Below are 113,236 nucleotides of genomic sequence, written 5' to 3'. Positions count from 1 at the left end.
CCGTCAGGGCGTCGCCCGCGCCAGTCGGGTTGCCCGAGAGCGGACGCGGCAGGTGGGCCCGGAGGGCGACGTCGTCGTGGACGAGGACGAGGCCGTTCGTGCCGTCGCTGATGATCGCGGCACGGGCGCCAGCGGCCACGAGGGCGCGGGCGGCCCCGGGCACGGACGGCACCTCGCCGCGGCCGAGCCCGGTGAGGGTCTGGGCCGCCTCGACCCGGTTGGGCTTGACGAGGTCGGGCCGCATGGCGAGAGCGCGCGACAGGGGAGCGCCGCTGACGTCGAGGACGATGCGGAGACCCGCCTCGTGGGCCAGGCGGGTGACCCGGCGGACGAGGTCGGGATCGGTGCCCGGCGGGAAGCTGCCCGACACCGTCAGCGTCGACGCCTCCGGGGCGAGCGCCTCGATCTCGTCGGCGACGCGGTCCCACACCCGCTGCGACTGCCCGATGCCGGGCTCGTTGAGCAGGGTCACCCGGCCGCTCGCCTCGACGACAGCGACCGACCGGCGCGTCGGGCAGGGTGACGGGACGAGCCGGTGCGGCACCCGGCGGGCCCCGAGGTCGGAGGCGAAGAGGTCGAGGTCCATCTCGCCGACGGGCGCCACCGCGACGGACCGGCAGCCCATCGACGTCAGCACCGCAGCGACGTTGAGCCCCTTGCCTCCGGCACGTTCGCTGACGGAGGCGACGCGATGGGTCTCGCCGAGCGCGACGAACGGGACGGCATACGTGATGTCGAGCGCCGGGTTGGGCGTGAAGGTGACGATCATCGACCGACGAGGTCCAGGGCGATGGTCGCGGCGCCGAGCGAGCCGGCGCGGTCGCCGAGGGCGGCGGCGCGGACGGCGACGTCGTCGCGACCACCGAGGCGGGCCGTGAGGGCCGTGCGCAAGGGCTGGAGCAGAGTGTCGCCGGCGTGGACGAGCCCGCCGCCGATGAGGACGAGCTCCGTGCCGGCGGCCGCCACGACAGGGGCGACCATGATGGCGAGCGCGTCGATGGCCTCCTGCCAGATGCGTCGGGCCTCGGGCTCCCCGGCCTCGGCGCGGCGGGCGACCTCCTCGGCGTCACCGACGAGCCCGGTCGCCTCGGACCAGCGGCGCCCGATGGCGCCGGCGCTCGAGAGCGCCTCGAGGCAGCCGCGCTGTCCGCACGCGCAGAGCGGGCCGTCGGGCACGACGACGATGTGGCCGATCTCGCCGGTCCACAGCGAGCCGGTGACGACCTGGCCCCGGCAGAGGATGGCACTCGCGAGACCCGTGCCGAGCGGCACGAAGAGCACGTTGTCGGCCTCGCGCGCGGCTCCGAGGCGGTGCTCGGCGAGCAGCCCCGAGCGCACGTCGTGGCCGATGGCGACGGGCACGTCGACGTGGGCGGCGATGCTGCCGCGCAGGTCGAGGTCGCGCCAGCCGAGGTTGGCCGACCACACCCCGATGCCGGTCACGTCGTCGACGAGCCCGGGCACGGCGACCCCGACGGCGAGCAGGTCGACGGCCTCGTCGACGCGGGCCGTCAGCTCGACGACGGCCTTGGCGGCGACCTCGCCGAGCTGCTCGCCGACCTTGTCTGGGGTCGGGCGGACGGCCTCGGCGAGCACCTGGCCGTCGGGGGTCACGAGGGCCGACTTGATCCGGGTGCCGCCGACGTCGATCCCGACCACTGCTTCGCGCATCACGACGCGCATTCTATGAGCATTACTGCACGGTTGAACACCTGATCGAGCACATTTGGACACCTGGGTCGCAGCGCGGGCACGCCGCACAGCCTGCCACTCGCAGCTCTGCGCCGCTCGCGAAGTCGCTCAGCGCAGGTAGAGGGCCCGGGCCGGGCACAGCTTCACCGCCGTGTCGGTCGCCGCCCTGCCGTCGTCACCGACGACCCGGTCGTCCGCGACGACCGGGTAGCCCCACTCGTCGAGGGTCACCCCCGCGAGCAGCTGCGCGCAGACGCCGTGACCCGAGCAGGCGACGCGGTCGACGGCCAGGTGCCGCTCGCGGACGAGCCCGAGGCGCCGGCGCGTGTGGTCGGCGCCGTCCTCGGTCGCGCGCTCAGCGGGCACGTCAGTGGGCGTGGACATCGGTCCCCCTCGGGGCGGTGCGGAGCTCGGCAGCAGGGCAGCGGCCGGCGCGGTGCTGCTCGAGGTGGTCGGCGAAGACGCGCAGCGCCGACCCGGCGAAGCCGGCCACGCCGTCGGGGAAGCGGCACGCTCCACGGCCGGGCAGCAGCCCGACCCGGGACACGACGCGGTCGTATGCCGTCCGGTCACCTCCCGCGACCAGCGCGCGCCAGTCGGTGGCGAGGGCGGGCAGCCCGAACATGCACGGACCGCACTGTCCGGCGGACTCGCCCGCGGCCCAGGTGAGGCAGCGGTCGACGAACTCGAGCGGGCAGTCGCGGGGGTCGAGTGCCTCGACGACGCCCGGCCCGGTGCGGGCGCCGACCCCGGCGAGGTCGGCGTCGGACCAGCGGAGGCCTGCCACGTGGGCGGCCGCGACGAAGGTGCCGCCGAGGCCGCCGACGAGCACGGCCGGCGAGCCGTCGGGCAGGCCGCCGGCGAGGTCGAGCAGGTCGCCCAGCGGAGCGCCGGCAGCGGTCTCGACGACGACGCCGCGAACCGACGGGGTGCTGACGGCGACGAGCCGCGGCCCCGGCTGGTCGGGCGTGCCGAACGACCGGAACCACGCAGGACCGTTGCGGGCGACCTGCGCCGCCCGCCAGACGGTCTCGGCGTTGAGCACGACGGTCGGGCTGACCCGGCGACCCTCGGAGTCACGACCTCCGCGCACGAACGGCTGCCGCTTCGTCAGCGGACGTGCGAGACCGCCCTGCGCGAGCGAGATGAGCGCCGACTCCTCGGAGGAGACGTAGCGCGGCGGCACCGCGAGCACCCGCAGCCCGGCCCCGGCGAGACGGCGCGCGGTCTCGGAGCCGCGGTGGGCGGCATACGTGACCGGGGCACCGTCGGCGACGAGGGCGGCGCCGTCGACGAGCTCGGCGAGGCGGTGCTCGACGACCCAGGTGTCCTTGGCGGCGCCGAGCTCGCCGTCGCAGGCGTTGACGACGAGGCGGGCGCCGTGGGCGTGCGCGGCTGCGACCTTGGTCGCCGTGCTGAAGGCCGCGCCGCCGCGGCCGGTGAGGCCCGCCTCGGCGAGCAGGGACGTGAAGGTCATGACCACTCCTGGGCTGCGACGGCGACGCGACGTTCGCGGTCGCCGTGGGTGGAGGTGTAGCGCCAGGCGATGGCGGAGACGCCGACGACGGCGCAGGCTGCGGTCGTGCCGCGGAGGAGCAGCTCGCCGCTCGTGCCGAGCGCCAGGCCGTGGACGATCGCCATCGGCCAGAGCGCGTAGGAGAGCAGGTGCACGCGTCGCCACGTGCGCTCGGCGAGGCGGTGCCGCAGGGCCGAGGTGACGCCGACGGCGAGGAGGAGGTCGAAGGCGAGCGTCCCGAGCCCGACCCACAGCGCCTCGTAGCCCGACGTGAACGGCAGGACCGCCGACACGAGGTCGATGGACACGTACGTCTCGGCGATCGCGGTCGCGATGTGCGCGAGGAGGAAGACGCTCGTGCCGAGCGAGAGCCACCGGTGCAGGGCCATGACGATCGTCGCCGACTCGCCCGTGGGGCGCCGCCGGCCGGACGTCACGAGGCCGAGCACGACGACGACGGTGAGCAGCACGATGCTGACGACGCCGGTGGCGCGCGAGACGTACCAGAGCAGCTCGTTCATCAGGCAGCCCTCCGGGACACGTCCGGCCAGCCGGCGGTCGTGACGACACGACCGTCGACCGTCTCGAGCCGCGCCGGGATGCCTTGTCGGGTCAGCCAGTCCGCGGCGTCGGTGCCGAGCACGACGGCGGCCGTCGAGGCGGCGTTCGCCTCGAGGCACGTCGCTGCGGCGCACGAGACCTGCGACCAGACGACGGGCGCGACGCGGCCGGTCCGGGGGTCGACGATGTGGTGGCGCGGGCCGTCGTCGGTCTCCCACACGCGCAGCTGGGTCGACGACGTCGCGACGGCCTGGCCGGTGCTCGTGACGACCTGCCGTGTGGCCCCCGACGCGTCCTCGATGCCGATCGCCCACCCGTGGGGCGGTAGGTCACCGGCGACCGCGACGTCGCCTCCGAGGTTGACGGCGAACCCGCCCGGCAGGGACTCGGCGAGGAGCGCAGCGACGGTGTCGGCGGCATACGCCTTCGCGGTGGCGCCGAGGTCGAGCAGCGTGCCGGGCGCGACGGAGACGCGGCGCGCGGAGACGTTCAGGTGCACCGTGTGCCAGTGCGGCACGCGCGCGACGCGCACCTGGTGGAAGCCGGCACGGCGGCGCACGACGTCGAGGTCGTCGTCGTAGCCCTCGGCCGCGAGCGCCGACCCCACGGTCGGGTCGACGAGACCGCCGGTGAGGCGCGCGACGCGCAGCGCCGCCTGAAGGTATGCCGCGAAGGTCGGAGACACGAACGCCTCGGCGGGTGCCCGGCGGGCCCGCTCGGCCAGCAGGCTGACCTCGGAGTCGGGGCGGAAGCGACTCACGGCGCGGTCGACCTCGCGCAGGTGCCGCTGGGCGATCTCGACGGCGTCGGCAAGGACCTCGGGCCGGGTGACGAGGACCGAGTTCGTCGTGCCGATGGCCTGGAAGGTGCTCGCCACGACGTGAGGGCTCGCGACGGTGTCCATCACGACCCACCCGAGCTCGTCTGGGCCTGGACGTTGCTGCCGCTCACGGGGGCAACAGCGCTGAAGCCGGAGCTCGAGCTCGAGTCGTCCGAGCTGCTCGAGTCGGACGAGGTGTCCGACGAGCCCGACGAGCCGGACGAGCCGGACGAGCTCGCCGCGTTCGACGAGGTCGAGTCGCTCGTCCCGGACGAGGTCTGCGTCGCCACGGTCTGGGTCGCGTTCTGGGCGTCGGCGAGGTGGATGCCGATGGCGCCGACGAGGACGGTGGACGCGGTCAGCAGACCGGCGGTCCAGAGTCGGGCTCGGCGCAGGGCGCGGGGGAGGGTGCTCATCGGGGGCTCCTTCGGTGGGGATGACTCCACCGTCGCGAGCACCCCTGTGCGCCTCCTGTGCCGTCGCCCTGCCTCCCCGATGACTTGTGCGGCCCCGCGTGACGCCGGCACACGGCATACGCAAACGGCTTGCGGCCGAAGGCGATCGGGACGACGCTGCGCTCATGGCCCTGGGAATCCACAGCATCACGTTCGACTGCGCCGACGCGCGCGCCCTGGCGACGTTCTGGGCGGACCTGCTCGGCTGGAACGTCTTCTACGACGACGACCCGGAGGTGGTCGTGGCCCCCTCCTTCCCCCACCCCGGCATGGGGCTCCTCTTCATCCCGGTGCCCGAGGGCAAGACGGCGAAGAACCGCATCCACCTCGACCTCGAACCCGACGAGGGCACCCGCGATGACGCCGTCGAACGGGCCCTGGCCGCGGGTGCCGCCCTCCTCGCGGACCACCGCAAGGAGGACGGCACCGGCTGGGTGACGATGACCGACCCCGAGGGCAACGAGTTCTGCATCGAGCGCGGGGAGGCGGAGCGGGGTCTCCGCGCGTCCGCGACCTACCGGATCGGCTGACCGCGCGGGGCCTCAGGCGTCTGGTGTTGCGTCTGGTGCTGCTTCCGGGGCTGCGTCCGGGGCTGCTTCCGGGGCTGCGTCGGGCCCGGCGCCGTGGCGGGCGAGGAAGGCGGCGGCGGCGTCGGCGACCTCGCGCCAGCCGCTGTCGACGACGAGCGAGTGCCCGCGCCCCGGGATCTCGATGATCTCGGTGGGGGCGGGGTTCTTCAGCTGACGCTTGTAGGAGGCGTGCGCGATGGCCCACGGCACGATGTGGTCCTTCTCGCCGCTGATGACGAGGAGCGGGCCGCGGTCGGGGTTGCCGGTGTCGACGCTGGCCTCGGTGCGCGGGTTGAAGTTCGCCGTGGCGGCCTGGAAGAGCGGGCGGCCCGGCGCCGCAACGGGATACGTGCGGTAGAGGTCGGCCGCCTCCTCGGCGCTGACGGCGTTGGCGAAGGCGTAGCGGTACTGGTCGAAGGTCAGCGAGACGTGCCGGTTGTAGTTGGCCGGGTTGGTCAGCACGGGAGAGCTCGCGCGCAGCGCCGAGACGGGGAGGGGCAGCACGCCGCGGAAGGGCGCCGGGTCGACGGCGACGGAGGCTCGGGCGAGACCCTGACCGGCGAGCTTCTGGGTGATGAGGCCACCGAAGGAGTGACCGATGACGACCGGCTCGCGGTCGAGCAGGCGGATGACGTCGGCGACGTGGTCGGTGACCTGGCCGACGGTCTTGCCGGCGAAGACCTCCGGGTGGGCGCGGGCCTCCTCGACGGTCTCGGGGTCGTCGGGCCAGCCGGGGGCGAGCGTGGCGTAGCCGAGGGACTCGAAGTGCTCGCGCCACGCGTCCCAGCTGCTCGGGAGCAGCCAGAGGCCGTGGACGAAGACGACGGGCTGGCGTCCGCTCGCGTTGGCAGCCTCGACCTGGGCGCGCTCGGTGGCGGTGATGACGGAGGTGGCGGCGGGCGTGGCGGGTGGCGTGGTGCTCATGGGGTTCTCCCGTGCGGTGAGGGGTGGATGGGTCCAGCAGGCAGAACGATCGTTCTACAGTAGCCATTCCCGTCGACGTGCGCCAGAGGTCGGGCACACCGGTTTCCCCTCGGCCAACGGACCGCGCGAGCCGGTCTATCACCTGCGTTAGCGTGGCGACGTGGACGAGCCGACGACGACGCGGACCCCCGGCCGCGAGCGCCTGCTCGCCGCCGCCTCCCGGCTCTTCTACCGCGAGGGCATCAACGGCGTCGGCGTCGATCGCATCCTCGAGGAGGCCGGCGTCACCCGCGCCACGATGTACCGCCACTTCGCCGGCAAGGAGGCGCTCGTCGTGGCCTACCTCGAGTCCGAGGACGCCACGCTGCGCGGCTACTTCGCGGACGCCGAGGCCGACGGCGGCACCCCGACGGAGCTGCTCGGCCGGGTCATCGACACCATCGCGCTCGACATCACGAGCTACCACACGCGCGGCTGCCCGTTCATCAACGCGGCGGCGGAGTTCCCCGACGCCGACAGCGCGGTGCGGCGAATCGTCACCGCGCACCGGACGTGGTTCCGACAGTCCCTGTCCGAGCTGGCCCGCGCCGCAGGGCTGCCCGACCCCGAGGCCTCGGCCGCGGCGCTCGTCCTGCTCCGCGACGCCGCGCTCGTCGGGGGTTATCTCGACGGGGTAGAGGTCACGGCCCCGGCGTTCGTCGCGACGGCACGTGAGGTCGCCGGGCTCGACGCCTGAGGGTCCGGCTCAGTCGCCGGCGCGGGCGAGCGCCACGGTCTTGGGCACGACGAGTCGCCAGGCGTCGATGACGATCTCGCGCATCCGGTCGACGTCGAGCGCGTCGAGGCGCACCTCGACCCAGTTGAAGCGGAGGTCGGACCGGCGCGGCATGAGGAAGACGTCGGGCTCGCTCGCGACGAGCACGTCGCGCTCCTCCTTGGGGAAGGCGAACCCCATCTGCGTCTCGTCGGCGGAGAACGCGAGCCACACGATCTTGCCGACACGGAACTTCACGCGGTCGCGGACGAGCACCTCGTACGAGCGGGGGAGCTGCTCGGCCACGCGCCGCACGTCGTCGATGGTCACGGGCACCCCTCCACCCTGCCATGCACGCCGGGGCGACACGCCGTCCGAAGCCTCTGACTCCGAGGGACCGCTCGCTCCCTCGCCGGGCACTCGCCCGGCAGCCGGCCCCGCACCCGCCCGACCCCTTCCGCGGACGCACGCGACGGCATACCCTGCCCCTGTCGCGACCTCGACGGCCCCCCGGGCCGGGCGGGCTGAAACGTCGACTCCCTGACACACCGACAAGGAGACGACGTATGCCGTCCAACCCCACCCCGCCCACCGTCCCGCAACGCCTGCTCGCCTTCCTCGACCGCCTCGGCGCCGAGCTCGACCGCCGCGGCGACGCGGTCGCGCTGCTCGGCCTCGGCTCGGTCGGCCGCGACCTGCACCGCCTCGACGAGCACTCCGACGCGGACTTCTTCGTCGTCGTCGACGACACGGCCACCCGCGACCGCTACATCGCCGACATCGACTGGCTCGAGGCCGCGCACCCGGTCGTGTGGTCGTTCGAGAACAGTGACCTCGGCCGCAAGGCGCTCCTCGAGGGCGACCTCTTCGCCGAGTACGCCGTCTTCGCCCTCGCCGACATGGCGACCGCCGGCTACCCGCCGGGCCGCATCCACTGGAGCCGCGCCGACGCACCCGCCGGCCTCGAGGTCCCCACAGTCCCACTGCCGCAGCCGCCCTCGCTCCAGCACGAGGTCGGCGAGGCCATCACCAACCTCTACGTCGGGCTGCACCGCGACCTGCGCGGCGAGCGCCTCACCGCGACCCGCTTCATCCAGGGGTATGCCGTCGACCGCTGGGTCACGGTGCTCGGTCACCTGGGGCTCGGGCACGGCGAGCAGCAGGACGTCTTCGTCGTCGACCGCGGTGTCGAGCGTCGCTTCGGCCCGGACCTGCTGCCGCTGGCCGACCTCGTGCCCGGATACGAGCGCAACGCCCACGCGGCTGCCACGCTCCTGCGCCTGCTCGAGGCCCACGTCGAGCTCGACCCGACGATCGTCGCGGCCGTCCGCGAGCTCATCACCCGGTCGGCGGCCGACGCTCAGTCCCGAGCGGTCTCGAGCTCGAGCTCGTAGACGAGCAGGGTCAGCGTGGCGATCGGTGACCAGTCGCGCTCCGGGGCGCGGGTGAAGCCGAAGCGCTCGTAGACGCGGTGGGCGGCGTGCATCATCGGCTGGGTCGAGAGCACGACGCGGCGCCGTCCGAGGGCCCGCGACCGGTCGATGCACTCGCGGACGAGGGCCGTCCCGATGCCGCGGCCGCGACCCTCGGGCGCGACGGCGAGCGTGCGGAACTCGGCCTCACCCTCGCGCGCGACGTCGGCGAACGGGCCGGGAGCGCCGACGAAGGCCACGCCGCCGAGGACCGTGCCCGCGTCGTCGACCGCCACGAGGACCTCGGCGTGCTCGGCCCGACGCCCGACGTCGCGCAGCACGGCGAGGTAGGGGTCCGCATCGCCGTAGTCGAGCAGCCCGTCGTCGAGGTAGGCCGCGGCCGTCAGCTCCCCGAGCCGTTCGTAGTCGTCCGGGCGCACCGCCCGGATCGTGAAGCCGTCCATGCGCGCCAGTGTCGCAGCCGCGGGCGGACCGTCGTCCGAGATGTCTCCCATGTGACCGGCAGGGTGCACCCAGCCGGTTCGCAGAAACCGCACCTACGTTCCGAGACGGCTCGAGCGAGCCGCCTCGGGGGCTACAGGGAAGGGGCACCATGCGCACACACACCAGGCGCACCAGGACCGTCGTGGGGGTGGGGCTCGCCGCGAGCGCCCTCGCGCTCGGCACGACCTTCGCGGCCGGGTCGGAGGCGTCGGCCGCCGGCACGGACGGCAGCGACATCGTCTACACCGTCCACCCACTGACGAAGCAGTTCTCCACGGGCACGAAGCCGGGCGCACTGCCGACACCGTCGCAGTGCGTGGCCCGGATCGGGCTCGCCTGCTACACGCCGGCCCTCATCCGCAAGGCGTACGACATCCCCGACGGGTGGACCGGCAAGGGACAGCGCATCGTCGTCGTCGACGCCTACGGCAGCCCGACGGTCCGGGCGGACCTCGACGTCTTCAGCCAGACGTTCGGCCTGCCCAAGGCCGACCTCAACGTCTACTACCCCGGAGGTGCTCCGCAGACGAGCACGGCCCACCAGGGCCAGCCGCTCAGCTGGGCGGGGGAGACGAGCCTCGACGTCCAGTGGGCGCACGCCATCGCACCCGACGCGACGATCAACCTCGTCGTCGCGCCGAACAACTACGGCAACGCGCTCAACGTCGCCGTGAAGTACGCCGTCGACCACGACCTCGGCGACGTCCTGTCGATGAGCTACGGCGCCGACGAGGCCGCGATCAAGGGCAAGGGCAACAACCTCCAGCTCCAGCAGTCGCACGCGAACTTCGCGGCGGCCGCCGCCAAGGGGATCTCGCTCTTCGCCTCCTCCGGCGACGACGGCGCCTCGAACGGCGGCCCGGCCCTCGCGGCCGGCTACCCGGCCTCCGACCCGCTCGTCACCGCGGTGGGCGGCACGAACCTCTTCGCGAGCGACACCGGCGCCTACCAGGGCGAGACGGTGTGGGGCGACGAGGCGTCGTGCGCCGTGCACCAGCCGTTCGGCTGCACGCTCGGCCCGATCGGCGCGACGGGCGGCGCCCCGAGCACGGTCTTCCCGGTGCCCGCCTACCAGGCCGGCGTCACCGGCAACGCGATGCGCACGACGTCGGACGTGTCCTACAACGCGTCGGTCTACACGTCGGTCTTCGTCTACGAGGGCTTCAACGCCAACCCGGACGACAACGGTTTCTACTTCTACGGCGGCACGAGCTCCGGCTCGCCGCAGTGGGCCGCGATCGGCGCCCTCGCCGACCAGCAGGCGGGTCACCGTCTGGGCGCCCTCAACCCGGCGCTCTACGCGATCGGCACCGGGGCGACGCACGCCCTCGCCTTCCACGACGTGACGTCGGGCAACAACGCCTGGCAGGGACCGGGCCTCGACGCGAAGGTCGGCTACGACGACCCGACCGGTCTCGGCTCACCGGACGTCTCGAACCTCGTGGGGCAGCTCATCCACTGACCCACCCCTCCGAGCACGTATGCCGTGTCGTGGCCACCCAGCATCCCGCTGGGTGGCCACGGCCGCCTGCGGGTCAACCGATGTCCGGCTGATCCCGGTGTGCGTCTTGCGCACTTCTTGCGGAGTTCTTGCCGGTGTGTCCGGCGGTGTCTTGCACCACGCGGACGAGAGTTCGCGACATGAACTCGGTGATCGTCGACGGAGCAGCCTCCCTGGCTGCGGCTTGGCCTCTCGCCCTTCTCACCATCCTCGTCGGCTCCCTCTTCGCCACGGCCTACGTCCGCGCCGGCCGGCCGACGGGCGCCGGGCCGCGTTGGGACGACGCCGGCCCGGGCCGGGCCTGCCGCGCGGCCGGACACAGCTACCTCAAGCGCGAGACCGGATGGTGCTGCTCGCAGTGCGGTGACGAGATCGCCGAGCAGACGTACGTCCCGCAGGTCGCCGGGGCGGGCGCCGGCGCCTGAGCGCACCTGTCCCAGCAGTGCGCGCCCGCGCCAGCGGTGCACGCTGCACGACGCACTCATCGTCCGAGCGCGCATTCCTGAGTGCAGCCCGTACCGGTGAGCGCGTGAGCCGGTGCGTCAGGCGGCGAGGCGCCAGGCGAGGACGCCGAAGAGCACGCCGAGCGAGTTCGTCGCCCAGTGCATGCCGACGCTCGCGAAGAGGCTGCCGCTGCGCCGGCGCAGCTCGCCGGCGAGGACTCCACCGAGCGCCGTGAAGAGCACGGTGCCGCCGACGACGGCCGCCTTGGCGAAGGGGCCCAGCCCGGACACGGCGGAGCCGATCGCCTCGTTGCCGGTGGCCGAGGCCATGGCGGGGAAGATGTGCCAGAGGCCGAAGAGCAGGGACGACCCGGCGAGCACCTGCCACATCCGGGCGTGCCGGGAGAGGAAGCCCCAGAGCACGGAGCGGAAGGCGACCTCCTCGAGCAGGATCGTGCCGACCGGGATCATGACGAAGGCCGTGAGCAGCGCACCGGCCGGGGGCAGGTGGTAGCGCACGTCGAGGAACGCGGTGCGCGTCGTCGGGAGCAGGATGCCGACGAGGTAGACGAGCCCGACGACTGCGATGACGCCGAGTCCCCAGCGGATGCCGCGGGCGTGGGTGTGCCGGGCGAGGCCGAGCTGGTGCCAGGACAGGCCCTGCCACCGGGCGAAGGCCAGGAGGGCGACGGCACCGACGGGGCCGAGCCACATGGTGTCCCAGCCGAGCACGTGGTTGGCGACGTTGACGCCGGCGAGGGCGAAGACGACGGCCACCGTGGCGGCCATGCGGGCGCGCCGTCCGCGAGCGATGAGCGCCAGTCGACGCAGCCGCACCGGGTCGTGACGACGGTCGTGCCGCACGTTCCGGGAGGTCGTGACGACGCCCTCGGTCGGGGACGCGACGGCGACAACGGGACTCACGGTTGGGCTGCTCATTACTCTCATTTTCGCACGTCAACCTGTGCGAGACCTGTGCTGGAACCGCCCCGCGACCCCGCCCGACACCCGGTTCACAGACGCCCCAGCCGACCCCACGGCCACCTCCGGCGCCGGAGATCGCGTCAGACATCCCGTCAGACATCCCGGGCCGTTTGCGGACACATCGGGGCCCCTGTCGCCCTATCGTCTCCGCATGACGACATCTCCGGTGCAGGGGCCGGTGCTGGCGAGGGTGCAGCCGCACGCGTGGCGACGCGTCCGCTACGGACTCCTCGTGGCCTGCTTCGTGCTGCTCGGGTGCGGCCTCCTGCTCGGGTCGGCCCCCTCGACCTTCGGTGACCTCCGGGCGGGTGTCATGTCCGGCGCGGTCGACGAGGTGCACGTGTCGGGAGGACTGCCTTCGGGTGCGACGGGATACTCCACGGTGTCACTGACGTGGCGCGAGGGCGGCCGCAACAGGTTCGCTGAGGTCGTCGAGGTGAGCGACCCCACCGCGGCGTCACCGAGCGAGGTCGGTGCGCGCGAGGTGGTGACCGAGAACGTCGCCGAGACACTCCGCAGGCTCGGTGACGTCCACATCGTCACGGACACGTGGCGCGACCCCGGGCAGAAGCTCGCCGGATGGCGGGTGCCCGGGTGGCTGCCCGGAGTCGGGTTCGTGCTCTGGCTCGCCACCGTCGCCCTGGTGTCCAACGGCGAACAGCCGTGGTGGGCCACCCGCTGGGCCTGGTTCTGGGCGCTCTTCTCCCCGGCCGCGGTCGTGGCCGTCCCGCTCTTCCTGCTCGTCTCCGGCCCACCGCCCGGGGTCCCAGAGTCCGCATCGTCCGGGCGTCGGCTCACCGGCGGCTGGGCCTTCATCTTGCTCGCCCTCGTGGCGCCCGCCGCATACCGAGCCCTCACCGGCCCCTGAGCGGACGGCCTCAGCGGCGACGCTCGACGAGGCCCCGGACGTACTCCGCCTGACCGAGGTGCTTGACCGCGTCGTCGAGGACGGAGACGAGGCGCACCGCCACCGTGACGGGCGGGTCCCAGCGGTCGTCGACGACGCGGGCGTATGCCGTGCCGTCGAGCTCCTCGACGAGCGCGACGGTGCGCTCGTGCACCGCGGCGTGGTAGGCCGCGAAGAGGGCCGGGTCGGCGACGGTGAAGCGGCCCACGTCGGCCGAGGACATGCTCCAGCCGTGGGTGTCCGCCCGGTAGGGCAGCCCGAAGCGCTCGACCCAGCCGTCGCCCGTCCACACCGACTCACTCGCGTCGGTCAGCTGCGCCACCTGGTCGTCCTGCTGGCGCGCGAGGTGCCAGACGAGCCACGCGATGTGGTTCGCGTCGGCGTCGGGGCGCCAGAGCAGCTCGTCGACGGAGAGGCCGTCGACGACCTCCGGCAGGCCGTCTCGGATGCGGCCGAAGCCGTCGAGCATCAGGTCGCGTGCGATGTCGGTCGTCATGTCGTCCACCTAACCAGCATGCATCCGACGCCGAAACAGGATCCGGCCGTGCCGGCACCACGCGGATCCGGATCCGTTGCACCAGAGGCGCGCCGGACGAAACGGACCTTTGCCACCCGATGTATCTGGACGGCCCCTCCGGTCTCTGAACCCCCGCGCCCACCACACGCAACGACGCCGGGCGCCCCGACCCAGGAGACCAGCAATGACGACCACCCTCACCCCCACCGCCCGACGGGCCACGAGCCTCGCCGGACTCTGCGACGGTGCGGTCCACCTCCCCGGCGACCCCGGCTACGACGCGGCACGGATGCCGTGGAACGTCGCCCTCGACCAGCGTCCGGCCGCCGTCGCCCTGCCCCGCACCGTCTCGGACGTCCAGGCCGTCGTCCGCGCGGCCGCGGCCGCCGGCCTCCGGGTCGCCCCGCAGAGCACCGGCCACAACGCCGGCCCGCTCGTCGGGCGTGGTCTCGAGGACGTCGTCCTCGTCCGCACCGAGCGGATGCGCGGGGTCAGCATCGACGCGACCCGCCGCATCGCCCGCGTCGAGGGCGGTGCCCTGTGGATCGACGCGACCGAGCCCGCGGCCGACCACCGGCTCGCGGCCCTGCACGGCAGCTCACCGGACGTCGGCATCGCCGGCTACAGCCTCGGTGGCGGCATCGGCTGGTACGCCCGCAAGCTCGGCCTCGCCTCCAACAGCCTCACGGCCGTCGAGCTCGTCACCGCCGACGGCGAGCACGTGCGCGCCGACGCGACGCAGAACGTCGAGCTCTTCTGGGCGCTGCGCGGCGGCGGCGGCAACTTCGGTGTCGTCACGGCGCTCGAGTTCCGCCTCTACCCGATCGAGACGGCGTATGCCGGCATGCTCGTCTGGGACCGCGACCAGGCCGAGCGCGTGCTGCGTCGCTGGGCCGACTGGGCGCCCGAGGCCCCCGACGCCGTGACGACGTCGTTCCGCTTCCTCGACCTCCCGCCGCTGCCGGCGATCCCCGAGCCGTTGCGCGGCCGGTCCCTCGTCGTCATCGACGGGGCGGTGCTCGGCTGCGACGCGGAGGCCCGCGGGGTCCTCGGGATGCTGCGCGGCCTCGGTCCCGAGATCGACACCTTCGACCGCGTGCCGGCCCGGTCGCTGACCCGGCTGCACATGGACCCAGAGGGCCCGACGCCCGCCGTCTCGGACGGGACGCTCATCGGCGAGCTCGGCGACGCGACGATCGACACGCTCCTCGAGCAGGTCGGCCCCGGCTCGACGTCGTCGCTGCTCTCGACCGAGCTGCGCCAGCTCGGCGGCGCCCTGGGCCGTGCGCCCGAGGGCCACGGCGCCCTCGCGACGATCGACGCGGCATACGCCGTCTTCGCCGTCGCGATCGCGGCGACGCCGGAGCTCGCGATGCAGGGACAGCTCGACGCCCACGCGCTCACCGGCTCGCTCGAGCCGTGGTCGACGGGCCGCAGCTACCTCAACTTCGCCGAGAACGAGGTCGATGCCCGCACGGGCTACACCGAGTCGGCGTGGCTGCAGCTCAAGGGGATCCGGTCGGCCTACGACCCCGACGCCCGCTTCCTCGCCAACCACCGCGTCCCCCGCCTCTTCGAGGACGGTGCGGTCACCGATTGACGACGCGAGTGACGACGCGAGTGCCGACGCGTTCGAGGTGATCGCGTGAGCCACGGGCCTCACGCGATCACCTCGACCGGAGTCAGAGGGTCACGAGGACGAAGGCCTCCACCGGCTCGCCCTTGCCCTTGAGGGCGAGGGCGCCGAGCGGCTCGGTCGTGGCACCGGGGAGCATCGCGAGGGTGTCGGCGGTGACGGCAACGCGCCCGACGGGGGCCTGGCCCTCGATCCGCGAGGCCACGTTGACGGCGTCGCCGATGACGGTGTGGGTGCGTCCGCCCTCGCTGCCGAGCACGCTGACGAGCACCTCGCCGCTGTTGATCCCGACCCGGAAACGCGGCCAGCCCGGGTGCTGGTCGGCGATCCGCGCCGTCTCGACCTGGAGGTCCAGGCCGGCCTGCGCGGCCCGGCGGGCATGGTCCGGCTGGTCGCCGAGCCGGTTGAAGGTCGCCATGATCGCGTCGCCGATGAGGCGGTCGATCGTGCCGCCGTGCCGCTTGACGACGGCCGGGATCGCGACGGTGAAGTACGCGTTGAGCATGTCGGTGACCTCGCTCGGGTCGTGGCTCTCCGAGAAGGTCGTGAAGCCTTTGAGGTCGGCGAAGAGGATCGACATCTCGCGACGCCCGGCGAGGGTGTCTGCGGTGTAGAGCGCGGCGTAGCGCTCCTCGTGCCACGACTGCTGCGCCCCCCAGGCGACGAGGACGAACGCGGCGAGCATGAGGACGTGCCAGCCCCACCACGAGTAGTGCCAGTTCGGGGCCAGCACGATCGCGACCATCGCCTCGGCGAGGAGCACCATCGCCGAGGCCATCGCCGCGGGCAGCAGCCCACCGCGCTGCCACCAGAGGCGTACGTACGTCACGGCTGCCACCCCGAAGAGCACGACCGACACGACGCCCGCGACGACCATCGGCGGGGAGTCGCGGGCGAGCCCCGGCCCGGCGCCGAACGGCCCGAGCCGCAGCAGCGAGGCGACGCCCCACACGACCATCGTGACGAGCAGGGCGACGCGCAGCATCCGCGCCCGCCGCATCTCGGCGGCCGCCCGGTCGGCCTCCACCTCGCGCACCGACGCGACCGCGAAGAGCGAGCCGATGGCGATGCCGACGGGGGTGGAGATGTTGAACCCGGCCGAGGCGGTCTCGAGCAGCATGTGCGGGGTCGCGAGGGCGTGCAGCCCGAGGAAGCCCGAGGCGGACAGGAACGCGAGCGAGACGTACATGACGCGCACGTCCCCGCGTCGCACCGCCGCCGCCCCCGTGCCGTATGCCGTGAGCGCGCTGAGCACGGCTGCGCCGAGGACCATCCAGAAGTGGGTCGGGTCGTGCTGCCACTGCATGTCGAGCTGCTCGGAGAGCCGCAGGACGGCGAGGCCGAGCAGCGGCAGCGTCAGCGCGACGGCACCGACGGCCGCGCGCCGCCGGGCGCCGGGACGTCCCTCGCCGGGTCGGTCAGCCATCGGGGTCGGCCTGCGCTTCCGAGCTCCTCGACCGCGACGCCGCCTCGACGAGCGAGAGGTACTGGTGCACCTCCGACACGACGACCGACCCCTCGCCGACGGCGGACGCGACACGCTTGACCGACCCCGCGCGCACGTCCCCGACCGCGAAGAGGCCCGGCACCGAGGTCTCGTGCGCGCACGGGGGCCGCTCGAGGGTCCAGGCACCGGACTCGCGCACGTCGGCGCCGGTCGGCAGGAAGCCCCACGGGTCGCGGGTGACCGCGTCGGGCAGCCACGCCGTGTGGGGCTGCGCGCCGATCATGACGAAGAGCCCGTCCGCCGGGATCGAGCGCCGGTCGCCGGTCGTGCGGTCGGCGACGACGACCTCGGACAGCCAGCCGTCGCCCGTCCCGTCGACGACGTCGGCGTTCGGGACGACGGTGATGGTGGGCGACGCCTCGATCTCGTCGATGAGGTAGCGCGACATCGTCGCCGAGAGGTCCGGGGTGCGGATGACGACGGTCACGTCCGCGGCATACCGCTGCAGGTGGAGGGCCGCCTGGCCGGCCGAGTTGCCGCCGCCCACGATGACGGTGTGCGCTCCGGCGAGTCCGTGCGCCTCGGAGACGTTCGCGCCGTAGTAGACGCCGGACCCGCTCAGGGCCTCGAGCGACGGCACCCCGAGGCGCCGGTAGGCCACCCCGGTGGCGAGCAGCACCGCCCGCGCCCGCACGTCACCCACGTCGGAGACCGTGACGACGAACCACGAGGTGCCGTCGGCGTCGGTGGTCCGGTCGATCGCCGTGACGCGCCGGGTCAGGACGAACCGCGCGCCGAAGACCCACGCCTGCTGGAAGCCGCGCTGGGCCAGCTCCGCGCCGGAGACCCCCCGCGAGAAGCCGAGGTAGTTGCGGATGAGCGAGCTCGTGCCGGCCTGGCCGCCGAGCGCGTGCTCCTCGACGCAGAGCACGGACAGCCCCTCGGACGAGCCGTAGACCGCGGCCGCGAGACCGGCCGGCCCGGCGCCGACGACGAGCAGGTCGACCTCGCGCACCTCGTCGCGCGCCCCGTCGCCCCCGTCGCCCCCGTCGCCCCGGGGCATCGAGAGGTCGGTCCCGATGCCCCAGGCCTGGCAGATCTCGACGTCGGTCGGGTCGAGCAGGACGCGACCGCCCAACGCTGCGAGCCAGATGACGAGCGGACCGTCCTCGTCGTCCGGGCGCGGGGCCTCGATCGCCCGGAGCAGGTCCACCGCCTCGGCCGAGCCGCGGTCGAGGTACGCGTGCGGGATCCCGTTGCGGGTCAGGAGGGTCCGGACCGCATGACCGCGCGGGTCGCGGGCCGCACCGACGACGACCACCTCGCGGCGGCGGTTCGCGACGGTGCGCGACCAGACCTGGACGAACTCCGAGACGGTGCGGCAGAAGAGCTCGTCCGGCGAGGTCCACGGCTGGAGCACGTAGTAGTCGATGTCGCCGAGCGACATGCCACGCAGGATCGCCTCGGCCGTGCGCCCGTCGGCCCAGGCGCCCCACGGCACGAGCAGGGCGCGGGCGGCGTCCGGGTGCAGGGTGCGCACCGACCGAAGGAGCTCGGCGCCCCCGAGGACGGGCAGCCACGGGTCGGCGAGGACGAGCGCGACGGGGTCGCGTCGCTTGGCCGCGAGCTCGAGGTGGTGCAGGGCGACGGCGCTGTCGGACTCGCCGCGCACCCGGAAGTCCGCGCCGAAGCGCCGGGCCAGCTCGCCCTCGGTCCGGGCGAGTGCATCGAGGTCGTGGTCGACGACGAGCAAGAGAGGACGGGTCATGGAAACCCCCGTGAAGTGTGCGGGCAGGACGACGTGCGACCACCCCTCTGTCGACGGTAGGACGGTCCGCCCGCCTGCGGGTCCGAACGAACGATCTGCTCGCCCCTCGGCCAAGATGGGGCCATGGCACCACTGGGACCACCCACCGCGTACGACGTCGACCGGATCCGTTGGCACTTCCCCGCGCTGCACGAGGGTGCCGCGCACTTCGACGGCCCCGGCGGGTCCCAGGTGCCTGACACCGTCGCGACGGCGGTCGTCGAGACGCTCACCTCGGCCATCTCGAACCGTGGCACCGTCACGGCTGCCGAGCGACGCGCAGACCGCGTCGTCGTCGATGCCCGCGCCGCGATGGGCGACCTGCTGGCGGTCGACCCGGGTGGCGTCGTCTTCGGCCGCTCGGCCACCGAGCTGACCTTCCAGCTCGCCCGCACGCTCTCGTCGGACTGGGGTCCCGGCGACGAGGTCGTCGTCAGCCGCCTCGACCACGACGCCAACATCCGGCCCTGGGTGCTCGCTGCCGAGGCTCGTGGCGCGACGGTGCGCTGGGCCGAGTTCGACCCGGGCACAGGGGAGCTCAGCCCCGACGCGGTCGCCGCGGTCATCGGCGAGCGCACCCGACTCGTCGCGGTGACGGCCGCGTCCAACCTCATCGGCACGCGCCCCGACCTCCCCGCCATCGCCGAGATCGCCCACGCCGCGGGCGCCCTGCTCTGGGTCGACGGCGTCCACGCGACCGCGCACGTGCTCACCGACGTGCCGGCCAGCGGTGCGGACTTCTGGGTCTGCTCCCCGTACAAGTTCCTCGGCCCGCACCACGGCGTCCTCGCCGCCGCGCCCGCGCTGCTCGAGACGCTGCACCCCGCCAAGCTGCTGCCCTCGTCCGACGCCGTGCCCGAGCGGTTCGAGCTCGGCACGCTGCCCTACGAGCTGCTCGCCGGCACGACGGCCGCCGTCGACTTCCTCGCCGACCTCGCCCTCACCGACCCCTCGCAGCCCCGCCGTCAGCGACTCGTCTCCTCCTTCGCCGCGCTCGAGGCCCACGAGGACGGCCTCCTCGCCACGCTGGAGGCGCGGCTGCGCGCCGTCCCGGGGCTCACGACATACAGCAACGCGCAGCGACGGACCCCGACGCTGCTCGTCACCGTGGAGGGCCACGACCCGCAGGACCTGCGCGTCGCCCTCGCCGAACGCGGCGTCAACGCGCCGGCCGGGCACTTCTACGCGTGGGAGGCCAGCCACGCGCTCGGGCTCGGCGCCACCGGGGGGCTGCGGATGGGACTCGCTCCCTACACGAGCGCCGAGGACGTCGACCGGCTCGCGTCCGGGCTCGAGCAGATCTGCGGGGTGGCCCGATGAGCCGCCCGGTGCCGCTCCCGGCCGGACCGGGCCAGGAGTCGGTCTGGGACTACCCGCGCCCACCGGCCGTGGACCCGAGCGGTGAGCTCGTCGAGGTGCACCTCGGCGGGGAGGTCGTGGCGCGCACCCGGGCCTCCCTCCGGGTGCTCGAGACGAGCCACCCGCCGACCTACTACCTCCCGCTCGACGCCTTCGTCGACGGTGCGCTCGTCGCCGCCCCGGGCAGCTCGGTGTGCGAGTGGAAGGGCCAGGCGGCGTACTTCGACGTCGTCGGTGGCGGGCGGCGGGCGGCCCGGGCCGCGTGGACCTACCCCGACCCCGTGCCGACGTATGCCGTCCTCGCCGGTCACGTCGCCGTCATGCCGGGGCTCGTCGACGCGTGCTTCGTCGACGGCGAGCAGGTGCGGCCGCAGGAGGGCGGCTTCTACGGAGGATGGGTCACCGATCGCGTCGTCGGTCCCTTCAAGGGCGGCCCCGGCTCGTGGGGCTGGTGACGGCAGACCTCACCCTGTGAGGGGGAGGATCGCGGGGGCGCCGCGCGGCAGGGTGGGTCTCGTGGGGGCTGCTCGTCCGCGGACGCATGCACGCTCCGACGACACAGCCTCGACCACCGTCGGTTGGCCATCCGGCCAGCGGCGTCACGCAAAGGAGCAGGACATGGCTGCCTTCACGGTTTGGAAGTTCGACACCCTCGACGGCGCCGCCCACGCCGAGTCCGTCCTCGAGGACTGTCAGGCGGAGGGGTTCCTCAAGGTCGTCGACCACGCCGTCGTCACCTGGCCCGAGGGCGACGAGCATCCCAGCATGAGCCACGGGAACGACGAGAAGTGGCGTGGCACCGGCTGGGGCGCGCTCTGGGGAGTCCTGGTCGGAGCGCTCTTCTTCGTCCCGGTCGTCGGGGGCGTCGTCGGCGCGGCCATCGGGGCGATCAGCAAGATGACGGAGGATGCCGGCATCACCAAGGAGCAGCTGGAGACGATCCGCACCGAGCTGACCCCGGGCACGTCGGCGCTCTTCGTCGTCACCGAGCAGGGCGACCTCGACCGCGTGGGCGAGCGCCTCCGCGGGATCCACAGCAAGCTCGTCGCCACCAACCTCACGGAAGGCGAGCGCCAGATCCTGTTGGAGACCTTCGGAGGTCGCTGAACCCAGCCTCGGGCGCGCCGGTCGGGCCGGTCGCGCCGGTCGGGCCGGTCGCGCGCTCAGCGCGGCAGCTGCTCGATCCGGGCGTCGACGAGCGCTCCGTCGCGCACGTCCAGCCACGCGAAGGTCCCGGCCGGCTGACGCCGACGGTCGGTCGGGGACCCGGGGTTGAGGATGCGGACCCCGTCGCCGGTCTCGTCGAGGGGGATGTGCGAGTGCCCGAAGACGACGAGGTCGGCCGTCGGGAAGCGTCGGCGCATCCGGGCGGTGCGCCCCTGGCGCTGCCCGCTGTCGTGGATCATCCCGACGCGGAGCCCGTCCAGCTCGACCTCCAGCGTCTCGGGGGCACCCCAGTCGGCGACCTCCGGGACGTCGTTGTTGCCCATGACGACGTGCACCGGCGCGAACGACGCCAACAGGTCGAGGACGTCGGGGGTGCACACGTCGCCGGCGTGCAGGATGGCGTCGGCCGACCCGAGCTGCGGGAGCAGCGCCGGCGGGCAGGCCTTCCAGTGGCGTGGCGCGTGCGTGTCGCTGACGACGAGGACCCTCACGACCGCACGCGCTCGAGCACCTCGAGGACCGTGGCCTCGACGAGCTGCACCTTGTAGCCCGTCTCGGGGAGCGGGCTCGCGCCCTCGGTGGCCAGGTGCGCAGCCTCGGCGAGAACGTCGTCGTCGAGGGTCGAGCCGGTCAGCAGCTCCTCGACGGCGCTGAGCCGCAAGGGAACCGGCGCCACGCCACCGATCGCGACACCGCACGACGTGACCGTGCCGGCGTCATCGCGCACGACGCGGACCACCGCCTCGACGAGCGGCCACTCGGCCTCGAACCGGCTGATCGACCGGAAGTAGGCGGCCCGCTCGCCCAGAGCAGGAGGTGGCAGCGTGACGCGGGTCAGCACCTCGTCGTCGGCGAGCAGGTGGTCACGGCTGGGATCGGACCCGTCGCCGAGCACGTCGCCCACCCCGAGACCGTCACGCTGCGTCGTGTCGACGGTGGCGGCATACGTCAGCAGGGCCATCGCGAGGGACGACGGGTGCGGGTGGACGCACGGGGCGGTGTCGAAGGCGACGCCGTAGAGGTGGCGCCCGTCGCGCGCGGGGCAGCCGACGCCGCCCGACTTGAAGCACGACGTGTGCGGGTGCCGGAAGTACCAGCAGCGCGTGCGCTGGAGCAGGTTGCCACCGATGGTCGCGGCCGCACGCACCTGGGGCGTGGCCAGGCCCGCCGCCGTCAGCGCGAGCGCCGGGTAGTCGGCAGCGAGGTCGCGGGCCACGGTGGCCACCGTGACGCCGGCGCCGAGGCGCGTGCCGGCGTCGGTGCGCTCGACCGCGGCGAAGCCGGGGACCCCCGTCAGGTCCAGGACGTGCGGCGTGGCGCCCGTCGTGCGCAGCCGCTCCTGCAGGTCGGTGCCGCCGGCGCGGTAGACGAGATCGCCGGTGTCGTCGGGCCGCTCGTCGTATGCCGTGAGGATCGTGAGGCTCATCGCGTGACCTCCGTGCGGAGTCCCTCGAGCAGTCGGTCGGGCCGCACCGGGAGCGTCAGCGGTCGCCAGCCCGTCGCGTTGAAGATCGCGTTCCCGACGGAGGCCGCAGGGCTGACGGTGGCTACCTCGCCGAGGCCGACCCCACCGCCGGGCACGCGGTCCCAGCCCTCCTCGTGGAAGTGGATGTCGATCTCCGGGGTGTCGCCGAGCTGGGGGATGCGGTAGTCCTCGAGGTTGGCGGTCAGGGTGAGGCCGGTATGCGGATCGAGGACCTGGTTCTCGTAGAGCGCGAGCCCGATGCCCTGGATGATCGATCCCTCGCACTGGCTCCGGGCCAGGACGGGTGCGTGGATGCGGCCGACGGCGATGCCGCCGTGCACGCGGAGCACGCGGGTCTTCCCGGTGCGGGTGTCGACCTCGACCTCGGTGACGTGCAGGGCCGCTGAGAAGCCGCGGCCGATCTGGATGCCGTTCATCGTCATCGGGACGGCTCGGAGACCGCGGTCGCCCCCGCGCTTCGCCGTCGCCGACGCGCCGTCGGGGGCACGGCCGAGGTCGGTGCCGACCCGGTCCCGGAGGCTGGTGGCCGCCTCGACGGCGGTCGACCACAGCGACACCGTCGTGCGGCTGCCCCCGGACGCCGGGCCGTGGGCCGTGCCGCCGTGGGAGCGGCCGAGCCGGACCTCGACGTGGGTCGCGTCGACGTCGAAGACATCGGCCACCGCCCGGGCGACGACCGTGCGGCTCCCGGTCCCCATGTCCTGCGCCGCCGTCGACGCGACCAGGTGTCCGGCCTGGACCGACACGACGACCTCGCAGTCGGGGTCGACGAGGTAGATCCAGTTGCCGGCAGCCACGCCGACGCCGCGCCGGAAACGCCCGGACTGGCTGCCCGTGGCGGGTCGCCGCTCCCACGTCGGGAGCGCACTGGCCCAGCGGTAGAGCGCCTGACGCTTCTGGTTGCCGTCCCACTGGGCGCGCAGCCCGATCGGGTCGCGGCCGAAACGGTGCGCGACCTCGTCGACGGTCTGCTCGAGCGACCAGGCGCTCGTGGGGCCGCCGGGCCCTCGGAAGGGCGCTCCGGGAGGCGCGTTCGTCACGACGTCGACGTCGCGGGCCAGGCGCGGGGTGCGCTCGTAGAGAAGCATCGAGAGGGCGGCCACGCTGTTGCCGATCGCGACCCCCGCGTGGCTGTCGGTGTCGACGACGAGCGCCTTGACGGCCTGCGTGTCGTCGTCGACGAGCATCGAGACGCGCGACCGGCTCCCCGGTCGGTTGCCGGTGCCGGTCAGCTCCTCGTGCCGGTCGAGCACGAGCCGTACCGGTCGACGCGCGAGGCGGCTCAGGGCGATCGCGCTCGTGGCCTCCGTCGTGAGCGAGAGCTTGGCCCCGAACCCACCGCCGACGTGCTCGGCGACGACCTCCACCTGCGCGGGGTCGAGGTCGAAGCGGTCGGCGATGGCGTGCCGCATGAGGTCGACGCCCTGGGTGCTGAGCCAGACCCGCAGATGCTGTGGGTCGGTCCAGTCGGCGAGGCAGGCGTGCGGCTCGAACGCCGTGTGCAGCTGGGCGGCGGTGTGGAACTCCAGCTCGACGAGGCCGCGTCTCCCGGCGGCGCGCGCGGCGCCGACGCGGCGTTTGGCGAGGGTGCCGAGGAAGGGGCTGCGCGAGGGTCCGTGGCGGTTGCCGTCCCAGGGTGCCGGCATCGACCCGCCCTCACCGGCGGACGGCGCGGCCTTCCGCTCGCCCCGGGTCGGGTAGACGAGCGGGGCACCCGGGCGCACGGCCACCTCGGGGTCGAGCACGAAGTCGTGGGCCGTCACGGGCACGACGAGCTCGCGCGCGAACCGGCGCGCCTCGGCGAGGGTCTCCGCCGCGACGACGGCGATCGGCTGCCCGGCCCAGCGCACGCGTCGGTCGTCGCCGAGGACGTCGAGGCCGACGACGCCGTCGGGGAAGCGGATCGGGCCGACGGTCCCGGCTGCCACGTCGGAGCGCCGGATCGCGGCGTGCAGCATGCCGGACAGGACGACGTCGGTTGTGTAGACCGCCGCGCCGGTGACCTTGGCCGGGGCGTCGACGCGCTCCACGTCACCGACCCCGCCGTCGTGTTCGCCGCGGCACGCGGCCGCGACGGCGCGGTAGATGCCCTCGTAGGAGCCGCACCGGCACAGGTGTCCGGCGAGCGCCTCGGCGATGACCTCGCGGCTCGGGCCGTCCGGCTCGTCGGCACCGTGCTCGGCCCGCCACCGGTCGTGGAAGGCGACGGCGTCGACGACGAACCCCGGTGTGCAGTAGCCGCACTGGAGCCCGTCGTGGTGGGCGAAGGCGCGTTGCACGGGGTGGAGGTCGTCGCCGTCGGCGAGGCCCTCGACGGTCGTGACGCTCGCGTCGCGCAGCCGGGTGGCAGGGGTGAGGCAGCCGAGCACCGGTTCGCCGTCGACGAGCATCGTGCACGCACCGCACACCCCGCTCCCGCAGACGAGCTTGGTGCCGGTCAGCCCGAGGCCGTCGCGCACGACGTCCACGGCCGACTCCGTGCCGTCGACGTCGAGCACCCGCGCCTCGTCGTTGACCGTGGTGGTGAGCTCCATGAGGGCCTCCTGCGGCTGCGTCTCGACGAGACGGTGCGCCACGACGCTACCTCCGGGACCGGCCCGGGCGCGATGATGGTGTCGAGGGCTCGTGCTCGGGGCCGATGCACGGCCCGACGAGCCGATCCGGGCGACGAGGAGGGGGCGGTCATGCGCATCGCGGTGCTGGGCACGGGCGGGATCGGCGGCTACTTCGGCGGGCGCCTCGCGGCGTCCGGGCACGACGTCACGTTCGTCGCGCGCGGTGCCCATCTCGAGGCCATCCGCGACCACGGCCTCGTCGTGACGAGCGTCGCCGGCGACGTCACCGTCGAGCCGGCCCAGGTCACCGACGACGTGGCCTCCATCGGGGTGGTCGACGTGGTCCTGCTCGCCGTCAAGACGTGGCAGCTCCCACCGGTCCTCGAGTCGCTGCCCTCCCTCGTGGGCCCCGACACGGCCGTCGTCACGACCCAGAACGGCGTCGAGGCGCCCGACCAGGTCGCCGGCGTCGTCGGACGCGCCGCCGTGCTGCCCGGCATCGCCAAGATCTTCGCGTTCATCGACGGCCCCGGCCGTATCACGCACGCCGGCGGTCCGGCCTCGCTGGCCTTCGACGAGTGGTCGGCCGCTCCCGGCGCCGCCTCCGACCGCGTCACGCGGCTGCGCGAGGCCATCACGGGGTCCGGCGCCGTCTCGCCGGTGCCCGACGACATCTGGGCCGAGCTGTGGTCCAAGATGCTCTTCGTCGTGCCCTTCGGGGGCCTCGGTGCCGCCCTCGACGCGACCATCGGTGAGCTCCGCTCGCAGCCGCCCCGTCGCGCGCTCCTGCAGGATGCGATGCGGGAGGTGGAGACGCTGGCCCGGGCCCGCGGCATACGCCTGCCCGAGCGCGTCGTCGCGGGCACCATGGCGTTCGTCGACGACCAGCCGGCCGACGCGACGACCTCGCTCCAGCGCGACCTGCTCGAGGGCAGGCCATCCGAGCTCGACGCGTGGACGGGCGCCGTCGTGCGCCTCGCCGGCGAGTCGGGTGTCGACGTCCCGCTGCACCGGCTGCTCCTCGAGGTGCTCACGTCACGCCACCCGGGAGCGCTGCTCGGCTGACCCCGGGACCCCGCCCCTGGCGTACGCCCTCGGCGGGCGCGGTGCGGTCGTGACGGTCAGAGGTCGGGGCGGCACACCCCGCGGCCGAGGATCGCCAGCCCGCGCCGGTCCCCGTCGGCCGGTCCGGCACCGGCGCCGCCCGTCAGCGACATCAGCTGCGACCCGTCGGAGACGTGGTTGAGCCCGAGGACGTGACCGATCTCGTGCTCGACGACGGCCCGCGCGGAGTCCCGGCGACCCGCCGCGAGCAGGTCGTCCATGGCCTTGGCATCGAGCCAGACGGAGCCGGTGACGTAGACGAGGGCCCCGTCGCCGGCCGCGCGCGGCGTGCTCCCGCCGAGACCGACCGTGCCGCCCGCGAGCCGCGGGATCTGGTCGGGCGTCGCGAACGCGATGTAGACGGGCGCCCAGCGGTCGCCGTAGCGGTCCGGCTGGTACGGGTCGCGCTCGGGCGCCGGCGCCTCGTCGGTCAGGCCGTCGTCGACGAAGCGCAGCCCGCTCGCCTCCGACATCGTCGCCACGGCCTCGCGCACGAGGGCGTCGCCGCTCGGCGGCAGGCCGACGGTGCTCGTCGTGAAGTGGATCGGCCGGCAGGGGTCGTAGGCCACCGGGTCCGTGCCGTTCGCCTGCATCCGCATGAACGTGTAGCCGCCCGTGCCGCCGGGCATCGTCGGCGGGGCGCCGAGCGGGGCCTGGGCGGCGCCGATGCCCGCGGGCGGCGAGTCGACGCCGAAGCCGTGCCGCGAGTCGAACGGTCGGGCCTGCCACAGCCAGAGCGGGACCAAGACGGCCAGGACGGTGAGGACCACGGCGCCGAGCCACGCGGGCCGACGGCCGCGGGACGCGCTCGCGCCGGTGGCTCGGTGCCGACCGGGTGCGCGGACGAGGGACCCCTGACGCATGTCTTGCATGGTGCCGTGAACCGTCCGTCCTGTCGCCCCGAGAGCGTTCGCTAGCCGGCGCCTCACGCGCGACTCCTCATCCCGTACCCAACGGGACGCTGCCTCGGGCGCCCACATGGGCGTCGGCTAGGTTCTGCGTCCGTGGAGTGGTTCGAGGCAGTGCGCGAGCGGGTCGTCCCGGCGACGGGCGACGTCGCCCTGGCGGCGCCTCGCCTGCTCGTCGTCCTCGGCGTCGCGCTCGTGCTCGTCGCCGTCGAGCCCCTCTGGCGGGTCGTCCGGCTCGCCGTCACCCTCGTGCACGAGCTCGGTCACGCCGTAGTCGGGGTGCTCGTCGGCCGCCAGTTCACCGGCTTCGTCCTCCGGGGCGACATGTCCGGCCACGCCGTGACCCGGGGCCCCGTGCGCGGCGCCGGTCGCGTCGCGTCGACGTGGGCCGGCTACCCGATGCCGGCGCTGCTCGGCGCCGCGATGGTGTGGGCGGCCGAGCGCGGCTGGGCGGCCCCGGTCGTCACGGCCGGCCTGGCCGTCCTGCTCTTCGCCCTCGTCCGGGTCCGCTCGGCGCTCACCGTCGTCGTCATGGCCGTCGCCATCGCCGGCTCGGCGGCGCTGTGGTGGTGGCGCGACGACGCGCTCCAGACCCAGGTCCTCGTCGGCCTCGGCGTCGTCCTCGTCATCGGCGCGTGGCGCCACCTCGTGGCCGTGCTCCAGGACCGGAGCAGCGGCAGCGACCCCGGGGTCCTCGCCTCACTGACCCACCTGCCCCGTTCCGTCTGGAACGTCTCGTTCGTCGTCATGTGCGCTCTCGCGACGTGGGTCGTCACCGCCGAGGTCGTCGCCACCCTGCGCTGAGCGGTGGACGGCGGCACCGACGATCGACGCACCGAGAAATGGGTAAGCGGTGCTCGGGTGGGGCCAGGGGGAGCCACCCGAACCACCTCGGGGGGACGCCGCATCCGGTGCATGGATGACCGCGGCAGCGGCCCGGCGGCATATACAGGGGGACCCAGGTATGCCGTCGGGCTGGGCCGCCCTCGAACGCGTCGTCGCGCTGCGGCGCGTCGCGTCGGTTCGCGTCAGTTCAGTTCGCGTCAGTTCAGGCTGAAGGGCGGGATCGGCGCCCGGCCCACCGCGCCCAGCGCGGAGGCGAACTCCCGCTCGCGCCGGACGAGCCGGATGCCGAGGCGCAGGCGGGACTCCGTGTCGCTGCTCGCGAGGAGGCGCTGGCGGTCGGCCACGTCGAGGCTCACGGTGTCCGGCACGGCATACGCCAGGGACCGGTCCTCGGTGGGGAGCTCCGGCTCGGCTCCGGTGGCCGCAGCGAAGGCGGTGAGCTCGGCGCGCAGCCGCGCCGCGAGGACGGTGATGGCCGGGACGTCACCGTCGGGCTCGGGCAGCCACGTGATGCGGGCCGTGGTGTACGGGGTGCCGGCGGACTCGTCGATCGCGTCGAGGCGGAAGCGGTCGGTGCCCTCCGAGACGGCGAGGAAGCGCTCGCCCTCCAGGGCTGCCGCTTGGACCAGCAGGGCACCGCAGCCGACGGGGTGCAGGGCGCGCACACCGTCGTCACCGACCTCGAAGCCCTCGCGGATCGCGATGACCCCGAAGACGGGCAGACGCTCGTCCTGGCCGTCGAGCAGGTCCTTGAGCAGCTGGACGTAGCGCGGTTCGAAGATCTGCAGCGGCAACCGCGCACCGGGCATGAGCACGGTGCCGAGTGGGAAGAGCGGCAGGGTCGCCATGGAAGCCAGACTAGGTCGGAACGGCGACCGTGGCAGGTGGGCTGTCGAGCCCTGGGTGCCCGGTGGGGCGCTCGGTCCCGACGCTCAGTCGCGGACCCCGGACGGCATGGCCTGGGTGGCGCCGAGCTGGTCGGCGGTCACGGCCGGGCCCGAGCCGGTGCGCTGTCCCGGGTCGCGGACCTCGCCGTGGAGCTCCTCCACCTCGTCGAGCATCTCGGCGGGCGAACCGTTGATGGCCGTCGCGAGACCCAGGGCCAGACCGCGCAGCTCCTGGTCGCCGAGGCCGAGGCGGACCGCCACCGCGGCGGCGTTGGCCGGACGCTTCTCGGGGTCCTTCTCGAGACACTCGGCGATGAGGTCGCGCAGGTCCTCGGGGACGTCGTCGGGCAGCGGCGGGGGCGGCTCGTTGACGTGGCTCAGGGCCGTGGCGATGGGGGTGCCGCGGTCGAAGGGGCGCTTGCCCACGAGCATCTCGTGGCCGACGACGCCGAGGGCGTAGAGGTCGCTCGCGCCCGTGGCCGCGTGGCCGAGGGCCTGCTCGGGGCTGATGTAGTTGGGCGTGCCGAGCATCTCGCCGTGCTGGGTGTGCCCGGACGCGTCGAGGGCGCGCGCGATGCCGAAGTCGGTGAGCTTCACGAGGCCGTCCTCGCGGACCATGATGTTGGCCGGCTTGATGTCGCGGTGCACGACGCGGGCCTCGTGGGCGACGCCGAGCGCGAGCGCGGCCTGGCCCATGATCGAGCGGACCTCGGCTGGAGGCAGCGGGCCGCGCTGGTTGAGCACGGCCGAGAGCGGCTCACCGGAGACGAGCTCCATGACGAGGAAGGCGAGGCCCTGGTCCTCGCCGTAGTCGAAGACCGTCGCGATGTTCGTGTGCAGCAGCGCCGCGGAGTGGACGGCCTCGTCGCGGAAGCGGAGCGCGAAGAGCCGCTCGTGGTCGGCGTCGGGACGCATGACCTTGACCGCGACCTCGCGCCGCAGCACCGAGTCGGTGCCGGCCCAGACGTCGGCCATGCCACCGGAGGCGATGCGGCTCACCAGGTGGTAGCGGTCGCCGAGCACGAACCCTTCCTGCAGGCGGTTCATGTCAGTGGCACCGGGGCCTTTCGGTCTGAAGGTGCACGTCAGTTGACATCTCAGGGGCCTTCGTCAGCGGTCATGGTACGGGACCCGGCGATGATTGAACATTCACGGGTTTGGTCTCTGCTGAACCGTGCCCCCGGGCACGGCTCCCGCCTACATACCCCTCGGGTCAGCGCCTCGAACACCCGTTTTGTGTCGCGTACGCCGATGCCCGGCGGCACACGATGGCGTATGCCGCCGGGCCGGGTCGGTCGTCGACGTGGCCTGGGTGGGTCCATGGGACGACGGGTCGAGCGAGGCGATCAGGCGAGGCGACCAGGCGGTGCCACGCGGGGTCAGGCGGGACGGCGCCGGTTCGTCGAGGCGATGAGGAGGCCACCCGCGACGACGACCGCTGCGGCGACGCCGAGACCGACCACGGGCAGGTCGGACGGCTTGGGCGTGGGCAGGACGATCCGGCGCGCCACGGGTGCGACGACGGCGGATGTGCCCTGCTCGGCGGAGTTCGCCGATCCCGCGCCGGAAGCGGAGGACGCAGAGGATGCAGACGACGCGTCGGTGCAGGACACGACGGACCCGCCACCGACGTAGCCGCAGCTCGTCGACACGGACGAGGGCTGCGAACCGGAGACCGGATCGGGTCGCTCGGAGGCGAGGACCGGCCCGGCGACGGCCAGACAGACGAGAGCGGAGGTGCCGAGCGCAGCGGCTGAGCGACGACCGAGTCGAGTGCTGGTGGAGGACTGACTGGACATGTGGCGCTCCTTTCACGTGGAGAGTCGACCCCGCACGGCCGCGCCATGGACCGCGATCGCTCCCGGGGGCGCCGGGCCTTCGAGGATTCCGTCGGGCCGTGACCGGAGCTGATCGAGCTGGGTGAAAGGCAGACGCTCGATGTGGCGGTCAGATACCGAATTCGTCTGGTGTTGTGGCAGATCTCGGCGCGAGGGGGGAACCGTCGCCTCCGCTTCGCTCCGGCTCCTCCCAAATCCGCCTGCTCCATACGCGTGAAGACGAGGGCCCCCAGACAGCACGAAGGGCCCCGACCACATAGGTCGGGGCCCTCGTCTTCACGCGTGCGCGAGGGGGGATTTGAACCCCCACGCCCTTTCGGACACTGGCACCTGAAGCCAGCGCGTCTGCCATTCCGCCACTCGCGCGTGACAAGCAGACAGTGTGCTGTATGAGGCCCGCTATCGCCAAACCGGGCCCACGCTCAGCCGGCCACCTGCTCCGCGAACGTCCCTTCCAGACCGTCGAGGACGGTCGTGCGACGGCCGATGGAAGGCGTGATGGTGCTGCGTCCGGTGGGGTGATCACGCCACCGGAGGCAGGACCATCACGCACACCAAAGCGCGCGTGCTGCTCAGGAGCGGGACCGGGCGCCGCCGTGCGGCTCGCCCAGCCGGTAGTCGGGCGTGGCGAAACCACCTCCGAGCACCCCGGGCGGACGGCTCGGGTCGCGCTGCTCGACGCCCGCGGCATACGCCTCCGCGTCGTCCTGCGGGTCGAAGCCGATCGCGAGTCCGGGCGCCAGGTCGACCCGGAGCCGTGTGTTGCGCGAGACGCCCCACACGACGTGGTGACCACCGGCCGACGTCGTGAGCGTCGCGAGCACGAGCCGCGCCATGTCGTCGGGGGAGAGCCACGACTGGAGCGAGCGCGGGCCGCCCGGCGCGTCGTCGAAGGTCATGATCCGGGCGCTGACGACCGTCATCGCGAAGCGGCCGGCATACAACCCACCGAGCGCCTCGAGCGCCGCCTTGCTGACGCCGTAGTACGTGTCGGGCGCCGGGAGCGGCATGCCCTCGGCGGCACCCGGCGAGTCCACCGGCACGTAGCCGGCCGCGTGCACCGAGCTCGCGAGGAGCATCCTCGTCACCCCCGCCCGCTGCGCCGCCTCGCACACGGCGTGCGTGCCGTCGATGTTGACGGCGAGGATCTCGGCCCAGGACCGCTCGTCGGAGTGCGCGCCGAGGTGCACGACGAGGTCGGCGCCGGCGAACGCCGCCGCGTGGCCGTCGACGTCGCGCAGGTCGCACTCCACGGCTCGCTCGGCCGCGGTGTCGACGTCGCGGACGACGACCCCGAGGCCGTCGCAGAGGACGAGCCGGTGGCCGGCCGCGCGCAGTCGCGGGCGCAGCGCCGTCGCGATGCGCCCGGCGGCTCCGGTCAGCGCGATGAGGGCCACGTCAGCAGCCTCCCCGACCGGGCGACAAGCGTCAGAGACCGTCGACGACGACGGCAGCCATCTCCATGCACGACTGGTGCGTCTTGGGGCTGATCTTCAGCGGGTCGAGGTGCAGGCCCGGTGCGAGCATCGGGTCGTAGGGGATGTCGACGACCGCGCGCACCCACTGCTCGAAGTGCTCGCGGGTGTGCACGCCGGCGCCGACGTCGTTGCCCTTGGCCGACGTGTGCGAGATGACGCAGACGGCGTTGCGCACGAGGTCGCCCCGGCCCATCGCGACGAGCGCGTCGAGGTTCTTGGCCGCGACGACCGACGTGTCGTCCTTGAGCGACGTCGCGAAGACGAGCATGTCGGCGCGGGCTGCGGCCGCGAGCCAGTTCGGCGACAGACGGTTGTTGCCGGTGTCGACGACGATCATCCGGTAGAAGCGCGAGAGCTGCGTGTGGAGGTTCTCGAACTCCGACTCACCGATGATGCGCATCGCCTCGTCGTCGTCGGCCGAGGCCAGCACGTCGAAGCTCAGGCCCCGCTGCTCGCGCACCCAGTGCTCGAGCTCGGACGTGCCGGCGTTGGGGTCGTTGGCGATCGTCGGCAGGGCACCGAGCAGGTCGACGACCGTGCGGTGGTGGCTCTGCGACGGTGCGCGCATGCCGAGGGTGCCCTCGGTCTCGTTGTTGTCCCACGCGAGCACCGAGCCCGAGCGGTAGCGGCCGAGGTAGCTCGCGAGCATCAGCGTGACGAGGGTCTTGCCGCCGCCGCCCTTGGTGTTGATGACCATGATCGTCTTGCGGCCGTTGAGCGGGCGGGCGATCCGGTCGATGCGGTCGCGCTCGAGCATCTCCTTGACGCTCGGGCCGAGGCCGAACGCCTTGCGCAGGCCGGAGTTGGCCTTGACCTTCTGGCGCTCACCCTTCGACCGGGCCGTGATGAGGTCCTCGGCGCTCGGGCGGTCGGAGTTGCCGGTGCGCGCCGCGGGGGTCAGGTCGTAGGACGGCTCCGCAGGGGACTCGACGTCGTGGCCGAGCTCGGCAGCCGCGGCGGCCACGTCGGGGTCGACGGCCGGCCGGGCGGCATACGCCTCCTGCGCCGCGGAGTGGTCGGTGGACGCCGCGGCCGAGGGACCGGGCACGGTGCCCGCCGCGTAGTCCGCGAGGCTCGCCCCCGCCGGGGTCCACCCGGTGTACGTCTCCTCGGGCTCGTCGCTGCTCGCGGCCGGCCACTCGGCGGTACCGGGGTCGGAGGGGTGCCAGTCGGTCCACGAGTTCGTCGCGCCGGAGGCGCCGGACGTGTCCGAGGCGCTCTGGGTCGAGCCGTTCTGGGCGTGGCCGTTGAGCTCGTGGGCGTCGCCGGCGGCGCTCTCGCCGCCGTACTCATAGGAGGCGGTCCAGTCGTCGGAGGCCGATGCTGCGTCGCCGGCGGCGACGGTCGGGATGGCACCGGTGTCGCCGGACTGCCAGGAGGTGTCCTCCCACGTCGAGCTCCACGGGTCGGCCGGCGCCTCGTCAGGCTGGGCCACGCCGGCGGTCGCCGTCGGGATGGGAAGGGCGAAACCACCCGGGATGGAGTTGTTCGCCGAGAAGCCGGGGATGCCCTGGCTCTCGGTGTTTCCGGTCTCGTCCTTGCTCATCGAGCGCTCCTTGCTGGCCTAACCACGTGCGGGAACCCGCCGCGGGACCCCGGGTGATCGTCCCATGCTTCCGTCGCACATCAAACCCGCCGACCGGGGCTCACGGGGGCGAAACGGACGTTTCGCGGCACCCCGCGCCGACTGTCGGTTGGAGGCTCGGGGTGCTGACCCGGTTACGATGAAGCGCCCGACAGGAGCGCTCACCAAGGACGAGGAGACGGCGTGGGAATCATCAACCGTGTCGAGCACGGTCTCGCCAAGGCTGTCCACGGTGCCTTCGCCAAGGCGTTCAAGTCCGAGGTGCAGCCCGTCGAGATCGCCTCGGCGATCCGCCGCGCCATGGACGACCGGGCGGCGCTGCTCGGCCACGGCCGGGCCATGGTGCCCAACCTCTACACGATCGAGCTGAGCCAGACCGACTACGAGCGGCTCGGCGACTACGAGGACGACCTGTCCGACGACCTCGTCGCCGCGGCGCAGGAGCACGCCGACTCGCAGGGCTACCAGCCCGGCGGCCCGCTCGAGGTCGCGCTCGTCGAGGGCGAGGGGCTCGAGACCGGTGTCTTCCGCGTGCGCCCCGCCACCGCCAAGCAGGCCGGGCGCGAGTCCGCCTCCCGCGAGCCGGCCCCGGCCGCACCGCGGCCGCAGGCCACCAACGGCACGGCCATCGACGAGGCCCCGGTCCACCGCCCGGCACCCCGCTCCAACCCGTCCGCCCGTCCGTGGCTCGACATCGGCGGGGACCGCTACCCCCTCCTCGGCAGCCTGACGACGCTCGGCCGCGACGAGACCGCCGACATCGTCATCGACGACCCCGGGGTGTCCCGCCGCCACAGCGAGATCCGCGTGACGACCGACGGCCCGCACCTCGTGACCTCGATCCGCGACCTCAACTCCACCAACGGCACCTTCGTCAACGGCGAGCGCGTCTCGAGCCAGCGGCTCCAGGACGGCGACCGCCTGACGATCGGCCGCACGTCCGCGACCTTCCGCGCCGGACGCCGGTGAGCGCGATGACCCCCTTGGACGGCCCTCCGCTGATGACATCTGGTGACGCATGAGTGAACTCACCCTGACCCTGCTGCGGCTGGGTCTGCTCGCGCTGCTGTGGATCTTCATCTTCAGCGTCGTCGGCGTGCTGCGCACCGACATCTACGGCACGGCGGTGAGCCGTCGCGGGCAGCGCAAGGCGCTCAAGCAGGCCGCGAAGCAGGACCGCAAGGCGGCCCCGAGACGTACGCCTTCCCCGGCGGCCGTCGGTGCCGGCGCGGCGGGTGCCGCCGCCGTCACCCCCGAGGCGCCCGCTCGCAAGGGTCGCCGCGGCAAGGGCAACCCGACGACGCTCGTCGTCACCGAGGGCCCCCTGACCGGGACGTCGCTGCCCCTGCGCAGCGGCGGCATCCTCATCGGGCGCAACCCCGAGTGCGCCCTCGTCCTCGACGACGACTACGCCTCGGGCCGCCACTGCCGCATCCATCCCGACCCGTCGGGCCGCGACGGCTGGGTCGTCGAGGACCTCGGCTCGACGAACGGCACCTTCATCGGACGCGACCGGCTGACCGGGGCGCGACCCGTCGAGATCGGCACCACCCTGCGGATCGGCAAGACCGTCCTCGAACTGCGAGGCTGACCGGATGGCCATCGCTCTGCGCTATGCCGCGCGCTCCGACCTCGGCCTGGGACCCAAGTCCCGCAACGAGGACTCGGGGTATGCCGGGCCCAACCTGCTCGTGCTCGCCGACGGCATGGGCGGCCACGCCGCAGGCGACGTCGCCAGCTCGATGATCGTCGGCGAGCTCGCCCCGCTCGACGAGGAGGACGTGACCGCCGACCAGGCGATCCCGCTCCTGGAGGAGGCCCTCCACGCGGCGAACGCCAAGCTCACCAAGGCGATGCGGGAGAACGCCGACCTCGCCGGCATGGGCAGCACGACCATCGTCATGCTGCGCACCGGCAACAAGCTCGCCATGGCGCACATCGGCGACTCGCGGGCGTTCATGCTCCGCGGCGACACGTTCTCGCAGATCACGAAGGACCACTCCTTCGTCCAGCAGCTCATCGACGAGGGCCGCATCTCCAAGGAGGACGCCGGCCACCACCCGCAGCGCTCGGTCGTGACCCGGGTCATGACCGGCCAGCCCGACGACGAGCCCGACACCTCGCTGCGCGAGGCCAAGATCGGCGACCGCTTCCTGCTCTGCTCCGACGGCCTGTCCGACTTCGTCGGCGCCGACGTCATCGAGGAGATCCTCCGTGAGGCGCGCACGCCCGACGAGGCCGCCGACCGGTGCATCGAGGTCGCCCTCAAGGCCAGCACCCGCGACAACGTCACGGTCATCGTCGCCGAGGTCGTCGACGCCGACGGTGACGACCTGCCCACCACCGTGCCCCAGGTCGTCGGCGCCGCCGGCAAGCGGATGCGGGGCCGCACCCGTGCGATCCCGACGAGCCCTGCCGAGAAGGCCGCCGCCCTGTCGCGCGAGGCCACGGGCCGCGCCGAGCCCGACGACGACTCGCTCGAGCTCGCCGAGGACCACACGCGCTCGCGCCGCTCCAAGATCGTGCTGCGCACCATCGGCGTCATCGTCGTCGCCGCGATCCTCGTCGGCGGCGGGTATGCCGCCTGGGCCTGGTCGCAGAAGCAGTACTACGTCGCGACCGACGGAGCGCACGTCGCGATCTTCCGCGGCGTCTCCCAGGACCTCGGACCGATCAGCCTCTCCCACGTCGAGTCGCCGTCCGACGTCCTCGTCTCCGACCTGCCGAGCGACGTCCAGGCCTCGGTCGGCAACACGATCCCCGCGCGCGACCTCGCCGACGCACTCGTCAAGGTCGCTGCGTTGCGCGGCGAGGCGGAGCGCTGCCAGCGCCTCGCCGCCACCGGCACGCCGTGCGGCACGTCGCCGACACCGACGCCGGTGCCCACGACACCCCCGACGACGCCGAGCCCGAGCACGACGCTGCCGATCCCGCGGCCGTCGACGTCGCGCCCGAACCCGTCGATCACGACGCCGCCGGCCGTGGCCGCGCCCGCCGTCCGCCTCGTGGCACCCCTGGGGAGCCTCGCGTGACGACGACCGTCGAACCCCTGACCCCGCGGACGCGCCGCGGCGCCGAGCTGATGCTCCTGATCCTCGCGATCGGCATCGTGCTGCTCGCCTGGGTCACGACCGACCTCAACCGCAACGGCACGGTGCCGGCCAACATCATCCCGATCGCCGGCGGCTTCACCGCGCTCGTGCTTGCCGTCCACCTCGTGCTGCGCTGGAAGGCGGCCTACGCCGACCCGGTGCTCCTGCCGATCACGACCGTGCTCAACGGGCTCGGGCTCGTCATGATCCACCGCCTCGACCTCGCCCGCGGCAAGCTCGGCACCGACGGTGACGCCTATCGCCAGATCATCTGGACGACGCTCGCCGTGGCCCTCGCCGTGGCCGTCCTCTTCGTGCTGCGCGACCACCGCCTGCTCCGCCGCTACACCTACGTGACGATGGCCGTCGGCTTCGTGCTGCTCCTGCTGCCGCTCGTCCCCGGCATCGGCCGCACGATCAACGGCTCCCAGATCTGGATCTCGATCGGCCCGCTCAACTTCCAGCCGGGGGAGTTCGCCAAGATCGCCCTCGCGATCTTCTTCGCCGGCTACCTCGTGCAGACCCGTGACGTGCTCTCCCTCGCCGGCAAAAAGGTCCTCGGCTTCACCTTCCCGCGCGGGCGCGACCTCGGCCCGATCCTCGTCGCGTGGGTGCTCGCGCTGCTCGTCCTCGTCTTCCAGAAGGACCTCGGCTCGGCGCTGCTCTTCTTCGGTCTCTTCGTCGCGATGCTCTACGTCGCCACCGAGCGCGTCTCGTGGATCGCCATCGGCCTGCTGCTCTTCGCCGCGGCCGTCGCCTTCGCCCTGTCGGCCTTCACGCACTTCCAGAAGCGCGTCGACCTGTGGCTCGACCCCTTCTCGCCGGACAACCTCGAGCGGTCCAACCAACTGGCCAACGGCCTGTGGGGCATGGCCTCCGGCGGTCTCACCGGCACCGGGCTCGGCGCGGGTCGGCCCTACCTGACGTCCTTCGCCGAGAGCGACTTCATCTTCCCGAGCCTCGGGGAGGAGCTCGGCCTCTTCGGGTCCGTCGCGATCATCGTGCTCTACCTCATCTTCTGCGAGCGCGGCATCCGCACCGCCCTCGGCGTGCGTGACGGCTTCGGCAAGCTGCTCGCCATCGGCCTGTCGTTCTCCGTCGCCTTCCAGCTCTTCATCGTCATCGGCGGCGTCACGCGGGTCATCCCGCTGACCGGCCTCACGACGCCCTTCATGTCGCTCGGTGGCTCGTCCCTGCTCGCGAACTGGGTGATCATGGCGCTGCTGCTGCGCATCTCCGACCAGGCCCGAAGGCCGATGCCCGAGATCCCCCTGGGTGTCGCCGCCGACGAGCCGGCCCCGGCCGAGGTGACCCAGGTGGTGAGGCTGACGTGAACACCCCCATCCGCCGCCTGTCCGTGGTCATCGCCGCGCTCTTCACCGCCCTCCTCGTCGCGGCGACGATGGTGCAGTTCACGCAGGCGAAGACGCTCAACGGGATGGCGTCCAACAAGCGCACCCTGCTCGACAGCTACTCCCGCGAGCGCGGGTCGATCATCGTCGGCGGCCAGGCCGTCGCGAAGTCGGTGCCCGTCCAGGACCAGTACCGCTTCCTGCGCACCTACCCCCAGGACGAGCTGTACGCCCAGATGACCGGCTTCTACTCGTATGCCGTAGGCGCCCCCTACGGTCTCGAGCACGCCTCCGACGACCTGCTGTCGGGCGATGCCGACACCCTCTTCGTGCGGCGCGTCACCGACCTCATCACGGGTCGCAAGACGTCCGGCGCCACGATCGAGCTGACGATCGACCCCAAGGCACAGGCTGCGGCCGACAAGGCCCTCGGCGACAACAAGGGCGCCGTCGTGGCCCTCGACCCGAAGACCGGGGCGATCCTCGCGATGGTGAGCCACCCGTCCTACGACCCCAACCCGCTCTCGAGCCACGACCTCACCAAGGCCTCCAAGGCCTGGCAGACGCTGTCCAACGACAAGGACAAGTCCTACCTCAACCGCACCATCAACGGCGTCTACCCGCCCGGGTCGACCTTCAAGGTCATCACGGCGGCCGCCGCACTCGAGAACGGCGTCGTCAGTGACGAGAACTCCTCCGTGCCCGGCCCCGCCGAGCTCGACCTGCCGCTGACGAGCACCAACCTGCCCAACGAGGACGGCCGCCCCTGCGGGCCGGGCGACAAGACGACGCTCATCCACGCGCTCGAGATCTCGTGCAACACGACGTTCGGCTCCCTGGGACTCGAGCTCGGTGGCGAGAAGATCCGCGCCCAGGCCGCGAAGTTCGGCTTCGGTGACGCCCTCCAGATCCCGATGCGCGTCTCGGTGAGCTCGGTCCCGGCCGACCTCAACGCCCCGCAGGCCGCCCAGGCCGCGATCGGGCAGTACGACGTGCGCACCACGCCGCTCCAGATGGCCATGGTCGCGGCCGGCATCGCCAACCAGGGCCGGGTCATGACGCCCTACCTCATCGACTCCGTGCGCAGCGCCAACCTCGACATCATCGAGTCGACGCCCGACCCGGTGGAGCTGTCGCAGGCGACGTCCGAGCAGACCGCCTCGACCCTGACCAAGATGATGGTCTCCGTCGTCGACCACGGCAGCGGCGCGCGGGCGCAGATCGACGGCGTCGAGGTCGCGGGCAAGACCGGCACCGCGCAGCACGACCCGGGCAAGCCCCCGCACGCGTGGTTCATCTCGTTCGCACCGGCCACCAACGCCAAGATCGCCGTCGCCGTCGTCGTCGAGGACGGCGGCGTCACGGGCAGCGAGATCGGCGGTGGCCGCGTCGCCGCCCCGATCGCCCGCCAGGTCATGGAGGCGGTGCTGGGCCGATGACCCTCTCCACCGGCGCGACCCTCGGCGGTCGCTACACCCTCGGCACGGCAATCGCCTCGGGCGGCATGGGCACCGTCTGGGAGGCCATCGACGAGGTGCTCCGGCGTCCCGTCGCCGTCAAGGTCATGCGCCCGCAGGGCCCCGAGGACGACGCGTTCCTCGAGCGCTTCCGCGACGAGGCCAGGGGCAGCGCCTCGCTCCACCACCCCAACATCGCGTCCGTCTTCGACTACGGCGAGGAGGACGGCACGGCCTACCTCGTCATGGAGCTCGTGCCGGGACGCACGCTCGGCGAGATCATCCGCGAGAGAGACGGCGGTATGCCGGCCGAGGAGGTGCGCTCGCTGCTCGGCCAGGCCGCCCTGGCCCTGTCGGCGGCCCACGAGGCCGGCGTCGTGCACCGCGACGTCAAGCCCGCCAACATCATCGTCACGCCCGAGGGGCAGGCCAAGCTCACCGACTTCGGGATCGCCCGGGTCGGTGACGGGTCGGGGCACACCCTGACCGGCGAGGTGCTGGGCACTCCCGACTACATCAGCCCGGAGCAGGCCCTCGGCGAGCCGGCGACGGCCTCGAGCGACATCTACTCCCTCGGCGTCGTGGCGCACGAGATGATCACCGGCCGCAAGCCCTTCGACATGGGCACGCCCGTGGCGACCGCGATCGCGCAGGTCAACGACCCGCCGCCCGAGCTGCCCTCGACGGTGCCGCTCGACCTGCGGGAGGTCGTCGACGCGTGCCTCGCGAAGTCCGCCTCCGACCGCCCGGCCGACGCGCGCGCGGTGGCCGAGGCCGCCGGGGTGCCGCTCGGGTCCCTGCCCGGGGTCACGCCACCTCCGGCGGCGGTCGACTCCACGACGGTCATCCCCGCGGCCGACCCGACCCGCGCGCTGGCCGGGACACCGGCTGCAGGAGCCGGCCGCGCCGGTGGCGCTGCGGCCGGACTCGTCTCTGCCGCACGGGAGCTCGTCGGCGCCGAGCGTCGCGGTCGGTTCACGCGCCCCTCGGAGACCGCCACGGAGCCTTCGGCGGGACGTCGCTGGGCGTGGCTGGCCGTCCCGGCCGTCGCCCTCGTGGCGTGGGGCGCCTTCGCGCTCGGCAGCGTCATGAACGGCGCCGCCGCGAGCCCCGCCGCCCGCCCGACGCCCCCCGCGACCACCACTCCGGCCACGTCCGCGGCCCCGACCACGACTCCGACCGCGAGCGCCTCCCGGACGACGACGACGGCCGCGCCGACCCGCACGGCGACGAAGGCCACCGCCGCCACGAAGCAGACGAGCACCAAGCCGCAGCCCGCCCATGCCGGCAAGGGCAAGGGAAAGGGCAAGGGCAAGTGACATGACCGACCAGCCCGAGCAGCGCGATCCAGGCGCCCGACGAGTGGACCAGGATGACCCAGCACCCGAACGAGCAGAGGCCAACGACGTGAGCACCGCACCCCGTGTCCTCGGCGGACGCTACGAGGTCGGCGAGCTCATCGGTCGGGGCGGCATGGCCGACGTCCACCTGGGCCATGACACGCGGCTCGGTCGTCAGGTCGCGATCAAGATGCTGCGCTCGGACCTCGCCCGCGACGCGAACTTCCTCATGCGTTTCCGGCGCGAGGCGCAGTCGGCGGCCGGGCTCAACCACCCGGCGATCGTCGCGATCTTCGACTCGGGCGAGGACGACAGCGTCGTCGAGGGCCCCAACGGCACGCGGACGACCCTGCCCTACATCGTCATGGAGTACGTCGACGGCGAGACGCTGCGCCAGAAGCTGACCGACCAGCAGCAGCTCCAGCCGGCCGAGGCGATCCGCGTCACCGAGGGCATCCTTGACGCCCTGGCCTACAGCCACCGGATGGGCATCGTCCACCGCGACATCAAGCCGGCCAACGTCATGATCACGACCGGTGGGCACGTCAAGGTCATGGACTTCGGCATCGCCCGGGCGATCGCCGACACGGCCGCGACGATGACCCAGACCCAGTCGGTCGTCGGCACCGCGCAGTACCTCTCTCCCGAGCAGGCCCAGGGCCAGACGGTCGACGAGCGGTCCGACCTCTACTCGACCGGGTGCCTCCTGTTCGAGCTGCTCGCCGGCCGGCCGCCCTTCACCGGCGACTCAGCCGTCGCCATCGCCTACCAGCACGTCGGTGAGCTGCCCCAGCCGCCGAGCGTCTTCAACGACGCCGTCGCCGGTGACCTCGACGCCGTGACCCTGCACGCCCTCGCCAAGGACCGCGAGGCCCGCTACCAGGACGCCACGGCCTTCCGCGACGACCTCGAGAACGTCCGGCTCGGCCGCCGGATCAGTGCCGCGGCGCTCGGCACCGCGGCCGCCGTCGGAGCTGCCGCCACCCAGACCCTCCCGCAGGCGTATGCCGCACCGGGCACCCCGACCGCCGTGCAGGCCCCCGTCACCTCCCGGAGCGAGCGCTACGCGAACACCGCGGGCCTGCCCGCCGTCGGCCACGACGAGCTGGAGCAGGACGACCGGAAGGGCGGCACGGGCAAGGCGGTGCTCATCACCGGGCTCGTCATCGCCCTCCTCGCCCTCGTCGGCTGGGGCGGCGTGAAGTGGTTCGGCAACCAGACGCCGAGCGTGACGCTCGTCGCGGTGCCGACGATCGAGGGCATGAAGGAGGACGTCGCGGCGCGCACCCTGGCGACGAACGGTCTCCGCGGTGAGAAGTCCCCGGCAGCGAGCACGACGGTCACCGAGGGTGACGTCATCAGCCAGGACCCCAAGCCGGGGACGAGGATCGCGGAGCAGTCGGTCGTCAAGTACCTCGTGTCGACCGGTCCCGACAACCTCACCGTGCCCGACGTCACCGGCTTCAACAAGGACGACGCACGCACCGAGCTGGAGAAGCAGGGCTTCGTCGTGTCGGGCTTCCAGGAGGAGAACACCCCGGACCAGGCGAAGAACAAGGTGACGAAGACCGAGCCGGCCGCCCAGGCCGTCGTCGCCAAGGGCTCGAAGATCAAGATCTTCTACGCCACCGGCAACGTCAAGGTGCCCGACAACCTCGTCGGCCAGGACTGGGCCCTCGCCGCCGTCGCGCTGCAGAACGCCGGCCTCAGCCCGGTCAAGCAGACCGTCGACTCCGACAAGAACCCCGACGAGGTGCTCTCGGTCGACCGGGCCGGCGACGTCGTCAAGCTCGGCACCCAGATCACCGTCAAGGTCGCGCGCACCCCGAACCAGACGGCGACCGTCACGGTGACGCCCCCGCCGCCCAGCACGACGACGACCAGCCCGGGGACCACGACCCCGCCGCCGACCCCCTAGGGTCAGCACCCGGCATACGGCACAGGGCCCCTCCCGACCGGGAGGGGCCCTTCGTCGTGCGTGCTGGCGTATGCCGTGTCGACCGTCGCGTCAGACGGCGGCGGTCACGAGGGGGCTGAGCCCCGCCGAGCGCTGCACGGCAGCGGTGTCACCGCACAGCGCGAGGAAGTTCGCGAGCATCCGGTGGCCGCCCTCGGTCAGGACGCTCTCGGGATGGAACTGCACCCCGTGCAGCGGCAGGTCGCGGTGGCGCACCGCCATCACGAGGCCCGAGTCGGTGCTGCCGGTGGCGACGAGCTCGTCGGGCAGGGTCGCCGGGTCGATGGTCAGCGAGTGGTAGCGGGTCGCGGTGAAGGGGCTCGGCAGGCCCTCGAGGACGCCGGTGCCGTCGTGGTGCACGAGCGAGGTCTTGCCGTGGAGCAGCTCCGGCGCCCGCCCGACGACCGCACCGGCGACGACGCCGAGCGCCTGGTGCCCGAGGCACACGCCGAACATCGGCGTCCCGATGCGGGCGCACTCACGGATGATGTCCATCGACACCCCGGCGTCCTCGGGAGTGCCCGGGCCGGGCGAGACGAGCACGCCGTCGTAGGCCGCGGCGTCGGTCGCCGGCACCGCGTCGTTGCGCACGACGGTGCACTCGGCGCCGAGCTGCTCGAGGTAGCCGACGATCGTGTAGACGAAGCTGTCGTAGTTGTCGACGACGAGGATGCGGGTGGGGCTGGTCATGCGGGGGCCTCAGAGGGGTGGTGGGGCGCGCTCAGCGGATCGGTGACGCGTACTGGAAGTCGACCGAGCCCGAGTATGCCGGGAACTCGATCGAGCTGTGGGTGTGCAGGGCGTAGCCGAGACCGACGGCGTCGACGTACTGCTTGTAGATGTTGACGGAGGCGTCGGCGTCGAGGCCCTGCTGCATGCGGTCGATGTCGCCGATGGCGGTGATCCGGTAGGGCGGGGCGTAGACGCGGCCCTGGAGGATGAGGGTGTTGCCGACGCAGCGGACGGCGCTCGTCGAGATGACCCGCTGGTCCTGGATCATCATCGCCTCGGCGCCCGAGGTCCAGAGCGCGTTGACGACGGCCTGGACGTCCTGCTGGTGCACGACGATGTCGTCGGCGGTGAAGCCGTCGGGCAGGGAGTCGGCGGTGCGCTTCGCGTCGTCGAGGGTCACCTCGAGGGCGGCGCCCCGGACCTTCGTCGTCGCGGCGGGGGCGGCGAGCTCGTCGGCAGCGCGGGTCAGGCTCGAGAGGTGCTCGTCGGTGGGGGCGTTCGTCTTCGAGAGCGCCTCGACCTCCTTCTGGAGCCCGTCGAGGACGCTCGCCTTCTCCGCGACGCGCGAGTCACCCTCCATGATCAGCTGGGGCAGGTCGCGGTCGGCGCGGAGGTCTCGGCCCTGCGCGGTCTGGAAGCTCATCGCGAACATCACGCCGGCGGAGGCCATGACCACCGGGACGACCAGCCCCCACGTCAGACGGGGTCGGCGGCGGGAGGGCGCGGGGGACGCTTCCGCGTCGTTGGCGTCGTTGGCGTCGTTGGCGTCGTCGACCGTCGCCGGTTCGGGCTGCTCGGCGTGCACGGGCGGCTCAGGCTGCTCGGCGTCCGTCATGACTCGTGTCCTCGCTCGCGCGGACCCTCCGCGCCGCCTCCATTGTGCCTCGTCACGGCTCGTGGACCGACCGGAGGTAGGGCGCGTAGGGGGAGAGCTCGCTGGTCTGGGTGCCTCCGCGGAGGGCGAGCGTCGCCGCGGCGCGGTTGGCCGCGCCGAGCTGGGTGACGAGGTGGGAGATCTCGGCCGCGACGGTGCGCAGCGAGACCCCGAGCTCGCGGGCGATCGCGGCGTCCTTGGTGCCCACGACGAGGCGCCGGGCGACGAGGCACTGCCGCGGGGTGAACGGCGGGCTCGTCCCCTCGGGGACGGCGGGCCTCGATCGGGCCAGGGTCTCGTGCCAGAGCGAGAGGACCCGGTCGACGACGTCGGACCGGGTGGCGAGCCACGCGGTGGGGAAGCCGTCCTCGCTGAGCGGTCCGGCCACGACCGCCGTGGCCTCGTCGGCGATGATGCACTGGAACTGCGCGGGCCCGACCCGGACGTCGGGCTTCTCGGACGACAGCAGCGGGTTGAGCCGCAGGGTGCGCTCCGTCGTGATCGTGAGCAGCGTGAGGCCGCGCTCGATCGAGCGCGCGTTCGTCGTGCGGCTGCCGTCGACCGGGTCGAAGTTCATGATCGGCTGGATCGACCAGACCGAGCGGCGGGTCAGCGGCTCGACCGCGGTCGCCAGGTTGCGCTCGATCTGCTCGGCGCCGACCCCGAGCCGGCGGAAGCCGGGGGTCCTGCCCCCGTCAAGACTGGTGACGGCGAGCCCGTTGACGACGGACGAGAGCTCGACGGCGGCCGCGGCCAGCGAGGGCGCTCGCAGCTGTGCGTCGTCCCTGCTCGGCCCGGAACCCGACATCGGGCTGGTCATCGCATCGTCCCCTGATCTGCTGTCCGTGACTGCCAGCATGCCCGGTTCCGGACTCAGGTCAACTCACTGGACGCACCCCGTCCTGCAGGTTCGTGCAACGGAGGAAGCGCAGACGCGACACGCGGGCCTGCGCCTGTCATCCTCGACCCGGTCACCGGGTGTGGATCGGCGGCGGGCGGGGCGCAGACAGGGGGCGCATCCGCCCGCTCGCCGTCGACAGCCGAGCCACCCGTCGGGGTGCCCCTCGAGACGTTCTCGAGGGGCACCGCCGAGCGCAGGGGGCAACCGGACCGACCGGTCCGTCCGAGGGCATCGCCCCGATCACCGTGCCGGCACGCCTGCACGGGGACGCCGAGCGCGTCATTGGTTACCCTTGCCTCAACTCAGAGCAAGGAGAACGCAGTGCCCGAGTCCAAAGGCCGCGACCACAAGGCGGCGGCATACACCCCGCCCCGCACGAGCAAGGCCGCCGAGCCCAACCCCACCTGGTGGGCGCCCGTCTTCATCACGCTGCTCGTCCTCGGGCTGCTGTGGATCGTCGTCTACTACGTGACCGAGTACAAGTACCCCATCGGGTCCATCGGGGTCTGGAACCTCGGCATCGGCTTCGTCCTGCTCATGGGCGGCTTCATCATGACGATGCGGTGGCGCTGAGCCCACCGAAACCCCGCACCGACCCGCATCCTGAGGGCCGCTCCTGTCATCACGACGGAGCGGCCCTTTTGCACACACCCCACTGGGCGCCGGCTCTCCACACCTGTGGACAGCCGGCGCACGGCTCTCACGTCCACAGCTGTGGATGACGGCCGTGCACAACCTCCAGCGCGGATCGCGCGAGTTATCCACACAGTTGTCCCCAGCTGGGGATGAATGACACATGTGTAACTACATCCACAGGCTTATCCACACCCGGTGGACAACTCTCGGCTCCCAGGGTGGAGAAGGACCCGACGGCCGTCAGAGCCGCGGCAGCCCGAGCTCGTCGACGACCCGCTCGGCGGTGGCGCGGGCGTCTCCGTGCGCGTTGTCCAGGCGCAGGTGACGGTGACCCGGCAGCAGCTGCTCGCCGTCCCGCGCGGGGTCGGTGTTGAGGCGGGCCCGCGACTCGAGGTCGACGACGTGGGAGCGGGCCCACTCGACGTCGCGCTTGCTGCGCTTGTGGTCCATCCGGTCGGTGCCACCCTCGCGGGCCAGCCGCACGTCCTGGGGCGCGTAGAGCTCGACGACGTCGATCGGTGCGCCGGCTCGCTCGACCGGCTCGACGAGCTCGTGCAGCTGCGCGAGGTCGCCGGGGTGGTCGAGGTCGATGGCGAAGGTGAAGACGAGGCCGGGCAGGTCGGCGACGACCGACTCGGCGATGACCTCGCGGCGGATCAGGCCGTTGATCCGCTGGAACGAGGGCGTGCCGAAGTCGTAGACCCCGAGCAGCGGCTCGATCGACATGTGGTTGTGGAAGAGCCGGAAGCCCGTCAGGTCGCACACGGCACGGCCCACCGTCATCTTGCCGACGGCGGGCGGGCCGGTGACGCAGACGAGGTGCACGGCGACCTCAGCCGAAGATGCTGAGCTCGCGGATGGCCTCGGGCACCGTGAGGTACTTGACGACGGTGACGGCGACGAGCAGCACGAGGACGGCGCTGAGCGCGGCCCAGACGAGATGGCGTACGCCCTGTCGTCGGAAGACGACGATGACGCCGGCGCAGACGACACCGGTGACGAGGCCGCCGAGGTGGGCCTGCCACGAGATGCCGGGGTAGAAGAATCCGAAGGCCGCGTTGATGGCGATCGTCGCGTACATCGCCGCCGAGGAGCGTCCGAGGTGCCGGTTGAGGACGAGGAGCGCGCCGAAGAGTCCGAAGATCGCGCCGGACGCGCCGACGACCGGGGTGAGCCACGCGTCGTCGAGGCCGGCCCGCAGACCCGGGATCGTCGGCGATCCCGCGAGGAGCGTCACGGCGACCTGTCCGCCGATGCCGCTGATGAGGTAGAGCGCCGCGAACCGGGCCCGACCGAGCATCGGCTCGAGGTACTGCCCGAGGCTCCACAGCGCGAACATGTTGAGCAGGATGTGGAAGATCGTCGCGGGCGAGTGCAGGAAGGCCGCGGTGACGAAGCGCCACGGCTCGGTCCACCCGACGACCGGCGCGAACGCGAAGTTCTGCGTGACGCTCGGGTTGGCCCGCTGCGCGAGGTAGGCGACGGCGCAGATCGCGATGATCGAGTAGGTGACGACGGGCGTGCCGTCGGTCGCTCGCCCACCGAAGACGGTGCGCGCGCTCGGCGTCGTGCGGGCGGCCTCACGCACGCAGTCGACGCACTGGATGCCGACGGCGGCCGGGCGCTGGCACTCCGGGCAGGCCGGTCGGCCGCAGCGCTGGCAGCGGACGTAGGCCTCCCGGTCGGGGTGGCGCGGGCACACGGACGGACCGGCAGCGGGCTGCGGAACCCCCGGCTCGAGCGGGGGCTGATCCTGCTGGCCGCTGGGTGGGTTGTCAGACAACGGGAGTCCCCCTGCCGGTCACGTCCGTGGGCGGTGGTGCGGTGATGCGGGTGGTGCTGTCGTGCGGGTGGAGCGGAGGCTCAGTCCTCGATGGTGACCGAGTTGATGACGACGTCCTCGACGGGCTTGTCGTTGGCGCCGGTGGAGACGGCACCGATCGCGTCGACGACGTCGCGGGACGCCTGGTCGGCGACCTCACCGAAGATCGTGTGCTTGCCCTGGAGCCAGGTCGTCGCAGCGGTGGTGATGAAGAACTGCGAGCCGTTCGTGCCCTTGCCCATGCGCTTGCCGGCGTTGGCCATGGCGAGGATGTAGGGCTTGGTGAAGTCCTTGTCGGGGCTGATCTCGTCGTCGAACGCGTAGCCCGGACCGCCGAAGCCCTGACCGATCGGGCAGCCGCCCTGGATCATGAAGTTCGGGATGATGCGGTGGAAGATCAGGCCGTCGTAGAACGGGGTCGGGTTGGTCCGACCGGCGTCGTCCTTGTACTCCTTCTCGCCCTTGGCGAGACCGACGAAGTTCTCCACGGTCTTCGGGGCCTGGTGCTCGAAGAGGTCGATGACGATGTCACCGTGGTTCGTGTGCAGGGTTGCCTTCATGGGCCCAATCCTCGCACGACCGAGCACGTATGCCGTCCGGGCGGGTATGCGGCAGGGGTGGCGGAACGCTGGGGGTGGACCCACCGTTGGCCTAGGAGAAGGATCATCCTCACAGCAGTCGAGGACGCGACCCGATGACAGCCGGCCCGGAGCCGGCGCAGGACGGAGTGCCGATGTCGTTCATGGACAAGCTGAAGAAGAAGGCCGAGGAGCTCGACCTCGAGACCAAGGCCAAGCAGCTGCAGGACGCCGCCACGCAGGCGGCGAAGCAGGCGCGTGAGAAGGCGGGTGACTACACCGCGCAGAACCGCGAGAAGATCGACGGCTACGTCGAGACGGCCACGACGAAGATCGACGAGAAGACCGAGGGCAAGTACGCCGACAAGGTGGCCAAGGTCAAGGAGCACGTCGGCCGCGGCGTCGACAAGGTCGCCGAGGGTCACACCTCGGGACCGTCGACCGCCACGGGCGCTGCCGCAGCGGCGGGAGCCACGGACGTGACGGGCGGCGAGCCCTTCCCGGTCGACCCCGACGCCCCGGCCCCGGTGTCGGCCAGCCCGCTCGAGGCCCCGGCCCCGATCGACCGTCCGACGCCGGTCGACGAGCGCGGCTTCGACGCCGCCGCCGGCGACGTGCCGGTCCCGACCCGCGAGGCGCTCACCGACACGACCCTCGAGGACACCGTCCTCGGTCTCGACCACCCGCCGACGGCTCCGGCCGCGCACCCGGGCGCCCCGGCTCCCGAGGACGCCGACGCCGCCCCGCACGTGCCGCGACCGCCGCACGACACCACGAGCTGAACGGAGCGCGTGACGGCATCCGCGATCGGGATCGGTGACGATGCCGTCCACGCACGGAGGCAACCGTGCGGTGAGTGGCCGAAGTTGGCAGGATGGGTAAGGACGAGTGGACTTAGGAGGACGTATGTTCCGAACCAAGCAGTCCCGCACTGAGGCTGCAGTTGACCAGGCACGCTCCGCAGCAGCCGATCTCGGCTCGGCGGCAGGTGACCGGATCGGCACGCTGAAAGACAGCGCCGCTGACACCGCGAGCGATGCCGCCGCAGCCGCCAAGGATCGCGCGTATGCCGCGAAGGACGCCGCGACGCCGGCTGTCCAGGATGCCGCCGGCGCAGCGCGTGAGCGGCTCGTGGCGGCCAAGGAGGCGGCGACGCCTGCGCTCCAGGACGCAGCCGACACGGCCCGTGAGCGCTTCTACGACGCTGCGGCCACGGCCAAGGACGCCGCGGGCGACGCGCTCCACGAGGCGGCCGACCGCGCCAAGCCGAAGGTGGAGGCCGCCCAGTCGACGCTCGTCGACACGGTGCTGCCCAAGGTCGGCGCGGCCATCGCGACCGCCGCAGCCGCCCTCGCGGCCGGCGCCGAGCAGGCTCGCGAGGCGGCCCAGCCGCACCTCGAGCAGGCAGCCGTCCAGGCCAGGGAGTCGGCTGCCGTCGGCGGCCACCGTGCCCAGGACGCCTATTCGGTGCTCAAGGGTGACGCGGTCGCCAAGAAGCGTGGCGGCAAGGGCAAGTGGCTCATCGCCATCGGCCTGACCGCCGCCGCTGTCGCGGCGGTCGCAGCCTTCCGCAAGCAGAAGCAGGCCGACGACCCGTGGGCCACGCCGCTCGACACGCGCGCCGGCGCCGGTGGCGGTGGCTCGACGACCTCGGCCCTGGCCTCCGACGCGGCGACGCTCAAGGACAAGGCGGCCGAGCAGGTCGGCCACGCCAAGGACGCCGTCACCGACGCCGCGAGCAAGGCCAAGGAGAAGGGCTCCGAGCTCGCCGACGCCGCCAAGGACAAGGCCGGCGACCTCGCGGCCAAGGGCCAGGCCGCCATCGCCGACGCGAAGGACCGCTCGGGCGAGGCCGTCGACGACGCGACCGACGCGACGACCGACGCGGTGGACGAGCTCGCGGGTGCACCCGCGACCGCCGAGGGTGAGGTCACCGCGGTCGACGCCGCGCCCGACTCCGACGCGATCACGTCCGATGCGGTCGAGGGCGGCACGATCAACGGCGCCTCGACGAAGTCGTCCCCGCGTGGCTCGGCCAAGGCCAAGCTCGCGCAGGAGAACGGCGACAGCACGAAGTGACACCCTCCGGTGCCGGTCCCCTCGGGGCCCGGCGCCGGACCGGAGGCACACAGAGAAGGACCCGGATGCCGTGGGCATCCGGGTCCTTCTCTGCTTGAGCTGGCTCGCTCCGACAGGGGGACAGAGCGAGCCAGCACATGCAGAAGGGCTGGGCGCGGTTCGTGCGGGCCCAACCCTTCGCTACCACCAGTCTAGACCCTGTCCGGCTGGTTGCGCGAGGGGCTCGATGAAGATTGCATCACATCAAGCGCGTCAGTTCGGTTCCTTCCACGCATCACACCCACGAGCTCCGGTGTCCCTGAAGGGACTCGGAGACTTGCTGCACCACCGAGCATGGCACCAGAGCCGGGGTTACGCCAGAGGAAGATCCCGTGGATTCGCTGTGGGCTCTCGAGCAGGACGGAGATCGTCCAGGACTGTCTGATTTGCCCCGAACTCTTGACGCCCCTTTTCGCCCACCTCTACGGTCCTACCCACAGAGGGTGACTGAATGTGAGCGAAAGGATGCTTGAATGAGCAGTTTCAAACACACAGCGCGGAGAGGGGTGGTGGCCTTCGCGGGCGCCGCCGTCGCCCTCTCGGGCCTGGTGCTGGTCTCCGGCCCGGCACAGGCCGCCGATGCGCACCTCGGTGACGTCACGGCCTACAGCCGCAACGGCGACACCTTTACGTTCGGCTCGGGCGTGGCGAAGCTGCGCGTCGAGGTCGACGACACGGACCTGCTGCGCGTCCAGGTCGCGCCCGACGGCACCTTCACCGACCCCGCGTCGGCGGACCCGGCCGATCCGTCCGCTCCGGACGCCGACATCGTCGTCAAGCGGGACTACGCCGGCGGCGGGTCCAGCGTGACGGACACCGGCACGGCATACGTCATCTCGACGGCCAGGGCGCGGCTCACGGTCACGAAGTCCCCGATCACCCTCCGCCTGCAGGACGCGAGCGGCGCCGAGCTGATGCGTGAGACGGCGCCACTGGCGTGGAGCGCGAGCGGCATGACGCAGACCCTCGCCCGGGGAGCTCAGGAGCAGTTCTTCGGCGGCGGCATGCAGAACGGCCGCTTCAGCCACCGGGACACCTCGATCACGATCAGCCGCGACGACAACTGGGACGACGGCGGCAATCCCAACGCGGCGCCCTTCTACCTCTCCAGCGCGGGCTACGGCGTGCTGCGCAACACCTTCGCGCCCGGCACCTACGACTTCCACGCTCCGGTGCGCACGACGCACCAGGAGCAGCGCTTCGACGCGTACTACTTCGTCGGCGACACGCGGCAGGTGCTCGACGGCTACACCGAGCTGACCGGACGCCCGCTCATGCTGCCGATGTACGCGCTCGAGGTCGGCGATGCCGACTGCTACCTGCACAACGCCAACCGCGGTGAGCGCGAGACGCTGCGCGACACGACCGCGATCGCCGACGGCTACGCGGCCAACCGCATGCCGCTCGGGTGGACGCTCGTCAACGACGGCTACGGCTGCGGCTACGAGGACCTCCCCGAGACGCACGAGATGCTCGTCGACCACGGCTCCGAGCTCGGGCTGTGGACGCAGTCGGACCTGACGAACCAGCCGTACGAGGTCGCGAGCGGCGTGCGCGTGCGCAAGACCGACGTGGCGTGGGTCGGGCCGGGATACCGCTTCGCGCTCGACGCGTGCGAGAAGGCCCGCGACGGGATCGAGTCGGGCAGCACCGACCGCGCGACCGTCCTGACCATCGAGGGGTGGGCAGGCACGCAGCGCTGCGGCGCGATGTGGAGCGGCGACCAGTCGGGCTCGTGGGACTACATCAAGTGGCAGATCCCGACGTATGCCGGCTCGACCCTGTCGGGGCAGCACGTGACGACGGGTGACATCGACGGCATCTTCGGGGGCAGCGCGGACACGTACACGCGTGACCTCCAGTGGAAGATGTTCCTCCCGATGACGTACGCGATGAGCGGGTGGGCGGCCAAGGACAAGCAGCCGTACCGCTACGGCGAGCCGTACACCTCGATCAACCGGAGCTACCTCGAGCTGCACGAGCGGCTGCTGCCCTACCTCTACACGCACACGGTGAACGGGTCCCGCACCGGTCTGGGGCCAACGCGTCCGCTCTACGCCAACTACCCGAAGGACCCCGCGACGTGGGGCGACGCGGCGAAGTACGAGTTCCTCGCCGGTGACGACTTCCTCGTCGCACCGGTCTACTCCGACACCACCGTGCGCGACGGCATCTATCTGCCCGAGGGGACGTGGGTCGACTACTGGACGGGCCGGCTCTACTCCGGCGGGCAGACGGTGAACGGCTACAAGGCGCCGCTCGACCGGCTGCCGCTCTTCGTCCGCGCCGGCGCCGTCGTGCCGATGTTCGCCGAGGGCACGCTCGACTGGAAGGCCGGCAAGGACTCGGGCCGCCTCGACCTCGACGTCTATCCGTCGGGCACGTCGACCTTCACGAACTACGAGGACGACGGCCGCTCGCAGGCGTGGAAGTCCGGCGCGAGCGCGTCCCAGCGCTTCGACGTCGCGGCGCCTGCGACCGGCATGGGTCCGGTGACGGTGACCCTCGGGTCGGTGAACGGCTCGTACGCCGGCAAGCCTGCCTCGCGTGGCTACGGCCTGGCCGTGCACACGAACACGGCGCCCTCGGCGATTGCCGTCGACGGGGTGGAGGTCGGTGGCGTGGCCTCGACGTCGGCGCTCGACGCCACTGCCTCCGGGTGGTTCTACGACGCCGCCACGGGCGTCATCCACGTCAAGACGGCGTCGGTGTCGACGGGCACCTCGCACTCGGTGCGGATCACCGGTGCCGGCGCGGTCGGGGGCGCCCAGCCGGGTGAGTTGAACGCGACCCTCGACGTCACGGCCCCGGTCATCTCGGTGCCCGGGGAGGGCCGCGAGGTCTCGGCGACGTTCACGAACGCGACGGGCAAGCCGGTCCAGGTGACGTCGGCGTCGGTCGGCGTCCCGTCCGGCTGGACGTCGGTGGCCTCCGGGCCGACGACGGCCACGGACCTCAAGGACGGTGGCACGTTCACCGCCCGCTTCAGCGTGACACCCCCGGCAGGAGCTACACCCGGGTCGTATGCCGTGACGGCCTCGGCGGCATACACCGTGCGGGACGTCTCACGGACCGTCACGGACACCACGAAGACGCGGCTGGCGTTCCCGTCGCTCGCGAGCGCCTTCAGCAACGTCGGCGTCACGGCACAGGCGTCGCCGGCCGCCGGTGACATCGACGGCGGCGGCTCGAGCTTCATCGCCGAACGGCTTGCGGCGCAGGGCGTCTCGCCCGGGGCGAAGGTTCCCGCAAACGGCTTCGACTTCACCTGGCCGTCGTCGCAGCCGGGGACGAAGGACAACGTCGCGTCGGCCGGCGAGACGATCCAGGTCTCGGGGCGGGGCAACGCCCTGGCGTTCCTCGGGACGGGGACGAGTGGCTCGGCGGGTGGTGCGGCGACCGTGCACTACACGGATGGCTCGTCGGCCGCGGTGACCGTCGGCTTCCCGAACTGGTGCTGCCTCGCGACCGACACCTACGGCGCCAAGACGGCCGTCACGACGATGGGCAAGAACACGCCGACCGGATCGGCATACCCGACCGTCGCGTACCGGCTCTACACGAAGACGGTGCGGCTCGACCCGGCCAAGGAGGTCACCGCGGTGACGCTGCCGGCCAACTCGGCGGTGCACGTCTTCGCGATGACCGTGGGCACCGAGGACGTCGTGCCGCCGCCGATCGCCGACGGGCAGTACTCGCTCGGCAACGTCGGGTCGGGGCTCGCCCTCGAGGCGCCGGGGGCCGACTTGGCCCAGCTCGGCACCGCGGCGGTGTCGTCGTCGGCCGCGCAGAAGTGGGTCGTGACGCTGCAGGACTCGGGCGCGTACCAGGTGAAGAACGCGCAGAGCGGGCAGTGCATGGACGTCTTCTCGAGCTCGCAGACGTCGGGCGCGCTCGTCGGGCAGTACACCTGCACCGGGACGACGAACCAGCAGTGGAACGTCACGCGGTCGGGCACGCAGCTGAAGCTGACGGCCAAGCACAGCGGACTGTCGCTCGCGGTCGACGGCTCCGGCAAGGTCGTCCAGGTGACCGACACCGGTGCGGCGACCCAGCGCTGGACGGCGACGGCGAGCTAACCGCCGCCGGGTCGGGCCCGGGACGGGCCCGGTTCGAGGTATTGCGCGCGTGGGAACGCGCACGTGAGTACCTCGAACCGGGCCTGCGCTATGTCCCAATCGTGTCGGTCCGCACTGCTACGTTCTGCTCGCCCGGCAGCCGCCGGAGCAACAGGGGACTCACAGAAGGCACCTCACACATGCGTTCAGCACTGCAGCGCGTGGGAGCGGCACTGGCGGGGGCGTTGATCGCCACCTCGGTCGTCGCCGCTCCTGCATCCGCCGAACCCGCCACCCTCTCGGGGACGGTCGTCGACGACGCCACGGGCGCCGCCGTCCCGGCCTGCGTCATCGTCTACGACACGTCGTACTCGTACATCGACCAGGCCTGCACCGACGAGCTCGGCGCGTGGAGCGTCACCACGACCGAGTCCGGCGTCGCCTACAAGGTCGAGATCCAGCCCTACGACGGCGTCCACCTGCCCGAGTGGGCCACGGACGCCGACGGCTTCGACTCAGCGGCCGAGGTCGTGGCTCCAGCAACCGTCGCGGCGCGGGTGGCCGAGGGCGCCGTCGTCACGGGGCACCTCACCCGGTCCGACGGCTCGCCCGCCGACGGCACCTCGGTGTCGCTGTGGCCCGAGAACGCTGCCGCCGCCACGGGTTTCGCCTACGTCTCGGACGGCACCTGGCGCGCGCTCGTCGCTCCGGGGAGCTACCAGGTCGAGTTCAGCAACCAGCCGTTCCACCAGTGGGCCACCGGTGCGGCTGACCGCGGAGCAGCCACGGTGTTCACCGCTGCTGCCGGTGCCGACACGACCGTCGACGACGTCCTGACCGTCGAGGAGGCGGTGTCGCTCGAGGGGACCATCACCGACGCCCGGACCGGAGCACCCCTCGACGGCTGCGTCACGGCCTACGTCGCGGAGACCTACGACTACGCCTCCTCCGCGTGCACCGGATGGGAAGACGGCACGACGGGCCAGTGGAAGATCTACGGGCTGCCCGTCGGGGTCGGCTACAAGGTCGAGGTCAGCAGCTACGACGGGATCCACCTCGGCGAGTGGGCCCAGGACGCGTCCGACTTCGGCACGGCCGACGAGTACGTCACCCCGGCGACCGTCGACGTCGCCCTCGCCACCGGCAGTTCCCTGACCGGCACCCTGCGCGGGACCGACGGTCAGCCCGTCTCGGACGGCTACGTCTACATCGAGCCCGACGACGGCTCGCCGAGTCTCTACGCGTCGATCGAGATGGACGGGACGTGGCGGTCCGTCGTCGCTCCCGGCGCCTACCGCGTCGAGCTCTCGTCCGGAGGCGCGGACCAGTGGGCCGTCGGAGCCTCGACCCGCGACGAGGCCACGGTCTTCACCGTCGGTGAGGGCGAGACCGTCGACGCGTCCGACCAGCTGCTGCCCGGAGCACAGGTCAGCGGCACCGTCACGAGCACGACCGGCGCTCCCGTCGAGGGCGCGTGCGTCGACGTCATCCGGATGCCCGTCGTCGACTGGCCCGAGACGGCGGGCCAGGCCTGCACCGACGCATCGGGCCACTACGAGGCCGACCTCTGGGGCGGTGGAGGCACCTTCACGGCGCGCATCTCCGACCCGGAGGGCCGGTTCGTCCAGGAGTACTACGACGACAAGGCGACCCTGACGGCCGCCGACACGTTCAGCGTCGTCGGTGGCCGGCCGACCATCGTCGACGCGGCCCTCGCGAAGGGCGCGACGATCAGCGGCCTCGCCGTCGACGCCAAGCTCGGCACGCCTCTCGACGGCGCCTGCCCCGACGCGTACGTCGGCCACGCCGGCGCGCGCGTCGACGGCCAGGTCGCGACGTGCAGCGACGCGACCGGCCGTTGGACGGTCTCAGGCCTCCCGGCCGGGTCGTATGCCGTCCACCTCGGGATGGGCCACGGCCCCTACCCGTCGGGCGACGTCTGGGCGTTCAAGGCGACCTCGCAGGCGACAGCCGACCTCGTCACGGTCAAGGCCGGCGCGACGAAGACGATCCGCAACGTCAAGATCGACCCGCCGGTGACGATCTCGGGCCGGATCACCGACCCGTTCGGCAACCCCGTGGAGGGGGCCACCGTCAACCCGCGTGGGCAGCTGCTCGACCGCAGCGGCGAGTGCTTCGACTGCGCCACGACCGACGCGGACGGGCGCTACACGCTCGGCCCGATCGCGGCGGGCACCTACCGTCCGGTTGTCTACACCGGCTACTTCAGCTCGGGCACGTGGGCACCGGAGTGGACGGGCAACTCGACGACGTACGAGGGTGCGACGCCGATCACGATCAAGGCGGGGCGGTCCGCCGCCTTCTCGGCACAGCTCGCGCCGGCCAGCACGATCTCCGGCGAGCTCGTCAACGCCGATGGGTCTCCTGCCGGCGAGGGCTGGATCGGGTTCATCGAAAGCTCGACCGGTGCACACATGGGTGACTTCGACGTGTTCGGTGGCAACACCTTCCGGCCCGTCACCCTGCCGGCCGGCGACTTCCGCATCCACCTCGAGAACGCCTACACGGGCGAGGAGGCCTGGTACGACTCGTCGTCGACCGAGTCCGGCGCCACCGTCGTCACCCTCCGTGAGGGCGAGAACCGCTACCTGACGATCCACCTGCCGGCGTCGGCTCGCTGAGTCGAGCGCCGGGTCGGGCCCGGTTCGAGGTAGTCCGCGCGTGGAAACACGCACGCGACCACCTCGAACCGGGCCTTCGTCGTCTCAGGAACCGGTCGCCGGCAGGCCGTAGGCGCGGACGGCGTTGTCGCGGGCGATCATCCGGACGACCCTGCTGGCGTCCACGGCGGACCACTCGTCGGCGTCGACGAAGCCACCGACCACCCGGGCGATCGCGTTGCGCCACAAGCGTGCTCCGAGGAAGTGCAGCTCGGACGGACCACAGGCGTCCGAGCTGTAGAGCACCTGGCCGAAGGGGGCGAGCTCGAGGCTGCGAGCCACGAGCGCGGTCGCCCGCGCCCCGATGAAGTTCACCGAGAGCCCGACGTCGAGGAAGACGTTGCGGAAGGCCTGCGCGAGGTAGCCGGCCTGTCGCTCGAAGGGGTAGCAGTGCAGCAGCATGACCGGCACGCGCGCGATCTCGGGCAGCCGGAGGAGGTCGGTGAGGAGCAGGGGGTCGGAGCGGCGCAGGTCCATGTCCCGGTCGCCGAGGCCGACGTGGAGCTGCAGGGGCAGTCCCAGCTCGGCCGCCTCGTGGATGCCGAAGGCGATGAGCCGCGGGTCGGTGAGTCGGACCGAGCCGGTGCGTGCCACGTCCCTGAGCCAGGCCGCGACGTGGTGTTCGACCTGGGCGTCGCTCGGACGGCTCAGGTCGACGTCGAACCCCGCACGGTAGGCGAGCACCGACTTCACCGCGACGCCACCACGCGCCCGCTCGGCGAGCAGCGTGCGGAATGCGGCGGCATACGCCGTCGGCTCGATCCCGTCGGCCACCAGCGACTCGGCGAGGGACTCGAGCCTCACGACCTCGTGGGCGCGGCCGCCGCCGGTGGCGGCGAGCTCGGTGGGCGTCAGCAGGTCGTCCGCTCGATGCCCGGTGTCGACGAGCCAGTCGCTGACCCCCGCCGCGGCGAGGAAGCGCCGGTTGACCTCGTCCTCGCCGAGCTCGGACCGCCGGGCCCAGTAGTCGTCGGGACTGGCGTGGCGGTCGAGCCCGAGCAGGGGAGCGCACCACGCACGGACCGCGAAGCCCACCTGGCTGTCGAAGGGGTCGACGTCGGGAAGCAGGGGGTCGGTGTCGGCCTCGTTGAGCGCGTCGCCGTAGGCCGCCCGGCTGGGAGCCGCTCGGAAGGCGCCGTGCACGTGGTGGTCGACGAGGGGCGTGGCGGCGAGCTCGGCGAGCAGGTCGCGTGCGGCTCCGTCGAGGCCGAGCGTCATCTCAGATCGACCAGGTGAGTCGGAGACGCTCGCAGAGCTGCTCAGGTGCGAGGCCCGCGAAGGCGTCCCGCTCGTGGCGTCGGACGGCGAGCAGGGCTGCCGCCGCCCGCTCACCGAGGACGCGCTCAGCGACCGATCCGGTGAAGGCGTCGAGAATCGCACCCTGATCGGTCAGGACGAGCGAGAGTCCGGTCCGCGCGCGGTCGGCGTCGTCGAGCTGACCTGTGTCGCGGACGGTTTCAGGCGGGAGCGGCAACCGGCGCTGGATGCCGTCATGGATCAGGCCGAGCAGCACCGCCGAGGCGAGGTAGGGGTTTGCCGACGGGTCCGCGAGCTTCGCCTCGATGTTCGCTCCGTGCGGGTTCGAGGGTCCGCCGGCGAGGAATCGCACTGCGGCCTCGCGGTTCTCGGCGCCCCAGCAGATCGTCGCTCCCGACCACAGACCGGGTCGGAGCCTACGACCCGAGACGATCGAGCCCGTGAGGACGGCCTGCGCCCCGATGAGCCCGTCGAGAAGCCCGGCGATGGCGTGCCCACCCCGCGTCGACAGGCGGTGCGGCGTCGTGACGGCCGGGTCGTCGAAGAGGTTGACGCCCTCGGAGGCGAGGGAGAGGTGCTGGTGCGCGCCGTTGCCGACCGTGCTGGCGAAAGGGACCGGTGAGAAGGAGGCCGCCAGGCCGTGCGCGCGGGTGACGATCCCGATGACGGTCTTGAGCAGGACCACCGAGTCCGCGGCCTCGACGGGGCCTGCCGGCGCCAGCGACACCTCGAGCTGGTGGGGGCCGTACTCCGCATGGAGCTGCTCGATCCCGAGCCCGGCAGCCGTCGCGACATCGACGATCTCGGCGATGAGCGCCGATCGGTCGACGACGGCCGACAGGCCGTAGGGCGTCCATGCGCCGTGCGGGAGCGCAGAGCCGTCCGGTGCGACGAGGACGAACTCGAGCTCGTGGCCGACCCGGGCGGTCAGGCCGGCGGCGGCCAGCCGGGCGACCACCTCGGCCAGGACGTGCCGCGGCGCGGTCGGGTCCGGCTCGCCGTCCTGCGTCACCACGTGGGTGGGCCCAGCAGCCAGCCCACCGGGCAGCACGCGTACGCCCTCGGGCACGAGACGCATCCGCAGGTCGCCGACCGCGTCGTAGAACGGCGTGAACTGGATCGAGCCGTCGAGGGAGTAGCCGTGGTGGACCGGCGACATGCCGGCTCCGGCGGCGGCGAAGGCGGCCGTGCGCTCGACGGGCATCGACTTCGCGTGGACGAGGTTGGAGGCGTTGGTCGCCCACCCGGCCACGACGCGTACGCCTTGGCGGGTGAGGGACTCGGTGAGGTCATCGGCGTCCGGCACGCTCGAGCTCATGACGGCAGTCTGCCCCCGCCCGACCCGTCCCGGCGCCCCAACGACCGGACCCGCGGGCCCGGGAGTGTCTCCTGACCTGTTGAAAGCCACGTCTCGCTCGCGCCGGGCCCCGCTACCATCGAAAGGAAGCGGGTCCGGCGCCGTGAGGTGGGCCGATGGGGACGAGCATTGACGTGACGCTCCACGAGCGTGGGGCCGATGCCGCGCGTGTCGACCTGCTGCACCGACAGTTCCGTCAGGAGCTGCGGCACGTGGACGCCGTCGATGTCGTGCCGTCGCCAGGACAGCGCCCCGGACCGGTCGAACCCGGCGCGCGCGGGCTGGACCCCGAGACGATGAACGCCTTGGCCGTCGCGGTGATCGGATCAGGTGGTCTCGCGGGGCTCATCTCGTCGCTGCGGGCGTGGCTCGGGCGCGCGTCCGAGGAGACGCGAAGCGTGCGGCTCGAGATCAGCGGCGACGTCATCGAGCTGTCCGGGGCCACCTCGGTCGAGCAGGAGGACCTGCTCAGGATCTTCTTGGCGCGGCACGGGGCACCGCCGCCATGAACGACACCGCGGCGGCCGGCGCCCGGCGAGCGCTCATCATCGCCAACGACACCTACGACCACGCGAGCCTCGGCCAGCTGCGCGCCCCCGAGGCCGACGCGCGCGCCCTCGCGGCCGTCCTCGGCGATCCGGAGATCGGCGGCTTCGAGGTGTCGGTCGTGCACAACGCCGCCTCCTACGAGGTGCAGTCGCACATCGACGACCTCTTCACGGAGAGTCGCCCGGACGACCTGCTGCTGCTGCACTTCTCGGGCCACGGGCTCAAGAGCGACTCGGGCGAGCTGTTCGTCGCGGCGCGCAACACCCGCCCGGACCGGCTGGGATCCACGGCGGTGCCGGCCGACTTCATCCAGCGCTGCATGCGCACCGCGCGGGCTCGCACCATCGTGCTCTTCCTCGACTGCTGCTACGGCGGTGCCTTCGGCGAGGGCGTCGCGGTTCGGGCGGCCGGACCGGTGAACGTCATGGAGAGCTTCCCGGCCGGGCGCCTGGGAGGCGGCCGCGGGCGCGCGGTGATCAGTGCCTCGAGCGCCATGGAGTACGCGTTCGAGGGGACGACCCTGACCAGCGACCACGAGGTCCAGCCGTCGGTCTTCACCTCGGCGGTCGTGCACGGGCTGCTGACGGGCGAGGCGGACCGCGACGAGGACGGCCTCGTGTCGCTGGGCGAGCTCTACGACTACGTCTTCGACCGGGTCCGAGAACAAAATCCCCGTCAGACACCCGGGCGGGACGTCGAGATGTCCGGCGACGTCTACCTCGCGAAGAGCCGCCACAAGAAGGTGCGGCCGGTGCCGATCCCGGAGGCGATCGTGGCGGCCCTGCGTGAGCCCGACCCGACCTACCGACGCGGTGCCGTCGTCGAGCTCCGCGACCGGCTCGGACACCCCGACCTGGGCGTTGCGCTCGGCGCACTCGAGGCGCTCCAGGCCGTCGCCCGCGCCGACACGAAGTCCGTCGCCGACGATGCCGCCGCTGTCATCGACGCCTCGGCACCGCGGGTCAGCCCTCCGGCCCTGGACTTCGGCGAGATCGCCTTCGGAGCTGCGGTCGCTGTCGAGCGCGAGCTGCAGGTGGCCGGCGTGCCGCTGGCACGAGAGGTCCGCGTCGAGGCCGACCCACCGCTCAGCGCTGTCGTGGACGGTTCCATCGTGACCGTGACCTTCTCCCCGACCGACAGGCCGTATGCCGGCAGCCTCACCCTGACGAGTCCGACGGGGTCCGTCATCGTGCCGGTCACCGCCTCGGTCGGACGTCGGACGGGGTTCCTCGAGTCACCTCCACGCCCGCCCGAGCCCGCAGCGACCGCGGCCAGCGTGACGGACCTCGACTCCCAGTCCGGACCCGATGACGAGGAGTTCGTCGGTCGACGCCTGCGGCCCGTCGAGACCTCACGCGACGACGCGTCCGTGTCAGGGCCTGCGTCGGGGTCGTCGGCCACCGTCGTGGGACCGACCGCTGCACCGGCGGAAGCCGAGTCGGTATCCCCGCCCCAACCGTCCGCTCCACCCGCGACACCCGACGAGCCTGCCGTCCCCAGCGACCTTCCCGCGCAGCCCGACCCCGTCACGGCCGCCGCGGCACACCGCACGACGGCGCCTGTGTGGCGACGAGTCGCGGGTGGGGCGACCCTCGTCGGTGGGCTCCTCCTCCTCCTGAGCATCTTCCTGCCCTGGTTCGACAGCGGGACCTACGCGGACAACGCACCCGAGCAGCTCCCCGCAGCAATCACCCGTGGCCTGCTGGCTCTGGCCGCCGGGGTCACGATGCTCGTGCCCCGTGTCAGGGCAGCAGTGGCGGTGGCGCTGCTCACCTCGACCGGCGCCGCCTGCGGTGCAGGCTCGCTCACCCTCGTCGGGGTGTTCAACGCGTCCGGCGCCGACCGCGTCGACATCGGCTGGCTGGTGGCGTTGGTCGGTGAGCTCCTCGTCGGCGCAACAGCGCTCGCGACCCTGCTGGCCGTGACGTCGCGGACACGGGTGCCGTTCCGACGGTTCGACCAGCGTGCCTGGCGCTCGGTCGTGACCCTGTGCCTCGGCATCGCGACGACCGCCGTCTTCATCGCGTACGCCATCCATGTCGCCGATCAGGCCTCGACGTACTGGGGGGCTGTGACCTTGGTCTGGGGTCTGTTGACCTTGGCGTTCACCGTGTCCGCGGTGCTGCTGAAGGCCGCCGTGGGCCGGGCGCTGCTCTGCGGGTGGGCCGTCGGCGCCCTGAGCTACTCGGTGTCGGAGTGGGTCTACCTCAACCGCATGGACAGCGATCCACACGCCGTCCCGGTGCTGACCTTCGCGTGCGGGCTGCTCCTGCTGGCTGCAGCGGCGCTCCGCGACGGGTCGATCGACGGACCGACACCTCCCGCCACCTGATCGGGCGTGACGTCGCGCATCAGATCGCGCGCTCGATGTCGTCAGGACGCACCGATCGCACGATCTCGCGCCCGAAGAGCCAGCTCCATCACGCCATGACCCAGACCCGAGAGCACGAACGACCTCGCCCGATGGACGAGGTCGTTGCTGGTGGAGCCAAGGGGACTCGAACCCCTAACCCCCTGCTTGCAAAGCAGGTGCGCTACCAATTGCGCCATGGCCCCGAGTGAGGGAGAGCGGCCTCAGGCCGAGGTGTCGGCCTCGTCGGTCGCCGTGGGGGCGGTGGCCGGTGCGACGGGCGCCTGCACGTCGTCGGTGGCCTGGGTCCACAGGTCCTGCTCGGCCTGCTGCTGCTTGGCCTTCTTGCGAAGGAAGACGACGCCGGCGACGGCTGCACCGACGAGGGCGAGACGCTTCAGCATGCGAGGGATCCTCTCCGTGGTGGCGGTGATGGTGGGCCTAGGAGGACTTGAACCTCCGACCTCTTCCTTATCAGGGAAGCGCTCTAACCGTCTGAGCTATAGGCCCATCGTCACCTTCGCGCGCCCGATCCACACCATCAGAGATGACGACCGGACGCGAGGGGAAACGTTACCCGATGCACCTCGCCTCATACAAAACGGCCCCCGCCCGTGAGGGTAGGGGCCGCTTGCGTATGCCGTGTGGCCGCGTCCGCGACGCCGGCCGAGAGTCGACGGGGGCCGGCTCAGACCGGCTCGGACCGGCTCAGTCGTCGGTGAGCGTCAGCTGCACGCCGCCGACGAGGGCCGAGCAGATGTTGTAGAGGAAGGCCATGACGGTCGCGATCGCCGTCATGAGGATGACGTCGATGACACCGATGACGATCGAGAGCGACACGACGCGGCCGAAGCCGACGTAGTCCTTGATCGAGAACGGGTCGGACGTCGTCGTCTGGAGCGACTGGAGCACGCCCTCGATGTCGGTGAAGACGTTCATCGTCGACAGGATCATCCACAGGACGGCCGTGAGGATGACGCCGGCGATGCCGAGCGCGACGGAGAGCAGGAAGCTCATCTTCATGACCGACCACGGGTCGACGCGCGCGACGGCGAGGCGGACGCGCCGCGGGCCCTTGGGCTTGCGGTGCGCGGTCGTGGTGCGCGCACCGGCGGCGGTCGACGACCCGGCGCCGGACTGGCCGGAGCCGACCCGCTGCGTCGGGGCCGTGCGGTTGGTGACCGCCCCGCGCGAGAGCGCGGTGGCCGGGTCCGCGCTCGAGGCACCCGACGTGCTGCCGGACGACCCGCTCGAACCGGTCGAGGCGTAGTAGGAGCCGTTCTGGCCCTGGTCGTCGGTGAAGCCGGAGCCGCTGCCCGTCCGGGTCGACGTGCCCGGGCTGCTCAGGGAGCCCTCAGGGCTGGTCGCGCTCATTCGTCACCTCCGTTGTCGGTGTCCGACGAGCTCGCCTCGTCACCCGACGTCTGGTCCGACGGTACGCCATCGGCGCCGGGAACCGTAGCGGGCGCTCCCGGAGCGGACGTCGCGTCGCCCTCAGCACCCTCGCCGTCCTCGACCTCGCCCACGACGATGGCGGACTCGGCGTTGCGGGCCACGGCGACGATCGAGTCGCCCTTGTCGGGCGTCGCGAACTTGACACCCTGCGACGAGCGGCCGGTGTGGCGCACCTCATCGACGCGCGAGCGCACGATCTTGCCCTTCTCCATGACGACCATGACCTCGTCGGTGTCGATGACCGTGAGGGCGCCGACGAGATCGCCGCCCTTCTCGGAGAGCTTGGCGACCTTGATGCCGAGGCCGCCGCGACCCTGGAGGCGGTACTCCGAGACCGGGGTGCGCTTGGCGAGACCGTTCTCGAAGACGACGAACACGTCGGGGCTCTCGCCCTCCTCGACGACCGACATGGCGAGCAGGTCGTCGCCGTCGCGGAACTTCATGCCCGTGACGCCCGAGGTCGAGCGGCCCATCGGGCGCAGCGCCTCGTCGGTCGCGGTGAAGCGCACCGACTGGCCCTTGCGCGAGACGAGCAGCAGGTCGTCGCGGTTGGAGGCCAGGCCGGCGCCGACGAGCTCGTCGCCCTCGCGGAGGTTGACCGCGATGAGGCCGCCGGAACGGTTGGAGTCGTAGTCGGCCAGGCGCGTCTTCTTGACGAGGCCCGCGCGGGTGGCGAGGACGAGGTAGTCGGCCTTCGCGTAGTCACGGACCGCGAGCACCTGGGCGATCTGCTCGCCGGGCTGGAACGCGAGCAGGTTGGCCACGTGCTGGCCCTTGCTGTCGCGCGAGCCCTCGGGCAGCTCGTAGGCCTTGGCGCGGTAGACCCGGCCGAGGTTGGTGAAGAAGAGCAGCCAGTGGTGGGTCGTCGTCGTGAAGAAGTGCTCGACGACGTCCTCGCCACGCAGCGATGCACCACGGACGCCCTTGCCGCCGCGCTTCTGCGAGCGGTACTGGTCGACGCGCGTGCGCTTGGCGTAGCCGCCACGGGTGATCGTGACGACGACGTCCTCCTCGGGGATGAGGTCCTCCATCGACATGTCGCCGTCGAAGGGCACGATCGTCGTGCGCCGCTCGTCGCCGTAGCGCTCGACGATCCCGGCGAGCTCCTCGCTGATGATCTCGCGCTGGCGCACCGGCGAGGCGAGGATCGCGGTGTACTCGTCGATGAGTGCCTGCAGCTCGTCGTGGGCCTCGATGAGCTTCTCGCGCTCGAGGGCCGCGAGGCGGCGCAGCTGCATGTTGAGGATCGCGTTGGCCTGGATCTCGTCGATCTCGAGCAGCTCGATGAGGCCGTCGCGGGCGATCTCGACGGTGCGCGAGCCCCGGATGAGGGCGATGACCTCGTCGAGCCGGTCGAGCGCCTTGAGCAGGCCACGCAGGATGTGGATGTCGGCCTGGGCCTTGCGCAGGCGGAAGGTCGTGCGCCGGACGATGACCTCGACCTGGTGGTCGACCCAGTGCCGGATGAAGCCGTCGAGCGGCAGGGTGCGCGGCACCTCGTCGACGAGGGCGAGCATGTTGGCGCCGAAGGTCGTCTGCAGCTGCGTGTGCTTGTAGAGGTTGTTGAGCACGACCTTGGCGACGGCGTCACGCTTGAGCGTGATGACGAGACGCTGGCCGGTGCGCCCCGAGGTCTCGTCGTTGATGTCGGCAATGCCGGAGATCTTGCCGTCCTTGACGAGGTCGGCGATCTTCATCGCGAGCATGTCGGGGTTGACCTGGTACGGAAGCTCGGTGACGACGAGGCACTGCCGGTTGCGGATCTCCTCGACCTCGACGACGGCCCGCATGATGATCGAGCCGCGGCCCGTGCGGTAGGCGTCCTCGATGCCCTTGTGCCCCATGATCAGGGCGCCGGTCGGGAAGTCCGGGCCCTTGATGATCCCGAGCAGCGCCTCGAGGAGGTCCTCGCGCGAGATGTCCGGGTGGTCGAGGTAGTACTGCGCGCCGGCCGCGACCTCGCGCAGGTTGTGCGCGGGGATCTGCGTGGCCATGCCGACCGCGATGCCGGCCGAGCCGTTGACGAGCAGGTTCGGGAAGCGGCTCGGCAGCACGGCGGGCTGCATCGTCTTGCCGTCGTAGTTCGGGACGAAGTCGACGGTGTCCTGCTCGATGTCGCGCACCATCTCCATCGCGATCGAGGCCATCCGGCACTCGGTGTATCGCGGTGCAGCAGCGCCGTCGTTCCCGCGGGAGCCGAAGTTGCCCTGACCGTCGACGAGGGGATAGCGCAGCGACCAGTCCTGCACGAGGCGCACGAGGGCGTCGTAGATCGCCGAGTCGCCGTGCGGGTGGTAGTGACCCATGACGTCGCCGACGACGCGCGCGCACTTGTTGTAGCCCCGGTCGGGGCGGTAGCCGCCGTCGTACATCGCGTAGACGATGCGGCGGTGCACGGGCTTGAGGCCGTCGCGGACGTCGGGCAGCGCGCGCGACACGATGACCGACATGGCGTACTCGATGTAGCTGCGCTGCATCTCGGTGTTGAGGTCGATCGGCTCGACCCGGTCGTGCTGCGGGAGGTCGGTCGGCACGACGACGGCCCTGGCGTTCGGGTCGCCGTCGTCGTCGTTCGCGTCGGTGGCGTCCGGGTCGGGCCCGAGGATGTCCTCGATGCTCTGGTCGGGCGTCTCGTCGCCAGGTGTCTCGTTGCCGGGCGTCTCGTTGACGTCGTCTCCGTCGTTGGGAGGCAGGTCGTCGCTCACGTCAGATCCCTTTGTCTCTCAGTCACATTCGTACAGTTCGTGGGGCACCGGTGATGGCGTATGCCGTGTCGTGCGTTTCACGTGGAACGTCCCGTCCCAGAGGGGCCGGGCGAACGGCATACGTCCTCGGTGGGCTAGATGTCGAGGAACTTCACGTCGCGGGCGTTCTTCTGGATGAACGAGCGCCGCGACTCGACGTCCTCACCCATGAGGACGGCGAAGACCTCGTCAGCCTTGGCGGCGTCGTCGAGCGTCACCTGCAGCAGCGTGCGGCTGTTCTGGTCCATCGTCGTCTCGCCCAGCTCGGAGTAGTTCATCTCGCCGAGGCCCTTGTAGCGCTGGATCGGGTTGTCCTTCGGCAGGCGCCAGCCCTTGCTCTCGCCGAGGGCGCGGAGGCCGTCGCGCTCCTTGTCGGAGTAGGCGAACTGGTGGTCGATGCCGTTGCTCCACCGCAGGCGGAAGAGCGGCGGCTGAGCGAGGTAGACGTAGCCGGCCTCGATGAGCGGGCGCATGAAGCGGAAGAGGAGCGTCAGCAGCAGCGTGCGGATGTGCATGCCGTCGACGTCGGCATCGGCCATCAGCACGATCTTGTGGTAGCGCGCCTTGTCGATGTCGAAGTCCTCGCCGATGCCGGTGCCGAAGGCGGAGATGAGCGCCTGGACCTCGTTGTTGGCGAGGATCTTGTCGATGCGCGCCTTCTCGACGTTGAGGATCTTGCCGCGGATCGGGAGGATCGCCTGGGTGTGCGGGTCACGGGCCTGGGTGGCCGAGCCGCCGGCGCTGTCACCCTCGACGATGAAGACCTCGGAAAGGCTCGGGTCCTTGCTCTGGCAGTCCTTGAGCTTGCCCGGCAGGCCGCCCGACTCGAGCAGGCCCTTGCGGCGGGTCGCCTCGCGGGCCTTGCGGGCCGCCATGCGCGCGGCCGCGGCCTGCACCGACTTGCGGACGATGTCCTTGCCCTCGTTGGGGTGCGCGCCGAGCCAGTGTCCGAACTCCTCGGTCATGGCGCGCTGGACGAAGCCCTTGACCTCGGAGTTGCCGAGCTTGGTCTTCGTCTGGCCCTCGAACTGCGGTTCGGCGAGCTTGACCGAGATGACGGCGGTGAGGCCCTCGCGGACGTCGTCGCCGGTGAGGTTCTCGTCCTTCTCCTTGAGGAGGTTCTGGCGGCGCGCGAAGTCGTTGACGAGCTTGGTCATCGCCGCGCGGAAGCCCTCCTCGTGGGTGCCGCCCTCGTGGGTGTTGATCGCGTTGGCGTAGGTGTGGACCGACTCGCTGTAGGCGTTGGTCCACTGCATCGCGAGCTCGAGGCTCAGCGAGCGGGCCTCGTCCTCGACCTCGATCGAGATGACCTCGGGGTGCACCGGTTCGCTGCGCTTGCTGCCGTTGATGTGGTTGACGTAGTCGACGAGGCCGTTGTCGTAGCGGTAGCTGACCCGCTTGGCCGTGAGCGTCTTCTTCTCGCCGGAGCCGGCGTCGGCCGCCGCGTCCTGGGGCTCGTCGTCCTCGGTCGACTCCTCGACGACCTCGAGGTCCTCGTCGAGGTCGTCGAGGTCGACGTCGCGCTCGCCCGCGGGCTGCTCGATGCGCTCGTCGACGAGGTTGATCGTCAGGCCCTTGTTGAGGAAGGCCATCTGCTGCATCCGGGCCCGGATGGTCTCGAAGTCGTAGTAGACGGTCTCGAAGATGTCGGCGTTGGCCCAGAAGGTGATCGTCGTGCCGGTCTCGTCGGTGGCCTCCTGCTTCTCGAGGGGCCCGTCGGGCACGCCGTCGGTGAAGCTCATCCGGAAGACGTGGCCCTTCTGGCGGACCGCGGCCTTGAGGCGGGTCGACAGGGCGTTGACGACGGAGCTGCCGACGCCGTGCAGGCCACCGGAGACCTTGTAGCCGCCGCCACCGAACTTGCCGCCGGCGTGCAGCTGCGTCAGGACGAGCTCGACGGCGCTGATCTTCTCGACGGGGTGGATGTCGGTGGGGATGCCGCGGCCGTTGTCCTTGACCCGGACGCCACCGTCGGCGAGGAGCGTGACGTCGATGGTGTCGGCGTAGCCGGCGAGCGACTCGTCCACGGCGTTGTCGACGATCTCGTAGACGAGGTGGTGCAGGCCGCGGGGACCGGTCGAGCCGATGTACATGCCGGGGCGCTTGCGCACGGCCTCGAGACCCTCGAGGACGGTGATCGCGCTCGCGTCGTAGTCGACGCCGTTGGGCCGGACGTCGGCCGGGACCGCCGGTGCCGCAGGGACCACGGGCGCGTCGGGGTCGGGAGTCGCGGTGTCGGGTGCTGCCACGGAGTCGGATCCGGTGGAACTGGGGGTGGTGCTGGTGGTGATCGGCTCGTCGGCGTCGGACACGGCTCTCCTCGGTGGTCAGACCTCATGCGGGCGGCCCGACGTGGACGTCGAGCCGCAACCTCATCAGTCTAACGGTCCGGGGCCGTAAACCGTGCCCTCAGACGCGCGAAACGGGCACTTTCCGGCCCGAGAACCCGTGGATCCGAGGGGAGGATCACGCCCCGGGGATCCAGCGCCCCTCAGGCACCCTCACCCGCCGCATCGCCCTGGGCCACCTCGAGGCGTCCGTCCGCACCCATTCTCCTCCGTCCTGGGCGGCCCGAGAGCCGGCGTCCACAGGCCATCCGGGCCCTGCCGCGACCCGAGCCGGGCACCAAAGAGGGCACCAAACCGGGGTATGCCGGGAGGCCGGGTCCCAGCGGGACCCGGCCTCGCGGCATACGACCTCGGTGGGGTGGCTCCCCGCGTCAGAGGATGCCGCGGGCGTGGAAGGCCGCGCGCACGGTGGCGGCGTCGGTCGCACCGTAGAGCGCGGTCGTGGCGTCGACCGTCTTCTGCGCTGCCGCGGCCCACGTCGTCGACGGGGCGTAGGTGAACTGGGCCTCGAGGATGATGCGCGTCGCCTTGTCCCGGCCGAAGGCCTTGTTGACGTCCCAGAGCGCGTGGCTCCAGATCTCGCCGTCGTCGTGCACCTCGCCGGTGCGGTTGGCGACGGTCTTGGTCGTGTCGAGGCGGCGGATGCAGTGCGGCGTCGTCGAGGTGTAGGAGGTCGAGTCCCAGTCCATGACGCAGACCCACGGCGTCGTGGCCGTGTCGGCCGAGTTGCCCTGCGACATCGTGGCCGCGAGGTAGTCGCCGAAGCCCTCACCGATGGCGCCCGCGTCCGAGCCGCTGCCGAAGCCCGGCACCTGGTCGTCCTGGACCGCGTGGCCGTACTCGTGCCACACGACCTCCTGGTCCTCGCCGTCGTCGACGCCGCCCGTGCCGATGGTGATGGTGTCCTGGCTCGGGGTGTACCAGGAGTTGTCCTGGGTCGTCGTGTTGACGCTGAGGTCCTGGGACTCGTGGTTGACGTCGGCGAAGCCGAGCGACTGGATGTAGGCCTGGACCCGGTCGACGGCGTAGTAGCTGTTGACCTGCTCGAACCGTGTGTCGCTGCGGGTGTAGGGGAAGGAGAGCGTCGACGAGAAGGCGGCGGCGTTCTTGCCCTTCTTGCTGTTCGTGACGTTGGCCCAGCTGCCCTTGAGGTAGCCCGAGCCGTCGAGGTTGGCGAGGGTCACCGTCTTGTAGGCCGACGCGGGGACGGCGCTGTCGGCGTTGTTCGCGTCCTTGAGCGACTCGTTCTGCAGGGCGACGACGGGGTTGGGGTCGAAGACCTTGCCCGAGCCGCTTGCGAGGACCCGCTCGTCGGTGACCTTCGTGACCCGGCCGCTGCGGGCGTCGACGAGCACCTGCTTGTCCTGGTCGGTCGTGACCTGCCAGGCCAGCGTGGCCGCGGCCCCGGCGGCTCCGGGGACGACGACGAGCCGGCTGCCGCGGGCGTTGCCGTGGCCCTTCGCGGCGGTGGCGGCGGAGGCGCGCGCCACACCAGGCGAGACCGAGGTGAGGCCGGTGACGGCACGGCGGCCGTCGTCGACCGAGGCGGCGGCGCCCGTGGCGTGGACGGCGTACCAGCCGCCGAGCACCGGCACGCCACGGTAGGTCTGGGCGTACCAGCTGTGCGAGCCGAGCAGGCTCAGGCGCACCTGGACGAGCGTGAGGTCCGCGGGCACGGAGGCCCCGGCCGTGGCGGGGGCCGGCGCGGCGACGGAGCCGGCGGCCGCCGTCGAGAGCAGGGCACCGACCGCGGCGACGACCGAGGCGGTGGCGATGAGCGGCGTACGACGCATGTCGAACCTTTCGAGGAGTGGAGGCCAACGACACAGGCAACCACGCGCGGGAGGTCCGCGTCCGGAAAGGATTCGTAAAGACTTCCCCTCGTTTCGGCAGGGCGGGCAGCGGCGTCGGGACGACCCGGGCAGACCGTCCCCGATCGTGACGTGAGGCGCCACCGCGCGAAGGCTCGAGTCGGGACACTGCGCGGACAACCTTTCCGTGCGGATGACGGTCTGGATGGGTGCCGGCACGTGCCGGGACGAGCCGACAACAGGGGACGCGGGTCATGGACGATGCAGAGCGGAGGGCCGATTTCACGGCCTACGTCAGGGCGCGCGAGCAGTCGCTCGCCCGACTCGCCTACCTGCTGAGCGGGGACCGGGACGCCGCCGAGGACCTGCTGCAGAACGCGCTCGCCAAGGTCTACCGCCACTGGGACCGCGTGCAGGTCGCCGAGCTGCCGGACGCCTACGTGCGCCGGGTCATGGTCAACGAGAACAACTCCCGCTGGCGCGGACTGCTGCGCCGCCACGAGTCACCGAGCAGCCACGTCCTCGAGGTGCTCGACCCGCCAGGTGCACCCGGGCTCGACCCGGCGACGTCGATCGACCTCTGGCACCACGTGCAGAGCCTGCCGCGCCAGCAGCGGGCGGCCGTCGTGCTGCGCTACTACGAGGACCTCACCGAGGCCCAGACCGCCGAGGTGCTCGGCTGCTCCATCGGCACCGTCAAGAGCCACACGAGCCGCGCGATCTCCGCGCTGCGCTCCCGGATGAGCGAGGCCACGGCATGAACCCCATCGACCCCGGTCTCAAGCAGGTGCTCGACGAGCGCGGCGAGGGCGTACGCGTCGTGGCCGACCTCGCGGAGCGCGCGATCGCTCGCGACCGCTCCAACCGACGCCGCGAGCTCGGCGGGACCGCGCTCGTGGCGGGCCTCGTGCTGGCCGTCGCCGTGCCGGTGGGGTGGTCCGCCGTGCGACCGACCGGTGACCGGCCGCTGCCCGTCGGACCGTCGGCGTCGACGACCGCCCCCACGGGGCGACCGTCCACGCCGACCGGGAGCGCCAGCAGCGCCCCCACTCCCACGTCGATCCCGACCCTCACCGCCGACGGCGCGCCCGCGCCGGTCACGGTCCACTTCGCCACGGGAGGGCCGACCGGGACCACGACCGTCCCCTACGTCGCGGACGGCGTCATCTACGACGGGACGAGGCAGATCGCGCTGACCGGCAAGCTGACCGGCGGCTCGCTCGCGCGGCTGGCCGGTGGCGGGTGGCTCGTGGCCCAGGGGGAGACCGGTGTCTACTACGTCGTGGACTCGACCGGGGCCAACACGGTGCGGCTCGACGGCGAGTCCAGCACGGTCAACGCCGACGGCAGCGTCTTCGTCATCGAGTCGCGAGGCTCGCTCACGGCGTACGACGCCGCGGGGGCCCGCATCGGCCGGCTCGCGGCCTCGACCTGCGACTGTGCTCCTCAGGGGGTGGCGAACGCCGAGTCGCCCGGGTACGACGCCGTCGGGATCGTCGGGCCCGTCGTCTATGCCAGCCGAGGCTTCACCGGCAGCTCGGTCGCGTGGGACGTCGCCACGGGAACACGCCGAGCGGTCGCCGGATCCCCCACACTCGTCGATGCCGCCCGTGGGACGGCCCTCGTCGGCGTGGCACCGAAGCCGGGTTCGAAGCAGGTCTGCAACGAGCTGACGGACCTCACCTCAGGTCGGACGATCTGGCGGCTCTGCGGGCCGCTCGTCTTTCGGGCGTTCTCGACGGACGGCGCCTACCTGCTCGCGACCGGCTACATCGACGGGCTCGACGACTCGCAGCTGGACCCCGACCGGACGTTCCTTTATGGCGGACTGGTTGTCGTGCGCACCAGCGACGGCGCTGTCGTGATGGAGGGCGGCAGCAGCAGCGCACGTGGTGGCGCCTCACCCGTCAGCTATCGCATGGGGGGCGACGGCACCGTCACCGTGCAGGTCGGTGCGACGACCGGGGACCGCAGCCTGCAGCGCTGCACCCTCGACGGCGAGTGCATCGTCGTCGCACCGGGTCGGGCCCGGGACACGGACATCCCCGAGGGGGAGGACCCGTACTTCCTCGCCGACAACTGAGCGCGTGCTCAGTCGTCGGCGAGGGTGCGCTCGAAGAGGGAGTGGATCGCCTCGGGCAGGTGGGGCTCCTGGAGCGTCACGTCGCAGCCGGCCTCGTCGCACACGACGGAGTAGATGTACGCGTCGGGGTGGGTGCGCTCGGTCGAGGCGGCGATGCGCTGGAGAGTCGGTGCGGCCAGCAGGTGCTGCCAGTCCTTCGCGTCCCGCTCGGACAGGTCGCCCAGGGCCAGGCGGCGTTCGCGGACCTGGCCGGCGAAGCCACCAGAGCGACGGAGGAGCACCTGGGCGTCGGCGCCCGGGACCTGTCCGGAGGGCCCGCCCCCTGCCGGACCAGGCGTCGGGGTCGAACCGCCGGCGCCGCCCGCCTCACCGACCGGAGCACCGGCAGCCGCGGTGAGCACGCCGACCTGCTCCCACGCCGAGCGCACGGCCGTCTGCTCGGCGGACCCGTCACCGTGGGCACTGCCCGCGGCGGCCACGGTGAGGCCGGCGAACGTCGCGAAGTCGCAGTCGGCCTTGATGCCGTCACCCGACACGACGGCATACCAGATCGCGCCCGGGCCCTCCCAGGCATTGCCGCCGATCGCGTCGGCCGCGAGCACGAAGGCGCGGTTGGGGATGCCGGAGTTGATGTGGACCCCGCCGTTGTCGTCCTGGGTCTCGACGTAGTCGTCCATGTGCGCGGGCTGCGGGTCCTTGCCGAGCCGTGGGTCGTCGTAGGCCGTGCCGGGGTTGCGCATGTCGCGCAGGGCGCGACCCTGGACCGAAGGGTTGAGCAGGTCGGCGCCGACGAGCCAGTCGGCCTGCGCGGCGCTCTGGCCGAGTGTCTTCTGCTTGACGAGGACGCCGAACACGTCGGAGATCGACTCGTTGAGCGCGCCCGACTGGCCCTGGTAGAGCAGGCCGGCCGTGTGCTCGGTGACGCCGTGGGCGAGCTCGTGCCCGATGACGTCGAGGCTCTGGGTGAACCGCTCGAAGACGACCCCGTCGCCGTCGCCGAACACCATCTGCGAGCCGTCCCAGAAGGCGTTGTCGTAGTTGCGGCCGTAGTGGACCGTGGCGAGCAGCGGCATCCCCTTGCCGTCGAGCGAGTCGCGGTCGTAGGCCGTCGACCACAGCTCCCAGGTCGCCCCGAGTCCGTCGTAGGCCTCGTTGACCGCGACGTCGCCGCTCGCGGCCGCGCCCTCGGTGCGCACCGTCGTGCCCGGGGTCGTCTGGCTGCCCTGGGCGTCGGCGATCGTGCGGTGCGGTCCCGTGCCGTGGGCCGTCGGCGACGTGACGTCCTCACGACGCGGGGCCCGTCGCGTGGTCGGGCGGGCTGTCGGCGTGTGCCGTGAGGAGCGCAGCTCCTCGTCGTGCCGGAGCGCCTCGCGGGCATGGGCGGCCAGGGCCGGCTCGTCGCTGGCCGCCAGGGCCTCGAGCATGTAGGGCGGGACGATCGTGCAGTGCGGCGTCCGGGTCTGCGGCGTTGGCTGCGTCGAGGTCATGACGACAGTCTGCGTCGGAACACCGACACCCGCCCTCCGAGCGGTCCTACAGTTCGCAGCGTGATCACGATCAACGTCGGGGGCCGCGAGTACGACTCGTGGGACGCGCTGCCCGAGGAGGTGCGGGCCCAGCTGCTCGCGGCCGGTGTCGACCCGGGACCGGACGGACGCCTCGACTCCGTCGACCTGTCGCGTGCCCATGGCTCGGTCACGCGACGCACCACCGTCACCGGACCCGGCGGTGCGCCCCTGCCTCCCGTCGTCGCCGAGGTGCTGTCCTCCATCGCCGACGCCTTGGGCTCGGCGCTGCACGGTGCCGTCGGGCCGGTCGCGCCGACCGCCGGAAGAGGGCCGGCGGCCGAGCCGGACGCACCGCCGGCGCCGACCACAACCGAGAGCCTGCCCGCCGTCGAGCGCGCGGCCGTCGAGACCGACACCGAGGACACCGAGGACACCGAGGACACCGAGGACACCGACGCCTCCGCGCCGGCGCGATCCCGGCGCGTGCCGCGGGTCCTCGCCTGGGTCGTCATCGCCGGCACCGTGCTGCTCGTCGCCACCGTCGTCGTCATCGGCCTGAGCGGGGTCTGAGCGGGATCTGAGCGAGGTCTGAGCGAGGTCTGAGCGGCGCCGCCGATCAGCCGTAGGTGTCGCGCGGTCCTCGCGAGTCGGGGGAGCGACGGGCGCCGCGGTTCCACGACGGCGCGCTCGGGCCGACGACCTTGAGCTCGCTGACCGCGCCGGCCCCGATCTCCTCGTCGATCCGGGCGAGCAGTGACGAGGCGAGCAGGCGCATCTGCGTGGCCCAGGCCGTCGAGTCGGCGCGCACCGTGAGGATTCCGTCGACGAAGGTGAGCGGCTCGACGTGGCCGGCGATGTCGGGCCCCACGATCTCGGGCCAGCGGCCCATGACCGAGCCGACCGCGACGTCGACCTTCCAGCCGCGGTCGAGCAGCAGCCGGTCGAGCTGGTCACCGAGCAGGGCCGGGTCGCGACCGTCGCGGGCCGAGCCGGACAGCACCGGCGCGTCACCGATCGGTCGGCGTCGCTTCTTCGGCCGCATGCCGGGGCGCAGGCCCTTCTCGGCCGCTCCGGCCCGCGCCCGCGCCAGCGCCGAGGCCGCCGCGTCGGCGATCTGGGTGTCCTCGTCGGTCGGCGCGGGAGCGTCCTCGGCAGCACCGGCCGCCGTGTCGGGGGGCTCGGCCCCGGGGGCGTCGTCACTCATCGTCGCCCTCCCCACCCGACTCATCGCCGGCGGTGTCCTCCGCGAGGGCCTGAGGTGGCTCGCTCACGGACGCACCCACGGAGCCCGCGGCCTGGACCTGACCGAGCACGACGGCATACGTCGTGCCGTTCTCGCGGAGCACGTCGGGCACGTCGGCCCCGACCGCGGCGGTGATGAGCACCTGCTCGCAGTCGGCGACGAGCGCCGCGAGCCGCTCGCGCCTGCCGGAGTCGAGCTCGGCGAAGACGTCGTCGAGCACGAGCACAGGGTCGTCGCCGAGGTCGCGGCGCAGGAGCCGGTATGCCGCGAGCTTGAGTCCCAGCGCGAAGCTCCAGGACTCGCCGTGGCTGGCGTACCCCTTGGCGGGCAGCTCGCCGAGCGAGAGGACGAGGTCGTCACGGTGGGGCCCGACGAGGGAGATTCCCCGCTCGATCTCGCTGGAGCGCACCTGCTCGAGGGTGTCGAGCATCCCGGTGCGCAGCTCCTCGATCTCGGGGACCTCACCGGCCGCGAGCCGCTTGGCGAGGTCCTCGTGGAGGGAGCTCTTGTAGGTGGCGCGTGCGTTCGAGGCGGCCGCGCTCACCGCGTCGTAGCACTCGGAGAGGTCGGGCACGAGGTCGCGCAGCAGCCGCAGCCGTGCGTAGAGCAGCTGGGCCCCGACCGAGGCGAGATGGTCGTTCCACACGTCGAGGGTGTGCAGGGCCGCCTCGCGGGCCTCGTCGACCGGCTGGTCGCCGTCGCGCGGCGGACGCGGCGGGCGACGGGCACCCTTGCGAAGCACCGGCGCCGCGGACTTGAGCAGGGCGTTGCGCTGCTTGAGGATCTTGTCGTAGTCGGACCGGACCCCCGACCACCGTGGCTGTCGCTGCACGAGCAGCTCGTCGAGGAAGCGCCGCCGCTCCGAAGGGTCGCCCTTGACGAGCGCGAGGTCCTCGGGCGCGAAGAGCACCGTGCGCACCGTGCCGAGCACGTCGCGGGGCCGCGAGACGGGGGAGCGCCCGAGGCGGGCGCGGTTGGCGCGACCCGGCGTGATCTCGAGCTCGACCATCGTCTCGCGGTCGTCGCGGACGATGGCCCCACGCACGATCGCCTGGGCCGCGCCGAACCGGACGAGCGGCTGGTCCGTCGCCACGCGGTGCGACCCGAGCGTGGCGAGGTAGCCGACCGCCTCCACGAGGTTCGTCTTGCCCTGGCCGTTGAGACCCACGAGCGTGGTGACGCCCGGCGTCAGCGCGAGCTCGGCGCTCGGGTAGCTGCGGAAGTCCTTGAGGGTCAGGTGACGGACGTGCAAGGAGGGTGCGGCGCTCTGCTCAGGCCTTCTTGGCGGTCTTCTTCGCCGCGCGCTTCTGGCCGCGCGCGGAGTCGGCCATGTCGGTGGCCGTCGTCGCCGACGCCCGACCGGAGGAGGCGGCCTTCTTCGCGGCGCCGACGTTGGCCTGCGAGGCCGTCGCGGACGCACGCTTGCTCGCCTGCTTCGTCGCGGAGCGACGCGAGGCGCCCTTCTTCGCCGCGGCCTTCTTGGCCGGGGCCGCCGGCACGTCGCCCTGGCGCAGCTTCTCGCCCTCGGCGATCGTCATGACCTGGTGCCCGCCGAACTGGCCGCGCAGCGCCGCGACGGCCTGCATCGTCGGCGAGCTCGACTGGCGCGAGGCGAAGCGCGCGAAGAGCGAGGCCGAGATGACGGGCATCGGCACGGAGAGGGCGATGGCCTCCTCGACGGTCCAGCGCCCCTCGCCGGAGTCGTTGGTGTAGTCGGACACGTCGTCGAGGTGGGGGTTCTCCTCGAGCGCGTCGACCATGAGGTCGAGCAGCCAGGATCGCACGACGGTGCCGCGGCTCCACGCCTTGAAGGCACCGGGGACGTCGGTGACGATGTCCTTCTTCTCGAGCAGCTCGTAGCCCTCGGCATAGGCAGCCATGAGGCCGTACTCGATGCCGTTGTGGACCATCTTCGTGTAGTGCCCGGCACCGACCTTGCCGGCGTGGACGAAACCCTCGTCGCGCGGGCCGTCCGGCCGCAGCGCGTCGAAGATCGGCATCGCCCTGGTGACCCACTTCTTGTCGCCGCCGCACATGAGCCCGTAGCCGTTCTCGAGGCCCCAGATGCCACCGCTGACGCCGCAGTCGACGTAGCCGATCTTCTTCTCGCCGAGCAGCTTGGCGTTCTCGAAGTCGTCGGTGAAGCGCGAGTTGCCGCCGTCGATGACGAGGTCGCCCGGCTCGAGCAGCTCGGCGAGCTTGGCGACGGTCTCACGGGTCGGGTCGCCGGCCGGCACCATGACCCACACGACGCGCGGGGCCTCGAGGGCCTTGACGAGCGCCGGCAGCGTGCGCACGTCGGCGACGTCGGGGTTGCGGTCGAAGCCGACGACCTCGTGGCCCGCGCGACGCAAGCGCTCGCGCATGTTGCCGCCCATCTTGCCGAGACCGATGAGACCGAGCTGCATGTCGCGAGCCTTTCTGCGGGGGAGTCTGGCGGGGAAGCGTGCGGGGCGGAGCGGGTGACGCGGTTCGAGGCTACGCCTGCCCGGCGGCATACGGCACCGGGCGCTCGGGTGCGCCGCGAGCGCGGTGCGGGAGGTGGGTGTCAGCTGGCGAAGCGGACCGGCATGAGGACGTAGCGGTAGCTGGTGTCGGGCTCGGAGTCAGCCTCGGCCTGGCCGGTCAGCACGGCCGGGCGGCTCGGCTGGGTGAACGAGAGACGGCTCCAGGCGGTGCCGACGGCGTGCAGGCCGTCGAGGAGGAACTGCGGGTTGAACGCGATCTGGATCTCGGGTCCGTTGAGCGTGGCCTCGACGGCCTCGGAGGCCTGGGCGTCGTCGCCGGTGCCGGCCTCGATGGCGACCTGGCCGTCGGTGAACTTCAGCAGCACCGGGGTGTTGCGCTCGGCGACGAGGGCGACACGCTTGACGGCCTCCTCGAGCGCCGCTGTTTCGACAACCGCCTCGGTGTCGACCGACGTGGGGAAGATCGAGGTGACCTTGGGGTACTCGCCGTCGAGCAGACGCGTCGTCGCACGGCGCTGGCCGGCCTCGAAGCCGATGAGGCCGTCGCCGCCCTGGCCGAGCGCGAGCTCGACGGAGCCGGACGCACCGAGGGCGCGTGCCGTGTCGGAGAGCTGGCGAGCCGGGATGAGCGCGACGTGGCTCGCGTCGGTGGCCGACGGGCTCCACGTCAGCTCGCGCATCGCGAGGCGGTAGCGGTCGGTCGCGAGGAGGGTCACCTTGTCGCCGTCGATCTCCATCCGCACGCTCGTGAGGATCGGCAGGGTGTCGCCCTTGTCGGCGGCGATCGAGACCTGGGCCACCGCCTGGGTGAAGACGTCGCCGGCGATGGTGCCGCTCGTCTCGGGCGCGAGCGGCAGCGTCGGGTAGTCGGCGACCGGCATCTCGCGGAGCGCGAAGCGGGACGAGCCGCAGGCGACGTTGACCTTGCTGCCGTCGGTGCTGACGTCGATCGGCTTGTTGGGCAGGTTGCGCGAGATGTCGGCGAGCAGGCGACCGAGCACGAGCACCTGGCCGGCCTCGGCGACGTCTGCCGGCACGGTGATGCGCGCGGACACCTCGTAGTCGAAGGCGGACAGCGTCAGCGTGCCGTCCTCGTTCGCGTCGACGAGCACGCCAGCGAGCACAGGAACCGGCGGGCGCGCCGGGAGCCCACGGGCCACCCAGGTCACGGCCTCGGCCAGGACGTCTCGCTCAACCCGAAACTTCACGGTGCACTCACTTCGACGGGGAAGGACATTGGGGCTCAGACACTAGTGCCTGCCGGTGACTGGCACCACAGACACTCCCCGAATCGCCGAGGCGGCGAAATCACGCGATTGCCCGCCGGGTCCGTGGACCCTCTCGAGCCGGCCCTGGGCGTCCGGTCGGACCCTCGTTGTCGGGGCTCCCCTCTATGACTGGGATCTCGTCATAGTCATAGGTGCTGTGGATGCTGTGGACAACCGGCGTCGGTGCAGGTCAGCCTGCCGATGGGGGTGTGCACGGCGTGTGGGGTCGCGCCGGATGCGGCGGCCCCGCCCTGTGGACGGATCTCGGCCGTGCACATCGTCCTCACAGGAAGCCCGTGGGTTGTCCGCAGCTTTCCGGCCGTCGTCCACACGTTTCCACAGAGGCGTGTGGAAGAGCGGTCGGGATATGTCCGATTTGAAATGATTGATGACTAGTCACCTGTGCACGGTCCGGCCCACGGCTTCCACAGAGTTGTCCACAGGCGGTGGACAACTCTGTGGTCCTCGGTCTCGTCGCGTCTACGGGCCTCGGGTCACGGGGAGGTCACGCTGTGCACACAGGTGTGGACAAACCTGTGGACGGATGTGGACGTATGCCGTGTGCCTGGGCGGGTGCAGCCGTCCCGGAGTGGGCCGACTAGTCACCGGCCGGCGCGATGACGCACCGTCGCGAGGCCGCGAGAAGACACTCGAAGAGGGCCTCGCCGTCCGGAACCGGGCCCAGCTGGGCGAAGACCTCGCTCGTCACGGCGCCGAGCAGCAGGGTCCAGGCGGCCAGGCCCTGGGTCAGGGCGACGGCGTCGAGCCGCGTCAGAGCGAACATCGGTGCCTCGAGCAGTGCGCCGACACCGGCCTCGGCGCGCGCCGGCACGAGGCCGAGCCGCCGGGGGTCGGCGAGCCGGTCCGCTGCCCGGACGTCGTCGAGCAGGGCGACGAGAAGGACGAGGACGGCCGTGCCCGGCTCCTCGGTGCGCTCGGACGGGGCCTCGTAGTCCGGGACCGGAGAGCCGTAGATGAGCGCGAAGTCGTGCGGCCGGTCGGCCGCCCACGCGCGCAGGGCTCGGCCGATGGCGTCCCAACGTGCCTCGAGGTCGTCGTGGGGGACGGTGTCGTGGGCGCGGCGGACGGCAGCGGCGAGTGACCAGTACGAGTCGACGATGAGGCGGGTGAGGAGCTCGTCGCGACTCTCGACGTAGCGGTAGATCCCGGAGGAGACCATGCCGAGGTCGCGGGCGACGGCGCGCAGGCTGAGCGCGGCCGCCCCGTCAGTGGCCAGGTGCTCACGCGCCACGCGGAGGATGTCGGCCTCGACGGCGAGCCGGTTCCGGGCGCGCTTGCCCAGCGGGCCGGCAGGCGTGTCGGCGGGTGCATCGGCGGGTGCATGGGCGGATGCGTCCGCGGGTGTGACGTCGAACGGGTCCATGGACCGAGCCTGCCACATCTCGCGCGAAAATGTGAGCAGTGCTCTTGCTTTCGTCGCCGACTGCTGCCACCATCGAAATGTGAGCGGTGCTCACGCCACGATCTCGAAGGAGCAGACCATGACCCACCACCTCGTCCTCGGCGCCGGCGGCGTCGGCCGCTCGACGACCGCCGCACTCGTCGCCCTCGGCCACACCGTGACCCTCGCGTCCCGTTCGGGGCGGGTCGTCGAACGCCCCTGGCAGGACACCCACCCGGACGCGGTCGAGGTCGTCGCCGTCGACGCGAGCGACGCGTCCGCGCTGACGGCCCTGGCGCGCGGTGCCGCGAGCATCGTCAACGCCGTCAACCCGCCCAGCTACATGACCTGGGACACCGACTGGCCGCCCATCGCCGCCGCCACCCTCACCGCCGCCGAGGAGTCCGGAGCCGGCCTCGTCATCATCGGCAACCTCTACGGCTACGGCGAGGTCGAGGCGCCCATGCACGAGGACGACCCAATGCGGCCGTCCGGTCACAAGGGCCGCATCCGTGCCGACATGTGGACCGAGGCGCTGGCCCGCCACGAGGCCGGCCGGCTGCGCGTCACCGAGCTGCGCTCGAGCGACTACTTCGGACCGGGCACGACGCCGCGGACCAGCTACCTGGGCGATGTGGTCATCGACGCGCTGCTCGCCGGCCGACCGCCCCTCGTGCCCGCCGGCCGGGCCGACGCGGCCCACTCGTGGACCTACGTCCCCGACGTCGGCCGGCTCGCAGCCCGGGTCGCCGCCGGCGACGACGGCTGGGGTCGGGCCTGGCACGTGCCGACCGCGCCGGCCCGCACGTTCGACGAGGCCGCCGGCGACGTCGCGCGCGTCGCCGGCGTCAAGCAGCGTCGGGTACGCGTGCTGCCCCGGCCGCTCGGCACCGCGGCCGGCATCGTCGTCCCCTTCATGCGCGAGCTGCGCGAGACCCGCCACCAGTTCGAGCGGCCCTTCGTCCTCGACTCCGAGCTCACCCAGCGCACGTTCGGGCTCGCACCGACCCCGTGGGACGAGGCGCTGGCGGCGACCGTGGCCGCCCGGCGCGCGGCCAAGGCTGCGAGGCCGGCCCACGCGGGAGCCGCGGCCTGACGCCGACGCGGCCCGACGGCATACGCCATCGGGCCGCGTCAGCGGGCGTGCTCGGGTGTCAGTGCGACTGCTGGCGGATCCGGTTGGTCAGCTCGGTGACCTGGTTGTAGATCGCGCGGCGCTCACCCATGAGCTCGCGGATCTTGCGGTCCGCGTGCATCACCGTCGTGTGGTCGCGGCCGCCGAAGTGCTGGCCGATCTTCGGCAGGCTGAGGTCGGTCATCTCGCGGCAGAGGTACATCGCGATCTGGCGGGCCGTCACGAGCTGGCGCGAGCGGCTCGAGCCGCAGAGGTCCTCGAGCGTCACCGCGTAGTAGGCCGCGGTCACCGCCATGATTGTCGCCGCGGTCACCTGGTTCGGCGTCTCGTTGGGCAGCACGTCCTTGAGGACGATCACCGCTAGGGGCAGGTCGACCGCCTGGCGGTTGAGGTTGCTGAACGCCGTGACGCGGATGAGTGCGCCCTCGAGCTCGCGGATGTTCGTGCTGAAGTTCGTCGCGATGTACTCGAGGACGTCGTCCGGCACCTTCATCCGGTCCTGGATCGCCTTCTTGCGCAGGATCGCGATGCGGGTCTCGAGGTCGGGCGGCTGGACGTCGGTGAGCAGGCCCGACTCGAAGCGGGTGCGCATCCGGTCCTCGAAGCCGGACAGCTCGCGCGGCGGCAGGTCACTCGTGATGACGATCTGCTTGTTCGCGTTGTGCAGCGTGTTGAAGGTGTGGAAGAACTCCTCCTGCGTCTGCAGCTTGCCCTGGAGGAACTGGATGTCGTCGATGAGGAGCACGTCGACGCTGCGGTAGCGGTTCTGGAACGCGCTCGCCTTGTCGTCGCGGATGCTGTTGATGAAGTCGTTGGTGAACTCCTCGGAGTTCACGTAGCGCACGCGCACGTTGGGGAACATCGTGCGGGCGTAGTGCCCGATCGCGTGGAGCAGGTGGGTCTTGCCCAGCCCGGACTCGCCGTAGACGAAGAGCGGGTTGTACGCCTTGGCCGGGGCCTCGGCCACCGCGACCGCGGCCGCGTGGGCGAAACGGTTGCTCGCGCCGATGACGAAGGTGTCGAAGGTGTACTTCGGGTTGAGCCTGGTGTCGCCCGGCGAGCTGGGCTCGGGGCGCTGCTGGAGGCGCAGCGGCCCGCTCTCGCCACCGCTGAGCGGGTCGGGGCCGAGCTCCATCCGCGTCTGCGACTCGTAGGTCGGCTGCCGTGGCTCGTCGAGGTCGGCGCCGTTGAGCGCTGGTGCGCTCTCGGCGAGGTCGCGCAGCGGGTTGTGGGCGGCCTGGCCGTAGCCGCCGTTCTGGTGGCCGCCGATGGCCCCGGAGCCGTTGCCGGACGGGGAGCCGGAGCCGGCGCCCCCGATCTGTCCGGCGCCCGGACCGCTGCGCGAGCCGTCGTGGACCTGACCACTCGGCTCGTCGCTGATCATGCCGAGGTCCGTCTCGAGGCTCTCGTCGACCGAGACCGCGAGCTGGACCGGGTGGCCGAGCTGGCTCGCGAGGGCCTCGTGGATCTGCTCACGCACCCGCTGCTCGAGAAAGTCCTTGGTGAACGTGTTGGGTGCACGCACGAGCGCCGTCTGGTCGAGCACGCCGACGAGGCGGCACAGCCGGACGAAGGCGCGCTCCTGGTTCGACAGGCCCACCGAGTCGAGAGTGCCGAGCGTCTGCTGCCAGATCTGCGCGTAATCGACGCCTGTCTCGGCCACCTGATCCCACCTGCCCCTGAGTCAATTCCGTTGCACCTGTTGCGATCCCGGCTCGGTTCGTCTCGAGCAAGGGCTCGAGTGCGCCGGGGTCGGACCTGCGGGGTCCGTCCGTGTCCTGGTGAACGATGCCCTGTTGTCCACACGTTTGTCCACAGCCTGTGCATGGGGTGGCGAGGATCGTGAGAGTCGAAAACCTACAGCCGCAGGCTCGCCGGTGACAATCGAGTCGTCCACAGATCTCCGGCCGGACGGCGTGTCGGCTTGCAATCGCCGTGGGACCTTCGAGGATCGTGAGTTTTGGTCTGCTCGCCCGGGGCGGCTCCGTCGGTTTGACCCTCTCTCGACGGCTCCCGTATCGTTGACCGAGCGTGTCTGCGACCTCTTTCGCATGCCCATGGCCCCGAGCCCGGCCCAGCCGGACCCCCTCGGCCCTCCACGGGCTTGCCGATTGCGGTCGCATCGGCCACCGACAGCCCCACAACGGGAGCCGGACCGACGTCGTCGTGACGTCGGACGGGCCCCTGCAACCTACGGAGAACCTCGTGAGCAAGCGCACCTTCCAGCCGAACAACCGTCGCCGCGCCAAGACGCACGGCTTCCGCCTGCGCATGCGCACCCGCGCCGGCCGCGCCATCCTCGCCCGCCGCCGCAGCAAGGGCCGCGCCGAGCTCTCGGCCTGAGCAGCCGGAGGCCGCGGCGTGCTGCCGGCACGTCACCGACTGCGTGAGCGGACGGACTTCACGACGGCAGTACGCGGGCCCGGCGCCAGCAGAGCAGGCGGGCGACTCATCGTCGTGCATGCCAACCGGACCGATGCGCGTGCGGAACTTCCGCCGCGCGTCGGTTTTGTTGTGTCCAAGGCCGTCGGCAACGCCGTCGTGCGCAACCGGACCAAGCGCCGGCTGCGCGCCAGCGTCGCGACCCGGCTGACCGGCATGCCGACCGGCCTCGACCTCGTCGTGCGCGCCAACCCGGCCGCGGCGGAGGCGACGTGGGACGAGCTCGACCTCGCCGTCGGGCGCCAGCTCGAGAAGGCGTGCCGGCCATGAGCCCCACGGTCAACCAGGTGCTCGCGGCGCCCCTGCTGCTGGCGGTCCGCTTCTACCAGCGGTTCGTCTCCCCACTCTCCGGACCCAACTGCCGCTTCTACCCCAGCTGCTCGGCGTATGCCGTCACCGCGCTGACCCGGTTCGGACCGTTACGTGGTGGTTGGCTCGCGATCCGCCGGCTCGGCCGCTGCAACCCGTGGAACCCGGGCGGGGTCGACCCCGTTCCCCAGACGTGGGCGACGCGAAACGACGTGCGGCCGGAGGACTTCCGTCCGGCCGGAACCGCCGAGGACGAGCACGACCACCAGCACGACGAGCACGCCCCGCACGCAGTCCCGCACGCGGTCTCCCACCGCGAACCCACGACCTGACCAACCGGCATATGGTTGCCGATCAGTGGTGAGTGGCCCAGACACCTCGAGCCCGAGCTGAACCGGCCGGCCCACCAGACCACAGAGGAAACACGTGATCGACTTCTTCAACACCCTGCTCTATCCGATCAAGCTCGGTGAAGCCTGGGTCATGTACGGCTGGCACTGGCTCTTCGACAAGATCGGCCTCAACGGTGACCTGGCCGGCTGGGCCTGGGCCATGTCGATCGTCGGCCTCACGGTCGTCGTCCGACTCCTGCTCATCCCGCTCTTCGTGCGCCAGATCCACTCCTCCCGCCGGATGCAGCTCATCCAGCCGGAGATGCAGAAGATCCAGAAGAAGTACAAGGGCAAGCGAGACCCTGAGTCCCAGAAGGCCCAGCAGGCGGAGATCATGGATCTCTACCGGCGCACCGGGACCAACCCGTTCAGCAGCTGCCTGCCGATCCTCATCCAGAGCCCCTTCTTCTTCGCGCTCTTCCAGCTGCTCAACAACCTCAAGGCCCAGGCCGAGGGGGTGCCCGGCCACGACGCGATCGGCCCGATCACCCGCGAGGTGGCGGCGCAGATCGAGAGCTCGACGATCTTCGGCGCCAAGCTGTCGGACTCTTTCCTGACGCCGGGAGCCTCCCTCAACGTCAAGATCCTCACGGCCGTCCTCATCATCCTCATGTCGGCCACGACGTTCACGACGCAGTACCAGCTGATGCGCAAGAACATGCCCGCAGCCGCTCTGGACAACCCGTTTGCGAAGCAGCAGAAGGTCCTGCTGTACCTGATGCCGATCTTCTTCGCGATCTCGGGCGTCAACTTCCCGATCGGCGTCCTGATCTACTGGCTGACCACCAACCTGTGGACCATGGGCCAGCAGTTCTACGTCATCCGCAACATGCCGGCGCCCGGGTCCGAGGCCGAGCGCGCCCGCCGTGAGCGGATGAAGCGCAAGGGCAAGGACATGCAGGAGCTGACCGTGCCGGGCCTCGAGTCGACCGAGACCGTCCCCGACGACGCGGTCAAGTCGGGTCAGCGCCAGCAGCCGAAGGGCAAGAAGCGTGCCCGCACGCAGCCGACCAAGAACCGCCGCTGAGGTTCATCCACACACTTGTCCACACTGCCTTGGGGCCTCTGACCTGCGAAGACGTGAGTTGTCCACAGATCTGCCCCCCGGTGAACGAAGGAGTTTCCAATGAGCGACACCCAGGCCACGGACGTCGAGACGCCCACTGACGCCACTGCCGAGCCCATCACCGGAAAGACCACCGGCGAGACCACCGTGCAGGTCACCGAGGTGCCCGAGTCCACCCCGTCGGTCGAGGTTTCCCGGAGCGACGAGGCGGTGGAGACCGCCTCGTCGGCCGAGAGCTCGGACGCGACTGTGGACTCCGACGAGCCCGAGGTCGAGGACCAGGGCAACAAGGCCGACAAGGGCGAGAAGAAGTCGCGGGTCCGGATGCTCGAGCGCGAGGGTGAGGTGGCGGCCGACTTCCTCGAGACCCTCCTCGACATCGCCGACCTCGATGGGGACATCGACGTCGACGTCGACGGCGACCGGGCTGCGATCGCCATCGTCGACTCCGACGAGGGCCGCGTCCCGCGTCGCCTCGTCGGGACCGACGGCAAGGTGCTCGAGGCCCTGCAGGAGCTGACCCGACTGGCCGTGCAGGTCGAGACCGGCGAGCGGAGCCGCCTCATGCTCGACATCGCCGGCCACCGCGCGCAGCGTCGTTCGGCTCTCGTCGAGCTGGCCAAGGTCGCCATTGCCGAGGTGCAGGAGTCGGGGACGAAGCGCGCGCTCGAGCCGATGACCGCTTTCGAGCGCAAGGTCGTTCACGACGAGGTCGCAGCCGCCGGTCTCGTGTCCGAGTCCGAGGGTGTCGACCCGCACCGTCACATCGTCATCCTTCCTGCCTGACCACCTCCCGTTTCACGTGAAACGGGAATCGACCGCTGCATCCGAGACGGCATCCACGAGGAGTGAGAGCGCGTGACCCACGATGCTCTCGACCCGGCGGAGCTCCCCGCGACGCCGGCCGCGGCATCCGCGGTCTTCGGGGACCGGCTCGCGCTGGCCGAGCACTTCGTGGCGATCTTGGCGGACACCGGGATCAGCCACGGCCTGATCGGCCCTCGTGAGACACCGCGGCTCTGGGACCGTCACGTGCTCAACTGCGGCGTCGTCCACGAGGCGATCCCCCGGAGCGGGGAGACGCAGCAGGTCATCGACGTGGGGTCGGGTGCCGGTCTCCCCGGTCTGGCTCTGGCCATCGCGCGTCCCGACCTGGACCTGCACCTCGTCGAGCCGCTCGCCCGGCGCACCGGGTGGCTGTCGGGCACCGTCGCCCAGCTCGGTCTGACGAACGTCACGGTGCACACGGCGCGGGCCGAGACCATGTGGGACCGGCTGCACGCCCCGTGGGTCACGGCCCGGGCGGTGTCACGCATCGTGCAGCTCGCCGAATGGACGCTCCCGCTGCTCGAGTCGGGCGGCAGCCTGCTCGCCCTGAAGGGGAGCAGCGCCGTCGACGAGCTGGCCGAAGGACGTACAGCACTCACGCGTCTAGGCGTGATCGACGCCGAGGTGCACGAGTACGGTGGGGACCTCCTGGGTGACCCCACCATCGTGCTCCGGGCGACGATCGGCGAGGTCGTGGACCGTCGACGGTTCCGCTCGCGCCAGCCGTCCAGTGCCGGTTCGGCCCGCCGTCGGGCTGATCGGCCGCGCGGTTCGCGACGCTCCGACCCGGGAGCGGGCGGGCGTCCGCGCCATCAGCCATGATCGTGTCCAGACCATTTCGATGGATGACCCTCGCGGATCCAGCCGTGGGCCGTCCCTCAACCCCGGAGGTGCACTCCCTGTGACGATGTCGACCAACCTGGGCTGGCCGAGTGAACCCGAGCCGGGACCGGAGCACCGACGTCTCGGGTGGCTCGCGCGCATGTTGGGCGTTTCACGTGAAACGAGTGACGGGCAGCAGGCAGAGTCGGGACGCGAGACGTCGGGCGACGAGACGCAGGCAGCGAACGCTGCCGAGGCGGCGCACTCCGGCACCGGCGAGGTCGCGGATACCCTGTCTCCGGCGGACGCCACGTCCGGAACCGATGACGTGGCGGGGACGCACGACGAGGGTGCGGTCGACGAGAGCACCGTCGACACGGAGCCCGTCGACACCGAGCCCGTCGACACGGAGCCCGTCGACACGGAGCCCGGCGACGACATCGCTTCGGATGACGGGGCCGGCGAGCGTGGCCCCGGGACGGTGGAAGCGCACGTCGAGCCCACGTCGTCCGACACCGAGGCGCCGGGCGCGCAGCCCGATCCCCTCGAGCTCGGGCACGACCTTTCGGCCTCCCACGAGCCGCTGCCGTCGACCGAGCAGCCGCTCGCCGACGAGACCGCGGCCTTCGGTGAGGGTCAGGTGATCGAGCCCGCTGCAGGAGCGGCACCCGACGACCGGCCGGTCGAGGACTCGGGTCTCACACCCTCGGATGCCGAGGTTCCGGGGGTCGAAGCGGCGCACGACGAGCTGCCGGCCCCTGTGGACAACGCGGTGGATGACGCTCCGGGAAATGCCTCTGTTGAACGGGAAATCACGTCGAACGAGGCTGGGGACAACGCTGTGGACGAAGCCCGACGCGCCTCCGAGCTCAGGGCCGACCATGCCGATCGTGAGGCCCTCGCAGCGGCCATCCCGACCGCCGGCCAGGACACGCCGCTGGCGATGGAGCTCGCCGAGAACGCCCGTCGCCGCATCCAGCTGACCGGTCGTCCGTTCCCGAAGCCGGTGGGTCCACGGGTCCTCACCGTGGCCAACCAGAAGGGCGGCGTCGGCAAGACGACGACGACAGTCAACGTCGCGGCCGCCCTCGCGCAGTCGGGACTCAAGGCCCTCGTCATCGACCTCGACCCGCAGGGCAATGCCAGCACGGCCCTGGGGATCGACCACCACGCCGAGGTGCCGTCGATCTACGACGTGCTCGTCGAGGGGACCCCGCTGCTCGATGTCGTGCAGCGGTGCACCACGGTGGAGAACCTCTACTGCGCACCGGCGACGATCGACCTCGCCGGTGCCGAGATCGAGCTGGTCTCGCTCGTGGCGCGTGAGTCGCGCCTCCAGAAGGCGATCACTGCCGCAGCCGAGGCCGGACACGAGTTCGACTACATCCTCATTGACTGCCCGCCCAGTCTGGGCCTGCTCACCGTCAATGCCATGGTCGCCGCCAGCGAGGTCTTCATCCCCATTCAGTGCGAGTACTACGCCCTCGAGGGTCTCTCGCAGCTGCTCAAGAACATCGACCTCGTCAAGCGTCACCTCAACCCGGCGCTGCACGTCTCCACGATCCTGCTGACGATGTACGACGGCCGGACGCGCCTGTCGGCCCAGGTCGCCGACGAGGTCCGCGAGCACTTCCCCACGGAGGTGCTCCGGACGTCGGTGCCCCGCTCGGTCCGGGTGTCGGAGGCGCCGAGCTTCGGCGAGACCGTGATGACCTACGACCCGGCCAGCAGTGGGGCTCTCGCGTACCTCGAGGCGGCGGGTGAGATCGCCGACCGCGGAGCCGCCGGTCGCACCTGACCTCGACACGATCCTCGTCCCGAAACGGGGCCGTCACCGTCTGGTGACGGCCCCGTTTCACGTGAAACGCGCACTGGCATCCCGTTTGAGCTGAGGAGCGCTGCGCCCGGCGGCCGCTCGATGCACCTCGAGACGTCGCAGAGTCCAGGTGAAACAAGAAGAAGTCGCTGAGCGGCTCGACAGGGTGGGGTAGGCGTGTCACTGCCAGTCCCGTCGACGCTCGTTTCACGTGAAACGAGACGGACGCGGCTCGGCGTCAGAGGACCCGGGCGTCCAGGCGCACTCTCCAGCAGGGGGACGACGGGCCTGTCACGGCCACCCACCGTTCCACGTGAAACGTCGTGAGACTCGGAGCGACCGGCGTCGTTTCACGTGGAACGTCGCCGCTGGCCTGTCGACGTGATAGCGCGACATGAGGTCAGGTGGGCGGGCGGAGTGGTCACGTGCACCTAGACTGACCGACGGACGCGATGGCCGCGTCGGCGATGGCGAGGGGTTGGCGAATGGCGGAGAAGCGTCGAGCACTGGGTCGAGGCCTCGGGGCACTCATCCCGAGCGCGCCGAGCGGAGGCGCCGGTCGACCCGTGGACGTCTTCTTCACCGAGCAGAAGCAGGCAGGGCCCACCACGGCCGAGGCGCCGGGTGCACCGGCCGGTCCCGACGGGGCTGCCGATCTGACCACGCCGCCGAGCACGGCCGCCCCGAGCACGTCGACATCCAGCAGTGACGCTGCGGTCCAGGGAGCGGAGACGACGAGCAGTGGACTCGCCGTCGTCCCCGGCGCCGAGTTCGCCGAGCTCGACATCGACTCGATCCGCCCGAACCCCAAGCAGCCGCGCACGGTCTTCGACGAGGACCACATGGGCGAGCTGGTGCACTCCATCCGTGAGATCGGCGTGCTCCAGCCCATCGTCGTGCGGCGCATCCCCGCCGACCAGCTCGACGAGGCCGAGGGCAAGACCTTCGAGCTCATCATGGGTGAGCGCCGCTGGCGTGCCTCGCAGGCCGCGGACCTGGGCGTCATCCCGGCCATCATCAAGGACACGAGCGATGACGACCTCCTGCGCGACGCACTGCTCGAGAACCTGCACCGCAGCCAGCTGAACCCGCTCGAGGAGGCCGCGGCCTACCAGCAGCTGCTCGACGACTTCGGGTGCTCCCACGAGGAGCTCGCCACGCGCATCGGTCGCTCCCGACCGCAGATCTCCAACACCCTGCGGCTGCTCAAGCTCCCGCCACTCGTGCAGCGACGCCTGGCGGCCGGTGTCCTGAGTGCCGGCCACGCCCGCGCCCTGCTCGGCATGGCCGACGGTGCGGCTATGGAGCGGATGGCCCAGCGCATCGTGGCCGAGGGCCTGTCCGTGCGCAACATCGAGGAGCTCGTCGCGCTCGGCGAGGGCAATGACGCCCCCAAGCCCCGTCGGCCGCGTGCAGGGAGCCGCCACCCGCAGCTCGACGACTTCACCTCGGGACTCTCGGACCACCTCGAGACCCGGGTCGCGATCGCGCTGGGTCAGCGCAAGGGCAAGATCACGGTCGAGTTCGCCTCGATGGAGGACCTGCGCCGCATCCTCGGGCTCATGGGCATGTCGTCCCCGGCGCGCGACTGACGCACACCGTCCGTCAGAGCCAGGCCGGCGGACGGGGGATGCGTACGACGGTGAGCCCGCCGACGCGCAGCACGTCGGCGTGGGGATCCTGCTGCACGGCTTGGGCGATGGACGCGCACTCGGCCGGCTCGCACCACCGCGGGTAGAGACCCTGCTGGTCGTAGAGCATGGACCGCACGGTGACGGCGGTCATCGAGCCCCGGGCCGTCGCCTTCCAGCGCGGCTCCATCCACATGACGACGGTGTCGCCGGGGTGCTGGCCCACGAGGGCTGCCGTGTCGCTGACGATGACGTCGTACTGGTCACGCGTCACCCGGTGCGCCCCGAGGTCGGTGCGCCAAGAGACGACGCCGACGACGGCGATGAGCGCCAGCGCCACCAGGCCGGCGATTCGTGACGGCCGAATTCCTTTGAGCAGCAAGGCCGCCGGCAAACACACGGCGGGCCAGGCCCAGAGCGATGCCCTCGTGCCGGTGACCACGCCGGAGTAGACGGTGAGCCCCGCCTCGAGTGCCACGACGATGACGAGGGCGCCGAGCACGATGACGGCCGCGCGTCGCGTCGTGGAGTCGACGAGCGCCCAGACGACGCAGACGGCCGCGACGACGGCCGCCCATCCGAGAAGAGCCACGAGGGAGGCGAACTGGGTGCCGTAGCGCCCGACGTTGGTCGTGAGGTCGTCGAGGCTCCTGAGCGGGTTCGGCCGACGCCAGGCCGAGATGGTCAGGCCGAACGTGCCGAACGCGAGCCAGTTGAGGGCGTACACCGTCAGGACACCGATGCCGTACGACGCGACGAAGGCGACGGCCCCGACGAGCAGGCGGCGCGTGGACTCACCGAGCTCCGTGACGACGAACGTGAGGAACACGAGGGCGGCCACCGGCGGGTAGGACAGGATCGACAGGACGACGAAGACCACCATCCAGACCGCGAGCATCCAGCGGCGTCTCCGGGCCCAGGGGAGCGTCCACACGGCCGTGGCGGCGACGATCATCGAGGCCGAGAGCGTGCCGGGCCAGTAGATGAGGCGGATCCAGATCGCCGACACGAACACGGCGAAGGTCAGGACGAACGTCGAGAGCCGGGTGGGCGGCGCCAGCGCGCGGACGAACCCCCACACGAAGGCGGAGTAGGCCACGACGAAGACCGTGGAGGCCACGACGATCGAGGTGCGCTGTCCGATGACGTACCAGTAGACGGTGTTCAGCCAGCGGCCCTCGTAGAGGTTGCGGATGAGCTGTGCCGTTGATCCCGGCTCGTGGCGACCAAGAGTGAACGACCAGTCGTCGTGCCGGATGAACGGGTGTGCCACCTGCAGCACCGCTCCGGTGACGACCAGGGCGAGGCACAGGGCGCCGAGGACCACGAGCCGGTCGGGCGGTGTGCGCCGAGGGCGCCACGACGAGCGCTCCCTCGTCGCCGGCTCCGCCGTCACGCTGGCGGTGTGGGTCATGCGGCCCCCTGGGTCCGGTGGGGTCGAACATACGGGCACAGCCCCTGACTCTGCTCTCCCGCACCACGGTAGCCCCAGCACCTGCACGGTCACTGGTACGTCGATGCCAGGACCCGGTGCGTCGCGGATCGGGTACGTCGTGCAGGATCGAGCCACCGGGGCAACGAGGGGCACAGGGAGGTCGAGGATGCCCGAGGGTCACACCATCCACGCGCTCGCCGACCGCCTCGACCGGGCCTTCCGGGGCCACGAGGTCGAGGCGTCGAGTCCGCAGGGCCGGTTCGCGGCCGACGCCGAGCGCCTGGACGGACGGGTGTTCGAGCGGGCCCAGGCGTGGGGCAAGCACCTCTTCGTCGAGATCGGGGATGCGACGCTGCACGTCCATCTCGGACTGATCGGCATGTTTCCCGTGAAACATCTCGACGCTGCCGTCCCACCGGCCCCGGTGGGAGCCGTCCGGCTGCGGCTCGTGGGTCCCGAGCACTGGGCCGACCTCCGCGGGCCGATGATCTGCACCCTCGTCGACCGGGCGAGACAACGCGAGATCGTCGGGACGCTCGGACCCGACCCCTTGCGGCGTGGCCAACGTGCAGATACCGGGTGGGACCGGGTGCGACGGAGCCGTCGCACCGTGGCGGAGCTGCTCATGGACCAGTCCGTCGTGGCCGGGGTCGGCAACGTCTACCGCTGTGAGGTGCTCCATCGTCTCGCCGTCGACCCGCTCACGCGAGGCGTCGATGTGTCCGAGGAGGTCTGGCGCGAGATCTGGGCCGACCTCGTCCTCCTCATGCCGCTCGGTCGGGTGTTCTCGCAGATCCTCACCGTCCCGGACCAGGTGGAGGCCGCCGCCCGCGCCAAGCGCTCGGGGCGGGCTCGGGAGATCAGCCGACGGCTGACGGGGGAGCGGCTCGGTGACACCTTCGACCGGAGGTTCCTCGTCTACAAGCGCACCGGAGAACCGTGCCCGAGGTGCTCGAATCCCTTGCAGGAGAGGGAGATTGCGGGACGTCGACTCTACTGGTGCCTGGCGTGCCAGGTGCGGCACTGAGACCCGCGCGACTCACCAGCCCCTGAACGGCGCACGCGCCAGGACGGGGATCTCGACGTAGTCGTGGCAACCGAGCACCGGCAGCATCATCCGGGGCGGCTGGGGCATCCGGGACCGGCCCTCGTCCTCGGCCAGGTCGACGGGGGCGCCCAGGGTCAGCACCTCGTCACCCAGGTGCATGCGCCCGCCGCCTGCGGCCCTGAGATTGGCGAGCCAGTCGACCCTGCGACCGTAGGTCAGGGCGACCGTGACGACACCGCCGCGGTCGAAGGCCATCATCGGCACCCGGAAGGTGCGCCCCGACCGTCGGCCGACGTGCTCGAGCTCGACGAACCAGCCATGGCCGGCGAGGTGGACGAGGGCCTTGTTGAGAACCTTCTTGTTCAGCTGCGTGACCGCACGAGGGATCGGCATCGGGACCTCCGCCCCCAGCCTCGCACCCGCGACGCCTGCCGGCACCCCGGAACGTCTCCCCCGGGCCTGACGACAGAGAGACACTCCACCTGTCTCTGCCGGGCCCGCGCCCGCCTAGGCTGGCGCCATGGCCCTCACCGGATCGCGGCCGGCGCCGACCCACGTGCTCGCCCACCTGTCCGACACGCACCTCATCGCCGCCGGCGGACTGCTCGCCGGCCACATCGACACCGAGGCGCAGCTGCGCAAGGCTCTTGCGCGGGTCGAGTCGTCGGGGGAGCGGGTCGACGCCCTCGTCCTCTCGGGTGACCTCGCCGACAGCGGTGACCCCGCGGCGTACGAGCTGCTGCGCGACATCGTCGACCCCGTCGTCGCGCGGCTCGGCTGCGCCCTCGTCCTGACCGGCGGCAACCACGACGAGCGTCGCCCGATGGCCCGCACGCTCCACGGCATCGACACGGATGCCCCGCAGGACACCGTGACCGACTGCGAGGGGCTGCGTGTCATCGCCATCGACTCCGCGGTGCCGGGCTATCACCACGGCGGCTTCTCCGACGACCAATATGCTTGGCTGGCAAACGAACTGGCCACACCGGCGGAGCACGGCACGATTCTCGTCATCCACCACGCCCCCATCACCTACCGATCTCCGGTGATGCAGCTGCTCGACTTCGACGACGTGGATCGACTGCGCGCGGTCGTGGAGGGCAGCGACGTCCGCGCGGTCCTCAGCGGCCACCTCCACGTCACGAGCTTCGGGACGCTCGGCTCGGTCCCGGTCATCGTCGCGGGTGGCGTCAGCTACGTCGACGACGTCGGAGCGCCGCGTGAGCTGCTCATGGGCGTCGACGGTCCCCAGTCGTGGAACCTCGTCGAGGTGCACGCCGACCAGGTTGTCGCCACCGTCGTGCCGATCGAGCAACACGAGACGTGGCCCGCGCTCTCGGCGGCCGTCACGGAGTTCATGGAGACGGTGCCGGAGGCCGACCGCCGCGAGGTCTTCTCCCGGAAGCGCACGTGACCAGATGTCCCTTTCGAAAATCGAAGTGTCGAGAAGGGTGACCCCCGATCGACATGGGAGTGAGGGTCCGACACGCGGGCCGCACGCAGCTAGGAGTCAGACATGAGCCAGGTCGAGAAGGCCACATCCGCAGACGGCACGACCATCGCCTTCGAGGCCTACGGCACGGGACCCGTCGCGGTCGTCGTCGGTGGCGCCTTCTGTGACCGCGGCGCGTTCCGGGACCTCGCCCAGGCGCTGGGCGAGCTGGGACTGACGGGCGTCACGTACGACCGTCGTGGACGCGGCGACAGTGGAGACACGCAGCCGTACGCGGTTGCGCGCGAGGTCGAGGATCTCAACGCCGTCATCGCGGCAGCAGGTGAATCCGCCTCTCCCGCCTACGCTTTCGGCGCCTCGTCTGGCGGCGCGCTCGTCGTCGAGGCCATCGCCGCGGGCGCACCGATCGCCAAGGGGTCGGCCATCGAGGTGCCCTACCGCAGCGACGCCTGGCCGGCACCGGACGACTACATCGGCACCCTCGAGCGCTTCGAAGCGGCGGGTGACCGCGAGGGCATCCTGCGCTACTTCAACAACATCGTCGTCGGGATGCCCGACGAGATGGTCGAGGGGATGAAGGGCACACCGATGTGGGATCCGATGCTCGCGATGACCTACACGGTCAAGTACGACGGCCTCTGCCTGGGGGGTGACGACCAGAACCTGCCCACCGAGACCCTGGGCCGCGTGACGGTGCCCTTCCTCTCGGTCTGCAGCAGCGGCACGATGATGCCGGCCCTGCACGACTCGGCCGTAGTCCTCGCCGACGCGCTGCCTGACGCCCGGGCGGTCGAGCTCTCCGGCGAGTTCCACCAGGTCCCCGCGGCGGTGCTCGCCCCGGTCCTCGCGGACTTCTATCGCTCCTGACGCGCGTATGCCGTTGGGTTGCCTTGTGTGACAAGGCAACCCAACGGCATACGCCGTCGAGGGACTCGTCAGCCGGCGAGCAGGGCGAGCACGGGGTTGTGCTCCGGCGGCACGACCTCACGCGGCGGCCCCGGCGGCGTGCCGTCACCGAAGGGCGAACCGCCGAGCTCCTCACGGCCGTGCGGCGTCGCCCAGTTCTCGAGGGACGGGCCGAGGGGCACGACCCCTGTCGGGTTCACGTCGCTGTGCACGACGTAGTAGTGCCGTTTGATGTGCGTGAAGTCGACCGTGTCGCCGAAACCGGGCGTCTGGAAGAGGTCACGCGCGTAGCCCCACAGAGCCGGCATCTCGATGAGCTTGCTCCGGTTGCACTTGAAGTGGCCGTGGTAGACGGGGTCGAAGCGCACGAGCGTCGTGAAGAGGCGCACGTCGGCCTCGGTGATGTGGTCGCCGACGAGGTAGCGGCGCGTCGACAGGCGCTCCTCGAGCAGGTCGAGGTTCTCCCAGAGCCGGCGGTAGGCCTTGTCGTAGGCGTCCTGGGTGCCGGCGAAGCCGCAGCGGTAGACGCCGTTGTTGACGTAACGGTAGATCGGCTCGCTCACCGACTCGATCTCGTCGGCGAGGGCCTCGGGGTAGAGGTCGGGTGCACCCTCGCGGTGGAAGTCGCGCCACTGGGTCTCGAGGTCGACGGTGATCTGCTTGAAGTCGTTGGTCACCACGGCGCCGGTCGGCACGTCGACGATCGCGGGAACGGTGATGCCGCGGGGGTATTCGGGGTCGCGCGTGAAGTAGGCGTCCTGGATGCGGGGGATCTGCAGCACCGGGTCGAGGCCGCCGGGGTCGAGGTCGAAGGTCCAGCTGCGCCGGTCGTGGGTCGGGCCGCAGATCCCCATCGACAGGGCGTCCTCGAGCCCGAGGAGGCGGCGCACGATGATCGCGCGGTTGGCCCACGGGCACGCCCGGGAGACGACGAGGCGGTAGCGGCCCGCCTCGACGGCGAAGCCGTCCCGACCGTCGGCCGTGATGCGGGTCGTGATGTAGTTCGTGTCGCGCTTGAAGTTCTTCTCGACGTAGGTGCCCGGCTCGCTCATGCTGCCCACCCTAATTCGGTATGCCGCGTGGCCCGGGGAGCGGCCTCGGCAACTCTCGACAGGGCCACGTGGCGAACTCGCCACGAACCCCGAGCCACCTCGACGCCGCGTCTACACCACCTCGACACGGCGGTTCTCGTGGTCATGCTGCCGACCGGGGGGCGGCGGGTCAGAATGGGGAGCATGAGGGCTGTGAGGAGACGCGATGCGTGAGCTCCGGCCCCTGACGCCCGACGCCGTCGGCGACCTGGTCGGTGCGTGTGCGCCGTGCACGTTCTGGCAGACGGTGCCGCGCAACGGCCACTCCGACGAAGACGACCCGCTCGACGCGCTGGCCGAGTGGGTCGAGACGGTGACGGCCGACTGGGGACCTCCGGGTCGGATCGCCTACGTCGACGGCACCCCGGCTGGTCACGTCGTCCTCGCCCCGGCGCGACACGTCGCGCGGCTCGCGGCGTTCCCGACGTCGCCGCAGGACCCGTCGACGCTCATGCTCGTCACGGCGGTCACGAGGCCCGGCTACGCAGGCCGGGGACTGCGCAAGGCCCTCGTGCAGTCGGCCGCGAAGGACGCCCTGCGGCACCGCACGCGATCCCTCGAGGCGGTGGCGGCGCGCCCGCTCGCCGTCTCGAGGCACGCCTGCGTGCTCGACGTCGCCTTCCTCGAGAAGGTCGGCTTCCGGGTCGAGCGCGACCACCCGGCATACCCGCGGCTGCGGATCGACCTGCGCACGGTCGTCACGCTGCGCGACGGGGCGGCGGCAGCGATCGTCCGGGCCCTGGACCGGGTGCCCCGGGTGCGGCCGGTGCCCGAGACGCACCCCAACGGGTCGAGCCACGCGCACGTGACCGACCGCCGCTGAGCCGTCGAGACGGCTGCCGCGCGTCAGCCGACCGTGCGCTCGGCTCCCACCTGCTGCGCGCGCATGGTCTCGAGGTGGCGACGCAGGTCGTCGAGACGCAGGACCCCGGTGCGCGACGTGTCGGCCTCGCCGAGGTAGACGCGCTGGAGGGCCACGACGACGGCCTCGGCCACGTGGTCGAGGGTCTGCGCGCTGGCCAGGGCCGAGGCGTCGCCCTCGTGGCTGAGGTAGCCGAAGTCGAGGCGGACCGCGGGCATCCGCGTGCGTCGCAGGAGCGGCCACGTGCGAGCGTGAGCGCGGCAGTCGGTCAGGCCGGTACGGGCCACGACCTCGCGCAGGAGCAGGTCGGCAAAGCTCTCGCCGATGACCGACCAGTCGGCGTGCGCGGCGTTGTCGGGGTGGCCGTAGAAGTAGGTGGCCGCTCCGTGGGCCGAGCCCGTGACGGAGTGGTCGGTGTGGAGCGAGAGCACGAGGTCGGCCTCGCAGGAGTTGGCGAAGGCCGCCCGCTCCTCGTCGGTGCCGCCGTCGGTGGCCTCGGTGTGGGTGAAGACGACGCTGACGCCGTGGGCGGAGAGCCGGCCCTCGATGCGTCGGGCGAGGTCGAGCGCGAGCCGGCCCTCGGCCAGCCCACGCAGGCCCTGGGCACCCACGTCGCCGCCGCCGTGTCCGGGGTCGAGCACGATGGTGCGCCCGCTGAGGCTGTAGCCGCTGCGACGGATCTGCTCGCGCTCGCGCAGGGCGTTGGCCGATCCGCCACTGACCGAGCGGCGCAGCCCCGCGAAGGCCCGCATCGTCTCGGGTCCGACGGTGCCGTCGGGGACGAGCCCGACCGCGGCCTGGAAGGCGCGCAGCGCGGCGTCGGTGCTCGGTCCGTGGAGGCCGTCGACCTTGCCGGGCGTGAAGCCGAGCTCGACGAGCCGGGACTGGAGGGCCACGACGTCGTCACCCTCGACGAAGTGCTCGGGGACGTAGCGCAGCACCCGGTCACCGAGCGCCCAGCGGGCGCCGTCGAGGACGGCATACGTGGAGCGACCGACGATGCCGTCGACGATGAGGCCACGACGCTGCTGGAAGGACTTGACGGCCTGCTCGACGCGTTCGTCGTAGACCGCGTCGCCGAAGCGGTCGCTGTGCCCCGAGCCGCCGGGAAGGTCGCCCGAGAGGACGAGGCGTTCGCACACGGCGGCCACGGCCGGGCCGGAGTCACCGCGCCGGAGCACGACTGACTGCTGTGGGGTCATCTCGGCTCCTTTCCTTGAGGGGCTCCGGAGGGGGTCGCGGGTGGCTGTGCGTCAGTCCGGAGCGGTCGGGCGCCGTCAGCAGCGTAGTACGCGAAAGGGGTGGCACCGTGACGGTGGACCACCCCTTCGACGTTTGGCTGTCAGGCGATGAACTCCTCGAGCTCACGCAGGAGCTTCGGCTTCGGGTGCGCGCCGACGATCGTCTTGACGACCTCGCCCTTGACGTAGACGTTGAGCGTCGGGATCGAGACGACGCCGTAGCGGGCGGCGGTGTCGACGTTGGCGTCGGTGTCGAGCTTGACGACCTCGATCTTGTCGCCGTACTGCTCGTTGATCTCCTCGAGGATCGGGGCGACCTTGCGGCACGGGCCGCACCACGTCGCCCAGAAGTCGACGAGCACGGGCTTGTCGCTCATGAGGACGTCGTCGGCGAAGGTGGCGTCGGTCGTGTTCTTCAGTGCCATGGAGATTCCTTCTCGTGGTTGGCGCGGGGGCGGCGGGGCTGGGTCGTGAGTTCGGGCGTCGGGATCGACGTTAGGCGTCGGCGCCGACGGTGACGCGCGGGTCGGGGATCTCGCCCGAGTCCGTCTCGTCGATGACGGCGGCCTCGGCAGCGGCCTCGGCGGGTGACGTGGTGTCCTCGAGCGCGGCGAGGTAGTGCTCGGCGTCGAGGGCGGCGGCGCAGCCGGACCCGGCCGCGGTGATGGCCTGGCGGTAGGTGTGGTCGACGAGGTCGCCGCAGGCGAAGACGCCGGGGACGTTGGTGCGGGTCGAGCGGCCGTCGACGAGGACGTATCCGGCGTCGTCGAGAGACACCGTGACGCCGTCGCCGGCCGCGAGGAGCTCGTTGCGGGGGTCGTGACCGATGGCGACGAAGAGTCCGGTGATGGGCAGCTCGCGGGTCTCACCGGTGACGGTGTCGCGCAGCGTGATGCCGGAGAGCTTGCCCTCGCCGTGGATCTGCGCGACCTCGGAGTTCCAGGCGAAGCGGATCTTGTCGTTGGCGAAGGCGCGGTCGGCCATGATCTTGCTGGCGCGCAGCTCCTCGCGGCGGTGGATGATCGTCACGGTGCGGGCGAACTTCGTCAGGAAGGTCGCCTCCTCGATGGCGGAGTCGCCGCCGCCGACGACGGCGATGTCCTGGTCGCGGAAGAAGAACCCGTCGCAGGTCGCGCACCACGAGACGCCGTGGCCCGAGAGCTCCTTCTCGCGGGGCAGGCCGAGCTCGCGGTAGGCCGAGCCCATGGCGAGGATGACCGAGCGGGCGCGGTGGACGGTGCCCTCGCCGTCGGTGACGGTCTTGACCTCGCCGGTCAGGTCGACGGCCGTGACGTCGTCGGTGACGAGCTCGGCGCCGAAGCGCTCGGCCTGGGCGCGCATGCCGTCCATGAGGTCGGGCCCCATGATGCCGTCCTTGAAGCCGGGGAAGTTCTCGACCTCGGTCGTGTTCATCAACGCGCCACCGGCGGTCACAGCGCCCTCGAAGACGAGGGGCGCGAGGTTCGCGCGCGCGGCGTAGACGGCGGCGGTGTACCCCGCCGGGCCTGAGCCGATGATGATGACGTTGCGGACGTCGGACATGTGGGCTGCTCCTCGTGAAACTCGTGTCGTGGCCGCTCGTCCCTGCCCGGTGACCGACTGGAACCGGTACGTCGGGAGGCCGCGAGCCGCATAGGCCTCAACCGATCCTAGGCGGTTGTTGTTCCCGCGCTTGTCAGCCTGCGCGGGTGCGCCCGCGTGGCGGGACAGCGCGTGGTGCGAGTGCGCTCGTGGGGCTCAGGGGACGGGCGTGGCACCCGCGAGCAGGCCCGGCGCCCCGGTCGTGCAGCTGCGCTCGACGGCCCAGGCAGTGCTGGCGCCGGCCCTCGTGACGACGACGACGACCGCTGGACGTCCGGCGAACGTGGCGAGGTCTGCCGACACGGCGTCGGGCGCCGGGTCGGCCGCCCCGATCGCGCCGATCTCCTCGAGGCACGCCTCCAGCCCGATCGGCGTCGCGATCGGCCCGATACCCGGAGACTCGGCCGCCAGGTCGCGGATCGGCTGGCCGGGGTGGTCGAGCAGCGCTCGGGCCTGCGTGGCGAGCGTGCCGGCGGTGTATGCCGTCGTGCTGAGCTGGATGTGCAGCCCACCGGAGGTCCCCGGCGGGCTGGGCGGGGACGTCGTGGCCCCCGAGGCGTACGTGTCGCCGACGACCGCCGCGCCGTTGGGACGCTTGGTCACGTGCAGGGCCGAAGCGCCCACGGCGACGACGGCGGCAGCCGCGGCGACCGCGGTCACGAGGTAGATCGGCTTGGGACGGACGGCGCGAGTCGGCATCGCGAGCACGGTGCCGTGGTCCGCGTCGTCCGTCCCCATGGCGTCCGAGCCGGAACGTGAGGCGGACAGCGGTCCGGGGTCGACCCGCAGCCGGGCCGCGTCGAGCAGGGCGCCCGAGATGCGCTCGGACACGGCGTCGGGCATCGGTCCCGGGTCGGCCGCGCCGGCGAGCAGCGTGCGCACGTGCTGCTCGACGTCCGCGTCGAGGCGGGTCAGGGGGGCGTCGTCCGCGACCTCGTGCCCGTCGAGCCCGTAGCTCCCGTCGAGCTGGGCGGGAGGTGCCGGCTCCGTCGCCGCACGTCCGTCGGGGTCACGGACGCGAGGGTCGTGCTCAGGGGTGTGCGCGGACTCGTCCACGGATGTGGTCCTTCGGGCAGAGCGTGCGGTGGTCGTACGGGCAGGGCAGGGGTATGCCGGTCGCCGTGGTTTCGACGGCCCCCTGTGGCCGTCGGGTTCCACCGGATTCAACCATTCTTAGGCCGGTGCCCGAGCGGTGGCCCAGCGAGCCCAGGGGCCGACCGGTCACCGGTCGTCCCGTACCCCATGGGGGCCGGACGTGGACCGCCGTCAGTCCTGCTCGACGGGACGGACGCCCGGCGTGAGCCCGAGGTGCTGGGCCAGGGCCGCGCGTCCGCGGGCGCACCGCGACTTGATGGTCCCCTCGGCCACGCCGAGGATGACGGCGGCCTCGGCCACGGGAACGGCGTGCATGTCGACGAGCACGAGCGCCGCCCGCTGCCCCTCGGGGAGCCTGGCGAGGGCCTCCTGGATGTCGAGGCGGACCTCCGTCGAGGCGTGGTGGTCGTGCCGGTCGGCGAGCTCGTACTCGGGCAGCTCGGCGGTCGGCTTGCGCCGACGGAGCCGGTCGAGGCAGGCGTTGACGATGATGCGGTGCAGCCACGTCGTGACGGCAGCCTCGCCGCGGTAGGACTCGGCACGGCGGAAGGCCGCGATGAAGCCGTCCTGGAGGCAGTCGGCCGCGAGCTCGGGATCACGCACGGTACGCAGCGCCACGGCCCACATCCGGTCCTTGTGCCGGCGGAAGAGCTCGGCGAAGGCATGGTCGTCGCCGTCGACGTGCAGTGCCAGCAGCTCCCGGTCGCTCAGATCAGCGATCGGGGCGGCAACCCCCGGGCTCACGGTCAGCGCACCGTCACTTCGCTGATCTGCGCGCGGTAGTGGTTCGCGGCCTCGGCGGGCGCCGCCTTGGTGACGATGACGAGGATCTTGCTCGCCGGCTGGAGCTGGCCGCTGGTCTTGATGACGACGGTGCCGTTGGCCTTCTTCATCGAGCCGATCTTCTGCGCGCCGTCGAGCGACTTCGTCGAGCCGGAGTCGGTGGCGTAGACGGTGACGTTCTGCTCGGCGGGCAGGACGAGCTCCACCTCCTTGACGACGGTGGGCGCGCTGAGGTCGAGCAGGACCCCGACGCCGTCCTTGTTCCCGTTGAAGGAGGCAGTGCCGTACCAGCGGGAGCGCCACTGGGTGCTCGGGTCGCCGTCGAAGGTCAGCTTGACGTTCTGGTCGGCCTCGGTGCCGTCCTCGGGGTCGAAGCCCGTGCCGCCGACGACGCTGACGGCGGCGGCAGGCGGCGCCTGGGTCGTGCTCGGCGGCGCCTGGGTCGTCGTGCCCTGCGTCTGCGTGGCGGCGGGGGTGCGCGTCTTGGTCACCGTGACGGCGGGAGCCGGGCCGTCGTGCTGGCCGATCTTCATGACGTTGTTGATGCCGATGAAGAGCGCGATGAGCACGAGCACCCCGACGATCGCGAGCGCGATGCGGGACTGGGCACCACTGGGGGCCTCAGGGGCCTCGCGGCCGAAGACGGGCAGGGGCGGCTCGAGGCGGGTCGCGGGGGCCTCGTCGAGCGCGTCGACGAGGCCGATGTCCTCGCCGTCGAAGTCGTCGTCGTGCGCTGAACGGCGCTCGGCGGCCCGGGAGGCGGCCTTGTCGGCGGCGGCGCGGGCGAACGAGCCGACCTTGTCGCCGATGGCTCCGGCCACGCCGGCTGCTGCCGCCCCGGCCGCGGCGACGCCGCCCTGGAGCCGCTCGGTGGTGGCGCCGCGGGCGGGCGTCGTGCCTGACTGTGCGTCGGGGACGCTGTCGAAGAAGATCGTGCTGGACGGGCCGGAGTCGCCGGCAGCGCCCGCCATCGATCCCCCGGCCACACCGGTCACACCGGCTGCGCCTGCAGCGCCGACCGCGGCGGCGCCGGCGCGCACCGACGGCATGACGCGCGTCGGCTCGAGGGACTCGCGGTCGTCACGACTGCGCAGGCCGATGCCGGTGGCGCCGTCGGACGACGCCTGCTCACTGGGCCACGGCGCGATCTGCAGGGCGAGGTCGCCGGGCGAGACCGGTCCACGCCGGCCGCTGCCCAGGGTCATCCGGCAGATGAGGTCGAGGTCGTTGGGCACGCCCACGGCGATCTCCGAGGGGGCGGCCACGCCGCCGACGATCGTCGGGGCGGCCTCGAGCCCGACCGGCCCGCCGGCGGGGATCAGCCCGTCGTCGACGGACACCATCGGCCAGCGACCGGTGAGGCCGGCATACGCGATCTTGACGAGGCCGACCGCGTCGGCGCGGGACGCCCGCTCGTCGGAGAGCCGGTCGGCGTCGGTGAGGGCGGCCTCGGTGGCGAGGCCGCGCACCTTGACGGCGCCGTCGGACATGCGCAGGAGCGAGCTCGGCGTCAGGGCCAGGTGGTGCAGGCCGCGATGGGTCGCCTTGTCGAGGGCGGTGGCGGCCTCGCCCGTCAGGCGGCGCACCTCGTCGGGTGACAGGCCACCGCTCTGCAGCAGGTGCGAGAGGGGCGCGGCACCGGTCAGCGGCTCCTCGACGATGAAGCCGACGCCCTGGTCGGTGCCCACGTCGAGGACCCGCACGAGACGGGAGTCCTCGATGCCGGCGGCGCGGCGGGCCGCATCGAGGGCGGCGGCGGCGACCGACGAACCGGCCGGGAAGCAGACGAGAACGACCTCGCGCTCGAGGGTGTGGTCGTTGGCACGCCAGCGTTCGTGGTGGGTGCCCTCGGAGGTGCGCAGCGTGACCGCATAGCGGCCGCCCAGGACGGATCCGGGTCCGACTCCCTGCACGTGCGTCACCCTCCCTCGTCATGTCGTGCGCGGATGCGTGGCTCGCCACCCATCCTAGGCCGACTCAGTCGTGATCCCGGTCGTCCGCATCGCCGAGCGCCTCGTGTGCCGCGGTGACGGCCTCGATGTCGGCGATCTCGTCGACACGCGAGGTGCCCTTGACCACGGCGCGGATGACGCCGGCGAGCAGGACGAGCCCGACGAGGATGCCGCCGACCCAGTAGATGGCGGCGTCGAGCGGGTTGGCCGACACGGGGATCGTGGCGGGCGAGCCGATCTGGGTGCCGTCGGCGGTCGTGAGGAAGGCACGGATCTCGGCGCGCCCCGCGGCCACCGCGGCGACCTCGACGGGGACGTTGGTGCGCGAGGACGGCCCGATCGTCACGGGGTCGGGCTGCTCGACGATCCGGATGCGTGGGTTGTCGGGCACGAGCCGCAGGCGGATGTCCTCGACGGTGTAGTCGAGACCGTTCTCGACCGTGATGCGCAACGTGCCGTTCTCGGCGAGCAGGTTGATCGTGCTCGTGCGCGGCACGACCCGGATGGCGCTCGTGGCGGCCTTGATGTCGGCGTCCACCGAGTTGGCCAGGGTGACCCACCCGGCAGGGTTCCAGCGCCACCGGGCGCTTGCGAGCCCGTCGAGCACCTCGCGGTAGGTGCGCTCGAACTCCTCGCCGTCGCGCAGCACCGACGAGACGCTGAGGAGCGTGTCGCGCTGGTCGGCCATCCGGGCGAGCCGGCGCGCGTTGAGCACGGGCTTCGGGGCGGCGGAGGCCACGGCGGTGGTCGGCCTCGTCTGCGGCACGGCCTTGTCGTTGCCGCTGTCGGTGAGCAGCGACGCGGCGTCGACGGTCTCGAGCCAGGGCGCGCTCGACGTGGCCGCGAGGAAGGTCGCGAGGTCGGCGGCGTCAGGGTCGTAGGTGCGCGGCGCGGTGACGAGCACGGAGCGCGGCGTGCCGGCACGCTCGCCGAGCAGCACGAGCGTCTCGGCGAGGTAGCGCTGCACCGACAGGACGGGGCTGGGTTCGGTGCGCTTCGGGAGCAGTGCGGACAGACGCGTGTTGTACGCGAGCAGCCGCGTCCCGCTCGCCGTGACCCGCCGCGCGGTCGGGGTGTATGCCGTCTCCTTCGTCACAGCCGCGGCGTTGACGACGATGCCGGCGGGCTTCTTGACCGTCGTGCCGGACAGCAGCGTCTTGATGCCCTGCTCGCGCCCGGCGGGCAGGAGGCCGTCGACGGGCCAGACGATGTCGGCCCGGGCCGGCTGCCCGAGGCGGCCCGCGAGGGTGGACGCCCGGCTGACGAGGTCGCGCACGAGGGAGTTCACCGGGTCGACGCCGACCGTGGCGGCGACGTCGGCGTCGGCGTACGGCAGGGCCCAGACGCTCCGCCCGCTCAGCTGCGTGACGACGTCGTCGCCGAGGCGCGCGATGGCCAGCGTGGCCTCGGACGGGGCGCCGGCCGGCGGCGGGGTCGACGTCGTCGGCGGGGTCGACGGGGTCTGGGTGGTGCCAGCGGGGGCGGGGGCGCTCGTCCCGGCTGCCGGGGCCGGGGTGCCCGTGGTGCCCGTGGCTCCCGTGGCGGACGGGGCGGGAGTGCCCGAGGTGCCGGAGGGCGCTGGAGCGGTGGTGCCGGTGCCGCCGGGCGTCGGCGTCCCGCTCGGCGTCGGACCGGTCGTCCCGGAGCCGGCGCCCAGGTCGGGACCGAGCACCGACGGGTCGACGGCGAGGTCGACCGGCGTGCCACGCGTGCCCTCGAGGATGCGGGCCACCCGCGAGTCGGGGCCGATCGCCTGCTCCCAGGCCGCAAGGCGGGCCGCGTCGTCGCGCGCGGCGAGCGCGACGGTGGGGGGGAGGGTCACGGGCAGGACCGTCGCGACCTTGAGCGGGACGTACTCCTTGCGGCCGTTCCAGGCGATGAAGGTGCGCGTCATGCCGGTGGGCTCGCTCGCGCCCTCCTGGACGACCTCGACGGAGATCGGCAGCGCCGCGAACGCATCGTCGGACCGCAGCCGCTCCCACGGGACCGTCGCGGTGAAGGGCTGCGTCTGACCGGCGGCGACCGTGGCCAGCGACGTCGTGTCGACGGTGCGGCCGGACGTCTCGGTGCGGCCCGTGGCCCAGTCGTCGAGGGCGCTGCGCTGGTTGACCGTCACGTCGCCGCGCACGACCCGGACCTCCGGGCCCGAGAGCGGTCCGGTGAGCGGTGCGGTGACCGTGCCCGTGATCGTGACGTCCGCGCCGGGTCCGACGACGGCGGGTGTCAGCGTGTCGAGCACGACGACGGCGACGTCCTTGGCGGGCACCACGGCGGCTCGGTGGGTGGCGGACGAACCGGGCCGGGCGGCATACGTGCTCGCTCCGGCCGGGGACGGGACGGCGCTCGCGGCCGGGCCCACGGACAGGCCGAGTGCCGCGAGCGTCGCTGCCGTGGCGGTCAGCCGGCGCACGAGGTGGCTCCCGCGGCGCCCCCTCGTGTCGGGACGCCGCGACCCTCGAAGGATCACGCCGTCCCCGCCAGCCGGTTCCACGCCGCCTGCGCGATGCGGCGCTCGTTGGGGAAGGTGAGCCTGCGGTGCACCTCGTCGAGACGCATCCAGGCGACGTCGATGGCCTCGTGGTCGGGGTCGTTCTCGATGGAGAGCTCACCGCCCGTGGCCTCGAGGAGGTAGTGGTGCACGAACTTGTGGACGCGCTTGTTGGACGTCGCGAACCAGTAGTCGATGGTGCCGAGCTCGACGAGCACGCGGCCCACGATGCCGGTCTCCTCGGCCACCTCGCGCGCGGCCGTCTCGACGAGCGTCTCGCCCGGCTCGACGTGCCCCTTGGGCAGACACCACTCGACGCGGCCGGCCCGGTTGCGGCGAGCGATGATCGCGATGAGGGCCAGGCCCTCCTGCACGTCCACGACGATGCCGCCCGCAGAACGCTCCTCGACGGCGGGCAGACGCCTCCCCGGCACGGGGCTGGGGACGGGCTGCGCGCTCACATCGCCACCATAACGGGCAAGGCCCGGAGCTCTCTCGTCGTCGGGGAGACCCCGCACGCGAGGGGTGCCGACCGGCGGGCCCGGGGCGGGGTCGGTCGGGTCCCCGTCGGGTCCCGGGCGATTCCCGGGCGCGTATGCGTGGCCCACCCCTCGCGTACGCGCGCGGTCAGGAGCAGCGCGAACGCTCACTAGGCTGGTCGGGTGCCTGACCGTTCCGACACGCCCCTCGCCGACAGCCACGAGCCGGTCGACGCCGGACTCCCGCTCCTGCGGGCCGCCGTCGCCCGGCTCGCACCCGTCCTGCCCATGCTGACCGAGCTGGGGGAGCGGTTCGCCGCCGCCGGGCACGAGCTGGCCCTCGTCGGCGGCCCGGTGCGCGACGCCTTCCTCGGGCGTGTCTCACCCGACCTCGACCTCACCTCCGACGCCCGTCCCGACGACATCCTGGCGCTCGTCGTCGGATGGGCCGACGCGCACTGGGACATCGGTCGCGAGTTCGGCACGATCGGCCTGCGCAAGGGTGCGCACGTCATCGAGATCACGACCTACCGCGCCGACACCTACGACCGCACGTCACGCAAGCCCGAGGTGATGTTCGGCGACCACCTCGAGGGCGACCTCGTCCGGCGCGACTTCACCGTCAACGCCATGGCGATCCGGCTGCCGAGCCTCGAGTTCGTCGACGTCCACGGCGGGCTCTCCGACCTCGTGCGGCAGCGCCTCATGACACCGGCCGCGCCGGAGGAGTCCTTCGCCGACGACCCGCTGCGGATGATGCGGGCGGCGCGCTTTGCCTCGCAGCTCGGCTTCGACGTCGCGCCCGAGGTGCGTGCCGCGATGGTCGAGCGGGCCGGCACGCTCTCGATCATCTCGGCCGAACGGGTCCGCGACGAGTTCACCAAGCTGCTCCTGTCGCCCCGGCCCCGGCTCGGTCTGACCCTCCTCGTCGACACCGGCCTCGCCGAGGTCTTCCTGCCCGAGCTGCCCGCGCTGCGCCTCGAGCTCGACGAGCACCACCGGCACAAGGACGTCTACGACCACTCGCTCATCGTCCTCGAGCAGGCGATCGACCTCGAGGGCCCCGCCGACGGTCCGCCGGAGTCGGTGCCGGGCCCCGACCTCGTGCTGCGTCTCGCCGCCCTGCTCCACGACATCGGCAAGCCGGCCACCCGGCGCTTCGAGGACGGCGGCGGCGTCTCCTTCCACCACCACGAGCTCGTCGGCGCCAAGCTCGCGAGCAAGCGGATGAAGGCGATGCGCTTCGACAAGGACACGACCAAGCAGGTCGCGCGCCTCGTCGAGCTGCACCTGCGCTTCCACGGCTACGGCGACGGGCAGTGGACCGACTCGGCCGTGCGGCGCTACGTCAACGACGCCGGGCCACTGCTCACGCGCCTGCACCGGCTGACGCGGTCGGACTGCACGACGCGCAACGCCCGCAAGGCGCAGCGGCTGTCGCGGGCCTACGACGACCTCGAGAAGCGCATCGAGCGCCTCGCGGCCGAGGAGGAGCTGGCGAGCGTCCGTCCCGAGCTCGACGGCAACGAGATCGCCGAGGCCCTGGCCATCCGTCCCGGTCCGGTGCTGGGGGAGGCCTACGACTTCCTCCTGTCGGTCCGCCTCGACGACGGACCCATCGGCAAGGACGCCGCCCGCGAGAAGCTGCTCGCCTGGTGGGCCGCCCGCGAGTCGGTGGGCTGACGGTTCGCGGCCGTCGGGCTTCCCCTTGTGTCCGCGCCTGAGCGGGCTGCGCCGCGTGGGCTGCGCCTGAGCGGCCGCCCATGTTGCGGTGGGGAGTTCTCCCCATCGCGGCGCCGGTGGTGCGGTCGTACGCTCGACGGGACCTCGTTCCCGCGCCGCCATCGCCGCCGTGACGGTGCGTCACCCGATCTGACACGGCATGCCGTGAATGATTGACTGACCGCGCCGTCCCCGACCCCCGCGGGAACGACCGAAAGGAACGAGCCCATGAGCACCCTCGCCTACCCGAGCGCCGACTTCCCGGGCCAGCCGTCGGTGGCCCTCGAGGTGCCGGAGGGCTGGGAGCCCGCGCACGCGCCGGGCACGACGATGGCGGCGCGACTCCCGCGCGAGGGGGCCTTCGCACCCAACGTCGTCGTCACGATCGAGCAGTGCGGGCCGTCCTTCCGCATCGAGGACTCCCTCGAGCAGATCGCCTCTCTGGCCACCTCGCGGGGCGGAGCCGTCTCCGAGCCGTATGCCGCCGACCTCGGGGGCGCGCAGTTCGTCGGCTGCGACGCGACGTGGCCGGACGCAGACGTCGAGACCGTCCTGCAGGCCAACCTCTTCCACCTCGTGACCTCCGGGGCGTCCGCCGCGGCCGATGCCCCGGCACACCTCGTCCAGCTGACCGGCGCCGTGGGTGGCGCCGACGCCGTGGCCGACTACGAGCTCATCCGCCAGGTGCTGACGACGGCGCGCGTCACCCCGTGGGGCTCCGCTGACGACACGGACGCCGGCGCTGCCACCACTGCCACCGACCTGGACGTGGACGCATGAGCACGACGCTGCCGGCCATCTCGGCAGGCCTGGCCACCGATGTCGGTCGGGTCCGGGCGCACAACGAGGACTCCGCGTGCACGCGGGGCACCGTCTACGTCGTCGCCGACGGCATGGGTGGCCATGCTGCGGGCGAGGTCGCGAGCCGGATCGCCGCCGAGACCGTCGCCGAGCTCGCCGACCGGCCCGTCGTGCAGGTGCGCGACATCGTCGCCCAGGTCGGCGAGGCCAACCGCCGCATCCTCGCGTCGGCCGCGCGACACCCCGAGCAGACCGGGATGGGCACGACCGTCGCCGGCCTCGCCCTCGTGTCCGTCGGAGGGTCGCGTCACTGGGCGGTCTTCAACATCGGCGACTCCCGCGTCTACCGCTGCCTCGACGGCCGGCTCTCGCAGGTGACCGTCGACCACTCGGAGGTCTGGGAGCTCGTCGAGCGGGGCCTCCTCACCCCGGAGCAGGCGCACCGCCACCCCGGGCGCAACGTCGTCACGCGCTCGCTCGGGCGCGACCCGATGGGTGTCGTCGACACGTGGGTCTTCCCGCCCTACCCCGGCGAGGCGTTCGTCATCTGCTCCGACGGTCTGTCCAACGAGCTCACCCGGGAGGAGATCGAGGCCGTCCTCGCCGATCACCCCGACGCCCACGAGGCCGCCGAGGAGCTCGTGCGACGTGGTGTCGCAGCCGGTGGCCGCGACAATGTCACTGCTATCGTCGTCGCCGTACAGGGCGAGGACTCCGACTCGGACGTCGACGAGGACACGACCCCGCGCGAGAACGTGAACGGCTCATCAGGGGAGAGCAGGTCGTAGACGTGAGTGGCCCGTCCGTGGTTGTCGACCGGGCCCCCGAAGGGTGGACGCACATCGGGGGCCCCGGCATGCACCTGCTCATCGGACTCGACGAGGACGACGAGCGCACCATCGCCGCGAGCGACGCTGCCGACGGCGGTGACATCGACGACGTCGTCGAGGTGCTGACGGTCGGCGGGATGCGCAAGGCGCACCACTTCGTCGGCGTGCACTGGCAGCCCCGCACGCGCATCGTCGCCTTCGGGCCGGTCTCGGCCCTCGTGACCCTCGCTGACGGCACCGAGCACGACGTGCGAGCCACGAGCAGCAAGGTCTGGACGGACCTCGAGCTGCCCGACCATCCCGACCGGGTCGTGCTCCGCGTGCTCGAGGAGGCCGAGCGGGCGCAGCCCGTGCCCACGCAGGGCCTCGCGGCCGGATCGCCGTCGCCCGGCACCGCATCCCCTGCAGCGCTCGGCGGCGAGTCGGCGCAGCCCACCGTGCCGGACGAGGCCGCCGACGCGACCCCGCCGCAGACCGCGGCGTCCACCGGTGGGGCCGGTGCGCCGGTGGTGAGCGAGGAGCACGTGGACCCTCCCGACGCAGCGGCCGTGTCCGAGCCGGAGGTGGCGCCCGGGCGCGAAGACGCCATGGGGCCGGGCATCCCGACCTTCGCCACGTCGACAGCGGACGGCAGTGCGGCCTCGGACCGTCCTGACGCACGGAGCCTGCCTGGCCGCTCGACGTGGGAACGCAGCTGGGCCCAGGGTGGCACTCCGCCGACGACATCCGATGTCGGCGCCTCGAACGACGAATCCACCTCTGCTGCAGCGACGTCCGACACGTCGGGTGCGGAAGAGCCTGCAGCGCAAGGTCATTCCAAGAGTGCGGCCGAGCCGTCCCGCACGCCGGAGGTCGTCGCCACAGAGCCTCTCCCTGCTCCGCTGCCGGCGCTCCGCTCGTGGACCTCGGTCACCCCGGCCGTGCCGGTGCGTGCCACCCCGTCGAGCGACCTCCTGGGCGACGGGGCCAGTGCGTCCGGCGAGACACCCGCCCCCGCCGCTGCATCCGGTCACGACACGTCCGTGCCGTCCGAGCCGGTGACGCCGCCGACTCAGCCGTCGGCCTCCTCGCCGACCGAGGCCGTTGCTCCGGCGGCCTCGCCGTCTACCCCGCTCGTGGCGCAGACGGCCCCGGCACCCGTCGCCACGACGGCACCGGCGACGACACCCGTACCGACACCCCCACCGGCAGCGCCGACAGCGCCCACAGGGCCGACAGCGCCGGCGCCCGTGGCCGACGACCTGCCCGCGGCGGCGCCGCGTGACGTCGACTCGACGTGGGCCGCCCGCCCGGTGCTCGAGCCCGACGCGTCCCCGACGTCGACGGCTCCGTCCGCCCCCGTCGCCGGAGCAGTCCGTCGTCCGGCCGCGGGGCCCACCACCTCCGCACTCGACGACCCTGACGAGACGGACGACGCGGACGACGACCAGCCCGCTGCGCCCCCGAGCTACGACTACCTCTTCGGCCACACCACGGCCGCCGACGAGCACCGCAAGGTGCTCGCGTCACTGACGCGGTCCGACGAGGACGAGGCCGGGCACGACGAGGACGACCACCTTCCCAACCCGTCCGTCCCGTCCGTCGCCGACGCGTCCGACGCGCCGGTCACGAACGCTGCCCCGGCGCCCGAGGTGCCGGCGCGGCCCATCCCGTCGGCGCCTGTCGTGCCCGAGGGTGGGCTCATCTCCTCCGTGCCGTGGGCGCGGTCCACCCCGGCCGCCGAGGTGCCCAAGCCGGAGCCGGAGGTCCCGACCTTCTCGGGGCGGCACACGCCGCCGCCGGCCCCGAGCCTGCTCCCCCCGATGAACACCCCGCCCCCCGGCGTCCGCGCACCAGAGGCGACCCCGCTCATCTCGACCGGACCGCCGCCGGCGAGCACCGTCCCCGCCCCCGCCCCCGCCCCCGCCCCCGCCCCCGCCCCCGCC

At 72.1% G+C, this 113,236-nt stretch carries 100 protein-coding genes, 3 tRNA genes and 1 pseudogene (1 of these 104 cut by a window edge); 46 read left to right on the top strand and 58 right to left on the bottom strand.

Going from position 1 to position 113,236, the window contains the following annotated elements:
• The 7 genes from ASH01_RS20640 to ASH01_RS20610 all read right to left on the bottom strand — a co-directional run.
• Positions 1 to 769, bottom strand: the 5' portion of a protein-coding gene (locus tag ASH01_RS20640; protein WP_056780636.1) for a 1-phosphofructokinase family hexose kinase. 188 nt of this gene lie to the left of the window's left edge; the window shows 769 of its 957 coding nt (coding positions 1-769); it begins with the start codon at positions 767 to 769; its stop codon lies beyond the left edge, outside the window.
• Positions 766 to 1,671, bottom strand: a complete 906-nt coding sequence (locus tag ASH01_RS20635) for an ROK family protein (protein ID WP_235509689.1) — start codon at positions 1,669 to 1,671, stop codon at positions 766 to 768. Before ASH01_RS20635 ends, ASH01_RS20640 begins: the two co-directional genes overlap by 4 nt.
• Before the next feature lie 129 nt (positions 1,672 to 1,800).
• On the bottom strand, positions 1,801 to 2,076 hold the full coding sequence (locus ASH01_RS20630; RefSeq protein ID WP_082620047.1) for a ferredoxin: 276 nt from the start codon (positions 2,074 to 2,076) through the stop codon (positions 1,801 to 1,803).
• Entirely contained in the window at positions 2,060 to 3,169 is a 1,110-nt protein-coding gene (locus ASH01_RS20625) for an NADH-ubiquinone oxidoreductase-F iron-sulfur binding region domain-containing protein (RefSeq protein WP_056780882.1), read from the bottom strand. The genes ASH01_RS20630 and ASH01_RS20625 overlap by 17 nt, the downstream gene beginning before the upstream one ends.
• Positions 3,166 to 3,729 (bottom strand): ferric reductase-like transmembrane domain-containing protein, encoded by a 564-nt coding sequence (locus tag ASH01_RS20620; protein ID WP_056780632.1) that lies wholly within the window; start codon positions 3,727 to 3,729, stop codon positions 3,166 to 3,168. Before ASH01_RS20620 ends, ASH01_RS20625 begins: the two co-directional genes overlap by 4 nt.
• Entirely contained in the window at positions 3,729 to 4,673 is a 945-nt protein-coding gene (locus tag ASH01_RS20615) for an FAD:protein FMN transferase (RefSeq protein ID WP_056780630.1), read from the bottom strand. Before ASH01_RS20615 ends, ASH01_RS20620 begins: the two co-directional genes overlap by 1 nt.
• Positions 4,673 to 5,005: a hypothetical protein gene (locus ASH01_RS20610; RefSeq protein ID WP_056780628.1), complete on the bottom strand. Its 333-nt coding sequence runs from the start codon at positions 5,003 to 5,005 to the stop codon at positions 4,673 to 4,675. The genes ASH01_RS20615 and ASH01_RS20610 overlap by 1 nt, the downstream gene beginning before the upstream one ends.
• A 164-nt stretch (positions 5,006 to 5,169) precedes the next feature.
• On the opposite strand from ASH01_RS20610, the gene ASH01_RS20605 reads away from it, so the two are divergent.
• Positions 5,170 to 5,574: a VOC family protein gene (locus ASH01_RS20605; RefSeq protein WP_056780625.1), complete on the top strand. Its 405-nt coding sequence runs from the start codon at positions 5,170 to 5,172 to the stop codon at positions 5,572 to 5,574.
• Positions 5,575 to 5,586: 12 nt separating this feature from the next.
• On the opposite strand, the gene ASH01_RS20600 is transcribed toward ASH01_RS20605, so the two are convergent.
• On the bottom strand, positions 5,587 to 6,537 hold the full coding sequence (locus ASH01_RS20600) for an alpha/beta hydrolase (protein WP_056780623.1): 951 nt from the start codon (positions 6,535 to 6,537) through the stop codon (positions 5,587 to 5,589).
• A 160-nt stretch (positions 6,538 to 6,697) separates the two neighbouring features.
• Between ASH01_RS20600 and ASH01_RS20595 the strand changes: the two genes are divergently transcribed.
• The gene (locus ASH01_RS20595; protein ID WP_056780620.1) at positions 6,698 to 7,273 is read left to right on the top strand and encodes a TetR/AcrR family transcriptional regulator; all 576 of its coding nucleotides are present in this window, start codon (positions 6,698 to 6,700) and stop codon (positions 7,271 to 7,273) included.
• Positions 7,274 to 7,282: 9 nt separating this feature from the next.
• On the opposite strand, the gene ASH01_RS20590 is transcribed toward ASH01_RS20595, so the two are convergent.
• Positions 7,283 to 7,621 (bottom strand): MmcQ/YjbR family DNA-binding protein, encoded by a 339-nt coding sequence (locus ASH01_RS20590; RefSeq protein ID WP_235509681.1) that lies wholly within the window; start codon positions 7,619 to 7,621, stop codon positions 7,283 to 7,285.
• Positions 7,622 to 7,857: 236 nt separating this feature from the next.
• Here ASH01_RS20590 and ASH01_RS20585 point away from each other — a divergent pair, with 236 nt between their 5' ends.
• Complete coding sequence (locus ASH01_RS20585) at positions 7,858 to 8,685, top strand: hypothetical protein (RefSeq protein ID WP_056780614.1); 828 nt, start codon at positions 7,858 to 7,860, stop codon at positions 8,683 to 8,685.
• Here the strand turns inward: ASH01_RS20585 and ASH01_RS20580 are convergent.
• Positions 8,652 to 9,167 carry a GNAT family N-acetyltransferase gene (locus tag ASH01_RS20580; RefSeq protein WP_056780611.1) on the bottom strand — a complete coding sequence of 172 codons (516 nt, stop codon included), beginning with the start codon at positions 9,165 to 9,167 and terminating at the stop codon, positions 8,652 to 8,654. The two genes, ASH01_RS20585 and ASH01_RS20580, sit on opposite strands and share 34 nt — an antisense overlap.
• Positions 9,168 to 9,316: 149 nt before the next feature.
• On the opposite strand from ASH01_RS20580, the gene ASH01_RS20575 reads away from it, so the two are divergent.
• Positions 9,317 to 10,669, top strand: coding sequence for a S53 family peptidase (locus ASH01_RS20575; protein WP_156415689.1), 1,353 nt, complete (start codon positions 9,317 to 9,319; stop codon positions 10,667 to 10,669).
• Positions 10,670 to 10,848: 179 nt separating this feature from the next.
• Positions 10,849 to 11,133, top strand: coding sequence for a hypothetical protein (locus ASH01_RS20570; RefSeq protein WP_056780606.1), 285 nt, complete (start codon positions 10,849 to 10,851; stop codon positions 11,131 to 11,133).
• A gap of 117 nt (positions 11,134 to 11,250) precedes the next feature.
• Here the strand turns inward: ASH01_RS20570 and ASH01_RS20565 are convergent, their stop codons facing one another.
• A complete protein-coding gene (locus tag ASH01_RS20565) occupies positions 11,251 to 12,075 on the bottom strand; it encodes a CPBP family intramembrane glutamic endopeptidase (protein WP_235508548.1) in 825 nt (274 codons plus the stop codon).
• A 211-nt stretch (positions 12,076 to 12,286) separates the two neighbouring features.
• Between ASH01_RS20565 and ASH01_RS20560 the strand changes: the two genes are divergently transcribed.
• Complete coding sequence (locus ASH01_RS20560) at positions 12,287 to 13,003, top strand: hypothetical protein (protein WP_156415688.1); 717 nt, start codon at positions 12,287 to 12,289, stop codon at positions 13,001 to 13,003.
• A gap of 10 nt (positions 13,004 to 13,013) precedes the next feature.
• Here ASH01_RS20560 and ASH01_RS20555 read toward each other — a convergent pair whose 3' ends face one another.
• Entirely contained in the window at positions 13,014 to 13,538 is a 525-nt protein-coding gene (locus tag ASH01_RS20555; RefSeq protein WP_056780598.1) for a mycothiol transferase, read from the bottom strand.
• A 205-nt stretch (positions 13,539 to 13,743) separates the two neighbouring features.
• Here ASH01_RS20555 and ASH01_RS20550 point away from each other — a divergent pair, with 205 nt between their 5' ends.
• A complete protein-coding gene (locus tag ASH01_RS20550; RefSeq protein WP_056780593.1) occupies positions 13,744 to 15,159 on the top strand; it encodes an FAD-binding oxidoreductase in 1,416 nt (471 codons plus the stop codon).
• Positions 15,160 to 15,241: 82 nt separating this feature from the next.
• Here ASH01_RS20550 and ASH01_RS20545 read toward each other — a convergent pair whose 3' ends face one another.
• Positions 15,242 to 16,621 (bottom strand): adenylate/guanylate cyclase domain-containing protein, encoded by a 1,380-nt coding sequence (locus tag ASH01_RS20545; protein ID WP_056780590.1) that lies wholly within the window; start codon positions 16,619 to 16,621, stop codon positions 15,242 to 15,244.
• Positions 16,614 to 18,410: an FAD-dependent oxidoreductase gene (locus ASH01_RS20540; RefSeq protein WP_056780588.1), complete on the bottom strand. Its 1,797-nt coding sequence runs from the start codon at positions 18,408 to 18,410 to the stop codon at positions 16,614 to 16,616. Before ASH01_RS20540 ends, ASH01_RS20545 begins: the two co-directional genes overlap by 8 nt.
• A gap of 123 nt (positions 18,411 to 18,533) precedes the next feature.
• Between ASH01_RS20540 and ASH01_RS20535 the strand changes: the two genes are divergently transcribed.
• The 3 genes from ASH01_RS20535 (at position 18,534) to ASH01_RS20525 (ending at position 20,915) form a co-directional block, all read left to right on the top strand.
• Positions 18,534 to 19,769: a cysteine desulfurase-like protein gene (locus ASH01_RS20535; protein WP_056780585.1), complete on the top strand. Its 1,236-nt coding sequence runs from the start codon at positions 18,534 to 18,536 to the stop codon at positions 19,767 to 19,769.
• The gene (locus tag ASH01_RS20530; protein WP_056780582.1) at positions 19,766 to 20,263 is read left to right on the top strand and encodes a DUF427 domain-containing protein; all 498 of its coding nucleotides are present in this window, start codon (positions 19,766 to 19,768) and stop codon (positions 20,261 to 20,263) included. The genes ASH01_RS20535 and ASH01_RS20530 overlap by 4 nt, the downstream gene beginning before the upstream one ends.
• A gap of 163 nt (positions 20,264 to 20,426) precedes the next feature.
• Positions 20,427 to 20,915 (top strand): DUF1269 domain-containing protein, encoded by a 489-nt coding sequence (locus ASH01_RS20525; protein WP_056780579.1) that lies wholly within the window; start codon positions 20,427 to 20,429, stop codon positions 20,913 to 20,915.
• Between the two features lie 56 nt (positions 20,916 to 20,971).
• Here the strand turns inward: ASH01_RS20525 and ASH01_RS20520 are convergent, their stop codons facing one another.
• Genes ASH01_RS20520 through ASH01_RS20510 form a run of 3 tightly spaced genes read right to left on the bottom strand, consistent with a single transcriptional unit; the run spans position 20,972 to position 24,995 of the window.
• Entirely contained in the window at positions 20,972 to 21,466 is a 495-nt protein-coding gene (locus tag ASH01_RS20520; protein WP_056780576.1) for a metallophosphoesterase family protein, read from the bottom strand.
• Complete coding sequence (locus ASH01_RS20515; protein WP_056780573.1) at positions 21,463 to 22,401, bottom strand: FAD binding domain-containing protein; 939 nt, start codon at positions 22,399 to 22,401, stop codon at positions 21,463 to 21,465. The genes ASH01_RS20520 and ASH01_RS20515 overlap by 4 nt, the downstream gene beginning before the upstream one ends.
• Positions 22,398 to 24,995 (bottom strand): molybdopterin-dependent oxidoreductase, encoded by a 2,598-nt coding sequence (locus ASH01_RS20510; RefSeq protein ID WP_056780877.1) that lies wholly within the window; start codon positions 24,993 to 24,995, stop codon positions 22,398 to 22,400. Before ASH01_RS20510 ends, ASH01_RS20515 begins: the two co-directional genes overlap by 4 nt.
• Before the next feature lie 150 nt (positions 24,996 to 25,145).
• Here ASH01_RS20510 and ASH01_RS20505 point away from each other — a divergent pair, with 150 nt between their 5' ends.
• A complete protein-coding gene (locus ASH01_RS20505) occupies positions 25,146 to 26,081 on the top strand; it encodes a 2-dehydropantoate 2-reductase (RefSeq protein WP_056780570.1) in 936 nt (311 codons plus the stop codon).
• A gap of 56 nt (positions 26,082 to 26,137) precedes the next feature.
• On the opposite strand, the gene ASH01_RS20500 is transcribed toward ASH01_RS20505, so the two are convergent.
• On the bottom strand, positions 26,138 to 26,983 hold the full coding sequence (locus ASH01_RS20500) for a hypothetical protein (RefSeq protein WP_056780567.1): 846 nt from the start codon (positions 26,981 to 26,983) through the stop codon (positions 26,138 to 26,140).
• Positions 26,984 to 27,124: 141 nt separating this feature from the next.
• Here ASH01_RS20500 and ASH01_RS20495 point away from each other — a divergent pair, with 141 nt between their 5' ends.
• Positions 27,125 to 27,832: a M50 family metallopeptidase gene (locus tag ASH01_RS20495; protein WP_056780563.1), complete on the top strand. Its 708-nt coding sequence runs from the start codon at positions 27,125 to 27,127 to the stop codon at positions 27,830 to 27,832.
• 239 nt (positions 27,833 to 28,071) lie between these two features.
• Here the strand turns inward: ASH01_RS20495 and ASH01_RS20490 are convergent, their stop codons facing one another.
• From ASH01_RS20490 to ASH01_RS20465, 6 genes are all read right to left on the bottom strand, one after another.
• Positions 28,072 to 28,722 (bottom strand): LON peptidase substrate-binding domain-containing protein, encoded by a 651-nt coding sequence (locus ASH01_RS20490; protein WP_056780561.1) that lies wholly within the window; start codon positions 28,720 to 28,722, stop codon positions 28,072 to 28,074.
• Positions 28,723 to 28,806: 84 nt separating this feature from the next.
• Positions 28,807 to 29,808: a serine/threonine-protein kinase gene (locus ASH01_RS20485; protein WP_082620043.1), complete on the bottom strand. Its 1,002-nt coding sequence runs from the start codon at positions 29,806 to 29,808 to the stop codon at positions 28,807 to 28,809.
• 332 nt (positions 29,809 to 30,140) lie between these two features.
• Positions 30,141 to 30,560, bottom strand: a complete 420-nt coding sequence (locus ASH01_RS20480; protein ID WP_056780557.1) for a hypothetical protein — start codon at positions 30,558 to 30,560, stop codon at positions 30,141 to 30,143.
• A gap of 322 nt (positions 30,561 to 30,882) precedes the next feature.
• A tRNA-Leu gene (locus tag ASH01_RS20475) sits at positions 30,883 to 30,965 on the bottom strand.
• A 206-nt stretch (positions 30,966 to 31,171) separates the two neighbouring features.
• Positions 31,172 to 31,996 (bottom strand): NAD-dependent epimerase/dehydratase family protein, encoded by an 825-nt coding sequence (locus ASH01_RS20470; RefSeq protein ID WP_056780554.1) that lies wholly within the window; start codon positions 31,994 to 31,996, stop codon positions 31,172 to 31,174.
• A gap of 31 nt (positions 31,997 to 32,027) precedes the next feature.
• Positions 32,028 to 33,623: a MinD/ParA family ATP-binding protein gene (locus ASH01_RS20465; RefSeq protein WP_056780552.1), complete on the bottom strand. Its 1,596-nt coding sequence runs from the start codon at positions 33,621 to 33,623 to the stop codon at positions 32,028 to 32,030.
• A gap of 222 nt (positions 33,624 to 33,845) precedes the next feature.
• Between ASH01_RS20465 and ASH01_RS20460 the strand changes: the two genes are divergently transcribed.
• The 7 genes from ASH01_RS20460 to pknB all read left to right on the top strand — a co-directional run bounded on the left by ASH01_RS20460 (position 33,846) and on the right by pknB (position 42,821).
• Complete coding sequence (locus ASH01_RS20460; RefSeq protein WP_056780549.1) at positions 33,846 to 34,631, top strand: FhaA domain-containing protein; 786 nt, start codon at positions 33,846 to 33,848, stop codon at positions 34,629 to 34,631.
• A gap of 49 nt (positions 34,632 to 34,680) precedes the next feature.
• Positions 34,681 to 35,253, top strand: a complete 573-nt coding sequence (locus tag ASH01_RS20455) for an FHA domain-containing protein FhaB/FipA (protein ID WP_056780547.1) — start codon at positions 34,681 to 34,683, stop codon at positions 35,251 to 35,253.
• A gap of 4 nt (positions 35,254 to 35,257) precedes the next feature.
• Positions 35,258 to 36,694 (top strand): PP2C family protein-serine/threonine phosphatase, encoded by a 1,437-nt coding sequence (locus tag ASH01_RS20450; RefSeq protein ID WP_056780544.1) that lies wholly within the window; start codon positions 35,258 to 35,260, stop codon positions 36,692 to 36,694.
• Positions 36,691 to 38,088 carry an FtsW/RodA/SpoVE family cell cycle protein gene (locus ASH01_RS20445; RefSeq protein WP_082620067.1) on the top strand — a complete coding sequence of 466 codons (1,398 nt, stop codon included), beginning with the start codon at positions 36,691 to 36,693 and terminating at the stop codon, positions 38,086 to 38,088. Before ASH01_RS20450 ends, ASH01_RS20445 begins: the two co-directional genes overlap by 4 nt.
• On the top strand, positions 38,085 to 39,545 hold the full coding sequence (locus ASH01_RS20440; protein WP_056780541.1) for a peptidoglycan D,D-transpeptidase FtsI family protein: 1,461 nt from the start codon (positions 38,085 to 38,087) through the stop codon (positions 39,543 to 39,545). Before ASH01_RS20445 ends, ASH01_RS20440 begins: the two co-directional genes overlap by 4 nt.
• On the top strand, positions 39,542 to 40,882 hold the full coding sequence (locus tag ASH01_RS20435) for a serine/threonine-protein kinase (protein ID WP_056780538.1): 1,341 nt from the start codon (positions 39,542 to 39,544) through the stop codon (positions 40,880 to 40,882). Before ASH01_RS20440 ends, ASH01_RS20435 begins: the two co-directional genes overlap by 4 nt.
• Before the next feature lie 88 nt (positions 40,883 to 40,970).
• Positions 40,971 to 42,821 (top strand): Stk1 family PASTA domain-containing Ser/Thr kinase, encoded by a 1,851-nt coding sequence (gene pknB, locus ASH01_RS20430; RefSeq protein ID WP_056780534.1) that lies wholly within the window; start codon positions 40,971 to 40,973, stop codon positions 42,819 to 42,821.
• A 90-nt stretch (positions 42,822 to 42,911) separates the two neighbouring features.
• Here the strand turns inward: pknB and ASH01_RS20425 are convergent, their stop codons facing one another.
• From ASH01_RS20425 to ASH01_RS20415, 3 genes are read right to left on the bottom strand one after another with little or no spacing between them, the layout of a single operon-like run.
• Positions 42,912 to 43,550, bottom strand: a complete 639-nt coding sequence (locus ASH01_RS20425; RefSeq protein ID WP_056780530.1) for an aminodeoxychorismate/anthranilate synthase component II — start codon at positions 43,548 to 43,550, stop codon at positions 42,912 to 42,914.
• A 31-nt stretch (positions 43,551 to 43,581) separates the two neighbouring features.
• Positions 43,582 to 44,427: a DUF881 domain-containing protein gene (locus ASH01_RS20420; RefSeq protein ID WP_056780525.1), complete on the bottom strand. Its 846-nt coding sequence runs from the start codon at positions 44,425 to 44,427 to the stop codon at positions 43,582 to 43,584.
• A gap of 52 nt (positions 44,428 to 44,479) precedes the next feature.
• A complete protein-coding gene (locus ASH01_RS20415; RefSeq protein ID WP_056780522.1) occupies positions 44,480 to 45,286 on the bottom strand; it encodes a helix-turn-helix transcriptional regulator in 807 nt (268 codons plus the stop codon).
• Between the two features lie 402 nt (positions 45,287 to 45,688).
• Between ASH01_RS20415 and ASH01_RS20410 the strand changes: the two genes are divergently transcribed.
• Positions 45,689 to 45,940, top strand: a complete 252-nt coding sequence (locus ASH01_RS20410; protein ID WP_056780519.1) for a cell division protein CrgA — start codon at positions 45,689 to 45,691, stop codon at positions 45,938 to 45,940.
• A 303-nt stretch (positions 45,941 to 46,243) separates the two neighbouring features.
• Here the strand turns inward: ASH01_RS20410 and ASH01_RS20405 are convergent, their stop codons facing one another.
• The 3 genes from ASH01_RS20405 to ASH01_RS20395 form a co-directional block, all read right to left on the bottom strand.
• Complete coding sequence (locus ASH01_RS20405) at positions 46,244 to 46,828, bottom strand: hypothetical protein (RefSeq protein WP_056780515.1); 585 nt, start codon at positions 46,826 to 46,828, stop codon at positions 46,244 to 46,246.
• Positions 46,829 to 46,835: 7 nt separating this feature from the next.
• Positions 46,836 to 47,786, bottom strand: coding sequence for a rhomboid family intramembrane serine protease (locus tag ASH01_RS20400; protein WP_056780512.1), 951 nt, complete (start codon positions 47,784 to 47,786; stop codon positions 46,836 to 46,838).
• Between the two features lie 80 nt (positions 47,787 to 47,866).
• Entirely contained in the window at positions 47,867 to 48,385 is a 519-nt protein-coding gene (locus ASH01_RS20395) for a peptidylprolyl isomerase (protein WP_056780509.1), read from the bottom strand.
• 134 nt (positions 48,386 to 48,519) lie between these two features.
• On the opposite strand from ASH01_RS20395, the gene ASH01_RS20390 reads away from it, so the two are divergent.
• From ASH01_RS20390 to ASH01_RS20375, 4 genes are all read left to right on the top strand, one after another.
• On the top strand, positions 48,520 to 49,185 hold the full coding sequence (locus ASH01_RS20390) for an Rv0909 family putative TA system antitoxin (RefSeq protein ID WP_056780505.1): 666 nt from the start codon (positions 48,520 to 48,522) through the stop codon (positions 49,183 to 49,185).
• 124 nt (positions 49,186 to 49,309) lie between these two features.
• Positions 49,310 to 50,482: a hypothetical protein gene (locus ASH01_RS20385; protein ID WP_056780503.1), complete on the top strand. Its 1,173-nt coding sequence runs from the start codon at positions 49,310 to 49,312 to the stop codon at positions 50,480 to 50,482.
• A 512-nt stretch (positions 50,483 to 50,994) separates the two neighbouring features.
• Positions 50,995 to 54,600 (top strand): RICIN domain-containing protein, encoded by a 3,606-nt coding sequence (locus ASH01_RS20380; protein ID WP_056780500.1) that lies wholly within the window; start codon positions 50,995 to 50,997, stop codon positions 54,598 to 54,600.
• Between the two features lie 179 nt (positions 54,601 to 54,779).
• Positions 54,780 to 57,221, top strand: coding sequence for a carboxypeptidase-like regulatory domain-containing protein (locus tag ASH01_RS20375; protein ID WP_156415687.1), 2,442 nt, complete (start codon positions 54,780 to 54,782; stop codon positions 57,219 to 57,221).
• A gap of 84 nt (positions 57,222 to 57,305) precedes the next feature.
• Here ASH01_RS20375 and ASH01_RS20370 read toward each other — a convergent pair whose 3' ends face one another.
• The gene (locus ASH01_RS20370) at positions 57,306 to 58,478 is read right to left on the bottom strand and encodes an amidohydrolase family protein (protein ID WP_056780495.1); all 1,173 of its coding nucleotides are present in this window, start codon (positions 58,476 to 58,478) and stop codon (positions 57,306 to 57,308) included.
• 1 nt (position 58,479) lies between these two features.
• The gene (locus tag ASH01_RS20365) at positions 58,480 to 59,835 is read right to left on the bottom strand and encodes a glutamine synthetase family protein (RefSeq protein ID WP_056780491.1); all 1,356 of its coding nucleotides are present in this window, start codon (positions 59,833 to 59,835) and stop codon (positions 58,480 to 58,482) included.
• Between the two features lie 155 nt (positions 59,836 to 59,990).
• Here ASH01_RS20365 and ASH01_RS20360 point away from each other — a divergent pair, with 155 nt between their 5' ends.
• Both ASH01_RS20360 and ASH01_RS20355 read left to right on the top strand, forming a co-directional pair.
• Entirely contained in the window at positions 59,991 to 60,383 is a 393-nt protein-coding gene (locus ASH01_RS20360) for an effector-associated constant component EACC1 (protein ID WP_156415686.1), read from the top strand.
• Positions 60,380 to 62,755, top strand: coding sequence for a caspase family protein (locus ASH01_RS20355; protein ID WP_056780484.1), 2,376 nt, complete (start codon positions 60,380 to 60,382; stop codon positions 62,753 to 62,755). Before ASH01_RS20360 ends, ASH01_RS20355 begins: the two co-directional genes overlap by 4 nt.
• Positions 62,756 to 62,903: 148 nt before the next feature.
• Here ASH01_RS20355 and ASH01_RS20350 read toward each other — a convergent pair.
• The 7 genes from ASH01_RS20350 to ASH01_RS20320 form a co-directional block, all read right to left on the bottom strand.
• Positions 62,904 to 62,979, bottom strand: a tRNA-Ala gene (locus ASH01_RS20350).
• A gap of 18 nt (positions 62,980 to 62,997) precedes the next feature.
• Positions 62,998 to 63,177, bottom strand: a complete 180-nt coding sequence (locus ASH01_RS20345) for a DLW-39 family protein (RefSeq protein WP_056780483.1) — start codon at positions 63,175 to 63,177, stop codon at positions 62,998 to 63,000.
• Between the two features lie 29 nt (positions 63,178 to 63,206).
• Positions 63,207 to 63,283 (bottom strand) — tRNA-Ile (locus tag ASH01_RS20340).
• A gap of 198 nt (positions 63,284 to 63,481) precedes the next feature.
• Positions 63,482 to 64,147, bottom strand: a complete 666-nt coding sequence (locus tag ASH01_RS20335) for a DUF3566 domain-containing protein (RefSeq protein WP_235508546.1) — start codon at positions 64,145 to 64,147, stop codon at positions 63,482 to 63,484.
• Positions 64,144 to 66,933: a DNA gyrase subunit A gene (gyrA, locus tag ASH01_RS20330; protein ID WP_156415685.1), complete on the bottom strand. Its 2,790-nt coding sequence runs from the start codon at positions 66,931 to 66,933 to the stop codon at positions 64,144 to 64,146. The genes ASH01_RS20335 and gyrA overlap by 4 nt, the downstream gene beginning before the upstream one ends.
• A 134-nt stretch (positions 66,934 to 67,067) precedes the next feature.
• The gene (gene gyrB / locus ASH01_RS20325; RefSeq protein ID WP_082620041.1) at positions 67,068 to 69,284 is read right to left on the bottom strand and encodes a DNA topoisomerase (ATP-hydrolyzing) subunit B; all 2,217 of its coding nucleotides are present in this window, start codon (positions 69,282 to 69,284) and stop codon (positions 67,068 to 67,070) included.
• Between the two features lie 407 nt (positions 69,285 to 69,691).
• Entirely contained in the window at positions 69,692 to 71,113 is a 1,422-nt protein-coding gene (locus tag ASH01_RS20320; protein ID WP_056780480.1) for a M4 family metallopeptidase, read from the bottom strand.
• A gap of 272 nt (positions 71,114 to 71,385) precedes the next feature.
• Between ASH01_RS20320 and ASH01_RS20315 the strand changes: the two genes are divergently transcribed.
• Positions 71,386 to 71,892 carry a SigE family RNA polymerase sigma factor gene (locus tag ASH01_RS20315; protein WP_056780477.1) on the top strand — a complete coding sequence of 169 codons (507 nt, stop codon included), beginning with the start codon at positions 71,386 to 71,388 and terminating at the stop codon, positions 71,890 to 71,892.
• Complete coding sequence (locus ASH01_RS20310) at positions 71,889 to 73,214, top strand: hypothetical protein (protein ID WP_056780474.1); 1,326 nt, start codon at positions 71,889 to 71,891, stop codon at positions 73,212 to 73,214. Before ASH01_RS20315 ends, ASH01_RS20310 begins: the two co-directional genes overlap by 4 nt.
• Before the next feature lie 8 nt (positions 73,215 to 73,222).
• Here the strand turns inward: ASH01_RS20310 and ASH01_RS20305 are convergent, their stop codons facing one another.
• On the bottom strand, positions 73,223 to 74,701 hold the full coding sequence (locus tag ASH01_RS20305; protein ID WP_056780472.1) for a protealysin inhibitor emfourin: 1,479 nt from the start codon (positions 74,699 to 74,701) through the stop codon (positions 73,223 to 73,225).
• A gap of 60 nt (positions 74,702 to 74,761) precedes the next feature.
• On the opposite strand from ASH01_RS20305, the gene ASH01_RS20300 reads away from it, so the two are divergent.
• Complete coding sequence (locus ASH01_RS20300) at positions 74,762 to 75,292, top strand: hypothetical protein (RefSeq protein WP_056780470.1); 531 nt, start codon at positions 74,762 to 74,764, stop codon at positions 75,290 to 75,292.
• Between the two features lie 46 nt (positions 75,293 to 75,338).
• On the opposite strand, the gene ASH01_RS20295 is transcribed toward ASH01_RS20300, so the two are convergent.
• The 5 genes from ASH01_RS20295 to ASH01_RS20275 all read right to left on the bottom strand — a co-directional run bounded on the left by ASH01_RS20295 (position 75,339) and on the right by ASH01_RS20275 (position 81,085).
• The gene (locus tag ASH01_RS20295) at positions 75,339 to 75,926 is read right to left on the bottom strand and encodes a DUF721 domain-containing protein (RefSeq protein WP_056780466.1); all 588 of its coding nucleotides are present in this window, start codon (positions 75,924 to 75,926) and stop codon (positions 75,339 to 75,341) included.
• Positions 75,919 to 77,217: a DNA replication/repair protein RecF gene (gene recF, locus ASH01_RS20290; protein ID WP_200958980.1), complete on the bottom strand. Its 1,299-nt coding sequence runs from the start codon at positions 77,215 to 77,217 to the stop codon at positions 75,919 to 75,921. The genes ASH01_RS20295 and recF overlap by 8 nt, the downstream gene beginning before the upstream one ends.
• A gap of 19 nt (positions 77,218 to 77,236) precedes the next feature.
• Positions 77,237 to 78,373, bottom strand: coding sequence for a phosphogluconate dehydrogenase (NAD(+)-dependent, decarboxylating) (gene gnd / locus ASH01_RS20285; RefSeq protein ID WP_056780463.1), 1,137 nt, complete (start codon positions 78,371 to 78,373; stop codon positions 77,237 to 77,239).
• Between the two features lie 140 nt (positions 78,374 to 78,513).
• Positions 78,514 to 79,641, bottom strand: coding sequence for a DNA polymerase III subunit beta (gene dnaN / locus ASH01_RS20280; protein WP_056780461.1), 1,128 nt, complete (start codon positions 79,639 to 79,641; stop codon positions 78,514 to 78,516).
• Between the two features lie 658 nt (positions 79,642 to 80,299).
• Entirely contained in the window at positions 80,300 to 81,085 is a 786-nt protein-coding gene (locus tag ASH01_RS20275; RefSeq protein ID WP_082620065.1) for a TetR/AcrR family transcriptional regulator, read from the bottom strand.
• Between the two features lie 118 nt (positions 81,086 to 81,203).
• Here ASH01_RS20275 and ASH01_RS20270 point away from each other — a divergent pair, with 118 nt between their 5' ends.
• Positions 81,204 to 82,199 (top strand): NAD-dependent epimerase/dehydratase family protein, encoded by a 996-nt coding sequence (locus tag ASH01_RS20270; protein WP_056780858.1) that lies wholly within the window; start codon positions 81,204 to 81,206, stop codon positions 82,197 to 82,199.
• Positions 82,200 to 82,257: 58 nt separating this feature from the next.
• Here the strand turns inward: ASH01_RS20270 and dnaA are convergent, their stop codons facing one another.
• Positions 82,258 to 83,901 carry a chromosomal replication initiator protein DnaA gene (gene dnaA / locus ASH01_RS20265; RefSeq protein WP_056780458.1) on the bottom strand — a complete coding sequence of 548 codons (1,644 nt, stop codon included), beginning with the start codon at positions 83,899 to 83,901 and terminating at the stop codon, positions 82,258 to 82,260.
• 542 nt (positions 83,902 to 84,443) lie between these two features.
• Here dnaA and rpmH point away from each other — a divergent pair.
• The 6 genes from rpmH to rsmG all read left to right on the top strand — a co-directional run bounded on the left by rpmH (position 84,444) and on the right by rsmG (position 88,097).
• Positions 84,444 to 84,581 (top strand): 50S ribosomal protein L34, encoded by a 138-nt coding sequence (rpmH, locus tag ASH01_RS20260; RefSeq protein ID WP_020141619.1) that lies wholly within the window; start codon positions 84,444 to 84,446, stop codon positions 84,579 to 84,581.
• 18 nt (positions 84,582 to 84,599) lie between these two features.
• A complete protein-coding gene (gene rnpA, locus ASH01_RS20255; RefSeq protein ID WP_056780456.1) occupies positions 84,600 to 84,950 on the top strand; it encodes a ribonuclease P protein component in 351 nt (116 codons plus the stop codon).
• Positions 84,947 to 85,321 carry a membrane protein insertion efficiency factor YidD gene (gene yidD, locus ASH01_RS20250; RefSeq protein WP_056780855.1) on the top strand — a complete coding sequence of 125 codons (375 nt, stop codon included), beginning with the start codon at positions 84,947 to 84,949 and terminating at the stop codon, positions 85,319 to 85,321. Before rnpA ends, yidD begins: the two co-directional genes overlap by 4 nt.
• A gap of 94 nt (positions 85,322 to 85,415) precedes the next feature.
• Complete coding sequence (yidC, locus tag ASH01_RS20245; RefSeq protein ID WP_056780454.1) at positions 85,416 to 86,408, top strand: membrane protein insertase YidC; 993 nt, start codon at positions 85,416 to 85,418, stop codon at positions 86,406 to 86,408.
• Between the two features lie 99 nt (positions 86,409 to 86,507).
• Positions 86,508 to 87,233, top strand: coding sequence for a Jag family protein (locus tag ASH01_RS20240; RefSeq protein ID WP_056780451.1), 726 nt, complete (start codon positions 86,508 to 86,510; stop codon positions 87,231 to 87,233).
• Between the two features lie 72 nt (positions 87,234 to 87,305).
• Entirely contained in the window at positions 87,306 to 88,097 is a 792-nt protein-coding gene (rsmG, locus tag ASH01_RS20235) for a 16S rRNA (guanine(527)-N(7))-methyltransferase RsmG (RefSeq protein ID WP_056780448.1), read from the top strand.
• Positions 88,098 to 88,269: 172 nt separating this feature from the next.
• On the opposite strand, the gene ASH01_RS20230 is transcribed toward rsmG, so the two are convergent.
• Positions 88,270 to 88,674 (bottom strand): hypothetical protein, encoded by a 405-nt coding sequence (locus ASH01_RS20230; protein WP_156415684.1) that lies wholly within the window; start codon positions 88,672 to 88,674, stop codon positions 88,270 to 88,272.
• Between the two features lie 366 nt (positions 88,675 to 89,040).
• Here ASH01_RS20230 and ASH01_RS20225 point away from each other — a divergent pair, with 366 nt between their 5' ends.
• Positions 89,041 to 89,895 (top strand): ParA family protein, encoded by an 855-nt coding sequence (locus ASH01_RS20225; protein WP_056780853.1) that lies wholly within the window; start codon positions 89,041 to 89,043, stop codon positions 89,893 to 89,895.
• Positions 89,896 to 90,398: 503 nt separating this feature from the next.
• Entirely contained in the window at positions 90,399 to 91,505 is a 1,107-nt protein-coding gene (locus tag ASH01_RS20220) for a ParB/RepB/Spo0J family partition protein (protein WP_056780442.1), read from the top strand.
• A 13-nt stretch (positions 91,506 to 91,518) separates the two neighbouring features.
• Here the strand turns inward: ASH01_RS20220 and ASH01_RS20215 are convergent, their stop codons facing one another.
• Positions 91,519 to 92,958 carry a hypothetical protein gene (locus tag ASH01_RS20215; RefSeq protein ID WP_056780440.1) on the bottom strand — a complete coding sequence of 480 codons (1,440 nt, stop codon included), beginning with the start codon at positions 92,956 to 92,958 and terminating at the stop codon, positions 91,519 to 91,521.
• A gap of 187 nt (positions 92,959 to 93,145) precedes the next feature.
• Between ASH01_RS20215 and ASH01_RS20210 the strand changes: the two genes are divergently transcribed.
• Entirely contained in the window at positions 93,146 to 94,006 is an 861-nt protein-coding gene (locus ASH01_RS20210; protein WP_056780437.1) for an Fpg/Nei family DNA glycosylase, read from the top strand.
• A 12-nt stretch (positions 94,007 to 94,018) separates the two neighbouring features.
• On the opposite strand, the gene ASH01_RS20205 is transcribed toward ASH01_RS20210, so the two are convergent.
• Positions 94,019 to 94,420: a nitroreductase family deazaflavin-dependent oxidoreductase gene (locus tag ASH01_RS20205; RefSeq protein WP_056780432.1), complete on the bottom strand. Its 402-nt coding sequence runs from the start codon at positions 94,418 to 94,420 to the stop codon at positions 94,019 to 94,021.
• A 127-nt stretch (positions 94,421 to 94,547) separates the two neighbouring features.
• On the opposite strand from ASH01_RS20205, the gene ASH01_RS20200 reads away from it, so the two are divergent.
• Together ASH01_RS20200 and ASH01_RS20195 are read left to right on the top strand one after the other, a co-directional pair.
• Positions 94,548 to 95,441 (top strand): metallophosphoesterase, encoded by an 894-nt coding sequence (locus tag ASH01_RS20200; protein WP_056780430.1) that lies wholly within the window; start codon positions 94,548 to 94,550, stop codon positions 95,439 to 95,441.
• Between the two features lie 102 nt (positions 95,442 to 95,543).
• On the top strand, positions 95,544 to 96,347 hold the full coding sequence (locus ASH01_RS20195; RefSeq protein WP_056780426.1) for an alpha/beta fold hydrolase: 804 nt from the start codon (positions 95,544 to 95,546) through the stop codon (positions 96,345 to 96,347).
• 68 nt (positions 96,348 to 96,415) lie between these two features.
• Here ASH01_RS20195 and ASH01_RS20190 read toward each other — a convergent pair whose 3' ends face one another.
• Positions 96,416 to 97,438 (bottom strand): glutathione S-transferase family protein, encoded by a 1,023-nt coding sequence (locus tag ASH01_RS20190; RefSeq protein WP_056780850.1) that lies wholly within the window; start codon positions 97,436 to 97,438, stop codon positions 96,416 to 96,418.
• 205 nt (positions 97,439 to 97,643) lie between these two features.
• Between ASH01_RS20190 and ASH01_RS20185 the strand changes: the two genes are divergently transcribed.
• The gene (locus tag ASH01_RS20185; protein WP_056780423.1) at positions 97,644 to 98,300 is read left to right on the top strand and encodes a GNAT family N-acetyltransferase; all 657 of its coding nucleotides are present in this window, start codon (positions 97,644 to 97,646) and stop codon (positions 98,298 to 98,300) included.
• A gap of 23 nt (positions 98,301 to 98,323) precedes the next feature.
• Here the strand turns inward: ASH01_RS20185 and ASH01_RS20180 are convergent, their stop codons facing one another.
• The 8 genes from ASH01_RS20180 to ASH01_RS20145 all read right to left on the bottom strand — a co-directional run bounded on the left by ASH01_RS20180 (position 98,324) and on the right by ASH01_RS20145 (position 107,940).
• Entirely contained in the window at positions 98,324 to 99,541 is a 1,218-nt protein-coding gene (locus tag ASH01_RS20180; RefSeq protein ID WP_056780418.1) for an N-acetylmuramoyl-L-alanine amidase, read from the bottom strand.
• Between the two features lie 140 nt (positions 99,542 to 99,681).
• On the bottom strand, positions 99,682 to 100,005 hold the full coding sequence (trxA, locus tag ASH01_RS20175; protein ID WP_020141635.1) for a thioredoxin: 324 nt from the start codon (positions 100,003 to 100,005) through the stop codon (positions 99,682 to 99,684).
• A 70-nt stretch (positions 100,006 to 100,075) separates the two neighbouring features.
• Positions 100,076 to 101,122: a thioredoxin-disulfide reductase gene (trxB, locus tag ASH01_RS20170; protein ID WP_056780415.1), complete on the bottom strand. Its 1,047-nt coding sequence runs from the start codon at positions 101,120 to 101,122 to the stop codon at positions 100,076 to 100,078.
• Positions 101,123 to 101,317: 195 nt separating this feature from the next.
• Positions 101,318 to 102,217 carry a hypothetical protein gene (locus ASH01_RS20165; protein WP_056780413.1) on the bottom strand — a complete coding sequence of 300 codons (900 nt, stop codon included), beginning with the start codon at positions 102,215 to 102,217 and terminating at the stop codon, positions 101,318 to 101,320.
• A 210-nt stretch (positions 102,218 to 102,427) separates the two neighbouring features.
• The gene (gene sigM / locus ASH01_RS20160) at positions 102,428 to 103,000 is read right to left on the bottom strand and encodes an RNA polymerase sigma factor SigM (protein ID WP_056780410.1); all 573 of its coding nucleotides are present in this window, start codon (positions 102,998 to 103,000) and stop codon (positions 102,428 to 102,430) included.
• A 2-nt stretch (positions 103,001 to 103,002) separates the two neighbouring features.
• Complete coding sequence (locus ASH01_RS20155) at positions 103,003 to 104,961, bottom strand: hypothetical protein (protein ID WP_056780408.1); 1,959 nt, start codon at positions 104,959 to 104,961, stop codon at positions 103,003 to 103,005.
• A gap of 55 nt (positions 104,962 to 105,016) precedes the next feature.
• Positions 105,017 to 107,401: a DUF6049 family protein gene (locus ASH01_RS20150; protein WP_056780405.1), complete on the bottom strand. Its 2,385-nt coding sequence runs from the start codon at positions 107,399 to 107,401 to the stop codon at positions 105,017 to 105,019.
• A 53-nt stretch (positions 107,402 to 107,454) separates the two neighbouring features.
• Positions 107,455 to 107,940 carry an NUDIX hydrolase gene (locus ASH01_RS20145; protein WP_020141640.1) on the bottom strand — a complete coding sequence of 162 codons (486 nt, stop codon included), beginning with the start codon at positions 107,938 to 107,940 and terminating at the stop codon, positions 107,455 to 107,457.
• A 201-nt stretch (positions 107,941 to 108,141) separates the two neighbouring features.
• Between ASH01_RS20145 and ASH01_RS20140 the strand changes: the two genes are divergently transcribed.
• The 4 genes and pseudogenes from ASH01_RS20140 to ASH01_RS23125 form a co-directional block, all read left to right on the top strand.
• Complete coding sequence (locus tag ASH01_RS20140) at positions 108,142 to 109,641, top strand: CCA tRNA nucleotidyltransferase (protein ID WP_056780402.1); 1,500 nt, start codon at positions 108,142 to 108,144, stop codon at positions 109,639 to 109,641.
• Between the two features lie 267 nt (positions 109,642 to 109,908).
• Positions 109,909 to 110,460, top strand: a complete 552-nt coding sequence (locus ASH01_RS20135; RefSeq protein ID WP_056780399.1) for a hypothetical protein — start codon at positions 109,909 to 109,911, stop codon at positions 110,458 to 110,460.
• Positions 110,457 to 111,269 carry a PP2C family protein-serine/threonine phosphatase gene (locus ASH01_RS20130; protein WP_056780396.1) on the top strand — a complete coding sequence of 271 codons (813 nt, stop codon included), beginning with the start codon at positions 110,457 to 110,459 and terminating at the stop codon, positions 111,267 to 111,269. Before ASH01_RS20135 ends, ASH01_RS20130 begins: the two co-directional genes overlap by 4 nt.
• A 2-nt stretch (positions 111,270 to 111,271) precedes the next feature.
• Positions 111,272 to 113,236 (top strand): annotated as a pseudogene (locus ASH01_RS23125) (hypothetical protein); the annotation flags it as partial.

The sequence above is a fragment of the Terrabacter sp. Soil811 genome (assembly GCF_001429655.1).
In the GTDB taxonomy this organism is placed as follows: Bacteria; Actinomycetota; Actinomycetes; order Actinomycetales; family Dermatophilaceae; genus Terrabacter.
This window is presented reverse-complemented; position numbering and strand designations above follow the sequence as displayed.

Excerpts from the sequence above, each read along its gene's own strand:
- ASH01_RS20630 (WP_082620047.1), bottom strand. The coding sequence starts at position 2,076 with ATGTCCACGCCCACTGACGTGCCCGCTGAGCGCGCGACCGAGGACGGC.
- ASH01_RS20420 (WP_056780525.1), bottom strand. The coding sequence starts at position 44,427 with ATGACGGACGCCGAGCAGCCTGAGCCGCCCGTGCACGCCGAGCAGCCC.
- ASH01_RS20540 (WP_056780588.1), bottom strand. The coding sequence starts at position 18,410 with ATGACCCGTCCTCTCTTGCTCGTCGTCGACCACGACCTCGATGCACTC.
- ASH01_RS20515 (WP_056780573.1), bottom strand. The coding sequence starts at position 22,401 with ATGAGCCTCACGATCCTCACGGCATACGACGAGCGGCCCGACGACACC.
- ASH01_RS20480 (WP_056780557.1), bottom strand. The coding sequence starts at position 30,560 with ATGTCCAGTCAGTCCTCCACCAGCACTCGACTCGGTCGTCGCTCAGCC.
- ASH01_RS20620 (WP_056780632.1), bottom strand. The coding sequence starts at position 3,729 with ATGAACGAGCTGCTCTGGTACGTCTCGCGCGCCACCGGCGTCGTCAGC.
- ASH01_RS20195 (WP_056780426.1), top strand. The coding sequence starts at position 95,544 with ATGAGCCAGGTCGAGAAGGCCACATCCGCAGACGGCACGACCATCGCC.
- ASH01_RS20225 (WP_056780853.1), top strand. The coding sequence starts at position 89,041 with ATGGAGCTCGCCGAGAACGCCCGTCGCCGCATCCAGCTGACCGGTCGT.
- ASH01_RS20135 (WP_056780399.1), top strand. The coding sequence starts at position 109,909 with ATGAGCACCCTCGCCTACCCGAGCGCCGACTTCCCGGGCCAGCCGTCG.
- trxB (WP_056780415.1), bottom strand. The coding sequence starts at position 101,122 with ATGTCCGACGTCCGCAACGTCATCATCATCGGCTCAGGCCCGGCGGGG.
- ASH01_RS20555 (WP_056780598.1), bottom strand. The coding sequence starts at position 13,538 with ATGACGACCGACATCGCACGCGACCTGATGCTCGACGGCTTCGGCCGC.
- ASH01_RS20385 (WP_056780503.1), top strand. The coding sequence starts at position 49,310 with ATGTTCCGAACCAAGCAGTCCCGCACTGAGGCTGCAGTTGACCAGGCA.
- ASH01_RS20210 (WP_056780437.1), top strand. The coding sequence starts at position 93,146 with ATGCCCGAGGGTCACACCATCCACGCGCTCGCCGACCGCCTCGACCGG.
- ASH01_RS20180 (WP_056780418.1), bottom strand. The coding sequence starts at position 99,541 with ATGACCCCACAGCAGTCAGTCGTGCTCCGGCGCGGTGACTCCGGCCCG.
- ASH01_RS20455 (WP_056780547.1), top strand. The coding sequence starts at position 34,681 with ATGAGTGAACTCACCCTGACCCTGCTGCGGCTGGGTCTGCTCGCGCTG.
- ASH01_RS20490 (WP_056780561.1), bottom strand. The coding sequence starts at position 28,722 with ATGGCGACCCTGCCGCTCTTCCCACTCGGCACCGTGCTCATGCCCGGT.
- ASH01_RS20510 (WP_056780877.1), bottom strand. The coding sequence starts at position 24,995 with ATGGAGCTCACCACCACGGTCAACGACGAGGCGCGGGTGCTCGACGTC.
- ASH01_RS20390 (WP_056780505.1), top strand. The coding sequence starts at position 48,520 with ATGACAGCCGGCCCGGAGCCGGCGCAGGACGGAGTGCCGATGTCGTTC.
- ASH01_RS20375 (WP_156415687.1), top strand. The coding sequence starts at position 54,780 with ATGCGTTCAGCACTGCAGCGCGTGGGAGCGGCACTGGCGGGGGCGTTG.
- ASH01_RS20200 (WP_056780430.1), top strand. The coding sequence starts at position 94,548 with ATGGCCCTCACCGGATCGCGGCCGGCGCCGACCCACGTGCTCGCCCAC.
- ASH01_RS20345 (WP_056780483.1), bottom strand. The coding sequence starts at position 63,177 with ATGCTGAAGCGTCTCGCCCTCGTCGGTGCAGCCGTCGCCGGCGTCGTC.
- ASH01_RS20130 (WP_056780396.1), top strand. The coding sequence starts at position 110,457 with ATGAGCACGACGCTGCCGGCCATCTCGGCAGGCCTGGCCACCGATGTC.
- ASH01_RS20365 (WP_056780491.1), bottom strand. The coding sequence starts at position 59,835 with ATGAGCTCGAGCGTGCCGGACGCCGATGACCTCACCGAGTCCCTCACC.
- ASH01_RS20315 (WP_056780477.1), top strand. The coding sequence starts at position 71,386 with ATGGACGATGCAGAGCGGAGGGCCGATTTCACGGCCTACGTCAGGGCG.
- ASH01_RS20435 (WP_056780538.1), top strand. The coding sequence starts at position 39,542 with ATGACCCTCTCCACCGGCGCGACCCTCGGCGGTCGCTACACCCTCGGC.
- ASH01_RS20360 (WP_156415686.1), top strand. The coding sequence starts at position 59,991 with ATGGGGACGAGCATTGACGTGACGCTCCACGAGCGTGGGGCCGATGCC.
- ASH01_RS20355 (WP_056780484.1), top strand. The coding sequence starts at position 60,380 with ATGAACGACACCGCGGCGGCCGGCGCCCGGCGAGCGCTCATCATCGCC.
- gnd (WP_056780463.1), bottom strand. The coding sequence starts at position 78,373 with ATGCAGCTCGGTCTCATCGGTCTCGGCAAGATGGGCGGCAACATGCGC.
- ASH01_RS20275 (WP_082620065.1), bottom strand. The coding sequence starts at position 81,085 with ATGGACCCGTTCGACGTCACACCCGCGGACGCATCCGCCCATGCACCC.
- ASH01_RS20485 (WP_082620043.1), bottom strand. The coding sequence starts at position 29,808 with ATGAACCGCCTGCAGGAAGGGTTCGTGCTCGGCGACCGCTACCACCTG.
- trxA (WP_020141635.1), bottom strand. The coding sequence starts at position 100,005 with ATGGCACTGAAGAACACGACCGACGCCACCTTCGCCGACGACGTCCTC.
- ASH01_RS20610 (WP_056780628.1), bottom strand. The coding sequence starts at position 5,005 with ATGAGCACCCTCCCCCGCGCCCTGCGCCGAGCCCGACTCTGGACCGCC.
- ASH01_RS20205 (WP_056780432.1), bottom strand. The coding sequence starts at position 94,420 with ATGCCGATCCCTCGTGCGGTCACGCAGCTGAACAAGAAGGTTCTCAAC.
- ASH01_RS20380 (WP_056780500.1), top strand. The coding sequence starts at position 50,995 with ATGAGCAGTTTCAAACACACAGCGCGGAGAGGGGTGGTGGCCTTCGCG.
- ASH01_RS20585 (WP_056780614.1), top strand. The coding sequence starts at position 7,858 with ATGCCGTCCAACCCCACCCCGCCCACCGTCCCGCAACGCCTGCTCGCC.
- ASH01_RS20270 (WP_056780858.1), top strand. The coding sequence starts at position 81,204 with ATGACCCACCACCTCGTCCTCGGCGCCGGCGGCGTCGGCCGCTCGACG.
- ASH01_RS20320 (WP_056780480.1), bottom strand. The coding sequence starts at position 71,113 with ATGCGTCGTACGCCGCTCATCGCCACCGCCTCGGTCGTCGCCGCGGTC.
- ASH01_RS20450 (WP_056780544.1), top strand. The coding sequence starts at position 35,258 with ATGGCCATCGCTCTGCGCTATGCCGCGCGCTCCGACCTCGGCCTGGGA.
- ASH01_RS20575 (WP_156415689.1), top strand. The coding sequence starts at position 9,317 with ATGCGCACACACACCAGGCGCACCAGGACCGTCGTGGGGGTGGGGCTC.
- ASH01_RS20185 (WP_056780423.1), top strand. The coding sequence starts at position 97,644 with ATGCGTGAGCTCCGGCCCCTGACGCCCGACGCCGTCGGCGACCTGGTC.
- ASH01_RS20545 (WP_056780590.1), bottom strand. The coding sequence starts at position 16,621 with ATGGCTGACCGACCCGGCGAGGGACGTCCCGGCGCCCGGCGGCGCGCG.
- ASH01_RS20600 (WP_056780623.1), bottom strand. The coding sequence starts at position 6,537 with ATGAGCACCACGCCACCCGCCACGCCCGCCGCCACCTCCGTCATCACC.
- ASH01_RS20190 (WP_056780850.1), bottom strand. The coding sequence starts at position 97,438 with ATGAGCGAGCCGGGCACCTACGTCGAGAAGAACTTCAAGCGCGACACG.
- ASH01_RS20305 (WP_056780472.1), bottom strand. The coding sequence starts at position 74,701 with ATGACCTCGACGCAGCCAACGCCGCAGACCCGGACGCCGCACTGCACG.
- ASH01_RS20505 (WP_056780570.1), top strand. The coding sequence starts at position 25,146 with ATGCGCATCGCGGTGCTGGGCACGGGCGGGATCGGCGGCTACTTCGGC.
- ASH01_RS20310 (WP_056780474.1), top strand. The coding sequence starts at position 71,889 with ATGAACCCCATCGACCCCGGTCTCAAGCAGGTGCTCGACGAGCGCGGC.
- ASH01_RS20615 (WP_056780630.1), bottom strand. The coding sequence starts at position 4,673 with ATGGACACCGTCGCGAGCCCTCACGTCGTGGCGAGCACCTTCCAGGCC.
- ASH01_RS20570 (WP_056780606.1), top strand. The coding sequence starts at position 10,849 with ATGAACTCGGTGATCGTCGACGGAGCAGCCTCCCTGGCTGCGGCTTGG.
- ASH01_RS20635 (WP_235509689.1), bottom strand. The coding sequence starts at position 1,671 with ATGCGCGAAGCAGTGGTCGGGATCGACGTCGGCGGCACCCGGATCAAG.
- ASH01_RS20295 (WP_056780466.1), bottom strand. The coding sequence starts at position 75,926 with ATGAGTGACGACGCCCCCGGGGCCGAGCCCCCCGACACGGCGGCCGGT.
- ASH01_RS20605 (WP_056780625.1), top strand. The coding sequence starts at position 5,170 with ATGGCCCTGGGAATCCACAGCATCACGTTCGACTGCGCCGACGCGCGC.
- ASH01_RS20535 (WP_056780585.1), top strand. The coding sequence starts at position 18,534 with ATGGCACCACTGGGACCACCCACCGCGTACGACGTCGACCGGATCCGT.
- ASH01_RS20580 (WP_056780611.1), bottom strand. The coding sequence starts at position 9,167 with ATGGACGGCTTCACGATCCGGGCGGTGCGCCCGGACGACTACGAACGG.
- ASH01_RS20425 (WP_056780530.1), bottom strand. The coding sequence starts at position 43,550 with ATGACCAGCCCCACCCGCATCCTCGTCGTCGACAACTACGACAGCTTC.
- ASH01_RS20465 (WP_056780552.1), bottom strand. The coding sequence starts at position 33,623 with ATGAGCAAGGACGAGACCGGAAACACCGAGAGCCAGGGCATCCCCGGC.
- ASH01_RS20215 (WP_056780440.1), bottom strand. The coding sequence starts at position 92,958 with ATGACCCACACCGCCAGCGTGACGGCGGAGCCGGCGACGAGGGAGCGC.
- ASH01_RS20395 (WP_056780509.1), bottom strand. The coding sequence starts at position 48,385 with ATGAAGGCAACCCTGCACACGAACCACGGTGACATCGTCATCGACCTC.
- ASH01_RS20530 (WP_056780582.1), top strand. The coding sequence starts at position 19,766 with ATGAGCCGCCCGGTGCCGCTCCCGGCCGGACCGGGCCAGGAGTCGGTC.
- ASH01_RS20625 (WP_056780882.1), bottom strand. The coding sequence starts at position 3,169 with ATGACCTTCACGTCCCTGCTCGCCGAGGCGGGCCTCACCGGCCGCGGC.
- ASH01_RS20335 (WP_235508546.1), bottom strand. The coding sequence starts at position 64,147 with ATGAGCGCGACCAGCCCTGAGGGCTCCCTGAGCAGCCCGGGCACGTCG.
- ASH01_RS20550 (WP_056780593.1), top strand. The coding sequence starts at position 13,744 with ATGACGACCACCCTCACCCCCACCGCCCGACGGGCCACGAGCCTCGCC.
- ASH01_RS20415 (WP_056780522.1), bottom strand. The coding sequence starts at position 45,286 with ATGACCAGCCCGATGTCGGGTTCCGGGCCGAGCAGGGACGACGCACAG.
- yidD (WP_056780855.1), top strand. The coding sequence starts at position 84,947 with ATGAGCCCCACGGTCAACCAGGTGCTCGCGGCGCCCCTGCTGCTGGCG.
- ASH01_RS20370 (WP_056780495.1), bottom strand. The coding sequence starts at position 58,478 with ATGACGCTCGGCCTCGACGGAGCCGCACGCGACCTGCTCGCCGAGCTC.
- ASH01_RS20220 (WP_056780442.1), top strand. The coding sequence starts at position 90,399 with ATGGCGGAGAAGCGTCGAGCACTGGGTCGAGGCCTCGGGGCACTCATC.
- ASH01_RS20500 (WP_056780567.1), bottom strand. The coding sequence starts at position 26,983 with ATGCGTCAGGGGTCCCTCGTCCGCGCACCCGGTCGGCACCGAGCCACC.
- ASH01_RS20525 (WP_056780579.1), top strand. The coding sequence starts at position 20,427 with ATGGCTGCCTTCACGGTTTGGAAGTTCGACACCCTCGACGGCGCCGCC.
- ASH01_RS20560 (WP_156415688.1), top strand. The coding sequence starts at position 12,287 with ATGACGACATCTCCGGTGCAGGGGCCGGTGCTGGCGAGGGTGCAGCCG.
- ASH01_RS20240 (WP_056780451.1), top strand. The coding sequence starts at position 86,508 with ATGAGCGACACCCAGGCCACGGACGTCGAGACGCCCACTGACGCCACT.